Annotated in this window: 96 protein-coding genes, 10 tRNA genes and 3 pseudogenes (2 of these 109 cut by a window edge); 86 read left to right on the top strand and 23 right to left on the bottom strand. The window is 67.8% G+C overall.

What is annotated here, in order from left to right:
- Positions 1-696 carry the 3' portion of a DUF4147 domain-containing protein gene (locus HUS23_01345; protein ID QKT04923.1) on the top strand. Its footprint begins 489 nt before the window's first position, so 696 of the gene's 1,185 nt are visible here — the last part of the coding sequence; the start codon falls outside the window, past its left edge; the stop codon is at positions 694-696.
- A gap of 16 nt (positions 697-712) precedes the next feature.
- Here the strand turns inward: HUS23_01345 and HUS23_01340 are convergent, their stop codons facing one another.
- Positions 713-997: an oxidative damage protection protein gene (locus HUS23_01340; GenBank protein QKT02559.1), complete on the bottom strand. Its 285-nt coding sequence runs from the start codon at positions 995-997 to the stop codon at positions 713-715.
- Positions 998-1,148: 151 nt separating this feature from the next.
- On the opposite strand from HUS23_01340, the gene HUS23_01335 reads away from it, so the two are divergent.
- The 4 genes from HUS23_01335 to HUS23_01320 are packed head-to-tail and all read left to right on the top strand — an operon-like array spanning position 1,149 to position 4,300.
- Positions 1,149-1,520, top strand: coding sequence for an iron-sulfur cluster assembly accessory protein (locus tag HUS23_01335; protein QKT02558.1), 372 nt, complete (start codon positions 1,149-1,151; stop codon positions 1,518-1,520).
- Positions 1,521-1,572: 52 nt separating this feature from the next.
- Entirely contained in the window at positions 1,573-2,760 is a 1,188-nt protein-coding gene (locus tag HUS23_01330; GenBank protein QKT04922.1) for an ATP-grasp domain-containing protein, read from the top strand.
- Complete coding sequence (locus HUS23_01325; protein ID QKT02557.1) at positions 2,757-3,563, top strand: ferritin-like domain-containing protein; 807 nt, start codon at positions 2,757-2,759, stop codon at positions 3,561-3,563. Before HUS23_01330 ends, HUS23_01325 begins: the two co-directional genes overlap by 4 nt.
- The gene (locus HUS23_01320) at positions 3,560-4,300 is read left to right on the top strand and encodes a hypothetical protein (protein QKT02556.1); all 741 of its coding nucleotides are present in this window, start codon (positions 3,560-3,562) and stop codon (positions 4,298-4,300) included. Before HUS23_01325 ends, HUS23_01320 begins: the two co-directional genes overlap by 4 nt.
- 29 nt (positions 4,301-4,329) lie before the next feature.
- Here HUS23_01320 and HUS23_01315 read toward each other — a convergent pair whose 3' ends face one another.
- Genes HUS23_01315 through HUS23_01305 form a run of 3 tightly spaced genes read right to left on the bottom strand, consistent with a single transcriptional unit; the run spans position 4,330 to position 6,123 of the window.
- Entirely contained in the window at positions 4,330-5,046 is a 717-nt protein-coding gene (locus HUS23_01315) for a UDP-2,3-diacylglucosamine diphosphatase (GenBank protein ID QKT02555.1), read from the bottom strand.
- Positions 5,043-5,543 carry a peptidyl-prolyl cis-trans isomerase gene (locus HUS23_01310; GenBank protein ID QKT02554.1) on the bottom strand — a complete coding sequence of 167 codons (501 nt, stop codon included), beginning with the start codon at positions 5,541-5,543 and terminating at the stop codon, positions 5,043-5,045. The genes HUS23_01315 and HUS23_01310 overlap by 4 nt, the downstream gene beginning before the upstream one ends.
- Positions 5,544-5,556: 13 nt before the next feature.
- A complete protein-coding gene (locus HUS23_01305) occupies positions 5,557-6,123 on the bottom strand; it encodes a peptidyl-prolyl cis-trans isomerase (protein QKT02553.1) in 567 nt (188 codons plus the stop codon).
- A gap of 114 nt (positions 6,124-6,237) precedes the next feature.
- Between HUS23_01305 and HUS23_01300 the strand changes: the two genes are divergently transcribed.
- Positions 6,238-7,653 (top strand): glutamate--tRNA ligase, encoded by a 1,416-nt coding sequence (locus HUS23_01300; protein QKT02552.1) that lies wholly within the window; start codon positions 6,238-6,240, stop codon positions 7,651-7,653.
- Between the two features lies 1 nt (position 7,654).
- On the top strand, positions 7,655-9,049 hold the full coding sequence (locus HUS23_01295) for a cysteine--tRNA ligase (protein QKT02551.1): 1,395 nt from the start codon (positions 7,655-7,657) through the stop codon (positions 9,047-9,049).
- Between the two features lie 31 nt (positions 9,050-9,080).
- Here HUS23_01295 and folD read toward each other — a convergent pair whose 3' ends face one another.
- Positions 9,081-9,956 carry a bifunctional methylenetetrahydrofolate dehydrogenase/methenyltetrahydrofolate cyclohydrolase FolD gene (gene folD / locus HUS23_01290; protein ID QKT02550.1) on the bottom strand — a complete coding sequence of 292 codons (876 nt, stop codon included), beginning with the start codon at positions 9,954-9,956 and terminating at the stop codon, positions 9,081-9,083.
- 166 nt (positions 9,957-10,122) lie between these two features.
- Between folD and HUS23_01285 the strand changes: the two genes are divergently transcribed.
- The 14 genes from HUS23_01285 (at position 10,123) to HUS23_01220 (ending at position 20,986) form a co-directional block, all read left to right on the top strand.
- Positions 10,123-10,199 (top strand) — tRNA-Pro (locus HUS23_01285).
- Positions 10,200-10,261: 62 nt separating this feature from the next.
- Positions 10,262-10,338 (top strand) — tRNA-Arg (locus tag HUS23_01280).
- A 24-nt stretch (positions 10,339-10,362) separates the two neighbouring features.
- A tRNA-His gene (locus HUS23_01275) sits at positions 10,363-10,438 on the top strand.
- Between the two features lie 73 nt (positions 10,439-10,511).
- Positions 10,512-10,587, top strand: a tRNA-Lys gene (locus HUS23_01270).
- Positions 10,588-10,729: 142 nt separating this feature from the next.
- Positions 10,730-10,814 (top strand) — tRNA-Leu (locus HUS23_01265).
- Between the two features lie 64 nt (positions 10,815-10,878).
- The gene (locus HUS23_01260; GenBank protein ID QKT02549.1) at positions 10,879-12,195 is read left to right on the top strand and encodes a trigger factor; all 1,317 of its coding nucleotides are present in this window, start codon (positions 10,879-10,881) and stop codon (positions 12,193-12,195) included.
- A gap of 69 nt (positions 12,196-12,264) precedes the next feature.
- Positions 12,265-12,852, top strand: coding sequence for an ATP-dependent Clp endopeptidase proteolytic subunit ClpP (gene clpP, locus HUS23_01255; GenBank protein QKT04921.1), 588 nt, complete (start codon positions 12,265-12,267; stop codon positions 12,850-12,852).
- Positions 12,853-12,955: 103 nt separating this feature from the next.
- Complete coding sequence (gene clpX / locus HUS23_01250; protein QKT02548.1) at positions 12,956-14,239, top strand: ATP-dependent Clp protease ATP-binding subunit ClpX; 1,284 nt, start codon at positions 12,956-12,958, stop codon at positions 14,237-14,239.
- Positions 14,240-14,382: 143 nt separating this feature from the next.
- A complete protein-coding gene (gene lon / locus HUS23_01245) occupies positions 14,383-16,812 on the top strand; it encodes an endopeptidase La (GenBank protein ID QKT02547.1) in 2,430 nt (809 codons plus the stop codon).
- 303 nt (positions 16,813-17,115) lie between these two features.
- Positions 17,116-17,388 carry an HU family DNA-binding protein gene (locus tag HUS23_01240; protein ID QKT02546.1) on the top strand — a complete coding sequence of 91 codons (273 nt, stop codon included), beginning with the start codon at positions 17,116-17,118 and terminating at the stop codon, positions 17,386-17,388.
- 49 nt (positions 17,389-17,437) lie between these two features.
- Positions 17,438-17,513 (top strand) — tRNA-Val (locus tag HUS23_01235).
- Positions 17,514-17,523: 10 nt separating this feature from the next.
- Positions 17,524-17,600, top strand: a tRNA-Asp gene (locus HUS23_01230).
- Positions 17,601-17,690: 90 nt separating this feature from the next.
- Positions 17,691-19,589, top strand: a complete 1,899-nt coding sequence (locus HUS23_01225; protein QKT02545.1) for a SurA N-terminal domain-containing protein — start codon at positions 17,691-17,693, stop codon at positions 19,587-19,589.
- Positions 19,590-19,657: 68 nt separating this feature from the next.
- Complete coding sequence (locus HUS23_01220; protein QKT02544.1) at positions 19,658-20,986, top strand: dicarboxylate/amino acid:cation symporter; 1,329 nt, start codon at positions 19,658-19,660, stop codon at positions 20,984-20,986.
- A gap of 59 nt (positions 20,987-21,045) precedes the next feature.
- Here the strand turns inward: HUS23_01220 and HUS23_01215 are convergent, their stop codons facing one another.
- Together HUS23_01215 and HUS23_01210 are read right to left on the bottom strand one after the other, a co-directional pair.
- Positions 21,046-21,828, bottom strand: a complete 783-nt coding sequence (locus HUS23_01215) for an enoyl-ACP reductase (GenBank protein QKT02543.1) — start codon at positions 21,826-21,828, stop codon at positions 21,046-21,048.
- 125 nt (positions 21,829-21,953) lie between these two features.
- On the bottom strand, positions 21,954-23,690 hold the full coding sequence (locus HUS23_01210; GenBank protein QKT02542.1) for a LysM peptidoglycan-binding domain-containing protein: 1,737 nt from the start codon (positions 23,688-23,690) through the stop codon (positions 21,954-21,956).
- Positions 23,691-23,852: 162 nt separating this feature from the next.
- Here HUS23_01210 and HUS23_01205 point away from each other — a divergent pair, with 162 nt between their 5' ends.
- From HUS23_01205 to HUS23_01165, 9 genes are all read left to right on the top strand, one after another.
- A complete protein-coding gene (locus HUS23_01205; GenBank protein ID QKT02541.1) occupies positions 23,853-24,650 on the top strand; it encodes a methyltransferase domain-containing protein in 798 nt (265 codons plus the stop codon).
- Complete coding sequence (gene rnhA, locus HUS23_01200) at positions 24,647-25,105, top strand: ribonuclease HI (GenBank protein ID QKT02540.1); 459 nt, start codon at positions 24,647-24,649, stop codon at positions 25,103-25,105. The genes HUS23_01205 and rnhA overlap by 4 nt, the downstream gene beginning before the upstream one ends.
- Before the next feature lie 10 nt (positions 25,106-25,115).
- Positions 25,116-25,886, top strand: a complete 771-nt coding sequence (gene dnaQ / locus HUS23_01195; GenBank protein QKT02539.1) for a DNA polymerase III subunit epsilon — start codon at positions 25,116-25,118, stop codon at positions 25,884-25,886.
- Between the two features lie 234 nt (positions 25,887-26,120).
- A complete protein-coding gene (locus HUS23_01190) occupies positions 26,121-27,491 on the top strand; it encodes a sigma 54-interacting transcriptional regulator (GenBank protein ID QKT02538.1) in 1,371 nt (456 codons plus the stop codon).
- Positions 27,492-27,542: 51 nt separating this feature from the next.
- Positions 27,543-28,991 (top strand): HAMP domain-containing histidine kinase, encoded by a 1,449-nt coding sequence (locus HUS23_01185; protein ID QKT02537.1) that lies wholly within the window; start codon positions 27,543-27,545, stop codon positions 28,989-28,991.
- Positions 28,988-29,638 (top strand): hypothetical protein, encoded by a 651-nt coding sequence (locus HUS23_01180; GenBank protein ID QKT02536.1) that lies wholly within the window; start codon positions 28,988-28,990, stop codon positions 29,636-29,638. Before HUS23_01185 ends, HUS23_01180 begins: the two co-directional genes overlap by 4 nt.
- 179 nt (positions 29,639-29,817) lie before the next feature.
- Complete coding sequence (locus tag HUS23_01175; GenBank protein ID QKT02535.1) at positions 29,818-30,267, top strand: EF-hand domain-containing protein; 450 nt, start codon at positions 29,818-29,820, stop codon at positions 30,265-30,267.
- A 168-nt stretch (positions 30,268-30,435) separates the two neighbouring features.
- Positions 30,436-31,020, top strand: coding sequence for a PRC-barrel domain-containing protein (locus HUS23_01170; protein QKT02534.1), 585 nt, complete (start codon positions 30,436-30,438; stop codon positions 31,018-31,020).
- Between the two features lie 236 nt (positions 31,021-31,256).
- Complete coding sequence (locus HUS23_01165) at positions 31,257-31,604, top strand: PilZ domain-containing protein (protein QKT02533.1); 348 nt, start codon at positions 31,257-31,259, stop codon at positions 31,602-31,604.
- A gap of 106 nt (positions 31,605-31,710) precedes the next feature.
- On the opposite strand, the gene sulP is transcribed toward HUS23_01165, so the two are convergent.
- Together sulP and HUS23_01155 are read right to left on the bottom strand one after the other, a co-directional pair.
- Positions 31,711-33,456, bottom strand: coding sequence for a sulfate permease (sulP, locus tag HUS23_01160; protein ID QKT02532.1), 1,746 nt, complete (start codon positions 33,454-33,456; stop codon positions 31,711-31,713).
- Positions 33,453-33,914 (bottom strand): universal stress protein, encoded by a 462-nt coding sequence (locus HUS23_01155; GenBank protein QKT02531.1) that lies wholly within the window; start codon positions 33,912-33,914, stop codon positions 33,453-33,455. Before HUS23_01155 ends, sulP begins: the two co-directional genes overlap by 4 nt.
- A gap of 211 nt (positions 33,915-34,125) precedes the next feature.
- On the opposite strand from HUS23_01155, the gene HUS23_01150 reads away from it, so the two are divergent.
- The 5 genes from HUS23_01150 to HUS23_01130 all read left to right on the top strand — a co-directional run bounded on the left by HUS23_01150 (position 34,126) and on the right by HUS23_01130 (position 39,400).
- A complete protein-coding gene (locus tag HUS23_01150) occupies positions 34,126-35,607 on the top strand; it encodes a HAMP domain-containing histidine kinase (protein QKT02530.1) in 1,482 nt (493 codons plus the stop codon).
- Positions 35,604-36,959 (top strand): sigma-54-dependent Fis family transcriptional regulator, encoded by a 1,356-nt coding sequence (locus tag HUS23_01145; GenBank protein QKT02529.1) that lies wholly within the window; start codon positions 35,604-35,606, stop codon positions 36,957-36,959. The genes HUS23_01150 and HUS23_01145 overlap by 4 nt, the downstream gene beginning before the upstream one ends.
- A 107-nt stretch (positions 36,960-37,066) precedes the next feature.
- Positions 37,067-37,783: a DUF429 domain-containing protein gene (locus tag HUS23_01140; protein QKT02528.1), complete on the top strand. Its 717-nt coding sequence runs from the start codon at positions 37,067-37,069 to the stop codon at positions 37,781-37,783.
- 220 nt (positions 37,784-38,003) lie between these two features.
- Positions 38,004-38,471 carry a cytochrome c gene (locus tag HUS23_01135; protein ID QKT02527.1) on the top strand — a complete coding sequence of 156 codons (468 nt, stop codon included), beginning with the start codon at positions 38,004-38,006 and terminating at the stop codon, positions 38,469-38,471.
- Between the two features lie 17 nt (positions 38,472-38,488).
- A complete protein-coding gene (locus HUS23_01130; protein QKT02526.1) occupies positions 38,489-39,400 on the top strand; it encodes a cytochrome c in 912 nt (303 codons plus the stop codon).
- 58 nt (positions 39,401-39,458) lie between these two features.
- Here the strand turns inward: HUS23_01130 and HUS23_01125 are convergent.
- The 3 genes and pseudogenes from HUS23_01125 to HUS23_01115 all read right to left on the bottom strand — a co-directional run bounded on the left by HUS23_01125 (position 39,459) and on the right by HUS23_01115 (position 41,494).
- Positions 39,459-39,534: transfer RNA gene (locus HUS23_01125), tRNA-Asn, on the bottom strand.
- Positions 39,535-40,032: 498 nt separating this feature from the next.
- Positions 40,033-40,173: pseudogene (locus HUS23_01120) on the bottom strand (prepilin-type N-terminal cleavage/methylation domain-containing protein).
- A 136-nt stretch (positions 40,174-40,309) separates the two neighbouring features.
- Positions 40,310-41,494, bottom strand: a complete 1,185-nt coding sequence (locus HUS23_01115) for a pyridoxal phosphate-dependent aminotransferase (protein QKT02525.1) — start codon at positions 41,492-41,494, stop codon at positions 40,310-40,312.
- Positions 41,495-41,581: 87 nt separating this feature from the next.
- Between HUS23_01115 and uvrB the strand changes: the two genes are divergently transcribed.
- The 3 genes from uvrB (at position 41,582) to HUS23_01100 (ending at position 45,440) form a co-directional block, all read left to right on the top strand.
- Positions 41,582-43,603, top strand: a complete 2,022-nt coding sequence (uvrB, locus tag HUS23_01110; GenBank protein QKT02524.1) for an excinuclease ABC subunit UvrB — start codon at positions 41,582-41,584, stop codon at positions 43,601-43,603.
- An 83-nt stretch (positions 43,604-43,686) separates the two neighbouring features.
- Complete coding sequence (locus tag HUS23_01105; GenBank protein ID QKT02523.1) at positions 43,687-45,030, top strand: ferric reductase-like transmembrane domain-containing protein; 1,344 nt, start codon at positions 43,687-43,689, stop codon at positions 45,028-45,030.
- A 2-nt stretch (positions 45,031-45,032) separates the two neighbouring features.
- Positions 45,033-45,440: a cytochrome c gene (locus HUS23_01100; GenBank protein ID QKT02522.1), complete on the top strand. Its 408-nt coding sequence runs from the start codon at positions 45,033-45,035 to the stop codon at positions 45,438-45,440.
- A gap of 18 nt (positions 45,441-45,458) precedes the next feature.
- On the opposite strand, the gene HUS23_01095 is transcribed toward HUS23_01100, so the two are convergent.
- Together HUS23_01095 and merA are read right to left on the bottom strand one after the other, a co-directional pair.
- The gene (locus tag HUS23_01095) at positions 45,459-46,406 is read right to left on the bottom strand and encodes an arsenic resistance protein (GenBank protein QKT02521.1); all 948 of its coding nucleotides are present in this window, start codon (positions 46,404-46,406) and stop codon (positions 45,459-45,461) included.
- 173 nt (positions 46,407-46,579) lie between these two features.
- Positions 46,580-48,001: a mercury(II) reductase gene (gene merA / locus HUS23_01090; protein ID QKT02520.1), complete on the bottom strand. Its 1,422-nt coding sequence runs from the start codon at positions 47,999-48,001 to the stop codon at positions 46,580-46,582.
- Between the two features lie 64 nt (positions 48,002-48,065).
- Here merA and HUS23_01085 point away from each other — a divergent pair, with 64 nt between their 5' ends.
- From HUS23_01085 to HUS23_01035, 11 genes are all read left to right on the top strand, one after another.
- Entirely contained in the window at positions 48,066-48,476 is a 411-nt protein-coding gene (locus HUS23_01085; protein QKT02519.1) for a MerR family transcriptional regulator, read from the top strand.
- A gap of 57 nt (positions 48,477-48,533) precedes the next feature.
- Positions 48,534-48,608, top strand: a tRNA-Val gene (locus tag HUS23_01080).
- 129 nt (positions 48,609-48,737) lie between these two features.
- Entirely contained in the window at positions 48,738-50,663 is a 1,926-nt protein-coding gene (thrS, locus tag HUS23_01075; protein ID QKT02518.1) for a threonine--tRNA ligase, read from the top strand.
- A 2-nt stretch (positions 50,664-50,665) separates the two neighbouring features.
- Positions 50,666-51,190, top strand: a complete 525-nt coding sequence (gene infC / locus HUS23_01070; protein ID QKT04920.1) for a translation initiation factor IF-3 — start codon at positions 50,666-50,668, stop codon at positions 51,188-51,190.
- A 129-nt stretch (positions 51,191-51,319) separates the two neighbouring features.
- The gene (rpmI, locus tag HUS23_01065) at positions 51,320-51,517 is read left to right on the top strand and encodes a 50S ribosomal protein L35 (GenBank protein QKT02517.1); all 198 of its coding nucleotides are present in this window, start codon (positions 51,320-51,322) and stop codon (positions 51,515-51,517) included.
- Between the two features lie 15 nt (positions 51,518-51,532).
- Positions 51,533-51,892, top strand: a complete 360-nt coding sequence (rplT, locus tag HUS23_01060; protein QKT02516.1) for a 50S ribosomal protein L20 — start codon at positions 51,533-51,535, stop codon at positions 51,890-51,892.
- Between the two features lie 189 nt (positions 51,893-52,081).
- On the top strand, positions 52,082-53,098 hold the full coding sequence (gene pheS / locus HUS23_01055; protein QKT02515.1) for a phenylalanine--tRNA ligase subunit alpha: 1,017 nt from the start codon (positions 52,082-52,084) through the stop codon (positions 53,096-53,098).
- A gap of 21 nt (positions 53,099-53,119) precedes the next feature.
- Positions 53,120-55,501 carry a phenylalanine--tRNA ligase subunit beta gene (gene pheT / locus HUS23_01050; protein ID QKT02514.1) on the top strand — a complete coding sequence of 794 codons (2,382 nt, stop codon included), beginning with the start codon at positions 53,120-53,122 and terminating at the stop codon, positions 55,499-55,501.
- A 3-nt stretch (positions 55,502-55,504) separates the two neighbouring features.
- A complete protein-coding gene (gene ihfA, locus HUS23_01045; GenBank protein ID QKT02513.1) occupies positions 55,505-55,807 on the top strand; it encodes an integration host factor subunit alpha in 303 nt (100 codons plus the stop codon).
- The gene (locus HUS23_01040; GenBank protein QKT02512.1) at positions 55,785-56,141 is read left to right on the top strand and encodes a MerR family transcriptional regulator; all 357 of its coding nucleotides are present in this window, start codon (positions 55,785-55,787) and stop codon (positions 56,139-56,141) included. Before ihfA ends, HUS23_01040 begins: the two co-directional genes overlap by 23 nt.
- A gap of 75 nt (positions 56,142-56,216) precedes the next feature.
- Positions 56,217-56,293 (top strand) — tRNA-Pro (locus HUS23_01035).
- A gap of 332 nt (positions 56,294-56,625) precedes the next feature.
- Here HUS23_01035 and HUS23_01030 read toward each other — a convergent pair.
- Complete coding sequence (locus tag HUS23_01030; GenBank protein ID QKT02511.1) at positions 56,626-58,404, bottom strand: bifunctional diguanylate cyclase/phosphodiesterase; 1,779 nt, start codon at positions 58,402-58,404, stop codon at positions 56,626-56,628.
- Positions 58,405-58,580: 176 nt separating this feature from the next.
- On the opposite strand from HUS23_01030, the gene HUS23_01025 reads away from it, so the two are divergent.
- The 7 genes and pseudogenes from HUS23_01025 to HUS23_00995 all read left to right on the top strand — a co-directional run bounded on the left by HUS23_01025 (position 58,581) and on the right by HUS23_00995 (position 64,945).
- Positions 58,581-59,744 carry a cupin domain-containing protein gene (locus HUS23_01025; protein ID QKT02510.1) on the top strand — a complete coding sequence of 388 codons (1,164 nt, stop codon included), beginning with the start codon at positions 58,581-58,583 and terminating at the stop codon, positions 59,742-59,744.
- A pseudogene (locus HUS23_01020) lies at positions 59,731-60,159 on the top strand (GNAT family N-acetyltransferase). Before HUS23_01025 ends, HUS23_01020 begins: the two are co-directional and overlap by 14 nt.
- Positions 60,160-60,710: 551 nt before the next feature.
- A complete protein-coding gene (locus tag HUS23_01015; protein ID QKT02509.1) occupies positions 60,711-62,552 on the top strand; it encodes a M61 family metallopeptidase in 1,842 nt (613 codons plus the stop codon).
- The gene (locus tag HUS23_01010) at positions 62,545-62,730 is read left to right on the top strand and encodes a hypothetical protein (protein QKT02508.1); all 186 of its coding nucleotides are present in this window, start codon (positions 62,545-62,547) and stop codon (positions 62,728-62,730) included. Before HUS23_01015 ends, HUS23_01010 begins: the two co-directional genes overlap by 8 nt.
- Entirely contained in the window at positions 62,720-63,565 is an 846-nt protein-coding gene (locus HUS23_01005) for an amidohydrolase family protein (GenBank protein QKT02507.1), read from the top strand. Before HUS23_01010 ends, HUS23_01005 begins: the two co-directional genes overlap by 11 nt.
- Positions 63,566-63,846: 281 nt before the next feature.
- On the top strand, positions 63,847-64,575 hold the full coding sequence (locus tag HUS23_01000; protein QKT02506.1) for a hypothetical protein: 729 nt from the start codon (positions 63,847-63,849) through the stop codon (positions 64,573-64,575).
- 145 nt (positions 64,576-64,720) lie between these two features.
- On the top strand, positions 64,721-64,945 hold the full coding sequence (locus HUS23_00995) for a hypothetical protein (protein QKT02505.1): 225 nt from the start codon (positions 64,721-64,723) through the stop codon (positions 64,943-64,945).
- A 30-nt stretch (positions 64,946-64,975) separates the two neighbouring features.
- Here HUS23_00995 and HUS23_00990 read toward each other — a convergent pair whose 3' ends face one another.
- Complete coding sequence (locus HUS23_00990; protein QKT02504.1) at positions 64,976-69,400, bottom strand: translocation/assembly module TamB domain-containing protein; 4,425 nt, start codon at positions 69,398-69,400, stop codon at positions 64,976-64,978.
- A complete protein-coding gene (locus HUS23_00985) occupies positions 69,397-71,148 on the bottom strand; it encodes an outer membrane protein assembly factor (protein ID QKT02503.1) in 1,752 nt (583 codons plus the stop codon). The genes HUS23_00990 and HUS23_00985 overlap by 4 nt, the downstream gene beginning before the upstream one ends.
- 47 nt (positions 71,149-71,195) lie before the next feature.
- Here HUS23_00985 and hrpB point away from each other — a divergent pair, with 47 nt between their 5' ends.
- From hrpB to HUS23_00960, 5 genes and pseudogenes are all read left to right on the top strand, one after another.
- Positions 71,196-73,700, top strand: a complete 2,505-nt coding sequence (hrpB, locus tag HUS23_00980) for an ATP-dependent helicase HrpB (protein QKT02502.1) — start codon at positions 71,196-71,198, stop codon at positions 73,698-73,700.
- Between the two features lie 196 nt (positions 73,701-73,896).
- A pseudogene (locus HUS23_00975) lies at positions 73,897-74,165 on the top strand (DUF2934 domain-containing protein).
- A 216-nt stretch (positions 74,166-74,381) separates the two neighbouring features.
- Positions 74,382-75,053: a PspA/IM30 family protein gene (locus HUS23_00970; GenBank protein QKT04919.1), complete on the top strand. Its 672-nt coding sequence runs from the start codon at positions 74,382-74,384 to the stop codon at positions 75,051-75,053.
- Between the two features lies 1 nt (position 75,054).
- Positions 75,055-75,720 carry a YqiJ family protein gene (locus HUS23_00965; protein QKT02501.1) on the top strand — a complete coding sequence of 222 codons (666 nt, stop codon included), beginning with the start codon at positions 75,055-75,057 and terminating at the stop codon, positions 75,718-75,720.
- Positions 75,721-75,978: 258 nt separating this feature from the next.
- Positions 75,979-77,712: a flotillin family protein gene (locus HUS23_00960; protein ID QKT02500.1), complete on the top strand. Its 1,734-nt coding sequence runs from the start codon at positions 75,979-75,981 to the stop codon at positions 77,710-77,712.
- A gap of 184 nt (positions 77,713-77,896) precedes the next feature.
- Here the strand turns inward: HUS23_00960 and HUS23_00955 are convergent, their stop codons facing one another.
- From HUS23_00955 to HUS23_00940, 4 genes are all read right to left on the bottom strand, one after another.
- Positions 77,897-79,543, bottom strand: a complete 1,647-nt coding sequence (locus HUS23_00955; protein QKT02499.1) for a glycerol-3-phosphate dehydrogenase/oxidase — start codon at positions 79,541-79,543, stop codon at positions 77,897-77,899.
- A gap of 51 nt (positions 79,544-79,594) precedes the next feature.
- Positions 79,595-81,085 (bottom strand): glycerol kinase GlpK, encoded by a 1,491-nt coding sequence (gene glpK, locus HUS23_00950; protein QKT02498.1) that lies wholly within the window; start codon positions 81,083-81,085, stop codon positions 79,595-79,597.
- A gap of 36 nt (positions 81,086-81,121) precedes the next feature.
- Positions 81,122-82,693: a sodium/solute symporter gene (locus HUS23_00945; protein ID QKT02497.1), complete on the bottom strand. Its 1,572-nt coding sequence runs from the start codon at positions 82,691-82,693 to the stop codon at positions 81,122-81,124.
- A gap of 100 nt (positions 82,694-82,793) precedes the next feature.
- A complete protein-coding gene (locus HUS23_00940; GenBank protein QKT02496.1) occupies positions 82,794-84,338 on the bottom strand; it encodes an AAA family ATPase in 1,545 nt (514 codons plus the stop codon).
- A gap of 97 nt (positions 84,339-84,435) precedes the next feature.
- Here HUS23_00940 and mrcB point away from each other — a divergent pair, with 97 nt between their 5' ends.
- Complete coding sequence (mrcB, locus tag HUS23_00935) at positions 84,436-86,778, top strand: penicillin-binding protein 1B (GenBank protein QKT02495.1); 2,343 nt, start codon at positions 84,436-84,438, stop codon at positions 86,776-86,778.
- Positions 86,775-87,275, top strand: a complete 501-nt coding sequence (locus HUS23_00930) for a tetratricopeptide repeat protein (GenBank protein QKT02494.1) — start codon at positions 86,775-86,777, stop codon at positions 87,273-87,275. Before mrcB ends, HUS23_00930 begins: the two co-directional genes overlap by 4 nt.
- 142 nt (positions 87,276-87,417) lie before the next feature.
- On the opposite strand, the gene HUS23_00925 is transcribed toward HUS23_00930, so the two are convergent.
- Entirely contained in the window at positions 87,418-89,283 is a 1,866-nt protein-coding gene (locus HUS23_00925) for an ATP-binding cassette domain-containing protein (protein QKT02493.1), read from the bottom strand.
- Between the two features lie 92 nt (positions 89,284-89,375).
- Here HUS23_00925 and HUS23_00920 point away from each other — a divergent pair, with 92 nt between their 5' ends.
- From HUS23_00920 to HUS23_00890, 7 genes are all read left to right on the top strand, one after another.
- The gene (locus HUS23_00920; protein ID QKT02492.1) at positions 89,376-91,319 is read left to right on the top strand and encodes an ATP-dependent DNA helicase; all 1,944 of its coding nucleotides are present in this window, start codon (positions 89,376-89,378) and stop codon (positions 91,317-91,319) included.
- Positions 91,316-92,029, top strand: a complete 714-nt coding sequence (gene tsaB / locus HUS23_00915) for a tRNA (adenosine(37)-N6)-threonylcarbamoyltransferase complex dimerization subunit type 1 TsaB (protein QKT02491.1) — start codon at positions 91,316-91,318, stop codon at positions 92,027-92,029. Before HUS23_00920 ends, tsaB begins: the two co-directional genes overlap by 4 nt.
- On the top strand, positions 92,026-92,292 hold the full coding sequence (locus HUS23_00910) for a hypothetical protein (protein QKT02490.1): 267 nt from the start codon (positions 92,026-92,028) through the stop codon (positions 92,290-92,292). Before tsaB ends, HUS23_00910 begins: the two co-directional genes overlap by 4 nt.
- A 170-nt stretch (positions 92,293-92,462) precedes the next feature.
- Entirely contained in the window at positions 92,463-92,894 is a 432-nt protein-coding gene (locus tag HUS23_00905; protein QKT02489.1) for a host attachment protein, read from the top strand.
- A 95-nt stretch (positions 92,895-92,989) separates the two neighbouring features.
- Positions 92,990-94,486: a thioredoxin family protein gene (locus HUS23_00900; protein QKT02488.1), complete on the top strand. Its 1,497-nt coding sequence runs from the start codon at positions 92,990-92,992 to the stop codon at positions 94,484-94,486.
- 578 nt (positions 94,487-95,064) lie between these two features.
- Positions 95,065-95,433, top strand: a complete 369-nt coding sequence (locus tag HUS23_00895) for a PilZ domain-containing protein (GenBank protein ID QKT02487.1) — start codon at positions 95,065-95,067, stop codon at positions 95,431-95,433.
- 295 nt (positions 95,434-95,728) lie between these two features.
- Entirely contained in the window at positions 95,729-96,100 is a 372-nt protein-coding gene (locus tag HUS23_00890) for a PilZ domain-containing protein (GenBank protein QKT02486.1), read from the top strand.
- A 70-nt stretch (positions 96,101-96,170) separates the two neighbouring features.
- Here the strand turns inward: HUS23_00890 and HUS23_00885 are convergent, their stop codons facing one another.
- The gene (locus tag HUS23_00885; GenBank protein QKT04918.1) at positions 96,171-97,559 is read right to left on the bottom strand and encodes an undecaprenyl-phosphate glucose phosphotransferase; all 1,389 of its coding nucleotides are present in this window, start codon (positions 97,557-97,559) and stop codon (positions 96,171-96,173) included.
- A 387-nt stretch (positions 97,560-97,946) separates the two neighbouring features.
- On the opposite strand from HUS23_00885, the gene HUS23_00880 reads away from it, so the two are divergent.
- The 16 genes from HUS23_00880 to HUS23_00805 form a co-directional block, all read left to right on the top strand.
- Positions 97,947-98,576: a polysaccharide biosynthesis/export family protein gene (locus HUS23_00880; protein QKT02485.1), complete on the top strand. Its 630-nt coding sequence runs from the start codon at positions 97,947-97,949 to the stop codon at positions 98,574-98,576.
- 35 nt (positions 98,577-98,611) lie between these two features.
- Complete coding sequence (locus HUS23_00875; GenBank protein ID QKT02484.1) at positions 98,612-99,862, top strand: outer membrane beta-barrel protein; 1,251 nt, start codon at positions 98,612-98,614, stop codon at positions 99,860-99,862.
- A 51-nt stretch (positions 99,863-99,913) separates the two neighbouring features.
- Positions 99,914-101,623, top strand: a complete 1,710-nt coding sequence (locus tag HUS23_00870) for a lipopolysaccharide biosynthesis protein (GenBank protein ID QKT02483.1) — start codon at positions 99,914-99,916, stop codon at positions 101,621-101,623.
- A gap of 15 nt (positions 101,624-101,638) precedes the next feature.
- On the top strand, positions 101,639-102,430 hold the full coding sequence (locus tag HUS23_00865; protein ID QKT02482.1) for a CpsD/CapB family tyrosine-protein kinase: 792 nt from the start codon (positions 101,639-101,641) through the stop codon (positions 102,428-102,430).
- Between the two features lie 22 nt (positions 102,431-102,452).
- Positions 102,453-103,310 carry an AAA family ATPase gene (locus tag HUS23_00860; protein QKT02481.1) on the top strand — a complete coding sequence of 286 codons (858 nt, stop codon included), beginning with the start codon at positions 102,453-102,455 and terminating at the stop codon, positions 103,308-103,310.
- Positions 103,311-103,522: 212 nt separating this feature from the next.
- On the top strand, positions 103,523-104,296 hold the full coding sequence (gene rfbF, locus HUS23_00855; GenBank protein ID QKT02480.1) for a glucose-1-phosphate cytidylyltransferase: 774 nt from the start codon (positions 103,523-103,525) through the stop codon (positions 104,294-104,296).
- Between the two features lie 71 nt (positions 104,297-104,367).
- Positions 104,368-104,922, top strand: a complete 555-nt coding sequence (gene rfbC, locus HUS23_00850) for a dTDP-4-dehydrorhamnose 3,5-epimerase (GenBank protein QKT02479.1) — start codon at positions 104,368-104,370, stop codon at positions 104,920-104,922.
- 107 nt (positions 104,923-105,029) lie between these two features.
- Positions 105,030-106,352 carry an NAD(P)-dependent oxidoreductase gene (locus HUS23_00845; GenBank protein QKT04917.1) on the top strand — a complete coding sequence of 441 codons (1,323 nt, stop codon included), beginning with the start codon at positions 105,030-105,032 and terminating at the stop codon, positions 106,350-106,352.
- A 52-nt stretch (positions 106,353-106,404) separates the two neighbouring features.
- Complete coding sequence (locus HUS23_00840; protein ID QKT02478.1) at positions 106,405-107,247, top strand: ABC transporter permease; 843 nt, start codon at positions 106,405-106,407, stop codon at positions 107,245-107,247.
- Positions 107,248-108,006: 759 nt separating this feature from the next.
- Positions 108,007-109,359, top strand: coding sequence for an ABC transporter ATP-binding protein (locus HUS23_00835; protein QKT02477.1), 1,353 nt, complete (start codon positions 108,007-108,009; stop codon positions 109,357-109,359).
- 63 nt (positions 109,360-109,422) lie between these two features.
- Entirely contained in the window at positions 109,423-110,475 is a 1,053-nt protein-coding gene (locus HUS23_00830) for a Gfo/Idh/MocA family oxidoreductase (GenBank protein ID QKT02476.1), read from the top strand.
- Positions 110,476-110,479: 4 nt separating this feature from the next.
- A complete protein-coding gene (locus HUS23_00825) occupies positions 110,480-111,691 on the top strand; it encodes an NAD-dependent epimerase/dehydratase family protein (protein QKT02475.1) in 1,212 nt (403 codons plus the stop codon).
- A gap of 21 nt (positions 111,692-111,712) precedes the next feature.
- Positions 111,713-112,756, top strand: a complete 1,044-nt coding sequence (locus HUS23_00820; GenBank protein ID QKT02474.1) for a glycosyltransferase family 2 protein — start codon at positions 111,713-111,715, stop codon at positions 112,754-112,756.
- Between the two features lie 67 nt (positions 112,757-112,823).
- Positions 112,824-113,528, top strand: coding sequence for an acyltransferase (locus tag HUS23_00815; protein QKT02473.1), 705 nt, complete (start codon positions 112,824-112,826; stop codon positions 113,526-113,528).
- A 2-nt stretch (positions 113,529-113,530) separates the two neighbouring features.
- Entirely contained in the window at positions 113,531-114,511 is a 981-nt protein-coding gene (locus HUS23_00810) for a glycosyltransferase (GenBank protein ID QKT02472.1), read from the top strand.
- A 10-nt stretch (positions 114,512-114,521) separates the two neighbouring features.
- On the top strand, positions 114,522-115,045 hold the beginning of the coding sequence (locus tag HUS23_00805; GenBank protein QKT02471.1) for a phosphotransferase. 601 nt of this gene lie beyond the right edge of the window; 524 of the gene's 1,125 nt are visible here — the first part of the coding sequence; the start codon lies at positions 114,522-114,524; its stop codon lies off the right edge, out of view.

Here is a 115,045-nt window from a genome sequence, read left to right as displayed (position 1 = left end):
GCAGGGCGGCGGGTCCTGCAGTTGGTCATCTCCGATGTGCCGGACGATCGCCTCGACATCATCGGCTCGGCTCCCCTCTATCCCGTGGCGTGGCCGCCACTGCCGGCACACCTGCCCCACTGGGTCGCCGCGTTGCTCGATCGGGCGCCGCCGCCTCTGGCCGCGGACGAGCCGGCGGCGGCTTGGGTGAGCAGCCACATCCTCGCGAGTAACGGCCACGCGCGCCGTGCGGCGGTGGCCGCCGCCGTGGAGCGGGGGCTCGCCGTGCACGAACATGCGGCACCGCTGGCGGGCGAGGCGGCGGGTTTGGGTGAGCAGCTGGCGCGCAGCCTGCTGGAAGGGCCGGACGGACTGCACGTATGGGGCGGCGAGACCACCGTGACGCTGCCGCCGCATCCGGGCCGTGGCGGCCGCAATCAGCACCTCGCCCTCGCGGCGGCGCGCGAATTGGCGGGGCAGGGTGGGGTGTGGCTGCTCGCGGTCGGTACCGACGGCAGCGACGGGCCGACCGAGGAGGCCGGTGCGCTGATCGATGGGGGGAGCGTGGCGCGCGGCGAGGCCGCCGGCGAGGACGCGGCGCGCGCGCTACGCCACGCAGACGCCGGCACGTTTCTGGAAGCGGCGGGTGACCTCGTCGACACCGGCCCGACCGGCACCAACGTCATGGATCTGGTGCTGGGCCTGCGGATAAGGTGACGCGGGCGGTTCTCGTCTACTTCTTCTGCCCCGGCGGGCGAAATCCCTCCGGCAGGGTCCCAGCCTCACCCTCGCCGAACAGAAAGCCGACCATGTGCTTCTCGATGACGGCGATGCTGGCCGGGTCGGCGGTGTTCAGTCGGTTTTCGTTGATGATGGCCGACAGGCGTTCCAGCCACTGGCGCCAGCCCTCCTTGGAGACGTTCTCAAAGATACGCTGACCGAGTTCCCCGGGGTGCGGCGGGCGCTCCAGTCCCTCGGCTTCCTGCTTCAAGACCTGGCAAAACACGGTGCGCGTCATGATGGACCTCCAGAAGTTTCCCGGGCGCGCCGCCCCGGAGCGGGCGCGCAGCCCCGAATGACGATGAGTCGCGGTTGCGAACGCCCGCATTATATCAGTGGGACCGGGCGCACCCTGTATAATGTGCCGATAGAACCACGGAGGTGCAGGAATGCCTGAAGCGAACTACTCGAACACCATCTTGGACCACGAGATGCGGCTCAGCGAGGCGGCGCGCAGCAAACTGGCCGAACTGCAGGCCGATGCCGACGACAGCGTGGAGGCCATCCGCGTGTTCGTCTCCGGCGGCGGTTGCGGTGGCATGAGCTACGGCATGACCTTTGCCGAGGAGACCACGGCCTACGATCGCGTGCTGGAGGGGGAGGGCTTCCGTCTGGTGGTGGACAGCGTGGCGATGAACTATCTCGACGGCTGCGAGATCGATTTCGACGAGGACACGCCGAGCTTCGTGTTCAATAAGGTGTTCCAGGTCCTCGGCGGCAGCGGCGCCTGCGCCGGATGTGGTGGAGGCGCCGGTTTCTAACCCGCGCCTGCTGCTGGTTGCGCCGCACGGCAGCTACCGCACCGGCCCCTACATGAGTGCGGCGCTGCGCCGGGGCGCGGAGGTGCTGGTCGCCTCGGAAGGGCGCCACTCTCTGGTGGCCGCCTATGCACAGGGGCTGCACATCGACTTTTCGCAGCCCGACGCCGCGCTGCGGCGCATCCTCGAGGCGGCCGAGCGGGCCCCCTTCGCCGGGGTGCTGGGTCTGGACGACGCCAGCCTGGAGCTTGCGGCACGTGCCTGTCGGGCCTTGGGGCTGCCACATAACCCACCCGAGGCGGCTCGCCTCGCCCGGCGCAAAGATCTCGCGCGCGCACGGCTGGCGGCGGCGGGCGTGCGGATACCGCCGCACCGCGTTGTGGATCTCACTCGGCCGCTCGTGCCGCAGGCCGCCGACTTTCCCTTTCCTGCCGTGATCAAGCCGGTGGCGATGTCGGGCAGCCGCGGCGTGATGCGGGTCGACACGCCCGCAGCGCTCGAGCATGCCGGCGCGCGCCTGCGCGCCATCGTGCGCGAGGCCGCCTGTGCACACGAGCGCGCGACGGCGCTGCTCGAGCGTTTCGTCCCCGGAGTGGAGGTTGCGCTCGAAGGCCTGCTCGAGGACGGTGAGCTGCGTGTGCTTGCGGTATTCGACAAGCCCGATCCCTTGGACGGCCCGTTCTTCGAAGAGACCTATTACGTGACGCCCTCGCGCCATCCGATTGGCGTCCAGCAGGCCGTCGCCGCCGAGGTGGCGCGCGCCTGTGCGGCGTACGGCTTGCGGCATGGGCCGGTGCACGCCGAGTGTCGAGTGAACGACGAAGGGGTGTGGCTACTGGAAGTGGCGGCGCGCACCATCGGCGGGTTGTGTGGCCGATTGCTGCGCTGGGGCACGGGCATGGAGCTCGAGGACCTCGTGTTGGGTCAACTGCTGGGCAGCGCCCCGGAGTCGGCGCCGCCGCAGGGCGGGGCCGGTGTGCTGATGTTGCCGACGCCGCGCGCCGGCGTCCTGCGACGGGTGTCAGGCGTGCTGGCGGCGCTCAAGATACCGTACGTGGAGGATGTGGTGATCGAGGTCCGGGAAGGCTACACGCTAACACCGCTGCCGGAGGGTGCGAGCTACCTTGGTTTCGTGTTCGCGCGCGCCCCTTCGGCCGCCGAGGCCGAGGCCGCGTTGCGCGCGGCGCAGGCCGTATTGCACATCGAGGTGGCGCCGCTGTTTCCCGTGGCGAGCCGGGCATGAGCGCCGCCTCGCTCACGCAGGGTGCCCACGCCGCGCTGATGATGTGCGACCCCACTCGCAAGGTGGCCGCGACCCGGGCGTTGCAGACGGCGTGGGACGCGGGGCGCGCCGTCGCCGGCGAGGAAGCGGCGGCCGTGCCGGTGCCCGTGCCGGGGCGGCCGGCACGTCCGCGCCTGGTGCCGCCTCGCGTTCTGCCCAAGCGCGGGCTAGGCAGTCGCGAAGGGCGCGCCGCGCTGATCCACGCCCTGTGCCATATCGAGTTCAACGCCATCAATCTCGGTCTGGATGCCGTGTACCGCTTTCGCGGTCTGCCGCCGGCGTATTATGGTGACTGGCTGCGGGTCGCGGCCGAGGAGGCGCTGCACTTTGAGTTGCTGCAGGCCCACCTCGCGTCGCTCGGGTACGCCTACGGCGACTTCGATGCCCACGACGGGTTGTGGGAGATGGCCTGCGAGACGGCGCATGATGTGGTGGCGCGTATGGCGCTGGTGCCGCGCGTGCTGGAGGCGCGCGGGTTGGACGTCACGCCGGGCTTGATGGAGCGCTTGGCGGCGGCGGGCGACGCCCGCGCGGTGGAAATCCTGACGATCATCCTGCGCGACGAGAAGGGGCACGTCGCGGTCGGTTCGCGCTGGTATCGCTACGCCTGTGCCGCGCGGGGCCTTGAGCCGGGGGCGACGTTCAAGGCGCTGATCGCGCGCCACATGAAGGGGCGGCTCAAGGGGCCGTTCCATTGGGAGGCCCGGCGCGAGGCCGGATTCTCGGATGATGAAATGACGTTCCTGGAGGGGTTGGACGCATGAAACGGGGAGTGAGGCGTACGCTTTCGGTCGGGGTCGCGATCAGTCTCGGCGCGGTCGGTCTTGGATTGGCGGGCTGCGAGCGCGCCGGCGAGCAGCCCGCCAGCCTGATGCTGACGTTCATGGAGCAGGAGCATGGCTCCGAGCCCTACTTGACGCGCACCCTGGTGACACGCGAGTTCATGCGCATGGACGGTGGCGAGGACGCGGACGACTTCGTGTTGTTCGACCGCGGCACGCAGACCATCTACAGCGTGAACAACATGAACGGCAATATCCTCGTGATCGAGCCGCGCGCGGTGGAGGAGGCCCCGGGCATGGCCTTGGAGCTCGACGAGGAGCGCGTCGAGCTCGGGGACGCGTTGCCCGAAGCCGTCGCCGGGCATGACGCCCAGCGTCACCGCTTTATCGCCAACGGCGAGGTATGCAACGAGGTGGTGAGCGTGCCGGGATTGTACGACGAGGCAGTCGCCGCGGTGGGCGAGTTCCTGACCGTGCTCGCCGGCCAGCATGGTGCGTCGCTCGCCATGGTGCCGCCCGACATGCGTCGACCCTGCGACCTTGCGACGCATATCTACGCCCCGGCGCGCCACCTGGAACACGGACTGCCCGTGTGGGAGCGCTCCGAGGACGGCGCGGTGGGCCGCTATCTCACCGCGCACGAGCCCGCTTGGCCGGTCGACGAGGCCCTGTTCCGCCTGCCGGAGAGCTACGAGCGCTATTCGCTCGGCGGTTTTTGAGGCCGCGCGCTAGCGGTTCGCGCCGCCGGTCAGTCGAGGGTACGCGCCCGGCAGCCGGCGGCATCACATTCCAGCACGCCCCCTTCGGTATCCCAGTCCTTCAGCACCCAGCGCTCGGCCGGCGCACCGTCCACGCTCAGCGTGTGGTGGGCCGGGCGATGGGTATGGCCGTGGATCAGCCGCCGTACGCCGTGCTCGCGCAGCACCGCCACCACCGCGTCGGCATTGACGTCCATGATGTCCTCCGCCTTCATGGTGTTGGCCTCGCGGCTCATGGCGCGCAGTTCGCGTGCCTTGGCGATGCGCGCCTCGGGATTCAGCGCGAGCGCCTGCGCCTGCCAGGCGGGATCGCGCACCATGGCGCGGAACTGCTGATACTGCGCGTCGTCCGTGCACAGGCTGTCGCCGTGCATGAGCAGCGTCGGCGTGCCGTACAGATCGATGACGCTGGGATCGGGAAGCAGGTGCACGCCGGTCGCCTCCGCAAAGCCTTCCCCGAGCAGGAAGTCGCGGTTGCCGTGCATCAGGTAGACCGGCGTCGCTGCCGAGGTCGCGCGCAGCGCCTGCATGATCGGTTGCACCTCGGGCACGATCACGTCGTCGCCGAGCCAGGCCTCGAACAGATCGCCCAGGATGTAGAGGGCGTCGGCCCGTACGGCATCCTCCTGCAGAAACCGCACGAAGCGCTGGGCGATATGCGGACGGTTGCCTTCGAGGTGCAGGTCCGAGATGAAGAGGGTGATCACGCCTCGTCGACCACTTCGACGCGTTCGATCACGACGTCGTCCGCCGGCACGTCCTGGTGGAAGCCGCGGGTGGTGGTCGGCACACGCTTGATCTGGTCCACCGTGTCCATGCCGCCCGCCACTTCGCCGAACACGCAGTAACCCCAGCCTTCCACGGTCGGGGCGCGGTGATCGAGGAAGGCGTTGTCGGCGACGTTGATGAAGAACTGCGCGGTGGCCGAGTGCGGATCCTGCGTGCGCGCCATGGCAAGCGTGCCGCGCAGGTTCTTCAGCCCGTTGTCGGCCTCGTTGCGCACCGGGCCGTGGGTTTGCTTCTCGCGCATACCCGGCTCCATGCCGCCGCCCTGAATCATGAAGCCGTTGATCACGCGGTGGAAGATCGTGCCGTCGTAGAAGCCTTCCTGCACGTAGCGCAGGAAGTTCTTGCAGGTGTCGGGCGCCTTGTCCTCGTGCAGACGGATATCGATGACGCCCTGGTTGGTGTGCATCCTGATCATGCGTGATCCCTCTTTAGTCGACCGATACGGCTTGGATGACGATCGGTGAGCGCGGCACGTCCGAGGGCATGGGTCCGCCCGGACCGGTCGCCACGCGGCGAATCTGGTCTACCACGTCCATGCCCTCGACGACCTCGCCGAAAACGGCGTAGCCCCAGCCGGCCATGTTGGGAGCGCGGTGGTCGAGGAACGGATTGTCGACGACGTTGATGAAGAACTGCGCCGTGGCCGAGTGCGGATGCCCCGTACGCGCCATGGCCACCGTGCCGCGGGTGTTCTTGAGACCATTGTCGGCCTCGTTGGGAATCGGGTCGCGGGTGGGCTTCTGCTCGAAGTCGGCGGTGAAGCCGCCGCCCTGGATCATGAAGCCGTCGATGACGCGGTGGAAGATGGTCCCCTCGTAATGCCCATCGCGGGCGTACTGCAGAAAGTTGTCGACGGTCTGCGGCGCCTTCTCTCGGTCGAGCTGGAGCACGATGTCGCCGAGGTTGGTCTGCAGCCGCACGGTGGGGGCTGCCTGCTCGGCGAAGGCGGTACCGGCGAGGCTCAGGCCGGTGAGGAGCAATAAGGCGCGCAGCATCGGGGCATTCCTCCTGGTAAAGCGGGCAATGATAGAAGGTTTGCGCAGGGCGCGAAACCCGAGGGCCCCGGTGCGCCTTGGTCGCTCCGGCGCTTTGGGCTAACATGCGCCCGCATGACCGTCACACCCGCCATCACGCGCTTCGCGCCCAGCCCGACCGGCCGCCTGCACCTCGGCAACGCGCGTACCGCGCTGTTCAGCTACCTGCTGGCCCACGCCGCCGCCGGCCGCTTTCTGCTGCGCATCGAGGATACCGATGCCATCCGTTCGGAGGCCTCCCACGAGGCGGACCTAATGGAGGATCTGCGTTGGCTGGGCTTGGCGTGGGACGCGGGCCCTGACCGTGAGGCGCCGGAGGGGCCGTTTCGTCAATCCGAGCGCGGCGCCGTCTACGCGGCGCAGCTCGACCGGCTGGTGAACGGCGGCCACGCCTATCCCTGCTTTTGCACGGTGGGCGAGTTGGAGGCCGAGCGCGCCGCACAGCGGGCGGCGGGGCGCCCGCCACGTTACTCCGGGCGCTGCGCGGCATTGGCGGCCGCGGAGGTGGCGCGGCGGGTGGCGGCGGGCGAGGCGCACACGCTGCGCTTTCGCATGCCCGCGCGCGCTACGCTGGACTTCGATGACCTGGTGCGCGGACGCCAGCAGTTTCGCGCCGCGGACATCGGCGATTTCGTGATCCGGCGCGCCGATGGGAGCCCCGCCTTCTTCTTTAGCAACGCAGTGGACGACGCGCTGATGGGGGTCACGCACGTGCTGCGCGGCGAGGATCACATCAGCAACACCCCGCGTCAGATTGCGTTGCTGCGAGCGCTCGATCTGCCGGTCCCGCGCTATGGGCATCTTCCCTTGGTGGTGGGCGAGGACGCCCAGCCGCTGTCCAAGCGCAGCGACAGCCTTGCGCTGGGCGCGCTGCGGGCGGCGGGTTACCTGCCGCTCGCCGTGGTCAACCATCTTGCGCGTTTGGGCCATTATTACGAGGACAATGCGCTGGCGCCGCTGCCCGCGCTGGCGCGTGCGTTCGATCTCGCGCGCGTGGGGCGCGCGCCGGCGCAGCACGACGCGGCGCGCCTGACGGCGTGGCAGCGCGAGGCGCTGGGCGCCCTGGACATGGCCGCCCTGCTGGCATGGGCGGCACCGGCGCTCGGCCCGGTGCCGGCCGCCGAACAACCGGCGTTTCTGCAGGCGGTGCGCGACAACGTGTGGCTGACCGAAGATGTGGAGTATTGGGTGCGCGCGGTGTACGGCGAGCCACTGGCTTTGGAGGGGCCCGCACGCGGCGCGGTCGAGCAGGCCGGGGGGGCGTTCTTCGCCGCGGCCGCCGAGCTGCTCGACACGCACGGCACGGACTTCAAGGCGCTGGCGGCGGCGCTCAAGGCGCGCACCGGGCGCAAGGGCAAGGGTTTGTTCCAGCCGCTGCGCGCGGCGCTCACCGGCACGTTGGAGGGGCCGGAGCTGGCGGCGCTGTTGCCGCTGATCGGTACGGCCCGTGCAGGCGCGCGCTTCGCCGCCTGGTGCGACCAAGAGGACTAGCGTGACTACCCTGAGCATCCACAACAACCTCACCAAGCGCAAAGAGGCGTTCACGCCGATCGATGCGCGCAACGTGCGCATGTACGTGTGCGGCATGACCGTGTACGACTACTGCCACGTGGGGCATGCGCGCGTGCTGGTGGTGTTCGACATGGTGTACCGCTACCTGCGTGCGCTGTATGGCGCCGAGCATGTGCGCTACGTGCGTAACGTCACCGACATCGACGACAAGATCATCCAGCGCGCCAACGAACGCGGCGAGCCGGTGGAGGCGCTCACCGGGCGCTTTATCGACGCGATGCACGAGGACGCCGACCGTCTCGGCGTGTTGCGTCCCGAGGTGGAGCCGCGCGCCACGCTGCACATCGATCAGATCGTCGCGATGATCCACACGCTGATCGACAAGGGCTACGCCTACGCGGCAACTAACGGCGACGTCTATTACGACGTGAGCCGGTTCGAGGGCTACGGCAAGCTTTCGGGCAAGCACCCGGAAGACCTGCGTGCCGGCGCGCGTGTGCAGGTCGACGAGGCCAAGGACGATCCGCTCGATTTCGTGTTGTGGAAGGCGGCCAAGCCCGGCGAGCCGAGCTGGCCCTCGCCGTGGGGCGCGGGGCGCCCCGGCTGGCATATCGAATGCTCGGCCATGTCCACCCATTGCCTGGGCGATCACTTCGACATCCACGGCGGCGGCCTGGACCTGCAGTTTCCGCATCATGAGAACGAGATCGCTCAGTCCGAAGCCGCGACCGGGCATGCGTTCGTGAACGTCTGGATGCACAACGGGTTCGTGCGCGTGGACAACGAGAAGATGTCGAAATCGCTCGGCAACTTTTTCACTGTGCGGGAGGTGCTGGAGCGTTATCACCCGGAGGTGTTGCGTTATTTCGTCCTGGCCAGCCACTACCGCAGCCCGCTGAATTATTCCGACACGCATCTGGAGCACGCCAAGGCCGCGCTCACCAGCCTGTACACCACCCTGCGCGACCTGCCCGCCGGCGAGGCACCGGCCGAGGACCCTCACGCGGGGCGTTTTCACGCCGCCATGCGCGACGATTTCAACACCCCGGAGGCGCTGGCGGTGTTGTTCGAGCTTAGCCACGCGATCAACCGCGCTCGCAGTGAAGAGCCGGCGCGGGCGGCGTCCTTGGCGGCCTTGCTGCGCGAGTTGGGCGCCACGCTGGGGTTGCTGCAACTCGCGCCCGAGGCCTACTTTCAGGCCGGCGACGGGGCGCGCGCCGACCAGGCGCAGGCCATCGACCGCCTGGTGAGCGAGCGCGATGCCGCGCGCGCCGCCCGCGACTGGGCCACCGCCGACCGCATCCGCGATCAGTTGAAGGACATGGGGGTGGCCATCGAAGACGCCGCCGGCGGCAGCCGCTGGCGTTGGGAGTAAGAGGGGCGGGCCGAGTCGGCTCGCGTGCCTGTCAAAGCACGGCGTGGGTGGGGCGCGCGTGCAGCTTGTCGGCCGCTTCCAGGGTGTTCTGTAGCAGCATGGCGACCGTCATGGGGCCCACGCCGCCGGGCACCGGCGTAATCCAGGCGGCCCGTGCGCGGGCGGCTTCGAAGTCGATGTCGCCAACCAGGCGCCCGCTCGCTTCGCGATTGATACCGACGTCGACCACCACGGCGCCCGGCTTGATCCACGCACTGTCCAGCACCCCCGGCTTACCCACCGCGACCACGAGGATGTCGGCCGCCCCGACATGTATCGCGAGGTCCTTGGTGAAGCGGTGGCAGGTGGTGACCGTGCAGCCGGCGAGCAACAACTCCAGCCCCATCGGGCGTCCGACGATATTGGAGGCGCCGACGATGACCGCGTGACTGCCCTTGTAGGGCACCCCGGTGGTCTGCAACAGGCGCATGACGCCACGCGGGGTGCAGGGGCGCAGCACCGGTAGGCGCAGGGCGAGGCGGCCGATGTTGTACGGATGAAAGCCATCCACGTCCTTGTCCGGACGGATGCGCTCGATCACCGTCTCGGGATCGAAATGACGCGGGAGCGGGAGCTGGACCAGAATGCCGTCCACCGCCTCGTTCTCGTTGAGTTCGTCGATCAGCGCCAGCAGTTCGGCCTGCGAGGCATCGGCGGGCAGGTCGTGGGCAAACGAGCGGATGCCTGCGCGTTCGCAGGCCCGGCGCTTGTTGCGTACGTAGACCTCGGAGGCGGGGTCCTGACCCACCAGGATTACGGCCAGCCCGGGGGCGCGCTCGCCGTCGGCCGAACGCGCGTCCACGCGCGCCTTGACCTCTTGTATTACCCTCTCGGCCAAGGCCTTGCCGTCGATGATCTGCGCCGTCATGTGGGTCCCGTTACGCGGAAAAAAGGCGCGCCAATGATCTCATGCCCGTGTACGGGCGCCAACCCTCGGCGGGTGCGCATCGCGCCATTGACGAGCCGCGGGCGCGCGCGTAATATCGCCAACCTTGCGCACGCCTGGCGGTCCGAGCAAAATCTCGGAAGGTATGCGGGGTATAGCGCAGTCTGGTAGCGCGCCTGCTTTGGGAGCAGGATGTCGGGGGTTCGAATCCCTCTACCCCGACCATAGTCTGCGGCCCCGGCGCGGGCGCGCGGCGTACCGGTGGGGCGGCGGCGGGCAGCGTTCAGGCGCCCGTAGCTCATCCGGATAGAGCATCGGCCTTCTAAGCCGAGGGTAGTAGGTTCGAGTCCTACCGGGCGCGCCAAATAGTAGAATCGCGGTTTCAATGGTGGCTGTAGCTCAGTTGGTAGAGCCCTGGATTGTGATTCCAGTGGTCGTGGGTTCGAGCCCCATCAGCCACCCCATCTTTCGTCGGCACTCGCAGCGTCTGGCGGCTGCTTGAAACGCCAAGACCGCTATGGTCTAATTTCGCCTTCCGGGCCGCTAGCTCAACTGGCAGAGCAGGGGACTCTTAATCCCAAGGTTATAGGTTCGATTCCTATGCGGCCCACCAACTTTCCCATCCGGGTGCCGCCCCGGTAGGCCTTGCCAGAGGCCCGCTTCTGCCTCCCCCGCCGTTGCTCGACTCCCTCAAGCCCGCTGCACGTGTGGGTTACAAGCCCCCGCCGTTGCCGATATAATCATCGCTTCGTCCTGCGAAAGTGGCGGAACTGGTAGACGCGCTGGATTTAGGTTCCAGTGGGGCAACCCGTGAGAGTTCGAGTCTCTCCTTTCGCACCAGTTACCGGTCCGCGCTTTGCGAACCGCAACCATAATGCCTAGCACCGATCCACGAGGGAACGCAATGCAAGTTTCTGTCGAGTCCACCGGCGGTCTCACGCGCCGCATGAAGGTCTCCGTGCCTGCCGAACGTATCGACCAGGAGGTCGAGAGCCGCCTCAAGCGCATGACGCGCTCGGTGCGTATCAAGGGCTTTCGCCCCGGCAAGGTTCCCTTTGGCGTGGTGCAGCGCCAGTACGGCCCGCAGGTGCGCCAGGAGGTGGTGGGCGAGGTGGTCCAGTCGACCTTCTACGAGGCGGTGGTGCAGGAGAAGCTGCGCCCGGCCGGCAGCCCCAGCATCGAGCCGGAGGAGAGCGGCGACGCGGATGGCGGGTTCGGCTACGTGGCAACCTTCGAGGTCTATCCCGAGGTCGAGCCGGCCCCGCTCGAGGGGGTGAAGATCGAGAAGTCGGTGGCTCAGGTGGCCGACGAAGACGTCGAGCGCATGATCGACAACCTGCGCAAGCAGCGCCGCAGCTTCGAGGCGGTGGAGCGGCCGGCGGCCGAGGGCGACCGCGTAGTCATGGACTACAACGGCACCATCGAGGGTGAGGACTTCCCCGGCAATCGGGGCCAGGATGTCCCGGTCGAACTCGGCTCGGGCCGTATGATCGAAGGTCTGGAGGCCGGCTTGATCGGTGCCAAGGCCGGCGAGACGCGCACGCTGGATCTGAAGTTCCCCGAGGACTATCACTTCAAGGAAGTGGCCGGCAAGCCGGTGCAGTTCGAGGTTACGGTCAAGGCCGTGGAAGAGTCGCGCTTGCCGGAGGTAGACGAGGCATTCGCCAAGGGCTTTGGGGTCGAGGGCGGTGCCGACGCGCTGCGCGCCGAGGTGCGCGGCAACATGGAGCGCGAGCTCAATCAAGGGCTGCATGCCAAGGCCAAGCGGGCGGTGATGGACAAGCTGCTCGAACTCAATGCTATCGACCTACCGGCGGCCCTGATCGACGGCGAAGCCGGGCGTCTCGCGCAGCAGATGCACCAGCAGCTGGTGGCCCAGGGCGCGCGGCCGGAGGACGTCAAGATGGATCCCTCGATGTTCCGCGACGAGGCCTCCCGCCGCGTCGCGCTGGGCTTGATCCTCGCCGAGATCATCAAGCGTCAGGGCTTCAAGGCCGACCCGGCCAAGGTGCGGGAGATGGTGGACAACACCGCCGCCAGCTACGAGCATCCAGAAGAAGTGGTCAAGTGGTACTATGCTGAGAAGGGGCGCTTGGCGGACCTGGAATCGGCCAACCTGGAAGACCAAGTGGTGGACTGGGCGCTCGAGCAGGCGGACGTCGTCGAGCAGCCGACCTCCTTCCAGGAGGTCATGAACCCTCAGGCGACGGCCCAAGCATAAAGGAATACTTGCGTGACTGATTTCAGCCATAACGGCAGCGCCAAGATCGAGGCTCTGGGCCTCGTCCCGATGGTGATCGAACAGAGTGCGCGCGGCGAGCGCGCGTACGACATCTATTCGCGACTGCTCAAGGAGCGGGTGATCTTCCTGGTGGGCCCGGTGGAGGACCACATGGCCAACCTGGTCGTGGCCCAGCTCCTGTTCCTGGAGTCCGAGAACCCCGACAAGGATATCCATCTGTACATCAATTCGCCGGGCGGCGCCGTCACGGCGGGGCTGTCGATCTACGACACCATGCAGTTCGTGCGCCCGGACGTTACCACCATGTGCATCGGCCAGGCGGCCAGCATGGGTGCGCTGCTGCTCGCCGGCGGGGCCCCCGGCAAGCGCTACTGCCTGCCGCACTCGCGGATGATGATCCATCAGCCGCTGGGCGGGTTCCAGGGTCAGGCCGCCGATATCGAGATCCACACCCGCGAGATCCTGCAGATCCGCGACCGCCTGAACAAGATCCTGGTCAACCACACCGGCCAGCCCATGGAAAAGATCCAGCAGGACACCGATCGGGACTTTTTCATGAATGGGGAGGAGGCCGTGAAGTATGGCCTCATCGACAAGGTATTGACTCAGCGGGGGGGCTCCACGGAGGCCCGCTAGGAGGCCGTCTCCACCCGGAAATCCCGCACCATTTCCGGGCTTGCCAAACAGGCCGGTTCTCTGCAAAGGTTGAAAGCAACAGACCAGGCGACGAGGCAGGGCTATGACCGACGATAGGCACGGCACGGGCGACAGCGGCAAGCTCCTCTACTGCTCTTTCTGCGGGAAGAGCCAGCACGAAGTGCGCAAGCTGATCGCTGGGCCGTCAGTCTTCATCTGCGACGAGTGCGTCGACCTCTGCAACGACATCATCCGTGAGGAGGTGCAGGAGCAGTCGGCCGCGACCGCCCGCAGCAAACTTCCCTCGCCGCGCGAGATCAACCAGATCCTCGACGAGTACGTGGTGGGTCAGAAGCGCGCTAAGCGCGTCCTGTCGGTGGCAGTCTACAACCACTACAAACGGTTGGAGGCCGGCCTCAAGAAGGACGACGTCGAGCTCGCCAAGAGCAACATCCTCCTGATCGGACCGACCGGCAGCGGCAAGACCTTGCTGGCTGAGACGCTGGCGCGGCTGTTGAACGTGCCGTTCACCATCGCTGACGCGACCACGCTCACCGAGGCCGGGTACGTGGGCGAGGACGTCGAGAACATCATCCAGAAGCTGCTCCAGAAGTGCGACTATGACGTCGAGAAGGCGCAGACGGGGATCGTCTACATCGACGAGATCGACAAGATCTCCCGCAAGTCGGACAACCCGTCCATCACCCGTGACGTCTCCGGGGAGGGCGTGCAGCAGGCGCTGCTCAAGCTGATCGAGGGCACCATCGCCTCGGTCCCGCCGCAGGGCGGGCGCAAGCACCCGCAGCAGGAATTCCTGCAGGTCGATACCTCCAACATCCTGTTCATTTGCGGGGGCGCCTTCTCGGGCCTCGAGCGCATCATCCGCGAGCGCTCGGAGAAGGGCGGTATCGGTTTCGCGGCCGAGGTGAAGACCAAGGAAGACAAGAAGAGCTCCAGCGAGGTCCTGCACGGCGTGGAGCCCAACGACCTGGTGCGCTTCGGCCTTATTCCCGAGTTCGTGGGGCGTCTGCCGGTGATCGCGACCCTCGAGGAACTGGACGAGGCGGCGCTCATCCAGATCCTCACCGAGCCCAAGAACGCGCTCAGCAAGCAGTATCGCAAGCTCTTCGAGATGGAGGGGGCCGAACTCGAGTTCCGCGAGGATGCCCTGAGTGCGGTGGCTCAGAAGGCGATGGCGCGTCGTACCGGCGCCCGCGGTCTGCGCTCCATCCTCGAAGGCGTGCTGCTCGATACCATGTACGAGCTACCCTCCATGAAGAACGTCGCCAAGGTCGTGATCGACGAGGCGGTGATCAAGCAGGAATCCGATCCCCTGTTGATCTACGAGGGGTCGGAGCAGCAGCGCGCCGCCTCCGACGATCGGTAGCGTCGGGGCTCGGGCGGAGGGGGCGCCGGCCGCTCGGGACGTCTTGAATTCGCCCGGCGCCGGCCCAACCTCATACTCAGCCGTCCAACTACCCCGGTGCCCTTGCGTTCTGCAGGGGCGCAGTTTCCCAGCGAGGTTTCCCGATGGAGCAGCAAGACAAGGCGTCCGAAGTGATCGAGGATCAGCTCGCGGTTATGCCGGTGTTGCCGCTGCGCGACGTGGTTGTGTACCCGCACATGGTGATCCCGCTGTTCGTCGGTCGAGAGAAGTCCATCAAGGCGCTCGAGGCCGCCATGGAGAAGGACAAGCAGATCATGCTGGTCGCGCAGAAGAACGCGACCCAGGATGATCCGGGCACGGACGATATCTACCGGGTCGGTACGATCTCCAGCATCCTGCAGCTACTCAAGCTCCCGGACGGCACCGTGAAGGTGCTGGTGGAGGGGAGTCAGCGCGCGCGGGTGGTCCATTTCATGGGCGCCGACGACTTCCTGAACGCCCAGGTAGCTCTGGTGGCTTCGCCGCCCATCGACGAGCGCGAGGCGGAGGTGCTGACGCGGTCGGTGCTCGCGCAGTTCGATCAGTACGTCAAGCTGAACAAGAAGGTTCCCCCGGAAATCCTCACGTCGCTGTCGGGTATCGACGAGCCGGGGCGTCTGGTGGACACCATCGCCGCGCATATGTCGCTGAAAATCGAGGAGAAGCAGAAGATCCTCGATATCGTCGAACTGCGCGAGCGCTTCGAGCACCTGATGGGACTCATGGAGTCCGAGATCGACTTGCTGCAGGTGGAGAAGCGCATCCGCGGGCGCGTCAAGCGCCAGATGGAGAAGAGCCAGCGCGAGTACTACCTCAACGAGCAGATGAAGGCTATCCAGAAGGAACTGGGCGAGATGGAGGATACGCCCAACGAACTGGAGGAGCTGGAGCGCAAGATCGAGAAGGCCGGCATGTCGAAGGAGGCCAAGACCAAGGCCACCACCGAACTCAACAAGCTGAAGATGATGTCGCCCATGTCCGCCGAGGCGACGGTGGTGCGCAACTACGTGGACTGGCTGGTCAACGTGCCGTGGAAGAAGAAGACCAAGGTGCGTAATGACCTGGCGGTCGCCGAGGACGTGCTCGAGGCCGATCACTACGGCCTGGAGAAGGTCAAGGAGCGCATCCTGGAGTACCTTGCCGTGCAGCAGCGCGTGCAAAAGCTCAAGGGGCCCATCCTCTGCCTGGTCGGGCCCCCTGGCGTGGGCAAGACCTCGCTGGGCCAGTCCATCGCCCGCTCCACCAACCGCAAGTTCGTGCGTATGTCGCTCGGCGGCGTGCGCGACGAGGCCGAGATCCGTGGCCACCGGCGTACCTACATCGGTTCCATGCCCGGCAAGGTGATTCAAAACCTCGCGAAGGTGAGCACGCGCAACCCCTTGTTCTTGCTTGACGAAATCGACAAGATGGCCATGGATTTCCGGGGCGATCCGGCGTCGGCGTTGCTCGAGGTTCTGGATCCGGAGCAGAACAGCACCTTCAGCGACCACTATCTCGAGGTCGATTACGATCTGTCGGATGTGATGTTCGTGGCAACCGCGAACACGATGAATATCCCCGGCCCGCTGCTGGATCGCATGGAGGTGATCCGCATCCCCGGCTACACCGAGGACGAGAAGGTCAACATCGCGCAGCGCTACCTGATCCCCAAGCAGATCAAGGGCAGTGGTCTCAGCGAGGAGGAACTCTCCATCGCGGAGTCGGCGGTGCGCGATATCGTGCGGTACTACACGCGCGAAGCGGGCGTGCGTAATCTCGAGCGCGAGATCTCCAAGATCTGCCGTAAGGTGGTCAAGGAAATCCTGCTCAAGCCCAAGACCAAGAAGGTCAGCGTCACTGCGCGTAACCTCGACAAGTACCTCGGCGTGCGCCGCTTCCGCTACGGCGAAGCGGAAGAACACGATGAGATCGGTCAGGTGACGGGTTTGGCGTGGACCGAAGTCGGCGGCGAGTTGCTGAGGATCGAGGCGGTCCTCATGCCCGGTAAGGGCAAGCACGTGGTCACCGGTCAGCTCGGCGAGGTGATGAAGGAGTCGATCCAGGCCGCGATGAGCGTGGTGCGCTCGCGCAGCCGCATGCTCGGCATCGACCCCGACTTCTACGAGAAGGCCGATACCCACATTCACGTGCCGGAGGGGGCCATCCCCAAGGACGGTCCGAGCGCCGGGGTGGGGATGTGTACCGCGCTGGTGTCGGTGCTGACCCAGATCCCGGTCAAGTCCGACGTCGCCATGACCGGCGAGATCACGCTGCGCGGCGAGGTGCTGCCGATTGGAGGGCTGAAGGAGAAGCTGCTGGCCGCGCACCGTGGCGGCATCAAGACCGTGCTCATCCCGCAGGAGAACGAGCGCGACTTGGCGGATATCCCGAAGAACATCAAGGAGCAGCTCGACATCCGTCCGGTGAAGTGGATCGACGAGGTGTTGCAGGTGGCGCTACAGCACATGCCTGAGCCGCAAGACAGCGGGGAGGTCGATGTGCCGCCGTCGAGCGAAGGAAAAACTAAGAAAGGGCGTCCTATCAGCACGCACTAGCCGATAAAGGCGCGCAGCGGAAGTCCAGTTCCACCGCTGCGCGCCTTTTTGATGGAGTTTCCTCGCACTTTTCTCGTCTTTGCGGTCCCGAGAGTTCGCCGCGTCCGTCGTCTTTGTTGACACAGGGACACGCTGCTCCGCGGTTTCGTCCGAAGTCCGTCAAACTTCGTTGCGGGGCGCGGGATGCCGCTTGACACTTGTTTCCGGCGGTTGGTATAAAACCGACTGTCCACCACGCGGCCGCCGAGTCCAGGCGGTGTTTTTTTGGCCTTGCGAATAATAAGCAGCAGAGGGGATAAAACCGTGAACAAAGCTGAACTGATTGACGCCGTTGCCGAAGCTTCCGATCTGTCCAAGGCCGCTGCGGCGCGGGCCGTCGATGCGATGGTCGATGCGGTGACCGCCGCGATGAAGAAGGGCGAGCAGGTTACTCTGGTCGGTTTCGGTACCTTCCTGGTGCGTGAGCGCTCCGCCCGCACCGGCCGTAACCCGCGCACCGGCGAGACCATCAACATTGCCGCGGCGAAGAACCCCAGCTTCAAGCCTGGCAAAGCCCTCAAGGATGCCGTAAACTAGCGCACCCTCCGGACCCCTTCAGGCGCAGAGCGCCTGGGCGGGGCCGTTTGGGTGCTTAGCTCAGCTGGGAGAGCGTCGCCCTTACAAGGCGAATGTCGGGGGTTCGATCCCCTCAGCACCCACCAGTGTCCACGCGGAGTGGTAGTTCAGCTGGTTAGAATACCGGCCTGTCACGCCGGGGGTCGCGGGTTCGAGTCCCGTCCACTCCGCCATTCAACAGCGAGTACCAGGGGCGCGTAGCAGGCGCCCCTTTTACTTTGTGCTCGGCGCACCGCGTGCGTCGGGCGGGAGAGTGCGTCGCCATGATGCAGGCCATCAGGGACTCCGCCAAGGGTTGGATTGGCTGGGTCATCGTCGTCATCATCATTGTTCCCTTCGCGCTTTGGGGTGTGCACGAGTACGCTCAGCGCCAAGCGACCGTGGCGGTGGCCACCGTCAACGGCGCAGAAATCACCGAGCGCGAGTTGCAGAACGCCTACCTGCAGCAGCGCCAGCGCCTGCAGGCCATGCTCGGCGAACATTTCCGTCCGGAACTGATCGATGAACAGCAGCTGCGGCGGGAAACCCTCGAGCAGATGATCGAGCGTCGAGTGCTGATGGAGGCGCTGCGCGACGCGCGCTTCCGGACGGCCGACGCCCAGATCGCAGCCCAGATCCGCGGATTCGACGTGTTCTGGGAGAACGGGGCGTTTTCGCCGGAGCGCTATCGGCAGTTTCTCGCCTCGCAGCGACTGACACCCGAACAGTTCGAAGAACAGTTGCGCGGCGACGTACTGCTTGAGCAGTTCTATGCGGGCGTGGCAGCGACGGCCTTTAGCACGCCGCACGAGTTTCAAACGTTCATGCGTCTACAGGAACAGCAGCGCGACATCGGCTACGCGGTGGTGCCGGTCGAGCGTTTTCGCGACCAGGTGCAAGTGACCGACGACGAGGTCGAGGCGCACTATCAGGCGAATCAGCGCCGGTATGTCACGCAGGAACGTGTCCGCCTCGCTTACCTGGAACTGTCAATCGACGACGTCGCGCGCGGCGTCGAGGTCAGTGAGGAAGCCGTGCGGGCCTTTTATGAAGAGCGCGCCGAGCAATTTGGCGGCGAGGAGCGGCGCGCCGCGCGCCATATCCTGCTGCTGTCAGGCGATGAGCCGGGCCAAGCGTTGGAGCAGGCGGAGGGTCTGCGCGAACGCATCCTTGCGGGTGAGGATTTTGCCGAGCTGGCGCGCGAGTACTCGCAGGATCCGGGTTCGGCGCAGGCCGGTGGTGATCTCGGTAGCTTTGCCCGCGGCGACATGGTGCCGGGCTTCGAGAGGGCGGCCTTTGCGCTCGACGAAGGAGAGGTGAGCGAGCCGGTCGAGACCGAGTTCGGCGTCCACCTCATCCAGGTGACCGCCATTGAGCGCCCGCGGGCGCCGAGCTATGAGGAGTTGCGCGACGAGTTGCGCGCGGAACTGCAGCGCCGCCGGGCGGAGATGCGCTTCCGTGACGTCGGCGAGCGCCTCGCCAATCTCACCTACGAGCAGCCCGACACCTTGGACGAGGCCGCCGAGCAGCTGGGCTTGACGGTCCAGGAAACCGACTGGATTACCCGCGACGGTGGCGACGCCGGTATCGCGCAGGACCGTCGGGTGGTGCAGGCGGCATTCAGCGACGATGTGCTGGCGCAGGGCTACAACAGCGAACCGATCGAGGTCGAGCCGCAGCGGGTGGTCGTGGTGCGCGTCGCCGAGCACGAACCCGCGGCGGCCCTGCCGCTGGACGATGTCCGGGAACGCATTGTCGAGGCGCTGCGTTCGCAGAAAGCACGCGAAGAGGCGCGGGCCTTGGCGCAGGGGATGCTCGAACGGGCGCAGGCGGGGGAGGACCCCGCCGAAGTCGCCGCGGCCGAAGGGCTTGGTTGGGAGCGCGCCGAGGGCGTCACGCGTCACGAGGCCGGGGTGCCCGCCGGCGTTGTGCGCAGGGCGTTCACCTTGCCGCGTCCGACCGAAGGGGAGCCGAGCGTCGCGATGACCCACGCCGACAACGGCGACCCGGTCGTGCTGGGCGTGTACCGCGTGCAAGACGGGGACGTGGCGGACGCGGAGCAACGCGCGGACGTGCAGGACGCCCTGGCATCTGAGCATGGCAACCGCTTGTTCCGGGCGGTCGTCGAAAGCCTGAAGGCGCAGGCGGAGATTCGCCGCCACGCACAAGAAGACGATCGGTAACGCGCCTCGGACGGTCCCTGCCGGCCGTGCGCTGGAAACAGCGCGCGGCCGGCGGGTCGGCGGATCCGATGCTCGGAAACCGCAGGGCCCAGAGGGGACGCGTGAAACTACATTGGCAAATCCTCATCGGGCTGGCGCTCGCCGTGCCGGCGGGACTGCTGGCCGGCACCGACGCCGGCCTGTTCGGCGTCACCTTTCACCAAGCCTTCGACTTCGTCGGCACGCTGTTTCTCAACGCGCTGCTGATGCTGGTCGTGCCCCTGGTGCTTGCTTCCATCATCAACGCGATGGCGGGCATCGGCTCCTCCGGCGCGCTCGGCCGCCTCGGCGGCAAGACCCTGCTGTATTACCTGGCGACCAGTCTGTTCGCCATCCTGGTCGGGCTGATGCTGGTCAACCTCATTGAGCCGGGAACCCTGGACGGCCGTCCGGCAGGCGAGGTAATGGGCTTACAGGCGGAGGTCGACAGTCCGGTGGTCGCGCAGTTGGAAGGGCGCGGCGCGGGCGAGGTGGCCGAGATCTTCCTGCGCATGATTCCTACGAATGTCGTGGACGCCGCGGCGCAGGGGCAGCTGCTGGGGTTGATCTTTTTCAGCCTGCTGTTCGGATTCTTCATGACCCGGATCGACAGCCCGTACCGGGAAACGCTGACCAACTTCTGGCAGGCCGTATTCGACGTCATGATGCGCATGACCGACCTGGTGCTGCGGTTCGCGCCGCTCGGGGTGTTCGCTCTGGTGGCGCGGGTAATGGCGGAAACCGGCCTCGCGGCTTTCGGGCCGCTGGCCTTGTTCTTCGTGACGGTCGTGCTCGCGCTCGCGATTCATTTCCTGATCACGCTGCCGCTGGTGATGTACTTCGTGGGGCGGGTCAATCCGTGGCGGCAGTATCGGGCGATGGCGCCGGCGCTGCTGACTGCGTTCTCCACCAGCTCTTCGGCGGCGACCCTGCCCCTGACCCTGGAGTGCGTACAGAAGAACGCCGGCGTGTCGCAGCGAACCAGCGGATTCGTGCTGCCGCTCGGGGCCACGGTCAACATGGACGGCACCGCCTTGTACGAGTGCGTGGCCGTGCTGTTCATTGCGCAGGCCTACGGGCTGGACCTCAGTCTCGGCACCCAGCTGCTGGTGGTGGTGATCGCGCTGGTCACGTCGATCGGTGTGGCCGGCATCCCGGCCGCCGGGCTGGTCGCCATCGCCATCATCCTTGCGGCGGTCGGGCTGCCGTTGGAGGGCATCGCGCTCATCCTCGCGGTGGACCGTCTGCTCGACATGTTCCGCACGGCGGTGAACGTGTTCGGCGATTCCTGTGGGGCGGTGGTGATCGCGCGGCGCGAAGGCGAGGAAGGGATACTGCAGAACGGTTCGGACGCCGCTTCGGGGTCCCGCCAAGTCTGAGTCGAGGCAAGGACACAACGGGCGCGCTGCCGCCCCGGGAGGCGGCAGCGCGGAGTTGCTTACTCCAGCGGTCCCATGCCGATGGTGTTGTAGCCGGAGTCGACGTACATCACCTCGCCGGTGATGCCCGAGGCGAGGTCGGAGCACAGGAAGGCGCCGGCATTGCCGACCTCTTCGATGGTCACGTTGCGGCGCAGCGGCGCGTTTTGCTCCACGTGGTCCAGCATGCGGCGGAAGTCGCTGATGCCGGCGGCGGCCAGCGTCTTGATGGGGCCGGCGGAGATCGCATTGACGCGCACGCCCTGCGGCCCAAGGCTCTGGGCCATGTAGCGCACGTTGGCCTCCAGGCTTGCCTTGGCGAGCCCCATCACGTTGTAGTTCGGCATAGCGCGTTCGGCGCCCAGATAGCTCAGGGTGAGCAGGGCGCCGCCGTCGCGCAGCATCCCGCGGCCCGCCTTGGCCAGCGCGGCGAAGCTGTAGGAACTGATGTCGTGCGCGATCTTGAAGAAATCGCGGTTGACCGCTTCGAGGTAGTCGCCTTCCAGGGCCGCCCGAGGCACGAAGGCCACCGAGTGCACGATGACGTCCACATGGTCCCAGTGTTCGCGCAGACGCGTGAACAGGGAGTCGATCTCCTCGTCGCTGCCGACGTCGCAGGGCAGGGCGATGCTGGAGCCGCAGTCGGCCGCCATCTTCTCCACGCGCTCGCGCAGCTTGTCGTTCTGGTAGGTGAACGCCAGTTCGGCGCCTTCACGGTGCATGGCCTGGGCGATGCCCCAGGCGATGGAGCGAGTGCTGGCGGCGCCGACGATCAAGGCGCGCTTGTCGTTCAAGAATCCCATGTCGTTGACTGTCCTGTATGGCGTGATCCGATGGCCCGCCGAGCGCGACGGGCGGCCTACCTTACCGAAAAAGGCCGATCCGGACCAGCGGCCGGATCGGCCATGCGGGGCGCCGGCAGGGCGGCTCAGCCGCCCGACTGGCGGGTGACGTCGACGTAGAGCGTCAGGCGCTGGCCGGGATGGATGTGGCGCCCTTCCTGCAGCCCGTTCCACTCGCGCAGTTCGCGGATGGTGACGTTGAAGCGCTGCGAGATGCGCGCCAGCGAATCGCCGCGGCGCACGGTGTAGCCAATGCGTTGGGTCACCGCCTGCTGCGCCGGTCCCGCCGGGACGCGCGCGACGGCCGGCGAGGCCCCGGCGCGCTGCGACCAGATCACGAGGCGCCTGCCCGGCATCAGCGGATCGGTCGGCGCCATGCTGTTCCAGCGGGCGAGATCGCGCACGTTCACTCCGTGCGTGCGCGCGAGGTTCCACAGCGTGTCGCCGCGGCGCACGGTGTGGTCCACGCGCTGCCCGCCGCGCGGGCGTTCGGCGGCGGCGCGCTGGCGCTCGCTGGCGCTGAGCGCATAGCTGCCTTCAGGGCGCGAAGCCACCGGAATCAGCAGGTCATCGCCGGCGCGGATCACGTGCCCGCGCAGGCCGTTGGTCTCCTGCAGCGCCCCCACCGTGGTGTTGTAGCGTCGCGCGATGGCGCCGAGGTTCTCGCCGGGGCGAATGCGGTGACGTTGCCACTGGATGCGCTGCTCGGGGGCCAGTTCTGCGAGGCGGGCCTGGAAGTCCTCGGCGACCTCCAGCGGCAGCAGGAGGTAGTGCGGTCCGTCGGGGCGGGTGGCCCAGCGATTGAAGCCGGGATTCAGCTGGTAGATCCGCTCGAGGGGCAGTTCGGCCAGCTCCGCGGCGAGCGCCAAGTCGATCTGGGAACCGACGTCGACCCGCGCGAAGTAGGGCTCGTTGGCGATGGGCTGCAGGGTGAGCCCGTATTCCTGCGGGGCGGCGACCACGTGGCTCAGGCCGAGCAGCTTGGGCACGTAGTTGCGGGTCTCGCGCGGCAGGTCGAGCGACCAGAAATCGGTGGGGCGCCCGGCGTTGCGATTGCGGTGTACGGCACGGCGCACCGTCCCTTCGCCGGCATTGTAGGCGGCCAGAGCCAGCAGCCAGTCGCCGTCAAAGAAGCCATTGAGGTACTCGAGGTAGTCGAGCGCCGCGCGGGTCGAGGCGTACACATCCCGCCGCCCGTCGTACCACCAGTCCTGCTCCAGGTTGAAGCGCCGCCCCGTCATGGGAATGAACTGCCAGATTCCCGAGGCGCGGCCGTGGGAGTAGGCGAACGGGTAATAGGCGCTCTCCACCACCGGCAGCAGGGCCAGTTCGGTGGGCATACCGCGCGCTTCGATGCTCTCTACGATGTGGTGGATATACGGCCGCGCGCGTTCGGCGACGCGGTCGAGATAGTTCTGGTGGCGGGCGTACCAGTCCACGAACGGGGCGATACGCTCGTGGCTGTGGTCCTGCATCGCCATGCCGCGGCGTATGCGCTCCCAGACGTCGTCGAGGGGGAGCTCATCGGCGATCGCAGTTTCGATTTCTTCGGGCGCCGGCACGCTCTCCTCAATGAGTGCGGGGGGCGCGGTGACGGCGGCCTTGGTCTCCTCGGCCAGGGCGTGGTGGGCACTGACCTGCAGGAAGGTCGGCTCGGCGCCGGCGAGACGCTCCGTGTCCGCTTCGCCTTCATCGCGGGTACCGCTACCGAGGCTGGCGCAGCCACTGAGGGCGGCGAACAGGCCGGCGGCGGCAAGGGAGCGGGCGGATCGCTGACGCAGCGAGGATTGTGATGGCGGCGCGGCAAGAGGTCGCTTGGGCATGACGTGGCTTCCAGGTGTTCGTTATTCCAGTCCCTGGAAGGTCGAGCGTCCCTAGTGCCGGCCATCCTCAGCCGGCGCAGGGCCATGCTGCCAGCGTTTTGCGGGGCGGTCAACGAACCCGGTCCTGGTCCGTGCACAGGGCCCAAGGTATGCTTGCGAACCATGGCATTTCGTCAGGCTACGCGCCCCCGCTACTGTGATTCCGACCACGAAGTGTGGGAGGGGCTGCGCGCGTGGTACGCGAGCCCCGTCGGGCAGCACCTGTACCGCTGTGAGCAGGAGGTGCTGCAGAGCGTGTTGCCGGACCTGTTCGGTTATCACCTGCTGCAGCTGGGGCGCTTGGGCGAGGACGACCTGACCGCCAGCAGCCGGGTGCGCCATCGGGTGGTCCTGGAGGCCGATCCGCAGGCGCGCACCGATGCCTGCGCTCCGGCCGGGGTGGTGGCCTTACCGCATGCCCTGCCGCTGGCGCCCGACAGCGTGGACGTGCTGGTGCTGCCGCACAGCCTGGAGTTCAGCAGCGACCCGCACCGCCTGCTGCGCGAGGCCGAGCGCGCGTTGGTGCCCGAGGGGCACCTGGTGATCCTCGGGTTCAGCCCGTGGGGCAGTTGGGCGCCATGGCGCCTGGCGGCCGCCCGCAGCGGCCAGTTTCCGTGGTGCGGGCGTGCACTGACGCTGGCGCGGGTACGTGACTGGGTGAAGCTTCTGGGATTACAGATCGTCGGGGTTCAAGGTTATTTCTTTCGCCCGCCGCTGCGCGGCGGGCGCATGATGCGCATGCTGCGCTGGATGGAGCGCGCCGGGCAGCGCTGGCCCGCGCTCGGCGGCGGCTTCCTGCTGGTGGCGCGCAAGCGGGTGGTGACGCTTACCCCCGTGCGGCCGCGCTGGCGGCCGCGCCGCGCGTTGGTGCCGGGGCTCACACAACCGGGTATGCGTCGGGACGAAGGGGGGCGTGGGTGACGCGGGTAGAGATTTATACGGACGGGGCTTGCCGCGGCAATCCCGGGCCGGGCGGCTGGGGTGTGCTGTTGCGCGTCGGCGACGTGGAGAAGACCTTGTACGGGGCCGAGCGCCACACGACCAACAACCGCATGGAGCTGATGGCGGCGATCATGGGGCTGGAGGCCTTGAGCCGTCCCTGCGAGGTGCACCTCACCACGGATTCACAATACGTACAGAAGGGCATCAGCAGCTGGATCGCCGGCTGGAAGCGGCGTGGGTGGCTGACCGCCGACCGTAAGCCGGTCAAGAACGCCGATCTGTGGCAGCGCCTGGAGGCCGCGGCACACCGCCATCGAGTGCATTGGCACTGGGTCCGCGGCCATACCGGGCATCCGGAGAACGAGCGGGCCGACCGCCTTGCCAACCAGGCGATCGACCAGATGCTTGCCGGCGCGAGCCGCAGCGCCGGCTAAGGGGGGAGATATGCGTCAAGTGGTGCTCGACACCGAGACGACGGGCCTGGAGCCGTCGCAGGGACATCGCATCATCGAGATCGGGTGCGTGGAGGTGGTGAATCGTCGCCTCACGGAGGTGCGTTTCCACCAGTACCTGCGCCCCGATCGAGCGATCGACAGCGGGGCGGTGGAGGTACATGGCATCACGGACGAGTTTCTGGCGGACAAGCCGCCGTTCGAGGCCGTGGTGGAGGAGTTCCTCAGCTTCATCCGTGATGCGGAGGTGATCATCCATAACGCGCCGTTCGACGTCGGCTTTGTGGATCATGAGCTGGCGCGCCTCGGCCCGCAGTGGGGGCGTATGCGCGACCACTGCAGCGTGATCGACAGTCTCACGCTGGCCCGCCGCCTGCACCCCGGCCAGAAGAACAGCCTGGATGCGTTGTGCAAACGCTACAGCGTGGACAACACCCGCCGCACCTTGCACGGCGCTTTGCTCGACGCCGAGATCTTGGCCGAGGTCTACCTTGCCATGACCGGCGGGCAGACGGCGCTGTCGCTGGACGCGCACGGTCCGAGTGAGGCGGGCGCGGAGTGTGTCGTCGCTGGGCGCCTGCCCGCGGACCGTCCTCGCCTGCCGGTGGTGCGTCCGAGCGCCGAGGAGGCGGCATTGCACCAAGCCCGCTTGAACGCCATCGAGGCGGCCAGCGGCGGCCAGTGCCTGTGGCGGCAGATCGAGCAGGCGGTGGCACCGGCGCCCGAGGACGAGGTGTCGCCGTCTGGCGCCGCCCGCGCTTGAAATGCCCGCGCGCCCGGCTAGATTTTAGGGCAGTACGGCGATAACAACAGCGGCCTGGGTGCGGGCGCTCGGAAGGCGTGTCCGCGCAGTGGGGTTCCAGGCGAGCGCTGACAATCGGTCCTTCCCGCCGTTTCTTAAAGAACGGGTGTCCACTTAGCCCGCGTGCCACAGGGATGTGGCGGAGCCCGTGCGTGACTGGCGTCACGCGCGTCTCGAACTTCAGGGAGGAATTCTATGCGTCCGAACGGCACAGAGCCGCACAAGGACACGGTGCTGCTTGTCGACGACGATCCCGACCTTCGGCGCTTGTTGAGCATTCGGCTCAACTCGGCCGGTTACCATGTCATCGCGGTGGACAGCGGCGAGGCGGCACTGTCGCGGATTTCCATGGCGCGCCCGCAGGTCGTGATCACCGACTTGCGCATGGACGGGATGGACGGCATTACGCTGTTTCGCACCATTCATCAGGACCACCCCACCCTGCCGGTGATTATCCTTACGGCGCACGGCACGATCGCGGATGCCGTCCAGGCGACACGCGACGGTGCGTTCGGTTTTCTCACCAAACCTTTCGACGGCGAGGAGCTGCTTGATCAGGTGCGCCGGGCGGCGCAGCTCGGCTGCGAACAGGCCGTCGACGAGGGACGCGCGGGGTGGCGCGCGCACATCATCACCCGAAGTCCGCTGATGGAAGACCTGCTGGGGCAGGCGCATCTGGTAGCGCAGAGCGACGCGAGCGTGATGATCCGCGGCGAGAGCGGTACCGGCAAGGAGATGCTAGCCCGTGCCATCCACCAGGCGAGCCCGCGCGCCGAAGCCCCGTTCGTGCCGATCAATTGCAGTGCGATTCCGGAGCCGTTACTCGAGTCGGAGTTGTTCGGCCATAGCAAGGGCTCGTTCACCGGCGCCACGCGCGACTACGGGGGCCTGTTCCAGGCGGCCAACGGAGGCACCCTGTTTCTCGACGAGATCGGCGACCTGCCGGTGTCTCTGCAACCGAAGTTGCTGCGCGTATTGGACGAAAAGCTGGTGCGGCGGGTAGGTTCCACCGATTTGGTGCCGGTGGACGTGCGTATCGTCTCGGCCACGCACCGCGATCTCGAACGCGCCATGCACGAGGGCGAGTTTCGCGAGGACCTCTATTACCGCCTGAACGTCGTCACCCTGGAGTTGCCTTCGCTGGCCGAGCGGCGCGAGGACATTCCGCTGTTGGTCGAGCACATGCTGCGCAAGCTGTGCAGCAGGTACAGAAAGCCCTTGCGCCGGTTCTCGGTGGAGGCGATGGAGATGCTGGTGACGGCGCCCTGGCCGGGCAACGTGCGGCAGCTTGAGAACGTCGTGGAGCAGGCCGTGACGCTCGCCACGACGCCGATCATTTCCGCCGCACTGCTGGAGAGCGCACTGCGTCAGCGCGATCGCGATCGGGAGATGTTGCCCTTGGCCGAGGCGCGCGGACGTTTCGATCAGCGCTATCTGGTGCAGCTGCTGCGCATTACCAACGGCAACGTCAGCCAAGCGGCGCGCCTCGCCAAGCGAAATCGAACGGAATTCTACAAGCTGCTGCATAGGCACAGCCTCGATCCGTCGCTGTTCAAGCCGACTTAGCGCACGAGGGGGCGGTCGGTCCAAGAGGGAGGCGCTGCGCGTCGAGCCGGCATGATGCGACTGTACTTCACCAAATCGCTGCTCACGCTCATTCTGAGCGCATTCGCGTTGGTCGCTATCCCCATGTTGGTGGCGCTATGGACCGCCACGCTGGCGATCGATCGGCTTGCCGCGCAAAGCCAGCAGACGGTGTTGCTGGCGGTGGACTTCATCCAGGACCGCCGCATGCTGGTAGAGCAGGTGACCGCGCTGGAGCGCGGCGCCCGGCAGTTTCAGGTGGTAGGCGACGAGGCGGTGTTTCGCAGCTATCAGGCGAGCCGCGAGCAGTTTCAGCACACCGCGCAGCGCTTGGCGCACGGCGTGGAGGATGTCGCGCAGCAGGGCTCGATGCGCGCGTTGCGCGATCAGGAGCGCGCGATCTTTGAGACCTTGCGTACCTATCCCCACGATGGGCCCGAGATTCGGGCGGCCCTGCAGGGCTTCTCCGAGTTGTCGGAGTTGACCCACGACATGCTCGCCGGCAGCCGGCACTTTATCGACGGTGAACTCGATGCGCTGCGCAGCGAAGCGACGCAGATCAAGAGCGGAGTCCTCTGGCAGGCGGTGTTGCTCAGCGGTGTCGCCATTGGACTCGCGGTCATCTTCACCTATTTGATCGCGCGCCCGATTCACCAAATCGAAGGCGCGATCCGGCGGCTGGGCAACGAGCAATTCAATGCGCCGGTGGCCGTACGCGGGCCGCGCGATCTGGAGGTGGTGGGGCAGCGCCTGGAATGGCTGCGGGTGCGGCTGCTCACGCTCGAGGAGGAAAAGAACAAGTTCCTGCGGCACATCTCCCACGAGCTTAAGACGCCGCTTGCCGCATTGCGCGAGGGCAGCAATCTGCTCATGCAGGAGGCGGTCGGCACGCTCAACAGCGCGCAGCATGACGTCGCCGCCATCCTGCACTCGAACACCATCCAGTTGCAGAAGCGCATCGAGGATCTGCTGAACTTCAGCGCGGCCTGCTACCGCGGTCCGGTTGTCGTGCGCGCGCCGGTCAAGCTACACCGTCTGGTGAAGCGGGTGGCGGCGGATCACAAGCACGTCATCTTGGCCAAGCGCTTGCGCTTGTCTCTCGATATCGAACCGCTGGTGGTGCAAGCGGACGAAGAGCGCCTGCGCAGCGTGATCGACAACCTGCTCTCCAATGCCGTGAAGTATTCGCCGCTCGGCGGAGAGGTGACCGTACGGCTGGGGGCGGAGGGGGAGCGGGCCGTGCTGGAGGTGCGCGATCAGGGGCCCGGGGTTCCGTTTGAGGAACGCGAGCGGATCTTCGATCCGTTTTTCCAGGGGCGACCCGCTTCCGTAGGGCATGTCCGCGGCACCGGGCTCGGGCTGTCGATTGCGCGGGAGTACGTGGCGGCTCACGGAGGCGGCATCGAACTCCTGGGCGAGCCGGATCGCGGCGCCCATTTCCGGGTAAGCCTGCCGCGCGAAGACATACGGAGCATCGCATGAAGCGGGGGTACGCATTGGCCCTGGTGCTGATAGGCGGATTGGGCGCCAGCGGTTTGGCGGCCAATCCGGCTTCGGTAGGCGGGGGACCATTCTCCACCACGAACCCGCCCGACCCGCGCTCGATGCCCGCCGGCCCAACACCGCCCGCTTCGGAGGGGCTGGGGCAGCGCCATCGTGTGGGCGGCGATTGGGCAGGGGAAGCGGCGCGCGCCGCCGCGCTGCTCAATTACTTCCGTTATCTGCACGGCACCAGCAACGACGTGCGGCAGCGTGAGTATGAAGGTGCGCTGGCGCGCGCGGAGGACACCGGGCTGGTCGGTCGCCTGCACCTGGCCATGGTCGAACTGGCGCGCGAGGAGCCGGAAGGCGCCGCGCGTGCGGCGTCATTGCTCGAGCGCGAGATCGAGCAGGCGGATGCGGCCGAACAACCGTTGATCGACTTGGCGTATTTGATGGTGCATGTGCTGCGCTCGATCGAGGCCCAGAACCGACACGCCGCCAGGCAGGCCGAACGTGCGGTGCGCCTGGAAGAAAAGGTGAAGGCGCTGATCTCGATCGAGGAGGGGCTGCGTGAGCGCCTCGATCAACAGGAGCGAGGCCAGGCCACACCGGCACTTTCCACATCAGACTCCGCTGACGGTTCGTGAGCCGACGATGCGTCGTCGCCAGGCAACGGAGAACCCGATATTCCGCCTGCGGTAACCGCGGTCGCTTGCCTCTAGCCTGTCGCACGTTGCGTGCCGTCGCGCGCTTCGGACGGCCGGCCTCGCCTGGCACGGGTTTTGATTAGCTAATGGCTGTGGTTCGAGCGACAAGGAGATGAGTTATGCAAAGGAAGCAACTGGCGGTGGCGATCGCGGCCGCATTGTTCTCGCTGGGTGTGGTCGCGGCCGAACATGGCGACGATCCGGGTGCCCAGGATGCGCCGGCACCCGGGGTCGGTAGCACCATGGACGATATGGGCACCGGGGAGGCTGACACCGCGTACGGTGAGGAGTTCTCGCAGCTCGACCAAGCGGGTGACGGGCATATTACGCGCGAGGAGGCGAGCGCGATGCGCGAGCTGGCGGAGAATTTCGACCGCGCCGATCAGGACGGAGACGGCGTGATCGACGAGGCGGAGTTCGCGCAATTCATGGAGGCGATCCAGGCCGGCGAGGCCGGCGAACTCCCGGGCGAGTCGCCGCAGCCCGAAGTGGCGCCCGAGCCGGGCGAGCAGGTCTCGCCGGGCGCGGATCCCGAGCTGAGTGAGCCGCCTGCCGGGATAGCGGAGTAAGCGTCGCGAGGCGACGACGCTTTTGGCCGGCCCGTCACGGGCCGTGGGCCGAAGACGGCGCGTAAACAATTGCTTGGGAGCAGGTACGGTTCCTGCATCATAACCGTAACCCCTGCCGGGCGGCCGCCCGCAGGGCAACTGACAATGCTAAGACACGGAGGTTTTGCAATGAAGAACTATCTGGGAGCAACGGTGACAGCTTCGGCTCTGGCCCTGATTCTGTCGGGTGCCGCGATGGCGCAGGAGACGGAGCAGTACGGCACCGGCGCTGAGGCGCAGGATCAGCAGGATCAGATGGCCGCACCGGAGCCGCAGGTCGACCAGGAGACGCTGCGTACGCAGCGCGCGAGTGAGATCATCGGCCAAAATGTCGTCAACGAGCAGGGGGAGAACCTCGGCACCATCGACGAATTGGTTCTGGATGAGGACGGCCAGGTGACGCATGCCGTGATCGCCTCCGGCGGTCTGCTGGGGATGGGCGAGAAGCTGGTCGCCGTGCCTTGGGAGGACGTGCAGGCCGCGCGTGACGAGGACGAGGTGCTGGTGAACCTGACCGAGCAGCAGATCGAGCAGGCGCCGGGCATCGATCGTGACGACTGGCCGGCCGACTTCAGTGCCTTTGAGGTGCGCGCCGACGGTGCTGGCGACGACCCGGCGGCTCAGCCGGGCATGGACGGCACCGATGACGCCGGTGCCGGCCCCGCGACCGGCGAGGACACCGGTGCCCCCGGCAACGAAGGCGGCTTCAACTAAGGGAAGGAAGGTCTGAATGAATCAGAGCTTCCCTAAGTAGTATCGGCCTCCCGGTTCGCCGGGAGGCCTTTTTGTTACGCCACCTCTCCCGCCGTCGTTGCCGTGTGGCGACAGCGGCGTACGCTGGCCTTGTGCCGAGTTAGCGTCTATCCTTGTCTCGCTTCGAGTGGTCGATGTCTTGTCGCCCTCGAAATCCCTTTCCATACCTTGGGACGGATGCTGAGGAGGTGGTCGGCGTGGCTAAACACGCAGAGCGGCCGCGGTGGCAGGGCGAGCGCCGCGTTACGGCGCGTGCGCCGGTGGAGTTGGAAGTCGATCTTTATCACGCGCACGGGGTCGAGCGCGCCTGCCGTAGCGAGAACCTCACCCACGAGGGGCTGTTCGTCGATGGCCCCGCGCTGGACGTCGGTGAAGTGGTCGAAGTGGATATGGCGCTGCCGTATCTGGCCGGGCGCTGGCGGGTGCCGGGGCGCGTGGTTTACGCCAACAGCAGCGGGGTCGGCGTTCGCTTCGGACGTCTCGACGTGCCGGTGGTCTGGGCCTTGGGCCGGATACTTGGCGAACCCGCGGCCAACGCGATGTAAGTCATGCGCTGCGCGGTTGCGTCTGCGGCCGCGCCAATCCCAATCCCTGATCGAGAACTGCCGCGCCCCGACTGTCGAGGCGCGGCAGTCTCATGTGCGTCGGCGCTCAGGCCGCGCGCGGCCGCAGCGGACACTGTGCCGGGTCGTAGTCCGGCCCCAGGCGGTGCGCGAAGGCCGCTAGGGCCGCTTCCTCGTCCACGAACACCCGGTCCTCGCCGATCTCCGTCACTAGTCCGCTGGTGCGCAGGGTCTGGTAGACCGGGCGCTTCAGGCTGCTCAGGGTAAGCGTGACCCCCTTGCGCTGGAGCTCACGAGCCAGTTCACGCAGGGCCTCCTCGCCGGAGGCGTCCACTTCGTTCATGCCGTCACCCACCAACAGCACGTAGCGCAGCGCAGGCCGCGCCTGCACCGCCGCCTGCACCGTCTGCGTGAAATAGCTCGCGTTGGCGAAATACAGCGAACGGTCCATGCGCAGCACCATGATGCGGTCGCTGGTCGGTAGCCGGTGCACCTCGGCATCGCGCAACTGCCCGTCGTCCGCGCGGCTTAGGACCGCGATGCGCGGGCGCATGGTGCGCGCCACGAAGAACGCCAACGCCAGGCCGCCGCCCACCAGGATGCCGTCCTGCAGCCGTGGTGCGAAGGCGAGCGTGGCCACGAAAGTGACCAAGCCGGCCACCGCATCCTGGCGTTGGATGCGCCACGCGCGGCGCAGGCTGCTTACGTCGATCAACCCCGACACCGCCTGCATGACGATCACCGCCAGCACGGCCTGCGGCAGGTGGTACAACACCGGCGTGAGGTACAGCAGCGCGAGCACCACCGCGAGTGCGCTGAAGATGGCCGCCAGGCCCGTACGTGCGCCCGCCGCCGCGTTGAGCGCCGAGCGCGAGAAGGAGCCGCTCACCGCGAAGGACTGGAAGAAGCTGCCCGCGATGTTGGCCAGGCCCTGGCCGACCAGTTCCTGGTTGAGGTTGACCTTCTGTCGGGTGCGGGCGGCGATGGCGCGCGAAATGGACATGGCCTCCAGAAAGCCGATCAGCGCCATGACGAAGGCCGAGGGCAGGAGCTGTGCGGCCGCCGCCGGGTCCAGCGCCGGCAGGCTGAGTCCGGGCAGCCCCTGCGGGATCTGACCCACCACTTGGCCGCCGAGGCGTTCGAAGCCGATCAGCGCACTGACCGCGGTGGCCAGCACCACCGTCACCAGCACGCCCGGCACGCGCGGCGCCCAACGCTTCAGCCCGACCAGCAACAGGAACGCCGCGCCCGCCACGACCAGTGTGGGCCAGTGCGCGTCGGCGATCTGCAGTAAGAGCTGCAGAATGTCGCGCAGGAAAACGCCGCTTTGCTCCAGCGGGAGATTGAATACCTTGTTGAGCTGCGAGAGCGCGATGATCAGCGCCGCCGCATTGGTAAAGCCCGCGATCACCGGGCTCGACAGCAGGCTGACGAGGAAGCCCGCGCGGAGCAGGCCCATCGCCAGCCGGAAGACCCCGACCAGTAAGGCAAGCAGCAGCGCGAGGGCAATGTACGCATCCGTGCCGGCGGCGGCCAGCGGTGCCAGCGCCGCGGCGGTCATCAGCGAAAGCATGGCGACCGGTCCCGTGTGCAGCTGCGGGCACGATCCCCACAGCGCCGCCACGATCACCGGCACGAAGGAGGCGTACAGACCGTACACGACCGGCAAACCCGCGAGCTGGGCGTAGGCCATGGACTGGGGGATGAGCACCAGAGCGACCGTCAAGCCCGCTAAGCCATCCGTGCGCAGCGCCCCTGGGCCCAGCGGGAACCAGCGCAGGAAGGGAAACAGCTTGCTCCAGGGCGCGGAGAGCTTGGTGGTGCGGTCGCTCATGCCGCGGCGTCCAGGATGACCACCGGCACCGACATCCGCCGGGAGGGTTCCGCCGGCCAGAGCAGGCTTGCATCGGGGCCGGGCGAGGTGATGATGCACAACAGCTCGCGGCAACGCCGGGCGTGTTCGCTGATGCGCTCGGCTAGCGGACCCGGACGGTGGAGGGCGCGGATGGTCATGCCGACGGGGGCGCTCGGCGCCGCCTCGACGGGACGGGGGCCGACGAAGAGCAGATCCAGGTCGGCGTGTGCGCGGTGGCAGGCCTCCAGGGCGTAGCGCAGTGCGCTTGGGGTGGGGCGGGTCCCTTCGATGGCGAGCAGCACCCGGCCCTTTTCGGGTGCCGCATTCAACGCGGGGGCGCCGCTCAGCTGCTCGGCCATGTCGCGGGCCGAGAGAAACTCGCCGGCCAGGCCCCGTGCCGCGTGTTGGACGTTGCTTAGGAGTCGCAACAGGCTCATGAAGGTGTCTCCTTATGGAATAGCTTGCTGGCCGTTAAGGAGCAGGTTCCGTGCCATATGAAATGATCCCGTGGAGTCAATGACGTACAGTCATGACGAAGGTTTGTGTGTTACATGTTGCATCGGTAAGCGTTACACTGTGCAACAGTGTTTCAGGAATGCAGCGCCACGGCTCTAATCGAGCGGGCGCTGCTGAGGAGGCGCGGTGCGCGTGTGGAGCAGTCTGCGGGCCAAGATCCGCTGGGCCTACGCCAGTTTGCTGGTGGTGCTGATCGTGTTGGTGGCTTGGCTGCTGGCTGACTTGCGCGCCGTGGAGGACCGCGTGGCACAGGGGCAGGCGGTGTCACAGTTTCTGGATACCGTGCTGGAGATGCGCCGCTTCGAGAAGAATTACTTTCTGTACGGCGAGCCGGAGGACTATCGCGAGTTTCGTCGCCTCGCGGTCGAAGTCGGCGTGTTCATGACCGCGCGCGGCGAGGAGTTGGGCCTGGTGGCGACGCCGGAGCGTCTGCAGGAGATCAGCCGGGATCTCGCGCGCTATCGGCAGGCCATGGCGCAGTACGCGGAGACGGTTGTGGGCGGCGGCGCGGTGCCGGAGGCGCTGGTGACGGCCATTCGCAACGAGGGGCGGGCGCTGACGGATGTGGCCGAGCGCAAGGCGAGCCGCGAGCGCGAATTGCTGCAGAAGGCGCTGCAGCGTGCGCGCACGCAGCTGCTGATCGCGTTGGTGCTCCTCGCGGGCCTCGCGGTCGCAGTCGGGCAGGGGCTGTCGCGGGCCGTGATACGCCCTCTGCGCACGATGGAGCGGCACATGGGCGAACTTGGCGAAGGCCGCCTGCGTCGCCTCGACGAGCACGCCTCGGACAGCGAGATCGCCTCCCTGGCCCGCGCCTTCAACCACGTGCTGGACGAACTCGAGCGCCGCCGACGCAGCCTGGTGCAGTCGGAGAAGCTGGCCTCGCTCGGCACCCTGCTCTCGGGTGTCGCCCACGAGCTGAACAACCCCCTCGCGAACATCTCCTCCTCGTGCCAGATCCTGCGCGAAGAATTGCCCGAACTCGATCCGGCGTTCGCACAGGAGCTGCTGCGCCAGATCGACGAACAGGGCGAGCGCGCCCGTCTGATCGTGCTGGCATTGCTGGATTTCGCGCGCGAGCGCGAGCCGGTGCGCGTGCCGGTGGCGCTGCTGCCGCTGCTCGAGCGCACCCTGACCTTCCTGCGCGGCAGCATTCCGGCGGGCGTCGCGCTCGACGTCGAGGTGCCGGGGCAGCTGTGCGTCATCGGTGATCCGCAGCGCCTGCAGCAGGTGTTTCTCAACCTGGTCAAGAATGCCCTGGACGCGACCGCCGAGCGTGGCGGGGGACGCGTGCTCGTACAGGCGCAGCCCGCCCGAGACACCGCCCCCGACGATCCGGCGCTGGCCGGCATGGACTCCTGCACCGCCGGGGGTGGCGCGGCAGTGGATGTATTCGTGCGGGACGCCGGCCCCGGCATTCCGCCCGAACTGCTGCCGCGCATCTTCGATCCCTTCTTTACCACGAAGCCGCCGGGCGGGGGCTCCGGTCTCGGCCTGTTCGTCAGCTACGAGATCGTGGAGCGCCATGGCGGCTGCCTCGGCGTCAGCAGCCGGGCGGGGGAGGGCGCTACCTTCGTGGTGCGTCTTCCGGCCTGTCTCGAGGAGGAACCTGCATGAGTAAACCGCGCATCCTGATCGTCGACGACGAACAGATTGCCCTGCGCAACCTGACCCATGTCATGCAAAAGGAGGGCTACGAGGTCGTCGCGCTGGACGACGGCGAGCGCGCCCTGGCGGCGTTGGACGAGCAGCGCTTCGAGGTGGTGCTGACCGACCTGCGCATGAAGCCTGTGGACGGCATTGCGGTCCTGCGTCACTGCCGCGAGCTGCACCCGCACACGGAGGTCATCCTCATTACCGGCTACGCCACCCTCAAGTCGGCGGTCGACGCGATGCGCGAAGGCGCCTTCTACTATGTGGCCAAGCCGTTTCGACTCGACGAGGTGCGCCAGATCGTGCACGAGGCGGTGGAGAAGGTGCGCCTGCGGGCGGAGAACGACCGCCTGCGCCAATTGCTGGATGCCGAGGAAGGGACGGTGCGCATCGTGGGCAATCATGCGCGCATGCGCGAGTTGCTCACCACCGCCCGCCAAGTCGCCGGGGTGGATTGCAGCGTGCTCATCACCGGCGAGAGCGGGACCGGCAAGGAACTGGTCGCCCGCTACCTGCATGCGCATGGTCGGCGTGCGCAGGGGCCGTTCGTGGCGGCCAACTGCGGTGCCTTCTCCGAGGACCTGCTGGCCAATGAGCTGTTCGGCCATGCGAAGGGCGCCTTCACCGGCGCCGGGAACGACAAAGAAGGTCTGATCGAGGCGGCCAATGGCGGCACGGTGTTCTTGGATGAGGTGACCGAGATGTCGCCCGCGATGCAGGTGAAACTGCTGCGGGTGATCCAGGAGCGTGAGGTGCTGCCCCTGGGGGCCACCCGCGCGGTACCGGTGGACGTGCGGTTTCTCGCCGCCACCAACCGCGACCCCGAGGAGGCCGTGGCCGCGGGCGTGCTGCGCAAGGACCTTTACTACCGCTTGAACGTGGTCGGGCTGCACATACCCCCGTTGCGCGAGCGGCGCGAGGACATCCCGCTACTGATCGCCCATCTGATGCAGAAGCATGCCGCCCTCCTGCGGCGGCCCGCCGAGCGCGTCACCGAGGAGGCCATGGCGCGGCTGCTGCAGCACGACTTTCCCGGCAATGTGCGCGAACTCGAGAACATCGTGGTGCGGGGCATCGCGCTGGCCCCGGATGGGGTTATCGAGGCCCGCCATCTGCCGCCTGAGCTGCACGCTGGCGCGGGCGAAGCGCTTCAGGGCGCCGACGCGGCGGGCGATGTCTCCTTGGAAGCGCAGGAGGCCGCCCATATCCGGCGTGTGCTGGCGCAGACCGGCGGCAACAAGACGCAGGCCGCGCAGCTGCTCGGCATCGACCGCGTCTCGCTGTGGCGCAAGCTCAAGCGCCTCGGTATGCGTTAACGCGGACACGGCGGTGGAGTCGGCTTCGCGCACAGGTACGGTCGGCGCGCGACCCTCACTACCAGCGGGTGCCTGGATCGGGACGTAAGAGAAGGAGAAAGCGGGCGATGGCGTGGCTTGCGGGCGTGGACGGTTGTCCTCGTGGGTGGGTGGCGGTGCTGCGCGACACCGACTCGGGCGCCCTGCACGTGCGCGTGGTGGCTGCCCTGCAGGAACTGCTGGAGGTGCCCGAAGCGCCGCGGGTGATCGCGGTGGATGCGCCCATCGGCTTGCTGGAGGCGGCCGAGCCCGGCGGGCGCGCCTGCGACCGCGGGGCCCGGGCGCTGCTGGGCCGGCCGCGCGCCTCTAGCGTGTTCAGCCCCCCGGTGCGCGGGGCGCTGGTCGCGGTCGACGACTACCGGCGCGCGTGCGACATCAATCGCGCCAGCGCGTCCTGTCGCCTCGGCATTAGCCGGCAATGCCACGCCATCTTTCCCAAGTTGGCGGAGCTCGATGCGCTCATCACCCCTGCGCTGCAGGCGCGCGTGCGCGAGGTGCATCCGGAACTCTCGTTCTTCGCCCTCAACGGCGGCCAACCCGTGGTCGAGCGCAAGAAGGGGCGCGTCGGGCGCGCCCGGCGCCTCGCCCTGCTGGAGACGGCGTGGGGGCGCGAGCTGGGCGCGCTGATGCGCGATGTGCGTGGCTCCGGCGCCGCGCGCGATGACATCGTGGATGCGATGGCCGCTTGTTGGAGCGCGGAGCGGATCTGGAGGGGCGCGGCGCAGTGCGTACCGACGGCGCCCCCGCTCGACACGCGCGGGCTTCGTATGGCGATTTGGTTTTGAGTTGTTGGCGCCTCGCGCTGCGGCGTACCCAAGAGCGCGGCAGCGCCCATGAGTGGACGGTCCGAGGTGGCGGCGGCAATCACAACGCCTTGATGGATGGTCTAGATTTTTAGAAGCGTGAGCCTTCCGGCCGGGCGGTGATCCGGAGTCATCCTTTGATCGGCGCGCGGTCGTCGGTCCGTGCGGGCCGTTTGTTAATGTCTACAGGGGGGGAATCAACATGAAGAAATCCGCTCGTCTGGTTACCGCGGCCTCGGTGGCGGCCGTACTCGCGCTGGGGGCGGGCACAACCGCCTCGGTGCAAGCGTTCGAGGAGCAGGAGGCCACGATCGACTATCGTCAGGGCGTCATGCGGGCGATCGGCGGTAACGTGGGTTCGCTTGCTGCGATCATCATGGACGGCGCCGACTATGGCGACAATCTGCAGCTGCATGCCCAGCACCTCGTGGATCTGACGCGCGACATCCCCGCACTGTTCCCCGAGGGCAGCGATTTCCCCGAGACCGACGCGCGCGAAGAGATCTGGGATGACTGGGACCGCTTCGTCGAGTTGGCCGATGACACTCGCGAGGCCGTCGACGCACTGCATGCGGCGGTGGAGGCCGGCGAGGAGGATGAGTACCCCATCCGGTTCCGCAATCTGGGACAGTCCTGCCAGGCGTGTCACGACGACTTCCGCCGCGAGTGATCCGTGCGGGGCGCGCCGTGAAGCGCGGGGCAGCAGCGTGGCTTCCCGCGCTGTGCCTTGCCGGCCTTGCCTGGGTCGCGCCCACTCAGGCGCAGGTAGCGATTGGCGAGCATGACCCCGAGGCGGGAGAAGAGGACCTCATCGCCCACGGCAGGTACGTGCTGCGCGCCGGCGGCTGCGTGACCTGTCATACGGCGAAGGAGGGCGAGTTTCTCGCCGGGGGACGGCCGATCGCGAGCCCGTTCGGAACGTTCTATGGCCCCAACATCACACCGGACGCGGAACACGGCATCGGTGACTGGTCCGAGGAGGATCTACGACGGGCTCTGCTGGACGGCCGCGGCCCGGACGGACGCCACTATTACCCGGTATTTCCGTTCACCTCCTATACGAAGATGCAGGCGCGTGACGTCGAGGCCCTGTGGGCCTTTCTGCAGTCCGAGGTGGCGCCGGTGGCACGGGAGAACACGCCCCACGAGTTGCTGTGGTTTGCGCGATTCCGGCCAGCCCTGAGGGGCTGGCGGTGGCTCCACTTCGAGCCGGGCACCTTCGAGCCGGACCCGGATGAATCCGACGAGTGGAATCGCGGGGCGTACCTCACGCTGGCGCTGGGCCACTGCATGGAATGCCACACACCGCGCACCCGCACCGGCGGCTTGCAACGGGAGCAGCTCGGCGCGGGGGCGCGGCTGCCCGGTGGCGACGTCGCGCCCAATATCACGCCGGAGCGGGAGACCGGCATCGGCCGCTGGGGGGCGCGCCACATCGCCCGCTATCTGGAGATGGGGCTGACGCGAGATGGCGATTTTGCCGGGGATAGCATGGCCGACGTGATCGATGATGGCACCTCACATCTGACCGACGCGGACCGACGCGCCATCGCGGTCTATCTGCGCGCGCTGGAGCCCATGCATCACGAACCGGAGTAGGCACAGGACACGAAACGAAAAAGGGCCAGGTCATTGAGACCTAGCCCTTTTCTGTACCTGGCTCCCCGGGACGGGCTCGAACCGCCGACCCAGTGATTAACAGTCACTTGCTCTACCGACTGAGCTACCGGGGAATGGAAAGACGCGTATGGTACGGTCGGCCGGGGTGTGCGTCAAGGCGGAGGGCACTGCAGCGGGTCGCCGTTTGCCTGGGTGAACGCGACGCGTGGGCGGCCGGTATTGGAGAGGATGATCGCGCGTGCCCGCTCGCCGCCGCGGCCGTCGCAGAAGGTGAAGGTCGCATTGCTGCCGGGGGTGAATCCGGAGGTCTGGTAGACGATCCGGGCGCGGCTGCCGGAGGTGATGTGCGCCGCGGGCGTTTGCGCGCCCTGGGCGACCAGCAGAGGCTCGGTCTCGCCGCGCTGCCGGTCGCCGTCGAGGTCGACGAACACCAGCCAGCCGGTATGCCACAGGGCTTGATCGGCGCAGCGGCTGCCGTCGGTGCTCGGGCAGAGCACGGTCGGCACACCACGTTTCACGGCTTCGCTGCGCGCAAGCTGCAAGTGCCCGAGCATGAGATTCACGCGGGCGATCTGGCGCTGGTCGGCGACGTAGTTCTGCAGGGTGGGGCGGGCGAGGGCGACCAGGATCGCGAGCAGCGCGAGACCCATCATCAGCTCGATGAGTGTCACGCCGGCCTGCGTTGGGCGGGCCCGTGCTGGGCGGGCCGGCGCTGCCGCGGCCTTTATCGGGACTCCGTGTGTGGCTGCCATCTCCCCTCCGAAGGAGGGGCAGCTTACGCCGGGCCCGTTGCGGGCGCTGTCAGGAACGCGGGACGCGCGTGTCAGCCCCCGCCGTCAGTGATGTCGCCTTTCGCTTACGAGGACGCGCCGGCGCCGGACCGACGTCTTACCGCAATGCACCTTCAATGCGATCCAGGGCCTCGGCGAGCGTCTCCAGGCCGGTGGCGAAGGAAAGGCGCATGTAGCCCGGCAGCCCAAAGGCCGAGCCGGGCACGAGCGCGACGCCCGCCTGGGTAATCAGGTATTCGGCGAGTTGCACGTCGTCGTTCACCCCGTCCAGCCGTTCGATCACCGCGCGCATGTCGGGAAAGCTGTAGAAGGCGCCTTGGGAGGGCAGGCACTTCACGTCCGGCATGGCGTTCAACCGGGCAACTACGAACTCATGGCGTTCCTTGAAGGCGCGCAGCATGGTCTGGATGCAGCTCTGGTCGCCCTCCAGGGCGGCCTTGGCGGCGGCCTGGGAGATCGAGGCGGGGTTGGAGGTGCTCTGCGACTGCACTTTCTTCATCGCGGCGATGAGCTTGCCGGGACCGGCGGCGTAGCCGATGCGCCAGCCCGTCATGGCATAAGCCTTGGACACGCCGTTCAACACAATGCTGCGGTCGGCCAAATCCGGACAGGCATTGACGATGTTGCTGAACGGCTCGTCGGCCCACAGGATGTGCTCGTACATGTCGTCGCTCGCCACGAACACGTGCGGATGGCGGCGCAGCACGTCGCCCAGCGCCGCGAGCTCCGCCAGCGTGTAAGCCACCCCGGTCGGGTTGGAGGGGCTGTTCAGCACCAGCAGGCGGGTGCGCCGGGTGATGGCCGCTTCCAGCTGCTCGGGGGTGATCTTGAAGCCCTGTTCCAGGCCCGCCTCCAGGTACACCGGCGCGCCTTCGGCCAGCAGCACCATGTCGGGGTAGGAGACCCAGTAGGGCGCGGGTATGATGACCTCGTCACCCGGATCGAGCAGGGCCTGCACCAGGTTGTAGAAGCTGTGCTTGCCGCCGCAGGACACCAGGATCTGGTTGGGGGCGTACACCAGGCTGTTGTCGCGCCCCAGCTTGTCGACGACGGCCTGCTTGAGCCCCGGGGTACCGTCCACCGCCGTGTATTTGGTGTCGCCCTGGCGGATGGCGGCGATGGCCGCCTCCTTGATGTGGTCAGGGGTGTCGAAGTCGGGTTCCCCGGCGCCCAGGCCGATGATGTCCTTACCCAGCGCTTTGAGCTCGGCGGCGCGGGCGGTCACGGCCAGGGTGGGCGAGGGCTTGATGCTATTGACCCTTTTCGACAATCGGATGTCCAAGCAAGGCTCCTTGGTGGGACGCAGGGCGAAAACCGCTAGGGCAAAACCCCGCTAATATACTGCATCGGCGCGCGCCTCAGGAACCCTATGGATAGACCTTTCAAGCTGCAATCGGACTTTCAGCCGGCGGGCGACCAGCCCACCGCCATCGCCGGCCTGGTGGACGGCATCGAGAGCGGCCTGGCCGGCCAGACCTTGCTCGGGGTGACCGGGTCGGGCAAGACCTTTACCATCGCCCACGTCATCCAGCAGATCCAGCGGCCGACGCTGATCATGGCCCCCAATAAGACCCTGGCGGCGCAGCTCTACGGCGAGATGAAGGAGTTCTTCCCCGGCAACGCGGTGGAGTACTTCGTCTCCTATTACGATTACTACCAGCCCGAGGCTTACGTCCCCTCCAGCGACACCTACATCGAGAAGGACGCCTCCATCAACGAGCACATCGAGCAGATGCGCCTCTCGGCCACCAAGGCCCTGATGGAGCGGCGCGACACGGTGATCGTGGCGACGGTGTCGGCCATCTACGGCCTGGGTGATCCCAAGGCCTACTTCAGCATGGTGCTGCACCTGGTGCGCGGCGACACCATCGACCAGCGCTTCCTGCTGCGTCGCCTGACTGAACTGCAGTACAAGCGAAACGACGTCGAGCTCGCGCGCGGTACCTATAGGGTGCGCGGCGAGGTGATCGACATCTTCCCGGCCGAGTCGGACCGCGAGGCGGTGCGCGTGGAGCTGTTCGACGACGAGATCGAGTCGCTGAGCTACTTCGATCCGCTCACGGGCGAGGTGCTGCGCCGCGTGCCGCGTTTGACCATTTACCCCAAGACCCACTATGTGACGCCGCGCGCTACCTTGCTCGGCATGATCGACCAGGTGAAGGACGAGTTGCGCGAGCGTCTGGTACAGCTGCGCGAGGCCGACAAGCTGGTGGAGGCCCAGCGCCTGGAGCAGCGCACCCTGTTCGACATCGAGATGATGCTGGAGCTCGGCTACTGCTCGGGGATCGAGAACTACTCGCGCTACCTCTCCGGCCGCAAGGCCGGTGAGTCGCCGCCCACGCTGTTCGATTACCTGCCGGCCGACGCCTTGCTGGTGCTGGACGAGAGCCACGTGACCGTGCCGCAGATCGGCGCCATGTACAAAGGCGACCGCTCGCGCAAGGAGAACCTGGTCGAGTACGGCTTCCGGTTGCCCTCGGCGCTGGACAACCGCCCGCTGCGCTTCGAGGAGTTCGAGCGCCTGGCGCCGCAGACGATTTACGTCTCGGCGACCCCCGCCGCCTACGAGCTGGAGCGCTCCGGCCAGGTGGTGGAGCAGGTGGTGCGCCCCACCGGGCTGGTCGACCCCGAGATCGAGGTGCGCGCCCAGCGCACCCAGGTGGACGACCTGCTCTCGGAGGCCAGCGCGCGCGCCAAGGTCGGCGAGCGCGTGCTGGTCACCACGCTCACCAAACGCATGGCCGAGGACCTCACCGAGTACCTGGTCGAGCACGGCCTCAAGGTGCGCTACATGCACTCGGACATCGACACCGTGGAGCGCATGGAGATCATCCGCGGCCTGCGCCTGGGCGAGTTCGACGTGCTGGTCGGCATCAACCTGTTGCGCGAGGGCCTGGATATTCCCGAGGTGTCGCTGGTGGCCATCCTCGACGCGGACAAGGAAGGCTTCCTGCGTTCCGAGCGCTCGCTGATCCAGACCATCGGGCGCGCCGCGCGCAATCTGAACGGCAAGGCGATTCTGTACGCCGACCGCATCACCGGCTCGATGGAGCGCGCCATGGGCGAGACCGAGCGCCGCCGCGAGAAGCAGCTCGCCTTCAACGCCGAACACGGCATCACCCCGCGCGGGGTCAAGAAGGCCATCACCGACGTGCTGGAGGCGCAGTACGGCGGCAGGGGCGTCCGAGGCGCGGCGGGGCAGGTGAGCGAGGATGTGATCGAGTACATGGGCCTGCCCCCCGCCAAGCTCATGCAGCGCATCAAGCAGCTCGAGAAGCAGATGTACAAGCACGCCCAGAACCTCGAGTTCGAGCAGGCCGGGCGTCTGCGCGACGAGATCAAACGCATCCGCGAGTTGGGTCTCGGCGTGCGCACGCGCGAGGCGGGGTAGGGCGACGCGCAACGGCGGCTCCGCCACGAGGGGGGGCTCGGCCGAGTGCTATGGTTGGTGAGTCCCCTCTGCGCGTTGTTGCCATGTCGAACGACAACAAGAATGCCCCGTCCGTCCTGAGCAACGCCTTTGGCTGGGGCGCGGCGTATCTGCTGCTCATCAGCGCGCCGCTACTGCTCCTGCTGCTCGGGGAGGTGCCGCCGGGCGGCGGCTTCTGGTGGGACTTTGCCATGGCCCTCGGCTTCGGCGGCATGGCCATCATGGGCGTGCAGTTTGCGCTCACCGCGCGCTTTCGACGTGCGGCCGCGCCGTTTGGCATGGATATCCTGTATTACTTCCATCGGTTGGTCGCGCTCCTCGGCGTCGCGCTGATCCTGGCCCATTTCGGCGTGTTGCGCGTGCTCTATCCCGAGGCCTTGGGCGCGCTTGATCCGCGCGAGGCATCCGCGCACATGAGCGCCGGGCGCCTCGCGCTCCTGTTGTTCCTGGTGCTGATCGTCAGCTCGCTGTGGCGCAAGCCGCTGCGCCTCGAATACAGCACCTGGCGCATCATGCATGCGGCCCTCGCCACCACCGCCTTCCTGCTGGCCGTGGTGCACATCACCGGCGTGGGCTACTACACCGAGGCGCTGCAGAAGTGGTGGCTGTGGACCGGCTACACGCTGTTCTGGGCGTTGCTCATCGTTTACGTGCGTGTGCTCAAGCCCTGGCGCGCGCTGCGCCGGCCGTGGAAGGTGGCCGAGGTGCGCCCCGAGCGCGGCGCGGCCTGGACGCTGGCGCTAGAGCCCGAGGGCCATGCCGGTATTCGCCACAAGCCCGGCCAGTTCGGTTGGCTCACGCTGCGTAGCACGCCGTTTCGCTTTCAGGAGCATCCCTTCTCATTCTCCGGCAGCGCGGAGCGCTCGGGGCGCGTGGAGTTCACCATCAAGGCCTTGGGCGACTTCACGCGCAGCATCGGCGATGTGCAGCCCGGTGAGCGCGCCTACCTCGACGCGCCCTTCGGGGTGTTCAGCCCGGACCGCCATCCGGACGCGCCGGGCTATGTATTCATCGCGGGCGGCGTGGGCATCGCGCCGATCATGGGCATGCTGCGTACCCTCGCGGACCGCGGCGAACGGCGTCCGCTGTTCCTTATCTATGCCAACAAGGATTGGGAGGGCGTGATCTTCCGCGAGGAACTTGACGAACTCACGGCGCGCCTTGAGCTGTGCCTGGTGCATGTGCTCACCGACCCGCCGCGTGGTTGGGACGGCGAGCACGGCTACGTCGACGGCGCGCTGCTGGAGCGGGTACTCCCGCCCGAGAGCCGCGACTATGAGTACTTCCTGTGCGGCCCCATGCCCATGACCGCCGGCGTACGCCGCGCGCTGGCGGCGCGCGGCGTGCTGCCTACCCGCATCCACGCCGAATTGTTCAATATGGTGTAGCGATGCGCGAGGAATGGGCACGCTGGGTGACGTTTCTGTCGGGTCTGGTGATCCTGGTGCTCGCGCTCGCCTTCGCCTGGGCGCACAACCGGGCGCCCATGGAGACGCCCGCGCGTCCACGCGCCGCTGCAGTCCCCGCCGACGGCGGCGCGCTGATCGCACGCGGGCGCGACCTCTATCAAGCGCAGGGCTGCGCCGCCTGCCACGCCGTGCAAGGAGTTGGGAATCCGCGCAACCCACTGGACGGCGTCGGGCGGCGCCTGTCTTCCGACGAGCTCCACGATTGGATCGTGGCCGCCGACCACCTCGAAGAGCGCCTTCCGCCCAGCGTCGTCCGCCGCAAGCAGCGCTACCAGGAGCTGGGTGAAGACGAGCTGGCGGCGCTGGTGGCCTATCTACAGAGTCTTTGAGCCGGCCTTGCGCAGCGCCTAACGAATCAGCCACGGGATTGCGCGTAGGTAGAGCAGCATTCCGAACAGCTCCACCAGCGCTTGCAGCACGATCACCACGCCCGCCACTTCCCACCCCGCCGGCAGCGCCAGCGCCAGGGGCAACACCACGAAGGAGTTGCGCGTCCCGAAGCTGAAGGCGAGCGTACGCCCGTGCGCGGCGGGCAGGTGCAGGGCGCGCTGCAGCAGCCGGGCGAGCAGGGCGGCGGCAAGCAGAAAGGCGAGGAACACGGGCAGCACCGCGGGCAACACGCCCAGCGTGCCGGCCACCGCATCGACCTGCGCCCCGGCGATCAGGAACACCACCAGCGCGAGCAGCGGGACCGGCCACGCCCTGGCACGCGCGCGCCACGCGCGCCGCGCGGGCATGGCATCGATCCAGCGCTCGGTCAGCGCCGCCAGCACCAGCGGCGTGAGTACCACCAGCGCCGCCGCCGCGACCGGCCCGGCTGCGAGGGCGGCCTGCAGGGTCTCGCCCGCTATCCACCACAGATACAGCGGTAGTAGGGCGATCTGCAGGACCAAGTTGAGCGGGGTGACGGCCAGTGCGCGCGGCGCGTCGCCCTTGCCGAGTTGGGCGAAGGCCATGAACCAGTCGGTGCAGGGCACCAGGAGCACCAGCAGCACGCCCAGGCGCAGGGCGGGGTCGGGCGGCAGCCACTGCACCAGGGCCCACACCAGCGCGGGCAGCAGCACGAAGTTGCCGAGCAGCGCGGCACCTAAGAAACGCCGGTCGCGCAGCGCGTCGCGCACATGCCACAGCGGCACCTGCAGGAAGGTGAGGTACAGCAGCAGTGCCAGCGTCGGCCATAACACGACCTCGAGTACCGGCCCGAGGCCGGGCCATCGCGCGCCGAGCAGCAGGCCGGCGCCGATGGCGACCAAGTAGATCCAGACCTGTCGGCGCTCCAGGGTGAGACGGTTCACGTATGTTCCTTGTTGTCAGGTCTGAATGAATCCTCCTGGATTTCTCAGACCGCGCGAGCGCATAGCGTGGTTCTCGACGCTTCGTGATCAACGGCTGGGCGCCGTCGATCTCGGCGGCACATCTGTGCCGCGGGCGCGCGTAATCTACCACCGCCAAGCTAGAGGGATGCCGTCTAGCCCGCGCAGCAGGATAATTGCGTGACGTCCTGGGCGAACGTCTGCGCGGCCAACTTCAGGCCCTCGGCCATGGTGAGGTAAGGGAACAGCTGGTCGGCCAGCTCCTGCACGGTCAGGCGCGCGCGCAACGCGAGCGCGGCGGTTTGGATGAACTCGCCGGCCTCGGGAGCGACCGCCTGCGCGCCGAGCAGGCGACCGGTGCCGCGCTCGGCGACGAGTTTGATGAAGCCGCGGGTGTCGAAATTGGCGAGGGCGCGCGGCACGTTGTCCAGGGTCAGCGTGCGGCTGTGCGCCGCCACCCCCTGCTCTGCGGCTTGCGCTTCGCTCAGACCCACCGTCGCCACCTGCGGGTCCGTGAACACGACCGCGGGCACCGCGGTGAGATCGAGCGTGGCCTGACCGCCGGTCATATTGATGGCCGCGCGCGTGCCGGCCGCCGCCGCCACATAGACGAAGGCGGGCAGGTCGGTACAGTCCCCGGCGGCGTAAATGTTCGCCGTGCTGGTTTGCAGGCGGGGGTTTACCCTGACCGCGCCGCGGCTGCCGAGCGCCACGCCGGCTTGGTCGGCAGCCAGGCGTTCAGTGTTCGGCGCGCGGCCGGCGGCGACCAGCAGCCGCTCGGCCCGCACCTCGCCCGCGGAGCTCGCGAGCCGGAACGCGGCATTCTGGTGTCGCACCGAGTGTATCTCGACCCCGGTCAGTATCTCGATGCCCTCGGCGCGGAGCGCATCGGCAAGCGCGGCGCCCACGGCAGGGTCTTCACGCCCGAGCAGGGTTGTGCGCGCCAGGACGGTGACCCGGCTGCCGAGCCGGGCGTAGGCCTGGGCGAGTTCCACGGCCACGGCGGAGGCGCCGCTGACCGCGAGGCGGGGCGGGATGCTGTCCGTCGCCAGCGCGTCGGTGGAGGTCCAGTAGGGCGTGTCGCGCAGGCCGGGGATGGGAGGAATGTAGGGCGAGGCGCCAGTGGCAATGAGGCAGCGGTCGAAGGGGAGGTGATGCTCGCCGCCCTCGGCGCGGCGCACGGACAACGCAGCGGTGCCGATGAAGCGCGCTTCCCCGCGCAGCACCGTCACGCCCTCGGCGGCAGCGAGGATGCGTTCGTACTTCGCCTCGCGTAGCGCGTCCACGCGCGTCTGTTGCTGCGCCAGCAGAGCGCGCCGGTCGATGGCGGGTTCAGCCGGTTCGATGCCCGCATCGAACGGACTCGTGCGGCGGGTGTGGGCAAGCTGTGCGGCGCGGACCATGATCTTGGACGGCACGCAGCCGACGTTCACGCAGGTGCCGCCGAGCGTGCCGCGTTCGATCAACGTGACCCGTGCACCGCGTTCGGCCGCGCGCGTCGCCGCCGCCACCGCTGCCGCGCCGCTGCCGATGATCGCAATGTGCGGAAGCGATGGTCCGCGGCTTCCCCGTTGCATCGCGTGTTCCCCGATAGCTGGTCGATCGCTAAGCTAGAACCGTACCTAAGTACGGAGTCAAATCATGAGCGAGGCCTCGGGCATGACCATCGGTGGCTTGGCGCGCGCAGCGGGAGTGAGCGTCGAGACCATCCGCTTCTATCAGCGCAAAGGGCTCGTGCCGCAGCCGGCGCGGCGCTACGGGACGGTGCGCCGGTACGGGGACCCGGTTCTGGCGCGGATCCGCTTCATCAAGGCGGCGCAGCGGCTGGGCTTCTCGCTGGAGGGCGTCGCGGCGCTGCTGGCGCTGGAGGATGGGGCCGAGTGCAAAGCAGCGCGTCGGCTTGCCGAGGCGAAGCTGCGCGAGGTGCGCCTCAAACTCGCCGACCTGCACCGCATAGAAGCCGTCCTGGCGGGGCTGGTGCACGACTGCGCCACGAGCGACGGGGCAGTGCGGTGCCCGTTGATCGAGGCGGTACAGCAAGGCGGCGTCTGAGTCCTGTAGGCTTGTCACGCGCGGGGCTACTTGCTATTCTGCGCGGCTTGAAGCGAGAGGCGCGTAGCTCAGTGGTAGAGCACTACCTTGACATGGTAGTGGTCGGTGGTTCGATCCCACTCGCGCCTACCAATTCTCTTGTTGGGTATGCCTAAAGCCTGGCCGCAACCATGCACGGGCGGCCGAGGCGCCGCTAGCGTCGGGTTTTGGCGCCCTTCACGTGATCTCTCGTAGCGATCACCACTGGCCATAGGACGCAGCATGCCTACCATCACCCTGCCCGACGGCAGCCAACGCCGTTTCGATCACCCCGTTTCCGTCCGCGAAGTTGCCGAGTCCATCGGGCCGGGCCTCGCCAAGGCCGCGCTCGCCGGCAAGGTCGACGGACGTCTGGTCGACACCTCGCGCATCATCGACGAAGACGCCGAGCTCGCCATCGTGACCGATCGGGACCCCGACGGGTTGGAAGTCATTCGCCACTCCACCGCCCACCTGCTGGCGCAGGCGGTCAAGGCGCTGTTCCCCGACGCACAGGTCACCATCGGCCCCACGGTCGAGGACGGCTTCTACTACGACTTCGCGTACAAGCGCCCCTTCACGCCCGAGGACCTCGAAGCCATCGAGGCCAAGATGCAGGAGCTGGCGGCGGCCGACCTTGACGTCGAGCGCAGCGTGATGGCGCGCGACGAGGCGGTGCGCTTTTTTCGCGACATGGGCGAGGAGTACAAGGCGCGCATTATCGAGGACATCCCGGCGAACGAGGAGCTTTCGCTCTACCGTCAGGGCGATTTCATCGATCTGTGCCGCGGGCCGCATGTGCCCAGCACCGGCAAGCTCAAGGCCTTCAAGCTCACCAAGCTGGCCGGCGCCTACTGGCGCGGCGACTCCAACAACGAGATGCTGCAGCGCATCTACGGCACCGCGTGGACGGACAAGAAGGCCCTCAAGGCCTATCTGCACCGTATGGAGGAGGCCGAGAAGCGCGATCACCGACGCATCGGCCGCCAGCTCGACCTGTTCCACGCCCAGGAAGAGGCCCCGGGCATGGTGTTCTGGCATGACCACGGCTGGATCGTGTACCAGGAGATCGAGCAGTACATCCGGCGGCTGCTGCGCGAGCACGGCTACACCGAGGTGCGCACGCCCACCATTCTGGACCGCAGCCTGTGGGAGAAGTCGGGCCACTGGGAGAAGTTCCAGGAGAACATGTTCACCACCCAGTCGGAACACCGCGACTATGCGGTGAAGCCGATGAACTGCCCCTGTCATGTGCAGATCTTCAACCAGGGGCTGAAGAGCTACCGCGACCTGCCGCTGCGCATGGCCGAGTTCGGCTCCTGCCACCGCAACGAGCCGTCCGGTACGCTGCACGGCCTGATGCGGGTGCGCAACTTCACCCAGGACGACGCGCACATCTTCTGCACCGAGGACCAGATCCAGGCGGAGGTGTCGGCGTTCATCGACCTTTTGTATAAGGTTTATGCCGACTTCGGGTTCGACGAGGTGATCGTCAAGCTCTCCACCCGTCCCGAGCAGCGCGTCGGCTCCGACGCCGTGTGGGACAAGGCCGAGCAGGCCCTGGCGCAGGCCCTGGCGCACAAGCAGCTCGCCCACGACCTGCAGCCCGGGGAGGGCGCCTTCTACGGACCCAAGATCGAGTTCTCGCTCAAGGACTGCATCGGACGCGTGTGGCAGTGCGGCACTATCCAGGTGGATTTCTCCATGCCGGGGCGCCTGGGCGCGCAGTACGTGGCCGAGGACAGCAGCCGCCAAGTGCCGGTCATGCTGCACCGCGCCATCCTCGGTTCCATGGAGCGCTTCATCGGCATCCTCATCGAGAACTACGCCGGCGCCTTCCCCACGTGGCTCGCGCCGGTGCAGGCGGCGGTGCTCACCATCACCGATCGGCAGGCCGAATACGCCGCCGAGGCGGCCAAGCTGCTGCAGCAGGAAGGCTTTCGCGTGCAGCCGGACTTGAGAAACGAGAAGATCGGCTTTAAAATCCGGGAGCACACGCTCCGTCGCGTGCCTTACCTATTGGTGGTGGGCGATCGTGAGGTGGAGACGAAAACCCTGGCCGTGCGCACGCGCGGCGGTGAAGATCTCGGGTCGATGTCGCTGGACGACTTCCGCGCCCGCCTCGCCGCCGATATCGCGAGCCGCGGTCGAACGCGTTTGGAGGACTGAAGATCGCTGCGAAGGATAGTGGGCCTCGCCTAAACGAGCAGATCGCCGTACCCAATGTACGGTTGATCGGGAAGGATGGCGAACAGATCGGAATTGTCTCTATTGAAGAGGCCCAGCGCTATGCCGATGAGGCGGAGCTGGATCTGGTAGAGGTCGCGCCGCAGGCGGCGCCTCCGGTTTGCCGGGTAATGGACTTCGGCAAGTTCGTCTTCGAAGAAAACAAGAAGCGTTCGGCGGCCAAGAAGAAGCAGAAGCAGATCCAGGTCAAGGAAGTGAAGTTCCGGCCCGGCACTGACGAAGGCGACTACAAGGTCAAGCTCCGCAATCTGGAGCGTTTTCTGTCCGAGGGCGACAAGGCCAAGGTCACGTTGCGCTTTCGCGGCCGCGAGATGTTGCATCAGGATCTCGGACGCAAGCTGCTCAAGCGCGTCGAGGAAGATTTGGCGGAGCTGGGTTCGGTCGAACAGTTCCCCAAGATGGAAGGGCGCCAGATGGTTATGGTCATCGCGCCCAAGAAGACGCAGTAGGGTTTCGACCCACTGCCGGCGGCCCTGATGGGCCGCCCCAGCACCGGCCGGGCCGCGAGGTCCGGCCGGTTTTCGCTACCGGCACGATCGGGCGGGCAGTCCGACGGGCCGATGAATGGAGTACCTAACATGCCCAAGATGAAGACCAACCGAGGCGCGGCCAAGCGCTTCTCCCGCACCGCCGGGGGCGGGTTCAAGCGCGCGCAGTCGCACCTGAACCACATCCTCACCAAGAAGCCCACCAAGCGTAAGCGCCACTTGCGCAATATGATGCAGGTGGATGCGTCCGACGTGCGCGGCGTGCGCCGCTTGTTGCCGAACGGTTAAGGGAGGAACGCACTCATGCCACGTGTGAAGAGGGGCGTTCAGGCCCACGCGCGACACAAGAAGGTACTGGATCAGGCCAAGGGTTTTCGCGGTCGCCGTAAGAGCGTTTACCGCGTCGCCGCGCAGGCCGTGGTCAAGGCCGGTCAGTACGCGTACCGCGACCGCCGGGTGAAGAAGCGCGAGTTCCGCGCCCTGTGGATTCAGCGCATCAACGCCGCGGCTCGCCTGAACGGCATGTCCTACAGCCGCTTCATGGACGGCCTGAAGAAGGCCTCGGTGGAGATCGACCGCAAGGTGTTGGCGGATATGGCCGTCTTCGACAAGGCCGCGTTTGCGACTTTGGCAGAGAAGGCCAAGGCCAGCCTGGCACAGTAAGACGGCGCGGCCGGCGGACGCCGGCCGAGGCTGTGCACCGAAAGGGGAAAGGGCTGGTTCCTTTCCCCTTTTGCTTTTCCGGCGGGTAGCGTCGCCCCGGGGACGCCGCGCGGTAGCGAGTCTCTACCGCGCGAGCGCTCCGCCGAGCGCGGCATCCGCCCCGTGGGTCACTATCGGGGGATACAGAGCGTGCAGGACTTGGCGGAGATCGTGGAGGAGGCCCAACAGGCCATCGCCGGTGCCGACGACCTCGGTGCCTTGGACCAGTTGCGCGTGCATTATCTGGGTAAGAAGGGCAGCCTCACCGAGCGCATGAAACAGCTCGGCGGACTCTCCGCGGCCGAACGCCCGCAGGCCGGACAGGCCATCAACGCCGCCAAGCAGGCGGTGCAGAGCGCCCTGGAGGCCCGGCGCAGCGAATTGCAGCAGGTGGCCGAGGCCGACGCGCTGGCGCGCGAGCGGGTGGACGTGACGCTGCCGGGCCGCGGCACCGGGCTCGGCGGACTGCACCCCATCACCCGGACCTTGGAGCGCATCGAGACGCTGTTCGCGCAACTCGGGTTCGAGGTAGCCGAGGGGCCGGAAATCGAGGACGACTACCACAACTTCGAGGCCCTCAACATCGGCGCCGACCATCCCGCGCGCGCCATGCACGACACCTTTTACATCGACGAGCGCCGGGTTCTGCGCACGCACACCTCGCCGGTGCAGATCCGCGTGATGCAGGAGCGGCAACCGCCGTTGCGCGTGATCGCGCCGGGCCGCGTGTACCGCTGCGACTCCGATCTCACCCATACGCCCATGTTCCACCAGATCGAGGGCTTGATGGTGGACGAGCAGGTGAGTTTCGCCGACCTCAAGGGCATTCTGGACGACTTCCTGCGCGCCTTCTTCGAGCGGGATCTGGCGGTGCGTTTCCGCCCGTCCTATTTCCCGTTCACCGAGCCCTCCGCCGAGGCGGACATCCAGTGCGTGATGTGCGCCGGAGAGGGGTGCCGGGTGTGCAGTCATACCGGCTGGCTGGAGGTGTTGGGCTGCGGCATGGTGCACCCCAACGTATTCGCCCATGTCGGCATCGACGCGCAGCGTTACACCGGCTTCGCATTCGGTATGGGAGTCGAGCGCCTGGCGATGTTGCGGTACGGCGTCAATGACTTGCGGCTGTTTTTTGAGAATGACTTGCGGTTCTTGCGGCAGTTCGCCTAAGGCCGTCGACGGGGAATAGCGATGCGATTCAGTGAGCGTTGGCTGCGCGAGTGGGTGGATGCGCCCGTCTCGACGCAGGAACTGTGTGCCCAGCTGACCATGGCCGGCCTCGAGGTCGAGGGCGTCGAGCGGGCGGCGCCCGGCTTCGAAGGGGTTGTCGTGGGGCGCGTGCTGGAGGTGGCCGCGCACCCCGACGCCGACAAGCTGCGCGTTTGCCAAGTGGACGTGGGCGGCGCCGAGTTGCTCACCATCGTCTGCGGGGCGCCGAACGTCGCGCCCGAGATGCGCGTACCCACCGCCGTGGTCGGTGCTCGGCTTCCCGACGGCCTCAAGATCCGCAAGACCAAACTGCGCGGCGTACCGTCCGCCGGCATGCTGTGTTCGGCCAAGGAGCTCGGGCTGGCCGAGCAGTCCGAGGGGCTGATGAGCCTGCCCGCGGACGCTACCCCGGGTACCGACGTGCGTGAGGTGCTCGACCTCGACGACGTCTGCATCGAGTTGTCCCTCACGCCGAATCGGGGCGACTGTCTGAGCGTCGCCGGCATCGCGCGCGAGGTCGCCGTGCTGAATGACATGAGCTTTCCGGGCGTCCGCGCGCAGCCGGTGGCGCCGGCGGTGGATGACACCTTCCCGGTGACGGTCGCGGCGCCGCAGGCGTGTCCCCGCTACGTCGGGCGGGTGGTGCGGGACGTGGACCCGCGCGCGGTCAGCCCGCTGTGGCTGCGCGAGCGCCTGCGTCGCAGCGGGCTGCGCAGCATCAACCCGGTAGTCGACGTCACCAACTACGTGTTGTTGGAGTGCGGGCAACCGATGCACGGCTTCGACCTCGCGCGCCTGCGCGGCGGGATCTGCGTGCGCCGGGCCCACGCCGGGGAGCGCCTGACCCTGCTCGACGGCCGCGAGATCGAACTGGCGGAGGACTGCCTGGTGATCGCGGACGAGGGCGGTCCCTTGGCGCTGGCCGGGGTCATGGGTGGGGAAGAATCCGGCGTGACGCCAGATACTTGCGATGTGTTTCTCGAAAGCGCCTTCTTTTCGCCGCAGGCCATCGCGGGCCGCGCGCGTCGCTACGGCCTGCACACCGACTCCTCGCACCGCTTCGAGCGCGGCGTCGATCCGACCTTACAGCGCGTGGCCGTCGAACGGGCCACCGCGCTGTTGATCGAGATCGCGGGCGGCCGAGCGGGCCCGGTGGTCGAGGTGGAGGACGCGCGAGAACTTCCGGCGCGTGCGCCTATCCCCCTGCGGCCGGCGCGGGTGCAGCGGGTTCTAGGTACGGAGATTGCGACCGACAGGTCCGCCGCGCTGCTCGGGCGGCTGGGGCTCGACGTGGCCCGCGAGGACGAGGTATGGCAGGTGACGCCGCCGAGTTTCCGCTTCGACCTGGAGATCGAGGAGGACCTCATCGAGGAGATCGCGCGCATTCACGGCTACGATCGTATCCCGAGCAAGCGCCCGCGCGCCGAGCTCGCGATCCGGCCGCGGCCGGAGGCGCGCCTCGAGGCCTCGCGGTTGCGGGGGGTGCTGACCGCGCGCGACTACCAGGAAGTCATCACCTACAGCTTCGTGGAGCCGGGCCTGCAGGCGCTGCTGACATCCGGCGAGCGGGCGGTGCCGCTCGCCAATCCCATCTCGGCCGACCTAGCCGAGATGCGTACCAGCCTGTGGCCGGGGCTGGTTCAGGTGCTGTCACACAACCTCAAACGCCAGCAAACGCGCTTGCGCGTCTTTGAAGTCGGGCTAAAGTTTGCCGAGCAATCGGGGGGGGAGATCGTCCAGGCGCCGCGCCTAGGATTGGCCGCATGCGGGCCTGCCTTGCCGGAGCAGTGGGGCGCTGATCCGCGCGAGCTGGATTTCTTCGACCTCAAAGGCGATCTCGAGGCGCTGTTGGCGCTGGGCGGGGCGGGGCAGGCGTATCGCTTCGTGGCCGCCACGCATCCGGCCCTTCATCCCGGACAGAGCGCGCGCATCGAGCGTGCAGGTGAACCGGTGGGCTGGATCGGGGCGCTGCATCCGGCCGTCGTACGCCGGTTGGATCTGCGGGGCCGGGTGCTGTTGGCGGAGATTTCGCTCGATGCCCTGATTAGCGGGAAAGTCCCACAGTATGCCCCTGTTTCGCGCTTCCCCGCGATGCGCCGCGATCTCGCTCTGGTGGTCGACGAGGGCGTGAGTGCGCAGGCGTTGACCGAGAGCGTCGAGCGCTCGGCGCCGGCGGAGCTGAAGAACTTCCAGTTGTTTGACGTTTATGGCGGAAAAGGCGTTGATTCGGGGAGAAAAAGCGTTGCGGTGGGCTTGACCTTTCAGGACCCTTCGCGCACTCTTACCGACCAGGATGTAGACGCCTTCATCGCACAAGTGCTTAAGGCGCTGCAACAGGATTTGGGTGCGACGCTGAGAGAGTGAGACATGGCGCTGACGAAAGCGGATATGGCGGAACGCCTGTTCGATGAACTGGGGCTGAACAAGCGGGAGGCCAAGGAGCTCGTCGAGATGTTCTTCGAGGAGATCCGCGCGGCCCTGGAGCGGGGCAACCAGGTCAAGCTCTCCGGCTTCGGTAACTTCGATCTACGAGACAAGAATCAGCGTCCGGGCCGCAACCCCAAGACCGGTGAAGAGATTCCGATCACCGCGCGGCGGGTTGTGACGTTTCGGCCAGGACAGAAGCTGAAGCAGAGGGTCGAAGCATATGCTGGAACCAACGCACAATAGCGAACTCCCCGCGATCCCCGGCAAGCGCTACTTCACCATCGGTGAGGTGAGCGACTTGTGTGCCGTCAAACCTCACGTGTTGCGCTACTGGGAGCAGGAGTTCCCGCAGCTAAATCCGGTCAAGCGGCGTGGCAACCGGCGCTATTACCAGCGCCAGGACGTGCTGATGATCCGGCAGATCCGCAGCCTGCTGTACGAGCAGGGCTTCACCATCGGCGGCGCGCGCCAGCGCCTGTCCGGCGAGGCACTGAAGCAGGACGTCACCAAAAGCCGGCAGATCGTCCACCAACTGCGCAGCGAGTTGGAAGAGTTGCTGCAGATCCTCAAGCGCTGAGTGCGCAGCCGACAAAGTAGCGCATTACACGCAGTTCCCCGCGCGGTCGAGATACGGTAGACTACGCGGCTTCATCGGGGCGTAGCGCAGCCTGGTAGCGCACCTGCATGGGGTGCAGGTGGTCGGAGGTTCAAATCCTCTCGCCCCGACCAAAACATCCCTGTCGGGCGAGAGGATTCCCGGCCCCGCCGCATCCCAGCGGCGCGGCGCCCAGAAGCGTCGCTTCTGAGCCCTCTCGCCTCGGCCAAATAGATCAAGCAGTTAGGCCACCGGAAGCGGTGGCCTTTGTCGTTTCGAGCGCCCCGCCGAAACGTCCCACTGCTCCCCCCCCCACAGGTCGTGCTGCTGCGCGGTAGCGCCGCGCGCGCGAATCGGGTTTTCGTTCCCAGAGGGAGCAGAGAAGGCAGAGGGAACAGAGTCCGTCTGTAGGCGGAGCGCGTTCGAGAGCGGTGTCCTTAAAGACATACCGCTGCTCCGACCGCTGCTACCGGGGACGTTGACGAATTGCGCTAGAGCCGTCCACTTCCAGGGCCGGCCTCCCGAAGTAGAAGCCCTGAGCCAGGTCAATCTCGAGGTCCTGCATCAGCTCTGCGGTGGCTTCGTCCTCGATACCCTCGGCCAGGGTGCTGATACCGAGCTCCCGGGCGATGTCCCGGATACCCTTCACGATGGCACGGTCCTTGGCGTTTCCGCTCGCGGCGCGCACGAGCCCTCCCTCGATTTTGAGGTAGTCGATCGGCAGGTCGGAGAGGTACTGGAACGAAGAGTAACCGCTGCCGAAGTCGTCGAGTGCGAGGCGCACTCCGAGGTCGACGAACGGTGCCAGCATGTCGCGCGCCTCACTGGGATCGATGAAATCCCGTTCGGTGACTTCGATGACCAGGCAGCCCTTGCAGGTAGGAAATTCCGTGCGGGCGCCTTCCACGGCGGCGACGAGTTCGCGGATGAGGCGCGGCTTGCGCAGCAGGCCTGCGGAGAGGTTCACGAAGTGCACCGGAGCGGGCGCCTCCGTCTGCCACTGGAGGAGGTGCTCGATGGCCACCAGGAACATGCGCCGGTCGATGAGGTGAACCAAGTGGCGCTTGCTGGCGGCCCCGATGAATTCGGCGGCGGTGAGTCCTTCTTCATCGTCCGCTGGGAGCAGGCGCGCGAGCAACTCTTGGCCGACCACGGCGCCCGAGTTCAAGTCCACGATGGGTTGGTAAGCCGGTTGGAGCAGGTCGCGGCGCAGGGCGCGCTCGATGCGCCCGGCGAGGGTGTATGTGCGGCGGCTGCCCTGGGTGGCACGCAGCGCGCGGTCGCGGCCGCGGGCCTTGGCCTCGTACAAGGCCGCGTCGGCGACGCCCAGTAGCTCGTCGACCACCGTGCCATCGAGCGGATGGCAGGCAACGCCGGCACTGGCCGAGGTCCGCAGGCGTTGCCCCGAAATTATCGGGGAGATGGCGCGAATGCGCCGCAGGATGCGGTCGGCCACGTCCATCGCTTCATCGACTTCCGCGCCCGGCAGAACGGCGATGAACTCTTCCCCGCCCCAGCGCCCGACCCAGTCCCCCTGGCGCACGCCCGCGGCCAGCGCCTGGGACGCGTCTTTGAGCACCCGGTCGCCCGCGCCGTGGCCGTGGCGGTCGTTGATGAGTTTGAAGTTGTCGAGGTCCAGCAGCACGAGCGCATAGGGCTCGCCCGCGCGCAACGCCTGTGCTTCCACATGCTCCAGCACCTGGCGGACGCCGCGCCGGTTGAGCAGCCCGGTGAGGTCATCGTGCTCCACCAAATGCCGCAGCCGGGCGCGCAGATACGCCTGATCGAGCAGGGCACCAGCGACCTGGGCGAACTGATACAGCGGTTCGAGCGCGATGAGTTCCAGGTAGCGCTGGCGGTCTACGCGGATCCCCAGGCAGCCTCGGAAGCTCGCGCCGAGCATGAAGCAGGCGTCGGTGGTGCGGGCGGCACTGACGTCGGCTTCGAGCGCCCCCAAAACCTCCGCGAAGTCGCGCGCCCGAATCTCGCCCTCCGGATAGTCGCCGGCCCCGTAGATGATGCGGTCGACGATCTCGCCCGTCTCCCGTTCGAGACGGTAGAACCAGGCACCCACGATGTGCCGCGACGTCTGCACCAACGTATCGCACATCCGCTGGCAGACGGCGGGCGTGTCGGCTTCGCGCGCGAGCGCCGCCGTGGCGTCGAGCAGCGCCTCTTGTAGGCGCTCGCGCTCCCGCGTGCAGGAGAAGCGGCGCCGGGCGGGGCGCTGCTTGGCGCCACCCATTCGCTTACGTGCAATATCCATACACACAGAGGATAGTCCGGTGGGTTCGGAATCTCTTGAGTCACAAATTTGGATGGGGCATTTGCCGCGAGGGCAACCAACGCCCGAGGGGGCGCGGTACAAGGTTCCTTCGCGAGGGGGCGCTCGGCTATCCTAGCCCGATGAACGCCACCTCCATGCAGACCCTTTTGGGCGGACTCGACCCCGCCGACTTCCTCGATCGCCACTGGCAGAAACGCCCCCTGTTGGTGCGTGCCGCCTTCCCCCACTGGGCCGACCCCTTGGTGCCGGAGGAGTTGGCGGGACTCGCGTGCGAGGCGAACGTCAATTCGCGCCTGGTGCTCGAGCGTGGCGGTGAGCAGCCCTGGCAGGTGGAGTACGGGCCGCACGCCGAGCAGCGGTTCCTGGATCTTCCCGAAACCCACTGGACGCTGCTGGTGCAGGACGTGGACCGGCATGTGCCGGCGGCCGCGACGCTGCTCGAGCCGTTCGGCTTTCTGCCGGACTGGCGGGTGGACGATGTGATGGTGAGTTACGCCGCGCCGCAGGGCTCGGTGGGCCCGCATGTGGATGCCTACGACGTGTTTCTGGTCCAGGGGCGCGGGCGCCGTCGGTGGGAGATCAGCACGCAGCCGGTCGCGCCCGACAATGTCATGCCCGGCCTGGATTTGCGCATCCTGCGCGATTTCCACGCGGAGCAGGTATTCGAGCTCGGGCCGGGTGACATGCTCTACCTGCCGCCCGGGGTGGCGCATCACGGCATTGCGCTGGAGCCATGTATGACCTACTCGGTCGGATTTCGCGCGCCGACCCACACCGAACTGCTGGAGGGCGTGCTGGAGCACGCGCTCGACGAACTGGGTGATGCCGAGGCGCGCTACGCCGATCCCGATCTGTGCCTGCCGGCGCATCGCAGCGAGATCACCGCCGAGGCGCTGGCGCGCATCCGCGACCGGATCCAGCACCTGTGCCTGGACCCCGCGCGCTCGGCGCGGTGGTTCGGTCGCTACGTCACCGCGCCGCAGGGGACCTCGCTGGTCGAGGCGCCCGAGGAGCCGCTGGCCGATGTCGCGGCGTTGGCGGTCCGGGCGGAGCAGGCCGGTGGGCTGTGGCGGGACCCCGCCTGCCGCTTCGCCTTTGTGCGCGAGGGCGAGGCGCTGTGGGTATTCGCCCATGGCGAGGCGCAGCGCGTCCCGGCGGCGGCCGCGGAGGGCGCGGCGTGGCTGTGTGACCAGCGGCACTACCCGGCGGCCACGCTCGCCGCGCATTGGGCCGGTCCCCTGGGCGCACTGCTGCTGAACTGGTACAACCATGGCTATGTGCGCGATGACACCTTCTGATATCCGCGTGGACCTGGTGCCGTGGCCGGCGGCCGAGCCGCTGGTGAAGCCGGTGCGCGAAACCGTTTTCGTGCAGGAGCAGCTGGTACCGCTGGACTTGGAGTGGGACGGTCTGGACGCCGACTGCTGGCACGTGGTGGCGCTGGACCCGGCGGGTGCAGCGGTGGGCACCGCGCGCATGACGCGCGCGGGCCACATCGGGCGCATGGCGGTGCTGGCCCCCTGGCGCGGACGCGGCATCGGCCGCGCGCTGCTCGGGCGGCTGCTGGCGCTGGCGCGCGAGCACGCGCTGTCCGCGGTGACCTTGCACGCGCAAACGCACGCCATTGGGTTCTACGAGCGTTTGGGCTTTCGCGCCGAGGGGGCGGAGTTCATGGACGCGGGCATCCCGCATCGCGCCATGGTGCTGGAGGTGTCGAGCACCGCGCCCGCCGCGGCGCTGGATCCGCGCACGCTGCACGGTGCCGAGCAATGCGCGGCGGCCGCCGCCGAACTGATTGCCGGGGCCGAGCGCGAGGTGCTGCTGGCGACGCCCGACCTGCCCGCGGCGCTGTACGAGACGCCGGCGCTGCTGCAGGCCTTGCGCACTTGGGTGGTGGGCAATCACCGCGCGCGACTGCGGGTGCTGATCTGGGAGCCCGAGGCGGCGCGTGCCAGCGCCCGCTTTATCGAGCTCGCGCGGCAGCTGAGCAGTTTCATCGAGCTGCGCGTGCCGAGCCCGGAGTTGGAGGAGCGGGCGCACTTTCTGCTGGCCGACCGGGTGCGCCTGCTGGAGTTGGGCCTGGGGCGGCGCCGGCAGGGTCACCTGTTTCTGCGCGAGCCGCTGCGCGCGCAGGCCGCGCGAGAGCGCTTCGAGGCCCTGTGGGTGGCGGCGGAGCCGGCCCGGACCCTGCGGCGCCTGCATATCTGAACTGACTGATGCACGCCGGCCGGGAACGCCGCCCGGCGGTACGAGCCGAGGAAGGGATGACCGACATTCTGTATCGCATATGCCCCACGCGGCCCGAGGCCCACGTGTTCGAGGTGACGCTGACCGTGGCCGCCCCCGAGCAGGATGGCCAGCGGCTGTGGCTGCCGGCGTGGATTCCGGGCAGCTATATGATCCGCGAGTTCGCGCGCAACGTGGTGTGGTTGCGCGCGGAGGCGCAGGGCCGGCCGGTGCCGACCGAGAAACTGGACAAGGATACCTGGCGCTGTGCGCCCTGCGCGGGGCCGCTCACCGTCACCTATGAGGTCTACGCCTGGGACCTGTCGGTCCGCGCGGCGCACCTCGACACCACGCACGGCTACTTCAACGGCACCAGCGTGTTCCTCGCCGTGGCGGGCCGCGAGCAGCAGCCCTGCGAGGTGCTCATCGAAGCGCCGGCGGGCGAGGGCTACCGGGACTGGCGGGTGGCCACCACGCTCGCGCGCGTCGACGCGCCGCTGTGGGGCTTCGGTCGCTACCGTGCCGAGGATTACGACGATCTGGTGGACCATCCGGTGGAGATGGGCAGCTTTGCCCTCGAAACCTTCGAGGTCGCGGGCGTGCCGCATGCCTTGGCGGTGACGGGCCGCCAGCAGGGCGATCTCGCGCGGCTCGCGCGCGATCTGCAGCGCATCTGCACCGAACACGTCAGTCTGTTCGGCGAACTGCCGCCCATGGAGCGTTACCTGTTCCAGCTGACCGTGGTCGGCAATGGCTACGGCGGGCTCGAGCACCGCAGCTCGACCAGCCTGCTGGCCAACCGCGACGACCTGCCGCTGCCGGGGGAGGGGATGAAACCCGGCTACCGCAGCCTGCTCGGGCTGTGCAGCCACGAGTACTTCCACACCTGGAACGTCAAGCGCATCAAGCCCGCCGAGTTCGTGCCCTATGACCTGCAGCGCGAGAATTACACCCGCCAGCTGTGGGCCTTCGAGGGCATCACCTCCTATTACGACGACCTGGCGCTGGTGCGCAGTGGTTTGATCGAGCTGAAGGACTACCTGGAGCTGCTCGGGCAGACGGCCACCCGCGTGTGGCGCGGCAGCGGACGCCACAAGCAGACGCTCGAGGAGTCGAGCTTCGATGCGTGGACCAAGTTCTACCGGCAGGACGAGAACGCCCCCAACGCCATCGTCAGCTATTACACCAAGGGCGCGCTGACCGCCCTGGCGCTGGATCTCACTTTGCGCCGCGAGACGGCCGGGCGCGTCACGCTCGATGAGGTGATGCGCGCCCTATGGATTCGTTACGGCAAGCGCGGCGAGGGTGTGCCCGCGGGCGGCGTGGAGGCGGTGGCGCAGGAACTCGTGCAGGCGGCCGGTGGCGGCGATCTCGCCACGTTCTTCGACCAGGCGCTGCGCAGCACCGAGGATCTGCCACTTGGCGCCCTGTTGGGCGAGGTCGGCGTGCAGTTTCGCCTGCGGGCGGCGGAGCCGGGCGACGACCGCGGCGGCAAGCCGGCCGCTAAGCAGGGGGCCGAGGCGCCGCGCGCGAGCCTTGGCGTACGCACCGCCAAGGGGCAGGGCGGCGCGCGTCTGGTTCACGTCTTCGATGGCGGCGCCGCGCAGGCTGCCGGGCTGTCCGCGGGCGACGCGGTCATCGCGCTCGACGGCCTGCGGGTCGACCACAGCACGCTGGAGCAGCGGGTGGCGCGTCTTGCCCCCGACACCGAGGTGACGCTGCACGCGTTTCGCCGCGACGAGTTGCACGTGGTGCGCGCGCGGCTGCAGCCGCCGGTGGCGGACGTGGTGTATCTCGAGGCGCAGGAGGCGCCCCCCGCCGAGGCGGCGGCGCGGCGCGCGCAGTGGTTGGCCAGTGTGCAGGGCGGCGCTCATGGGTGAGGTCGTCAAGTTCAAGAAGCCGCGCCCGTCGGAGCGCTACAAGGGGCGCACACTGTGCCGCAGCGGGTTTCACAAATGGAAACCGGTCGCCGAACGGCCGTTCGACGTGCGCCAGGGGCGCCTAGTGACCCAGTACCGCTGCGAACGCTGCGGGGCGACCAAGACCGATGCGCGCTGACTCGGCGTGGGCGGGCAGGCTCGTGGCGGCCGCTCTGCTCCTGGCGGGCGGGACGGCGACGCATGCGAACGAACGCCTGCCGCTCGCGGACGCCCACATCCACTACAGCGAGGTGGTGTGGGACGTGTTGTCGCCGCGCGCGGCGCACCACACCCTGGTGCGGGCCGGGGTACGGCACGCGGTGATTTTCGGCGTCCCGCACGAGGGGGCGCTGCGGCTGGCCGCCGAGGAGCCGGCGCGCTACACCCTGTTTGTCCAGCCGTACCGCGTGCCGGAGGACCGTCACCGAGCCTGGTATGAGGACCCGCGGGTGCTCGAGCATCTGCGCGAACGCGTGGCGACCGGCATCTATCGCGGCATCGGCGAGTTTCACCTGCACAGCGGCCAGACCGATACCCCGATCGTGGACGGCATGCTCGCCTTGGCCCGCGAGCACGATCTCTATCTGCTGGCCCATTCGGATACCGCGGTCATCGAAGGCTTTCTCGATCGCTTCCCCGATCTCAAGGTGATCTGGGCGCACGCGGGTGCCTGGACCCTGCCCATGACGATGGATGTCGTGATGGGCCGCTATCCGCAGCTATACGTCGAGTTGTCCATGCGCGACGGCGATATCGCCCCCGACGGGACCCTGGACCCGCGCTGGGCCGAGGTACTGGTGCGCTATGCAGACCGGTTCATGGTGGGCATCGACACCTTCAGCGAGCGCCGCTGGACCCACTACGACGAACTGGCCGAGCGCACGCGCGGCTGGCTCGCGCAGCTCCCGGACGAGGTCGCCGAGCGCATTGCCTGGAAGAATGCCCACGAACTCTTCGGTGGCGAGAAACCCTGATCCGGTAGCGCAAAGACCGCATCCGTACGCTATACCTACTGTGCGGCGGGGCGATCGCCCTCCGGAGGGAGGGAGCTGCCGGTCCGAGTCCGGCGGAACGCGCAAGGACGCGCCGAAAGCCTCCGCCGCCTTCACCTCACTTCTCAGCAGCAGGCCCGCCTGGGGGGCCGCACATGGACGCACAGCGTATGGATGCACAGCGGCTGGTCACCGGTGCCGCGGCGAGGCCCTTTTTCCCGATTATCCGATGGCCGTCCGTCTTTGCCGGCGTGGTCGTCGGTATGGCTACGTATTTGTTGCTCACGCTGTTCGGCATTGCGGTCGGGATGACCGTGGTGGATCCACGTTCGATGGACCCCGCAGGGATCGTGCCCACCGCCACGGGGCTGTGGACCGGCGTCGGGCTGCTGGTGGGCGCCTTTATCGGCGGTTACGTGTCGGCGCGCATGTCGGGTTTGGCGCGCCTTGCGGACGGTATGCTGCATGGCTTTGTCACCTGGGGCACCACCACGGTGGTGTTCGCGTTCCTGGTCGCAACTGCCTGGGGAACCCTGCTCGGAGGGGCGTTCGGCGCGCTCGGCCATGGCCTGCAGGGCATGAGTGAGGTACGGGTGGTGCCACAGAACGAGACTCGCCAGGTGATGATGGCGGTCGAGCTGGAGACCTTGCTGACCGGCAACGCGGCGGAAGGGGCCATCACGCCGGCGTCCTTGGCCGCGCTGCAGGAATCACTATGGCTGGGCGACCGCGAGGCCGCCCTCGGCATCATGGTGGAACAGATGGGCTTTGCCCCCGATCGCGCGGAACAACTGGTCGATCCCGCCATGGCCCTGGTGGTGACGCCCACGCGCTTGGGGACGGTGGAGGGCGCCGGCGCGGCGTTACTGTCGGCCTCCTGGTGGCTGTTCTTCGCCATCCTGCTCTCGATGTTGGTGGCGCTGTGGGGCGGCGCGATCGGCGTGCGCTCGACGGGCCGCCGGACCAGTGGCGAAGACGTCGAAGTCGGTTGAAGATGGGTTCCGCCAGACGCTAGCACGCCGGGTTCGAACGGCGAAAATCCGAACCGTGTCGCATTTCTCCCGTGCTCCCGATGCATCCGCACCCACGCTGGGGCATAGTCGCTCGCAAAGAACGGCTCGCCCATAAGGACGGTGCATGTACAAGAGCGAGGAAGAGAAGGCCGAGGCGGCCGCCGCGTTGGCGGAGGCCGCCGACCTGCTGCGCGTGGCGCAAGAGGGGTTGCACAAGGTGCGCGACGTGCTGCCGCCCCCCGTTGCGGAGCGTGTGCGCGACGTAGGCGCCGACACCCATGCCCTGCGTATGCAGGTCGAGCAGCTGCTCGCGATCCTCGGTGGCGCGCCGGTACAGGGCGGTCGATGACGCGCTGACGCACCCTCGGGGGGCGCCCGACTAATCCAAGGGCGCCGAGAGCGGCTCCATGGGGCCGGTATCCACCGGTTGTCGGTCGAGGGGGCTGCCGGCGGCCGCTCCGGCCGGCCCGCCGCGTTCGATACTGTAGATGAGGTCCGCGCCATCGTAGCGCCCGCCGGTCTCCGTCTGCAGGATCCAATGCCGACTGATCTCGTAACGCAGACGCAAGACATTCACCGATTCGAACAGGCCCACGCTGTAGTTCACATACAGGCGTGGCGAGAGATAAGTGCCGAGCACCAGGGCCGGCCCCGTATCGGCCGCGTCCGGTGCCTCCTCGATACGCACCTCCTCCACGCCCAAGGCCTCGCCGATGGTTTGCGCAATGCGCTCGCCGCCGGCGAGGCTGAGCGCGGTGGCGGCGCCGTAAAGCACTTCGCCCTCGCTTTGTGAGGCCTGCCCCAAGGGCCTGCCCAGCAGCAGGTAGGAGAGGGCGTTGGCCTGATCCATGGTGGGCTCCGAGAACAACGCGAGCTCGGGATTCTGCAGCGTGCCGCGCACCGTCACCCCGGCCAGCACGTCGCGGGTGACGCGTACCGCGCGAATGTCCAAACCCGGGTTGTCCAGGGGCTGGCCCACCGCGAACAACAGCCGTCCGCGGTCGATACGCAGGTTCTGCCCGTACGCGCGGTACTGACCATCCAGTACGCTGAGTTGCCCGGCGGCGGTGGTTACCTGGCCGGGTTCATCCACCAGGCGCAGCGAGCCGGTGATGCGGCCGGTGAGCCCGAAGCCTTCGAAGCGCACGCGATCGCCCAGCACCAAGCGGATGCGCGAGGTGACACGCCAGCCGCGCGGTTCCGCCACGCGGCTCTCCTCACCTCGCACGATGATGACGTCCTGCGACACCGTCTGCGCACCGCCGAAGTCATGCGGCTCCAGTTGCGCTTCGGGGACGGTAACGCTGCCTTCCACGGTGATCGCGCCGGGCACCACGACCACGCTCAACTCGGGCGACACCAGCACCCGAGCCTCTGGAATGTCGGCGGCTTCGAAGCGCTCACCCTCGATGCGCACGACCGCACGCCACGGGTCGGCCAGTTCGAACTCGCCGCTCAGTGCGACCTGCCCGGGCCCGGAGCGCCCGCTGCCGGTGAGGTGCCATTCGCGGCCGTCGCCGGACAGCTCCAACTGCAGTTCCTGCACCGTGATGCCGGTGGGGAGCACATGGGCGCGGCCCTCCTCGAGGGTCACCACGCCGTGCGCGGCGGGGGACGTGGCGGTACCGGTGAGGCCGATGTCGGCGCGCAGGATCCCGTGTGTGTCGCTGACGTCAGGCACCAGCAGCGGGAGCAGCTCCAGCACGCGCAACTCCGCCTGCAGGCGCCCCTCCACGGCGGCTTGGTCGAGCGCCTCGGGATCGGCGGCCAGATTCGTCACCCGCACCCGTCCGCGCAGGTAGTCCGCTTCCGCGAGATCCACCGTGAAGCGGGCCTCGAGGTCGGTGCCGTCGCGCTCGGCGGTCAGCAGCAGGTCGCGGTAGGGGACGCGCAGGCGGTCATCGGGGCCCAGCGCGTAATAGAGCTCGCCGGCCGCACTGCCCAGGCGCGCGTCGACGTCCAACCCCGCCTCGTCGAGGCGCAGCGCAACCTGCCCGTCCAGCGCGCCGGCCAATTCGACTTCAGAGGTCAGCAACGGGTGGAGCAGCGCCAGCGGCACCTCGGTCAGTGTGATCTGCGCGCCCAGCGTCCCCGTCGCCCATGCGCCCGACAGGCAGAAGCGGCCATCGCCTTCGCTCGCAATCAGGCAAAGATTGTCCACCTCGGCCGCGTCGGCACCGGCGCTGAGGGCGGCCGGGGCGGGCTGCACCCACGCCGGCAGCATCTCCGCCTCAAGACGGGTATCGCGGATCGCGCCGGTCCACCTCGCCTCCGCGTAAGCGCCGGCGAGATCCGTGCGCAAGTGGTAGCGCGCCTCGTCGAGCGTCAGCTGCAGGCTGTGTGACGCGGGGGTGCCGCTCCCCTCCAGTGTCAGCCGGTCCCACTGCTGTCCGCCCGCCTGCAAACCCTCCAGTGCCGCCGACACCCGCGAATCGCTGCGCCCACCCAGATCGACGTCCGCCTCGACGCCTAGCCGGTCGAGGCGCGTCTCATTCAGCGCCAAGCGCTCGCCGTCGGCGGCCACCGCCAGGCGCGGGGCGTCTCGCGGGCCGTGCAGCCGGCCCTCGGCGTGCAGGCGCCCGGTGGCGCCGGGCAGCAGGGCGGCCATGTCGGGCGCATGGACCGCCCACTCCAGGGCCCATGCCTCATCCAGCCGGCCCTGGGCGCTGACGCGGGCATCCTCGGCGCGCAGTTCAAGGCGCTCGATGTGGTATCGATCACCCGCCAGGGCAAGTTCTGCCTCGGCCGCCAGCTCGTAACCGCGCAGGCGGCTGGGTCGGCTCTGAAGCTCCGCCCGTGCGTGGGTTTGTCCATCCTGGACGCGGCCGGCGCTGGACAAGCCGAGGTTCAAATCCCCGGACCAGTCCGACCAGTGCGCACCGGGATTGACGCCGGCGACGTCGAGCTCCAGTGCCCAGGCCAGCTGCGGCGTCCAGGCGACGGTCCCATGGGCGCTCAGTTCGCCGTCCAAGGTCTCGCCGCGCAGGCGTTCCAAGCGGATCTGCTCGGTGCTGCCCGTGCCCCGGCCCGACCAGCGGCTGTCCGGCAGCGCCTCGCCGGCAAGTTCTGTGTCGAGTGTAAAGCGGTAGTCATCGAGGTTGCCGCCGAGCGTCAGCTGACCGGCCGGGGCGGTGAGGCCGTCCACCAGCGCGAGGGCCCGCCAGCGGGCCTCCACCTGCAGGCGGTCGGGGCCCTCGGCATCCTCCCAGCGGGCGCTGGCCTCCAGCTCTCCCGGGTGACCGGGGCGGGAGAGCAGCACGCGCGGCAGCGTCCAGCGCGCGTCGCCGCGTTGCAGTTGCAGGTCGGCCGCCAGCGGTCCGTGCTCCGCGTGCTCCGTGCGCACGGTGCCGCTGACCTCGAATCGATCGATACCGCCCGCGCCCTGGAGGCGGGCGTCCAGCTGCAGTCCCTCGGCAGCCTCCCAATGCGCGCCCGGTTCCAGGCCGTCGGCGTCCACCGTAGCGGTCCACAGCAAGGCCTCGCCCCATGCGAGCCGGCCCGCCGCTTGTACCTGTCCGTGCAGCAGGGTGCCGTGCACGCGATCGAGCGTGAGTTGCTCCAGGTCCCCGCGTCCGGCGAGGCGCCATTCCCCGGCGGGGATGTCCTCGCCCTGCAACGCGAATTCGCCCGCCAGGCGATAGTCCTCAAGATGCCCCTCCGCCTGCAGGCTGCCGCGGCGCGAGCGCGCCAGCGGCACCTCGTCCGTCGGCGGCCAGCTGAGTTCGTTCCAGTTCACATCGGCCGCGAAGCGCCGCGTCCCGTCCGCCTCCGGATCGACGAGGTGCCCATCGACCGTCAGGCTTGCGGCGCCCTCCTGCTGGGCGAGGGTAAGCGCCGCGGCATACCAGCGCGCGGACTCGCGCCCCACGGCGCCGCGCAGGGTGAAGGCGCCCAACTGGGGCTCATGCCCATGGAGGGCGACGTCCAGCGCGAACTGATCGAAACTGCCGCCGCCGGCGATCACGCCCTCCACCGCAAGCGCCGGCCAGTCGGGATCGAGGCGTGCGGCCTCCAGCGGCTCGACGAGTTCCAGGCGGGCCTCCCACGCCGGGATTTCCCCCGTCAGCGCCAGCCGCGCGTCGAGTTCGCCGCGGGCAGGCGCCTCCAGGCGCTGCGCGATGTGCAGATCGGCCAGGCTGCCGGTGAGCCGCAGCGCACCGCCGACCTCCCGCTCGTCGATGCGGACCCGCCACGGACCTTCCCAGTGCAGCGGCCAATCGCCGCGCGGGGTCAGCGCGCCTGCGCCCTCCAGGGTCACATCGTCGCCGCGCACGGAAAGCGCCTCGATGTGCAGTGTGTCGTCGTCGCTACGCGCGCGCAGGGCGATCTCGCCAAGGTGCAGGTCGGTCTCGCCCAGCGCCAGCGTGACGTCGGTCAGGCGCAGGTCATCCAGGGTGATGCGAACCGGCAGCTCGATGTTCGGCAAAGTGAGCGGGCCCTCGCGCGCTGCCGCTTGCTCGGCGGGCGGCTCGCCGGGGGTCTGCCGAACGTAGAGTCGATCGGCATCGGCACGGCGTACGTGCAGGTGCCGCTCGCGCAGCAGGTGGCTCAACGACCAGGTAAGGTGCACGCGCTCGGCGCGCACTTCCGTGCCGTCGTCAACATAGTGCAGGGTGTGGAGGGTGAGGGTGTCCCACAGCCTCCCTTCCGCGCGGGCCACCGTAAGGGTGCCGGGCGCGAAGCGATCGGCAAGCGCCACGGCCGTGTGCAGGCCGCTCGTGGTACCCACCAACCAAGCGAGCGCGCCGCCGGCCAGCAGCAGGACCAGCGCCAACGCCGCAAGGCTACGCCACAGCCACCTCACAGGTCGGGCCCGATCCGCAGGTGCAGGCGCCACGGGTTGCCGGGCTGCGAAATGGCACTGGCCACGTCGAGCCGGATCAGACCGACGGGCGAGCGCCAGCGCACGCCGAAGCCCGCACCGGACTCCAGCGGGTCGCTGATCGAGTTGATGGCGTTACCACGGTCGTAGAACAGGGCCGCACTCCACAAGCCGTACAGGGTGTGCTCGTATTCGACACTGCCGAACAACAAGTGTTTCCCACCCACCACGCGCCCCTCGGCATCGGTGGGGCCGAGGCTGCGGTAGGCGTAGCCGCGCACGCTGTGGTCGCCGCCGGCGGTGAAGCGCAGCGAGGCCGGCAGCTCATTGATGTCCCCGATCAGCGTGGTGCCCGCCTCGCCGCGCAGAATGATGCGGCTGCGCGGCAGGAGCGGGCGGATAAGGGTGCCTTGCACGCGCGACTGCGTGAAATCGACGTCGGAGCCAAGCTCCTCCGCCGCGCCGCGCACGTCGAAACCGAACTGGCCGCCGCGGCGGGTATAGATCCGGTCATCGGCCCAGATGCGGGTCCAACTGCCGCTCGGCATCCACAGCGTGGAGCGGTCGCGTTGGTCGGCGATGGTGTAACGCTCGTCGAGGTAGGTGAGGGCGATCGTCTCGCGCCAGCTGCCCCGTGCCCGGGTATGGCCGGCGCTGATCTGTAGGGTCTCGCTACGGAAGGTCCGCGCCTGCTCGTCCTGCCACGCCGCGGAGTATTCGATGGAATCGGTACGGGGGTCGCGCACCGGCACGATATAGCGCGCGGCGATGCGGTTGCGCCGCTCGGCGATCAACATGTCGCCGCGCAGACGATGGCCGCGGGCATTGACGTAGCGATTTTCGAAGCCCAAGCCGGTACGCGCGCCGGTATCCGTGCCGTAGCCGAGGCTGACGGTGTACTGCTGGCGCTCGCGCGGGGTCAGCCGTACCTCCACCGGGAGCTCCAGATCTTCTTCCTGATCGTGTCGGGGCTGCACCACCACGTCCGCGAAGTAGTTGCTGTCGCCGAGGGCGGTCTGCAACTCGAGGAGGCGCGCGCTGCGATAGGGCTCGCCCGGCTCGAACGGCACAAAGCGCTGCAGCAACTCGGGTCGCACGACCGTGGGGTGGAACTCGACCTCGCCCAAGCGGAAACGGGGTCCGCTGTCGAGGTGCAGAACGGCCGAGGCTTCATAGGCCTCGAGGTCGATACGCAATTCGTGGCGCACCAGGCGCGCGTTCAGGTAACCGTAGCTTGCCGCGGTGCGCTGCAGCGCGCGCTTGGCCTGTTCGTAGCGGGCGTGCTCCAGCGGCGCGTCCCGCTGCAGGGGCAGCGTGCGCAGCGTCTCGCGAAAGGCCGGCGTATCGGCGCCTTCGCCGATGATCTGCACGTCCACCTCGGTGAGGGGGATACGCGGCCCGGGGTTGATTTCGTAACGGGCGAGCCAGTCCGTTTCGCGTTGTTCCAGGCTGGTGCGCACCGTGGGCCGATAGTAGCCGAACGGTTCGAGCGCACGCCGGATCTCCTCCTCGGCGCGGCGGTGCAGGGTGCGGATGCGCCCCTCGCTCAAGGCGGGGTGCGCGCGCTGGGCGTAGAGGCTGAGGAAGGCCAGCACGTTCTCGCGCACCTCCCCGCCCACACCGTCCACCTGCACGCTCACGCGCGGCGTCTGCGCGTAGGCCGGCGCCGCGGCAAGGGTGAAGACCGCCAGCCACAGCAGCCAGCAAATTCGGATAGTTGGATAGCGCATAAAGTAGGTCGCGGCCGCAAGGGCGGCCGGATGTTAAAGTGTAACCCATGCCGGAATCCCCCGACGCGCCCCGCGATGCGCTCCCCATAGAACCCCTGCTGCCGCGGCTTTGCGCCGCCCTCGAGCAGCATCGCGCTGCGGTGTTGGTGGCCGCGCCCGGTGCGGGTAAGACGACCCGGGTTCCGCTGGCCTTGCTGGACGCCGCGTGGCGGCGGGGCAGGATCATCGTAGCGGAGCCGCGCCGCCTCGCGGCGCGGGCCGCGGCGGCGCGCATGGCCGCGCTGCTGGGTGAGCCGGTAGGACAGCGGGTCGGTTACCAAGTGCGCTTCGAGCGTGCGATGAGCGCCGCCACGCGTATCGAGGTGGTCACGGAGGGGATTCTGGTTCGTCGCCTGCAGGACGATCCCGCGCTGGAGGGGGTCGATCTGGTGGTGTTCGACGAATTTCACGAGCGTCACCTGAGTACCGATCTCGCCTTTGCCCTATGCCGCGACGCCGTGCGCGGCTTGCGCCCCGACTTGCGGCTGCTGGTCATGTCGGCAACCTTGCAGGGCGAGCGGGTGTCCCAGGCGCTGGAGGGCGCACCCCTGATTGAGAGTGCAGGGCGCCAACATCCGGTGACCGTGCACTATCTGGACCGCGAACCCAGCGGTCCGCGCCCGCCGCAGGTGGTGGCCACGGTGCTGCGGGCACTGGCCGCCCACAGCGGCGACGTGCTGGTGTTCCTGCCGGGCACCGGCGAGATCCGCGCGGTGGAGGGGGCGCTGCGCGAACGCCTGGCTGACGCCGAGGGCATCGCGGTCCACCCGCTGTACGGCGATCTGCCCTGGGCGCGCCAGCAGGCGGTGCTCGCACCGGGACCTGCCGGTGGCCGGCGCGTGATCCTGGCGACGCCGGTGGCCGAGAGCAGCCTGACCGTGCCGGGCGTGCGGGTGGTGGTGGACAGCGGCTGGCAGCGCAGTCCCCGCTTCGATGCCCGCAGCGGACTCGGGCGCTTGGTGGAGGTGCGCATCTCGCGGGCCTCCGCCGATCAGCGTGCGGGGCGCGCCGGGCGGGAAGGTCCGGGGGTCTGCTATCGGCTTTGGAGCGAGGCGCGCCACCACAGTCTGCCCGAACATCCCTCGCCGGAGATTGCCAGTGCGGACCTCGCGCCGCTGGCCTTTGAACTCGCCCAGTGGGGTGTGCGCGACCCGCTGGCACTGGAGTGGCTGGATCCGCCACCGCGCGGCGCGTTTGCGCAAGGGCGTGAACTGTTGCAGACCCTGGGCTTGCTGGACGACGCCGGGGCGCTGACGTCGTCAGGGCGCGCGGCGGCGTGCCTGCCGGCGCATCCGCGCTTGGCGGCCATGCTGGCACAGGCGGCGCAGCGTGGGCTCGGCCCTCTGGCGTGCGATGTGGCGGCCTTGCTCGAGGAACGCGATCCGCTGCGCGAGGAGGAGGACGATCTGGTCGCGCGCGTGGACCACCTGGCGCGGGCACGGCAACGCCGGGGGGGCGGCGCGCTGAGCGGGGTGCTGCGCGTGGCGCAGGCCTACCGGCGCGCGCTGCGCCTGCCGGCCGATGCGAGCGCTGACAGCCGGGCTACCGGCGCCGTACTGGCGCTGGCCTATCCCGATCGCATCGCCCGCCAACGCGCCGAGGGCAGCGAGGCCTACTTGATGAGTGGCGGTCGCGGCGCACGCCTGAAACGCAGTTCACGCTGGACCGGGCAGCTCTGGCTGGTGGCCCCGGTGGTCGATGCCGGTAGCGGCGAGGGCCTGGTTCACCTGGCCGCCCCGGTCGACGAGGAGTGGCTGCGCGAGACGCTGGCGGATCGGGTGCAGGTGATCGACTCTGTAGCCTGGCACGCGCGTGACGAGGCGGTGGTCGCCCAGCGCGAGTGGCGCCTGGGCGCCTGCGTGCTGGAACGGCGCCCGCTGTCAGAGCCCGATCCCGAGCAGGCGCGCGCGGCGCTGCTGGACGGTCTGCGCGGCTTGGGGATCGAGGCGCTGCCGTGGAACGAGGCGGCGCGCCAATGGCAGGCACGCGTGCTCAGCCTGCGCGAATGGCTACCCGACGAGCGCTGGCCCGATGTTTCCGATGGCGCGCTGATGGCGGATTTGGAGGACTGGTTGGCCCCTTATCTCCAGGGTGTGACGCGGCGCGCGCATCTGGCGCGTCTGGACCTCTTGTCCCTACTCAGCGCTCGATTAGACTGGACAGGGCAGCGCCGATTGGATGAGGGTGCACCGACGCATCTGAGGGTGCCCAGCGGCCAGCGCCGTCGCTTGGTCTATCAGCCGGATGCGGCATCGCCGGCGCTGGCGGTGAAGTTGCAGGAAATGTTCGGACTGGCGAAGACCCCGGCGGTTGCCTGGGGCCAGATGCCGGTCACCTTGCACCTGCTCTCGCCGGCGGGCCGGCCGATCCAGGTGACGCGGGACCTGGCGGGGTTCTGGGAACGTACCTACGCCGAGGTGCGCAAGGAATTGAAGGGTCGCTACCCCAAACACCCCTGGCCCGAGGATCCCTGGCAGGCACCGCCGACGGCGCGTACCCGACACGTGCGATAAGTTCAGAGCTTTCAGCGGCACAGGGATGTGTCGCCGTGCACAACGGCCTTGCCGTTGGCCGCGAAGCAAAGCGGAATGCGCGCTTTGCGCTTTGCTTGGTTTGAGAAATCCAGGATGGATTTATTCAGACCTTCTTACATGAACCCGAGAATACCGCGCAGGCCGCAAGGCCACCGACTCGACTAAGGAGGGATCGATGAGTAAAGACAAGCCGAAGGAAGCCAAGAAGCCCGCCCGCCGCCGCATGAAAGCACCGGCCAATCCGCTCGCCGAAGGCGCCGCCGGGGCGGGCATGTCGGGGAACCCGCGCGCCGGCGAGGTCGACCTGAGGGTGCCCGAGGAGGAGCGGCGCCGGATGATCCAGGAAGAGGCCTATCGACGCGCCGAGCAGCAGGGTTTCCAAGGCGATGCCGAGCAAGACTGGCTCGAGGCCGAGCGCGAGGTCGATCAACGGCTAGGACGGCACTGACCGTATCCGGCCGCGTCTCCGGCCGGAGGGGCTCCCGCGCGTCGGCACCCGCGGCGCGCGGGGCCGCCGCCCCGACACGCCAAACTTTTTGGTTGCGGCCGTCCGCCGCGCCGGGCTACGCTCCCCGCACGGCATTCTTTCGAGCGCCGTCGCGAGCACGCGAGCGCCCCTCGCAGCTCCCCGAACAAGAACGACAAGATGGGAGTGTATCCATGAGCGAGTCCCTGGTTTCCCGTATCGGCCGTCTCGTCAGCGGCTCCATTCAGCAGATCGTCAGTGCGGCCGAGAACGCGGCACCGGAAACCGTCATGGCCGAGGCCATCCGCCAGGTAGACGATGCCATCGACGAGGTGCGCGCCGAACTGGGTCGCACCAAGGCGCACAAGCACAACGCCAGCCAACGCCTTGCTTCGGAGAGCGCGCGTCAGAGCGAGCTCGAAGACAAGATCAGGTTCGCCCTGCAGGAAGACCGCGAAGATCTCGCGGAGGCCGCCGTGGCGATGCAGCTCGACATCGAGGCGCAGCTTCCGGTGATCGAGAAGAACATCGCGGAGGCCGGCGCGCGCGAGACCGAGTTGGAGAATTACCTACGCGCCCTGCAGGGCCGCAAGCGCGAGATGCAGGCGGAACGGGAGCGCGTGGCGAGCGCCCGCCGCGAGTCCCGCGCCGGCGATGCGCAGGCGGGCGGGGCCGCCGCGCGCGACGGCGTGGAGCGGCGCGTGGATCAGGCCAACATGGCCTTCGACCGCGTGGCGCAGGCCGTCACCGGGGCGCCCGGCCCCACGCAGGCCGCCGACCCCGCCAAACTGGCTGAACTCGAGGAGATGACGCGCAAGCATCGCATTCGCGAACGCTTGGCGCAGTTCAAGAAGCAGCACGCCTGAGATGCTGGAGTTTCTCCTCGCGCCGCAGAACGTTCCGTTCGCGGTGGCGCTGGGGCTGATGTTGCTCATCGCTCTGTTCGAGGGCGTGGGCCTGCTCGCCGGTATGAGCCTGACCGATGCCCTGGACAGCGCGCTGCCGGATCTGGAAGGCCAACTCGACCTCGATAGCGGCGAGATCGTTCCCACCAGCGCCCTGTCACGCATCCTGAGCTGGCTGCGCGTCGGCCGCGTGCCGGTGCTGATGCTCATTGTCGTGTTCCTCACTGCGTTCGGGTCGATCGGCTACGTGCTGCAGTACTTCGCCGTGGCGACGCTGGGCGCCTACCTGCCGGCACTGCTGGTCGTCCTGCCGGCGTTCGCGGGGGCGCTGCCCGCGGTGCGCGTGAGCGCGCTGGGCCTGGAGGCGGTGCTGCCGCGGGACGAGACCAGCGCGGTGTCGGCTACCTCGTTCGTGGGGCGCATGGTCACCATCACCCTCGGCAACGCCAGCCATGACTTGCCCGCGGAGGCGCGCCTCACCGATCAGTACGGCACCGCCCACTACGTGCGCGTGGTTCCCGAGCGCGATCACGCGCCGCTGCCGCAAGGCGCGCGCGCCCTGCTGGTGCGCCGGGAGGGTAGCGTGTTCGTGGCGATCGCGAGCAGCGATCCGCTGATGAACGATTAGGTAGGCTCGCGAAAATCTTAGGGCTTACCCGACGCCCAAGGAATGTGTCGCCGCGATCGGCGCTACCATCCCGTTGAGCATGGGGCAACCCGATTCGCTGTGCGTGATCCGAGGCATCGAGGATCCCTCATCGCGCAACGCGTCGCACAGGGAGGTGGCGTCGCGGCCTGACAAACCCAAAATGGGTTTTTTGCAAACGTTGGCTAGTCCCGGCGCGCCCGCGCGCGTCCGCAATAACAAAAAGAGGAGAGGACCGAGATGGGCGATATCCTGATGAACGTGGCGCTGTTCGTCGGCGTGCTGTTCGCGGCGCTGTTCGCACTGGGCATGATCTTCGCGCGGCTCTACACGCGCGCCACCAAGGAGCAGACCTTCGTGCGCACCGGCTTCGGTGGGCAGAAGGTCATCCGCGACGGCGGCGCGTTGGTGTTCCCGGTGCTGCACGACATCAAGTGGGTGAACATGAACACCCTGCGCCTGGAGGTGCGCCGCGCCAACGAGCAGGCGCTGATTACCAAGGACCGGATGCGCGTCGACGTGACCGCCGAGTTCTATGTGCGCGTGAAGCCGGACGCCGAGGCCATCGCCACCGCCGCCCAGACCCTGGGCGACCGCACCATGCGTCCCGAGGACCTCAAGACGCTGGTGGAGGGCAAGTTCGTGGACGCGCTGCGCGCCGTGGCGGCGGGGATGGCGATGGAGCAACTGCACGAGAACCGTGTGGAGTTCGTGCAACACGTGCAGCGCACCGTGGCCGAGGACCTGAACAAGAACGGCCTGGAGTTGGAAGCGGTGTCGCTCACCGGTCTCGATCAGACCGCGCGCCAGTACTTCAATCCGGACAACGCCTTCGACGCGGAGGGTCTCACCAAGCTCACCCAGGAGATCGAGGAGCGGCGCAAGAAGCGTAACGACATCGAGCAGGACACCCGCATCCAGATCGAGCGCAAGAACCTGGAGAGCGAGCGCTACTCGCTGTCGATCCGACAAGACCAGGAATTCGCCACCCTGGAGCAGGAGCGCGAGGTGGAGAACCGCCGTGCCGAACAGCAGGCGGAGATCCGTCGCGTGGCGGCCGAGAAACGGCGTGAGGCGGAGGAGGCGGACGTGGTCTCCGAGCGCCAGGTGCTGCTGGCCAAGATCGAGAAGGACCGCCAGACGCGCGAGAAGGACATCGAGAAGGAGCGCCTGCTGCGCGAGCGCGAGATTGAGAAGGAACAGGCCATCGAGCTGGCCAAGCAGGGGCGGGACATCGCCGTCTCGGAGCGATCCAAGGACGAGTCGCGCGCCAGGGGCGAGGCCGACCGGGCGCGCGCCGAGGCGGTGCTGGAGGAGGAGCGCGTGCTCACCGTGCGCCAGACCGCTGAGGCCGAGCGCCGCAAGGAGGTGATGCTCATCCAGGCCAAGGAGGATGCCGAGAAGGAGGCCATCGGCATGCGCATCGTGGCCGAGGCGGAGAAGGTGGCGGCGCGCGACCGCGCCGACGCGGTGCTCACCGCGGCGGAGGCCGAGGCCGCCGCCACGCGGGCCAAGTACGACGCGGAGGCGCAGGGCACGCTGGCGCTGAACGAGGCGCGCAATGTGCTGACCGCGGCGCAGATCAACATGGCCATTAACCTCGCGCTCATCGAACGGCTGCCGGAGATCATCCGCGAGTCGGTGAAGCCGGCCGAGAAGATCGACTCCATCAAGATCTTCGATCTGAAGGGCTTGAATGGCTTGGCGACCGGCGGCAGCGTCAGCGGCGTGAACGGCGCCGGAACGGGTTTCGCCGACGACCTGGTCGGAGGACTCCTCAAGTATCAGATGATGTCGCCACTCGCGCAGCAGATCCTGAAGGAGGCGGGTCTGGAGGGCGTGACGCCCGAGAACCTGCTCAAGGGCGGCGCGCCCGTCCTTCGGCCAGGGGCCGAGCCCCTGAATGGCGCCGCCGACCGGGCGGCGCCGGCGATAACGGCGCCCGACGGGGACGCGCTGGAGGCGGCAGGTTGAGGGTCCGCCTACAGGGACGCTCTGATCAACTCAGAGCTTCCCGCCGGCATACGGTGCCGTGATCGACGGCGGCTAGCCGTTGAGCACGAAGCGGAGCGAACACCGCGCTTTTCGCTTGGCGTGGTCAGAGAACTCCGGGAGAAATACAGGACGGAGTGACTCTGAACATCCTCAACCCCGGCGCTCAGCTGTCCCCGGAGCGGTGGCGCACATGGGCCCGTGCGTCGCCGCTCTGAGGAAAATCCAGGGCCAGCGCCTCAGGGGTGAGATGGTCCAGCGCAAGCTCGGTGTAGGCCGCCACCTGGCGCGCCTGCCACGCCGCGTCCCTGCGCAGTTCCCGGGCCAGCAGACGCGCCACCCGCGGCGCCGCTTCGATGCTCGCGCGGGCGTCCAGCAGCAGGGCCCGCGTGCGGCGGGCCAGCACGTCCTCGACGCTGCGGGCCATCTCGTGGCGCGCGGCCCACACCACTTCCCCCGCGAGGTAAGGCAGCCGCGGATGTAGCGGCTCCGCCCACTCCGCGTGCTGCGCAGCCAGCGCCTGCAGTGCTGGGGCTTGCGTACCGTAGACACGCAGCGGATAAGCGAGCAGCGCCGCCGTGACCGCATCCTGCGGGGCGCCGAACAGCCGTAAGTCGGCGGTGCGACACGGGCTGGCGGGCAGCCCCGCCGAGCGAGCGGCCGCATCCACCGTCTGCTCGGCCATCTCGCGGTAGGTCGTCCACTTGCCGCCCGTGATGGTGACCAAGCCCTCTTCGACACGCAGCAGGTGATCCCGCGCCAGCCCGGACGTGCGGCCGCCCTTGCCGGCGCGCACCAGCGGGCGCAGCCCCGCGAACACGCTGAGGACGTCCTGCGGGCGCGGTGTCTCACGCAGGTAACGCCCGACGTGCTGCAGCAGGAAGTCGATCTCGCGCGGGCGCGGGCGTGGCTCTGCGTCGGGTTCCGGAACGGCCACGTCGGTGGTGCCGACCAGCACGCGTTCGTGCCAGGGTATGGCGAACAGCACACGGCCGTCGTCGGTCCGCGGGACCATCAACGCATTTCGGCCGGGCAGGAACCGCCGGTCCAGCACCAAGTGCGACCCTTGGCTGGGGGCGACCAGTGCGGGCGCCTCGGGTTCGGCCATCCGACGCACGCTATCGCAGAACACGCCGGTCGCATTGATCACCGCGCGCGCCGGGATCTCGTACTGCCGATCGCTCTCGAGGTCGCGTGCGACCACGCCATTGACACGGCCTTCGCTGCCGCCGTGCACCAGGGCCTCCACCCGGCAGTAGTTCAGCACCGTGGCGCCGTGACTCCACGCGGTGCGCGCCAGGGTGACGGCGAGGCGCGCATCGTCGAACTGGCCGTCGTGATACAGCACGCCGCCGCGTAGACGCTCGGGACGCAGCGTCGGCAGCTCGGCACGCGCCTGGGCGGCGCTCAGGCGGCGCGAACGCCCGAGGCTGGCGCGCCCGGCCAAGCGGTCGTAGAGTCCGAGCCCCAGGGCGTAGTAGAGGCTTTCGCCGCGCCGGAAGGTGGGAATGACAAAGGGCTGGTCGTTGCTGAGGTGCGGCGCGTTGGCGATCACGCGCGAGCGCTCCCGCAACGCACCCATCACCAGCTTCAGGTTGCCCTGGCGCAGGTAGCGCACCCCGCCGTGCAACAGCTTGGTGCTGCGGCTGGAGGTGGCGTGGGCGAAGTCGCCGCGCTCCAGCAGGAGGGTGGCGTAGCCGCGCGTGGCGGCGTCGACGGCGATGCCGAGGCCGGTGGCGCCGCCGCCGATGATGACGAGGTCCCACGGCTCGCGCCGGGCGTTCAATTGCTCGAGGGCAGCGGATCGTTCCATGAAGGCCAGTTTAGTTCGGGCGCCGCACGGCGCCCAGGACAAGTACATCGCCTAAGGCTGCGCCCAGCCTTTGGCCCGCTCGACCGCGCGCTGCCAACCGCCACGCAGGGCGTCGGCCTGTTCGCGTGCCATGGCGGGCTCGAACACCCGGTCCACCTGCCACTGCGCGGCAATCTCGTCGAGGCCGCTCCAGTAATCGACCGCCAGCCCGGCGAGATAGGCCGCGCCGAGCGCGGTCGTCTCGGTGACCTTGGGGCGCACCACCGGCACGCCGAGCAGGTTGGCCTGAAACTGCATCAGGGTGTCGTTGGCGGTGGCGCCGCCGTCCACGCGCAACTCGCCGATGGTCAGGCCGGCGTCGTCCTGCATCGCGGCGATCAGGTCGGTGACCTGGTAGGCGATGGACTCCAGCGCCGCGCGCGCGAAGTGCCCGGCGGTGGTCCCGCGCGTGATGCCCTGGATGGACCCGCGCGCGTACTGGTCCCAGTGCGGGGCGCCGAGGCCCACGAAGGCGGGCACCAGGTACACGCCGCCGTTGTCGGGCACGCTGGCCGCCAGGGTCTCCACCTCGGCGGCGCTGCGGATCAGCCCCAGGCCGTCGCGCAGCCACTGCACCACGGCGCCGGCGATGAAGATGCTGCCCTCCAGCGCGTACTGCGCCTCACCGTTGATGCGCCAGGCGGTGGTGGTGAGCAGGCGGTTGCGCGAGGGCACGGGCTGGTCGCCGGTGTTGATCAACATGAAGCAGCCGGTGCCGTAGGTGTTCTTGACCATGCCGCGCCGGGTGCAGGCTTGGCCGAACAATGCCGCGTGCTGGTCGCCCGCGACCCCGGCGATGGGGATGCGCCGCCCGGCGAGGTCGCCCGAGGTGGTGCCGTATACGGTGCTGGAGTCGCGCACCTCCGGCAGCATGGCGCGCGGTACCTGCAGGCGCTCGCACAGCTCGTCGTCCCAGGCTTGGCGGGCGATGTCGAACAGCAGGGTGCGCGAGGCGTTGGTGGCGTCGGTGACGTGCAGCTGCCCACCGGAGAGCTTCCACAGCAGCCAGCTGTCGATGGTGCCGAAGGCGAGCTCGCCCGCCTCGGCGCGCGCGCGGGCGTCCTCGACGTTGTCCAGGATCCAGCGCAGCTTGGTGCCGGCGAGGTAGGCGTCCAGCACCAGCCCGGTTCGCTCCCGGAACACCTCTTCATGGCCCGCCTCGCGCAACGCATCGCACAGCCCCGCGGTGCGCCGGTCCTGCCACACGATGGCGTTGTACACGGGCTGGCCGGTGCGCTTGTCCCACACCACGGTGGTCTCGCGCTGGTTGGTGATGCCGATGGCGGCGATGTCGCGTCCCGACAGCCCCGCGTGGGTGATCGCCTCGGCCGCCACGCCGATCTGCGATGACCAGATCTCGTTGGGGTCGTGCTCCACCCAGCCCGGCTGCGGGTAGATTTGGCGGAACTCCTTCTGCGCGATGGCCTTGCTCTGCCCCGCGTGGTCGAACACGATGGCGCGCGAACTCGTGGTGCCCTGGTCCAGGGCCAGTATGTACTTCATCCTCCCACCTCCTTTGGGTTCTTCGTGTCCGCGCCGCTACCAGAACAGGTATAGCGTAAGCCCCGTCAGCAGCAGGATGGCCGCGCCGTGGACGCGGTAGTCCTGATACCAGTGCAGGCCGCGCGTAGCGACCAGCGCGCTGCGGCGCCATACGGTCTGCTCCACACGCTCGCGCGGCGGCGGTGCGCTCACGAGGCTCGCGATCACGAAGATCGCCGCGCTCACCAGGGTCAGGAGGCCCGCCACGATGGTGAAGTGCAGCGTGAGCACGCCGGCCTGCGCGAGCAGAAAGCCGACCAGCGACACGGCGTGACCCAGCGCCAGCCCCGCGATGGCGCCGGCGGCGTTGCCGCGCCGCCAGAACAGCCCCAGCAGGAACACCGCCACGATGGGCGGCACGATGTAGGAGAAGGCCTGTTGCAGGTAGGCGAACAGGCCGGGGAAGTGCTGGATCTGCGGCGCCCAGGCGGCCGCGATCAGCATGAAGGCCAGCGTCGCCAGACGCCCCGCGCGCCCGACCTGTTCCGGCGTCCAGTGCGGGCGCCGGGGCTTGACGAAGTCCACCACCACCAGCGTGGAGGAGGAGTTCAGCGTGGAGTCGATAGTGGACATGATGGCCGCGAGCAGGCCCGCCAGTACCAAGCCCACGATGCCCACCGGCAAGAGGTCGGTGACCAGCAGCGGGAACACCAGGTCGGGGTTCTCGAGCTCCGGATACAACCCGATGGCCATCGCCCCCGGCAGCACCATCAGGAACAGCGGCAGGAGCTTCAGCAGCGCGCCGAACATCGCCCCCCACTGGGCGTGCTGCACGTTGCGCGCGCCCAGCACGCGCTGCGCGATGTACTGGTTGGCCGACCAGTAATAGAACCCGAGCACCGGCAGGCCGATGAGCAGGCCGAGCCAGGGCAGGGCGGGGTCGTCCAGCGGGCGCACCAGCGACAGGTGGTCGGCCGGTACGCTCGCGGTGGCCGCCTCCCAGGAGAAGCCGTGCGCGCCGAACACCATGTAGGCGAGGATGCCCGCGCCGGTCAGCAGCACCACGGCCTGCAGCGTGTCGGTGTACACCACCGCGCGCAGCCCGCCCGCGGCCGTATACAGCCCCGCCACCAGCGCCAGCACCACGATGGTCTGCCACAGCACCAGCTGCGGGAAGAACACCTGCAGCACCAGCGCGCCGGCGAACAGACTGGCGGCGGTGTCCACCACGATGCTGAGGAAGATGGTGACCACGGAGAAGTAGTTGCGCGCGGCGCTGTTGAAGCGCAGGCCGAAGAACTCGGGGATGGTGGTCAGGCGCGCGCGCAGATAGAACGGGATGACGAAGATCGCCATGAACACCAGCACCAGGGCGGCCATCCACTCGTAGTTGGCGACCGAGATGCCGCTCGCGTAGGCCTGGCCGGAGAGGCCGATGAGCGTCGTGCTGGAGATGTTGGAGGCGAACAGCGACAGGCCGATCACGCCCCAGGTGAGCGAGCGCCCGGCCAGAAACAGATCGTCGCCGCTGTGCGTCTTACGGGCGACCCAGAAGCCGATGCCGATGACCAAGAGGAAGTAGATCCCCATGACCACCAGATCGATATTGCTGATCGGAAAACGGTCCATGGTTATTGTGGCGCTGCATCATTGTTGTGTTGGGCGCGCGCCGAAGAAGCGGCGCGGCGTGAGTGCGCCCGATTCATTCTCCCGGGGTGTCGCGGGAGCGTCAACCGCCCGCGGGCGTGGCCAGGTAGCGCTGGGGGGCGACGTGGTAGTCGGCCAGCGCGCCCAGGAGGACGTCCACGTCGAGCGGACCGGCGCTGGACACGCGGATCACCGGCTCGTCGTCCTCCGGCGGCTGCGCGCCCGCCAACTGGGCCTCGAGCACGCGCAGATCTGCCTCGGAGGCGTCACCGCCGCGCGCCGCGCGCGCCTGCACCCGCGCGCGCAGGGTCTCGGCGGGGGCGTCGAAGTGCAGCACCGCGCAGGGCACCCCCAGTGCGCGCGCCAAACCGTAGAAGGTCTCGCGCCGTGCGCGTTCGAGAAAGGTGGCGTCCACCAGCGCCACCATGCCCGCGCGCGCCAGCGCGGCGGCCTGCTCGGCGAGGTGGGTGTAGGTGTGCTCGGTGGCGGCGGCGCTGTAGCGTCCCGCGTGCAGCTGCCCGGGGGCGGCCTCCGGGTACAGGCGCTTGCGCTCCACGTCCGAGCGCAGCCGCACCGCGCCGAGCGGGGCGAGTAGCTGGTCGGAGACATAGCTCTTGCCGGAACCGGATACGCCGCAGGTGAGCACGAAGGCGCCCGTACCCGGCGCCGCCACGCGCTCGGCGAAGGCGAGGTAGGGGTGCGCCCCGGGCACGTCGTGGGACAGTACCGCGACTTTGGCACGCACCAGGGCGCGGTAGACCAGGTAGTCGTCCAGCAGGGCGAGTCCCGCGTAATCGCCCGTCGCGGCCAGATATGTGTCGAGCACCGTCACCGCGCGTGCACGCTGCCCCTGCACCAGCAGATCCATGAGCAGGAACGCCAGCTCGCTGAGCACGTCGATCCAGCGCAGCTCGGGGTCGAACTCGATGCAGTCGAACACCCGCGGCATGCCGTGCACCAGGGCCACGTTGCCCAGATGCAGGTCGCCGTGGCATTCGCGCACGTAGCCGGCCACGCGGCGCTGCTCGAAGGCGGCCCGTTTGGCGCGGAAGCCGGCGCGGCTCCAGGCCTCGAGGTGCGCGACGTGCGCGGCGTCGGCGGCAGGGAGCTCTGGGGCGAGGGCGCGGAAGTTGTCCAGCGCGTGGCGCGCGACGATCTCGGGCGTGCCGTAGGGACTGGAGGCGTCGCTGCGGGGAACACCGGCGTGGAAGTGCGCCAAGCGCCGCGCGAGGCGGCGCAGGCGCGCCTCGGCGCCGGGACGGGTGGCCCAGTCGGCGCGCCAGGCCGGCAGTTGCACCATACGCACCGCATACTCCAGCACCGGCCCCTCGCCGGTCAGCCGCGGCGCGTCGACCATCCCATAAATCGGCACGACGTCTACGTACATGCCCGGCGCGAGGCGTCGGTTCAGGCGCAGCTCCTCCTCGCAGTAGTGGCGGCGGTCGTCCAGGCGGGTGAAGTTCAAAAAACCGAAGTCCACCGGGCGCTTGAGCTTGTACACATACGGTCCGGTGAGCAGCAGCGAGGAGATGTGGGTGCGTACGTGGTGCACATGGCGCGCGCCATGCGGGTACAGGGCCGGGTCGCAAAGCGCTTTTACCAGTCGGTCATGTTCGGCCTCGTTCAAGCCTGTCGCTCCTCGTGTGCGGTATGATGCGCGCGCCCGGCGGTTTCGTGACGGACGCCCGCCGGGCATCACTCGCATTCTTTAGACTATCAGCCCCATGCCACGCACGACCAAGCGCCGGCCCAGCAGCCGCAAGCGCCCCAAGAAGAGTGCCACTCCCCCCGCGGGCCCCAGCGTCCTGCGCTGGCTGCTGTGGCTCACGCTGCCGTTGTTGGCCGTGGCCTTGGCGGCAGGCTTCGCCTACACGCTGTATCTCGACCACCTAGTGAGCAGCCGCTTCGAGGGGCAGCGTTGGGCGGTACCCGCGCGGGTCTATGCCCGCTCCTTGGAGGTTTACCCCGGCGCCCCGGTCAGCGCCGAGCAGTTCGCCAACGAACTGCAGCGCCTCGGCTACCGTGACGACGGCGCCGCCGCCCAGCAGGGGAGCTACGCGCGCACCGGGAACGTGTTCCAGCTCGTCACGCGCCCGTACCGGCACTGGGACGGGCGCGAGCCCTCGCGGCGGGTGCGCGTGGAGTTCGACGCCGCCGGTGTCCGCTCGCTGGGCAGCCTACCGGATGCGCGCGCGGTGGATCTGGTGCGCCTGGAGCCGCCGCACATCGCCAGTATTTACCCCTCCCACCACGAGGACCGCGTACTGGTGCGCCTGAACGAGGTACCGCCGTTGCTGGTGCAGGCGTTGCTGGCGGTGGAGGACCGCCAGTTCTACGATCACCACGGCATCCTGCCGCGCGCCATCGCGCGCGCCGCGCTGGCCAACCTGCGCGCGGGACGGACCGTACAGGGCGGCAGCACGCTGACCCAGCAGTTGGTAAAGAATTTCTACCTGGACAACCGGCGCGCCTACACCCGCAAATTCAACGAGGCGGCCATGGCGCTGCTGCTCGAGTGGCGCTACGACAAGGACGAGATTCTCGAGGCCTACCTGAACGAGATCTACCTCGGTCAGGACGGGCGGCGCGCCATCCACGGCTTCGGCCTGGCGAGCCGGTTCTATTTCGGGCAGCCGCTGGACGAGCTGGACGCCGGCCAGATCGCCCTGCTGGTCGCGCTGGCGCGCGGCGCCTCGTTCTACGACCCGCGCCGCCACCCGCAGCGCGCGCGCGAACGCCGCGATCTGGTGTTGGAACTCATGGCGCGCGAGGGGTATCTCGACGCGGCGACCGCCCGGCGCGCGGCGGCCGCGCCCCTGGGGGTGCTGGAGCGCCCGCCGGGCATCAACCGCTATCCGGCCTTTCTGGACCTGGTGCGGCGCCAACTGCGCGCGCATTACCGCGAGCAGGACCTGAGCTCCGAGGGCCTGCAGATCTACACCACCCTGGATCCGTTCGCGCAGCAGGCGGCCGAGCGGGCCGTGCGCGAGCGCATGCAGGGGCGGGCGCAGGCGGCCGAGTTGCAGGCCGCCGCGGTGATCACCAGCGTGCCGCACGCCGAGGTGCTCGCCCTGGTCGGCGGCCGCGATCCGCGCTTCGCGGGCTTCAACCGGGCGCTGGACGCGGTGCGGCCCATCGGCTCGCTGATCAAGCCGGCCATCTACCTGACCGCGCTGGAGCAGGGGAACTACTCCTTGGTGTCGTCGCTGCGCGATGAGCCGATTACGCTCGAGGGCCCGCGCGGCGAGCACTGGACGCCGCAGAACTTCGACGGGCGCTTCGAGGGGCCGATGCCGCTGTACCGGGCCCTGGCCGAGTCGCGCAACCTGCCCGCGGTCTGGCTGGGGTTGGACCTGGGGGTGCCCAACGTGCTGAGAACGCTGCAGCGCCTCGGCGTGGAGCGGCGCATCAATCCGTATCCGGCGGCGCTGCTCGGTTCGGTCAACCTCAGCCCCTTGGAGGTGGCGCAGGCCTACCAAACCCTGGCCAACGGGGGCTTTCACGCGCCGCTGCGGGCGATCCGCGAGGTCACCACCGCCGACGGCCAGCCGCTGGAACGCTACCCGCTGGCGATCTCACAGGTGGTGGAGCCGGGGCCGGCCTACCTCATTAACACCGCCTTGCAACTGGCCGTGTCGGAGGGTACCGGGCGCGCGCTCTACCGCCATTTGCCGCGCGAGGCCGCGGTCGCCGGCAAGACCGGCACCACCAACGATCAGCGCGACGCCTGGTTTGCCGGCTATACCGGGGATCGCCTGGGCGTGGTGTGGGTGGGCACCGACGACAACCGCTCCACCGGCCTGACCGGCTCCAGCGGGGCCTTGCCGATCTGGGGTGATATGATCGGCGCGGTCGCCATGCGCCCCCTGCATCTGCCACCCCCGGAGGACATCGAGATGGTGTGGATCGCCCGCCAATCCCTGCTGCGCGCCAGCGCCGATTGCGCACAGGCCATGTCGTTGCCGTTCCGGGCCGCGACGGCACCGGCCGATTGGGACGCCTGCGCCGGCTACCAGCCCGAACGCGGCAACGGCGGTTGGAACTGGTTGCGCGGGTTGTTCCAATGAGGCATCTGACGCTACCGCTGCTGCTCGTCGCCCTGCTGCTGGGCGGCTGCGCCGCGCCGCTGACGCGCGACGAGCCCCCGACCCGGCCGGCAGAGCCGCGGGCCGATCCGGTGCCGCCCGCCGACGCGCCGGCCCCCGGGCACCCCTCCGTCGTGGAGCCAGCGCCGGGCACTACCGGCGCCGTGCTCGGTCTGCTGCAGCGGGCGAACAACGCGGTGATCGCCGGCGATCTGCGTACCGCCGACGCCCTGCTCGAGCGCGCGCTGCGGATCGAACCCAGTAACGCCGTGGTGTGGCATTACCTCGCCCGCGTGCGCTTCGTGCAAGGCCATCCCGAGCAGGCCGTGGCAGCGGCCTCCAAGTCCAACGCCCTGGCCGGCGACAACCGCGCGGTAATTGCGTCCAACTGGCGCATCATCGCCGAGGCGCGGCGTCGGCAGGGCGACGCCGACGGTGCCCGCACCGCCGCCGAGCGTGCCGCCGCCGTCGCGCCCTAAGGGGCGTCAGGGCTGTCGGGGCCGGGGTGTGCGCGTAGCACCATTCTGGTACGCGACATGCCCGCCCGTTGTGTGGCTGCAGGGCATGACCCGGTGAGCGAGGCGCGATCCCTCCTCAGTTGCGCAAGGCGCAAACCTTCCCTTAGCTCATTGCCTCCAGCGTCTCGCTAAGCTCCAGCCACTGCGCCTCCGCCTCGCCGAGCTGCTTGGCGATATGGGCTTGCGTGCGCAGCGCCTCCGCGAGGGCTTCCTTTTGCTGCGGGTCGTACAGGCCGGCGTCGGCGAGCCGCGCCTCGATCTCCGCTTTTTCCGCCTCCAGCTTCTCGATGCTGCGCTCCAGCTGCGCGAGCCGCCGCTCCAGCGGGCGGCGGTCGCGGCTGCTCGCGCGGCGCGGCGCGGGTGCCGGTTTGGCGGGTGCGTCGGTGGCGGGCTGTTCGGCGTTGCGCCGGCCGAGCCAGGCGGCGTAATCGTCGAGGTCGCCGTCGAACGGGGCGACCGCGCCGTCGGCGACCAAGAGCAGGCGGTCGGTGCTGGTGCGCAGCAGGTGGCGGTCGTGGGAGACCACTACCAGCGCGCCTTCATAGCCGAGCAGGGCATCGACCAGGGCCTCGCGCATGTCGAGGTCGAGGTGGTTGGTGGGCTCGTCGAGCAGCAGCAGGTTGGGGCGCGACCAGACCAGCAGCGCCAGCGCGAGGCGCGCCTTCTCGCCGCCGGAGAATGGGGCGACGGCGCGCAGCGCATCGTCTCCCGCGAAGCCGAAGCCGCCGAGGAAGTTGCGCAGCGCCTGTTCGCGCGCCTCGGGCGCGAGGCGCGCGAGGTGCAGCAGGGGGCTCGCCTCGGGGTCGAGGCGCTCCATCTGGTGCTGCGCGAAGTAGCCGACGCGCAGGCCGTTGGAGGGCAGGCGTGCGCCGCCGCGCGGGGCGAGCTCGTCCGCGAGCAGCTTGATGAGCGTGGACTTACCGGCGCCGTTGGCGCCCACCAGACCGATGCGATCCCCGGGGCTGATCAGCAGGTCAACGCTGCGCAGCACGGGCGAGTCGCCATAGCCCGCCTGCGCCTTCTCCAGCTTGAGCAGCGGGTTGGGGTAGTTCGGCGCGGGCGGAAACTCGAAACGGAAGGGGCTGGTCGCGCGCACCGCGGCGACCTGCTCCATGCGCTCCAGTGCCTTCAAGCGGCTCTGCGCCTGGCGGGCCTTGGTAGCCTTGGCGCGGAAGCGGTTCACGAAGGACTGCATGTGCGCGATGGCGGCCTGTTGCTTGTCGTAGGCCGCCTGCTGCTGGGCGAGGCGCTCGGCGCGCTGGCGCTCGAAATCGGAGTAGCCGCCGCGGTAGGTGACGAGCGCAGTGTCCTCGAAGTGCACGACGTGGTCCACCACGTTGTCGAGAAAATCCCGGTCGTGGGAGATGAGCATCAGCGTACCGGGGTAGGCGCGCAGCCAGCCCTCCAGCCACACCACGGCGTCGAGATCTAAGTGATTGGTGGGCTCGTCCAGCAGTAAGAGATCCGAGCGGCACATGAGCGCGCGCGCGAGGTTCAGGCGCACGCGCCAGCCGCCGGAGAACTCGCGCACCGGCCGGTCCATGTCTGCCTGGGCGAAGCCGAGGCCCACCAGCAGGCGCGCCGCGCGGCTGGGGGCGGTGTAGCCGTCCACCGCCCCCAGCGCGGCGTGTTCCACGGCGATGGCGTGGCCATCGTTGGCCGCCTCGGCGGCGGCCAGGCGGCGCTGGATGGCGGCCAGTTCGCCATCGCCTTCCAGCGCGTAGGTGAGGGCGGATTCGGGCGCGGAGGGCGTCTCTTGCGCGACGTGGGCGATGGTCCACTCGCGCGGCAGGCGCACGCTGCCGCCGTCGGCGGTGAGCTGGCCGCGCAGCAGAGCGAACAGCGTGGACTTGCCGCAGCCGTTGGGGCCGATCAGGCCCACCTTCTGGCCCGCGTGAATGCGCGCTGCGGCGTGTTGCAGCAGCGGGCGGCCGCCGCGCAGCAGGGTGAGGTCGTCGAGTTCGATCATCGCGCCAGTTTATCAGCCGGCGGCGCTCGTCGGGATTGGGCGGTGCGCCGTCATGGGCTACCATGCCCGCTTCGGCCGCCCCGCGTACCTCCATGAACGCCGCTGACATTCACGACATCTTCGCCGACGACGGTCCGCTTGCCGCGCGTCTGCCGGGCTTCGCTCCGCGCCCACAGCAGCAAGGCTTGGCCGAGGCCGTGGCGCGCACGCTGGCCGACGGCGGCGTGCTCGTGGCCGAGGCGGGCACCGGCACCGGCAAAACCTTCGCCTACCTCGTGCCCGCGCTGCTCTCGGGGCGCAAGGTGATCGTCTCCACCGGCACCAAGAACCTGCAGGACCAGCTCTTTCACCGCGACCTGCCGTTGGTGCGCGAGGCGCTGGCCGCCGGGGGGCAGGTGGCGCTGCTCAAGGGGCGCGCCAATTACCTGTGTCTGCACCGCCTGCAGCAGGCGGCCGACGGCGGCGTGCGCTCCATCGAGCTCGCGCAGACCCTGCGCACGGTGGAGCAGTGGGCCGGGCGCACGCGCTCGGGCGACGTGAGCGAGCTCGCCGAGGTGAGCGAGGATTCGCCCGTGTGGCCGCTGGTGACCTCCACCACCGACAACTGCCTGGGGCACGAATGCCCGGTGTTCAACGACTGCCACCTGGTGAAGGCGCGCCGCGCGGCGCAGGAGGCCGACCTGGTGGTGGTCAACCACCACCTGCTGCTGGCCGACATGGCGCTGCGCGAAGAGGGCTTCGGTGAGGTACTGCCCGCGGCGGACGCCTACATCGTGGACGAGGCGCACCAGCTGCACGAGGTGGCGGCGAGCTTCTTCGGCGTGAATCTGAGCAGCCGCCAGTGCCTGGATCTGGCGCGCGACGCGTTGGTGGAGCAGGCGGCGGGCGCGGCCGAGGCCGCCGAGCTGCGCGTGCAGACGCAGGCGCTGGAGGACGCGGTCCCCAAGCTGCGCCTGGCGTTGGGGCGCGAGGCGCGGCGCGCGGCCTGGCGCGAGGCGGGGGACGGACCGGATCGCGAGGCGGCGCTGGCCGAGGCGGTGACGGGGCTGGAGGCCGCGCTCGCCACGCTCAGCACTTCGCTGGACGCGATCGCCGCGCGCAGCAAGGGCCTGGATCATTGCGCGCGCCGCGCGCGCGCGCTGCTGGAGCGCCTGCGCACGGTGACCGCTGGGCACAGCGAGTTCGTGCAGTGGTTCGAGACCCACAAGCGCGGCTTCAGTCTGAACGCGACGCCGCTCGATGTCGGAGAAGCCTTCGCCGAGCGCATGGCGCGCTGGGGCGCGAGTTGGGTGTTCACCTCCGCCACCCTGGCGGTGGGCGAGAATTTCGAGCACTTCTGCTCGCGCCTGGGCATCGCGGATCCGGAGACGGGCCTGTGGGCCAGCCCCTTCGACTATGCCCACCAAGCCGTGTTCTACGTGCCCGAGGATATGCCCGACCCGGCCGCGCCCAACTACACGCGCGCCGTGGTGGAGGCCGCGCTGCCGGTGCTGGAGGCCACGCAGGGGCGCGCGTTTCTGCTGTTCACCAGCCACCGCGCGCTGCAGGAGGCCGCGCGCCTGCTGGAGGGGCGGCTCGATTACCCGCTGCTGGTGCAGGGCGAGAGCCCGCGCGGAGAGATGCTGGCGCGCTTCCGACGCCTGGGCAACGCGGTGCTGCTCGGCACAGGCAGCTTCTGGGAGGGCGTGGACGTGCGCGGCGAGGCGCTGTCCTGCGTGGTGATCGACAAGCTGCCGTTCGCCTCGCCGGGCGACCCGTTGTGGCAGGCGCGCATCGAGGCGGAGCGCGCGCGCGGCGGCAACCCGTTCATGGACGTGCAGCTGCCGCACGCGGTGATCCTGCTGAAACAGGGCGCGGGGCGGCTGATTCGCGATCCGCAGGACCGGGGCGTGCTCATGGTGTGCGACCCGCGCCTGCTCTCGCGCCCCTACGGGCGCGTGTTTCTGGAAAGCCTGCCGCCCATGATGCGCACCCGGCGCTTGGCGTCGGTGGTGCGTTTCATGTCGGCGCAGAAGGATAAGGAGGCGGAGGCGTGAAACTGCTGGCGCTCGATACCAGCACCGAGGCGTGCAGCGCGGCGCTGCTGATCGACGACACGCTCACCGAGCGCTACCGCGTCGCGCCGCGCGAGCATGGGCAGCTCATCCTGAGCATGGCGGAGGAGCTGCTGGCCGAGGCAGGCGTCCGGCCCGCCGAACTCGATGCGTTGGCCGTGACGCGCGGCCCCGGCGGCTTTACGGGGCTGCGCATCGGCATCGGCGTGGCGCAGGGCATCGCATTCGCGGCGGATTTGCCCGTCGTAACGGTGTCCACCCTGGCGGCGCTCGCTCAGGGCGCGTGGCGCGAGCATCAGGCGCGGCGCGTGATCGCCGCCATCGATGCGCGCATGCAGGAAGTCTACGTGGGGCTGTACGCACTGGACGCCGACGAGATCATGCGCCCCGTGGTGGCGGAGTGTGTGTGTGCGGCCGCCGCGGCGCCCCTGCCGCTCGAGGAGGCGCGCTGGCTCGGGGTGGGCACGGGCTTTGTCGCCGACGCCGAGGTGCTGGCCGCACGCTATGGCGCGGCATTGGCCGCGGCGCATCCGGCGCTGCCGCGGGCGCGTGACGTGGCCGTCCTCGGTCGGGAGGGCCTGCACGCCGGCGAGGCTGTGGCGGCCGACGCCGTGCAGCCGGTATACCTGCGCGACGAGGTGGCACGCCCCAAGGTGCCGCCGCAGAGTCAACCAAACAAGGAGCCGTCATGACGGATTTTTCCGCCCTGGAGAAGGTGACGCGTCTGATCGAAGAGGCCCCCCACGGGGGCGCGGGGCTGATGTTCTATGCCTTGGTGAAGACGCTCTCGACCGAGAAGGGGGGCGCGGCGTATCTGCTGGTCAAGCTGCGCGAGTTCACGCCCGAGGAGCGCCAACTGGCTTACGGGCTGATGGAGCTGATGGCCAGCGGCGCGAGCCAGGAGCCGGAGTGGGGCGCGGCGGTGGCGCGTATGGACACCGCGATGCGGGGCTGAGCCGCGCCCTGGCGGAAGCGTGCGACAGCGAATCAGTAGGGGGTGAAGCTGTGCTGCTAGCAGAAACGGGCTGGCGATCGGGCAGGGTGATGGTCGGTCGGTTCGGCGCGGTGCCGGTCGTGGCTACATGTTTGCCATACTCTAGGTCAAGCTGACAAGGAGGTGCATCGATGGGCGACACCTGGGTGTTGGTGGCCGACGAGGCCAAGGCACGGTTTTTCCGCTATCAGCCGCGCAAGGAGATCCTGGACGAGTTCGAGACCCTCGCGCATCCGCAGCGGCGTCTGCAGACGAGTGAGCTGATCGAGGACAAGCCCGGCCGGGTATTCGACAGCGCGGGGGACGGACGTCACTCCATGGGGCAGCCTACCGATCCGCACGAGCAGGAAGCCCTGCGCTTCGCGCGTGAGATCGCGGGCAAGCTCGATCTGGCACGGGCACGCAATGAGTACGACAGCCTGATGGTGGTCGCCGCACCGGCCTTCCTGGGCATCTTGCGCGATACCCTGAGCGGCGAGGTGCGCAAACGCGTGGCACACGAGGCGGCCAAGAACGTGGTGCACATGGGGCGCGAGGACATCCTGCGCCAATTGCGCCACTGAGCCGTCCGCCGCGCCGGACGGAGCGATGGTAAGCTGATCTGCCCGAGGGCGTCTTCGCCGCGGCGGCGCCCGCGTCGCAGGACAAGGAGTTGGCTATGCGTCGATCAGTGCTGAGCGGGTTTGTGCTCTTGGTCTGGTTGTTGGCGGGCACGACGCCCACTGCGCACGCCTTTCAGTGGGTGGACGGCTTCGAGCCGGGCATGGAGGTCGCGCGCGAACGCGGCGTGCCGGCCTTCGTCTATTTCGATGCCTACTGGTGCAGCTGGTGCCACCAGTACGAGCGCGAGACGCTGAGCCGCCCCGAGGTGCAGCGCTTCCTCGACCGCGAGTTCGTGCCCGTTAAGGTCGATTACGACAGCCGACCGGATCTGGTGCAGCGATTCGGTGGCCGGGGGCTGCCCTTCACTGTGGTGCTCAGTCCCCAGGGCGAGTTGTTGACCCGCTTCGTGGGCGTGCTACAGCCGGAGGATCTGGTCGAGGTGCTGCAGCGCCTGCCGCGACCGGGGGAGGCGCAGCCGCCGCTGGCGCGGGTCGAACGCGTCGACGCCGAGGGGCTGGAGGCGGTGCGCGAGGCGTGGCTGGATCATCTGGAAAGCCTGTACGACCCCTTCCTGCAGACACTGGCCGGCCGGTTCGAAACGGGCGTGACGCTCAAACGACCCTCCCCGCGCGCTTGGATCTGGCTGCGGGACGTGGAGGGATGGGACGAACGCGAGCGCGAGGCGGCGCATACCGAGGCCGAGCGCCTGCTCGATCCGGTCGACGGCGGTTTTTTCAACTACTTCGATCCCCATCGCGCCGAAGGCGCCTACCGCGAGACCTCCAAGCTGCTCGAGGCCAACGCCTGGATCAGCCTGTGGCTCACGCTGCACGCAAGGGAGAGCGAGGCGGTGGCCGACGCCGCGCGCGCCGGTTACCTGTTCCTGCGCGCCCGGCTCTGGGACGAGGACGCGGGCGGGTTCTGGCAGGCGCAGACAGCCGACCACGAATACTACGCCCTGTCGCCCGCCGAGCGCCTGCGGGCAGACCCGCCGCCGGTGGAACGGGCCAAACGCACCGATGCCAACGCGCAGGCGGCCTACGCGCTGGCTTGTGCTGCGCAAGTCGTGCCGTGGCAGAGCGGTCCCGCCGCCGGTGCGCAGTTGCTGGAGATGGCGGAACAGACGCTCGAGTTCCTGCTGTCCGAGATGGTGGACGACGAGGGGCGCGTGTATCACTACTGGCGCGACGGCGAGCGGGTCACGCCCGAGCTGCCGGAGGCCAAATTCTGGCTGCTGGCGGCGGGTGCCGCGTTGGAGGCGGTCGCGCCGAACGAAGCGCGTCAGGCACGCCTGGCGCCGGTTGCCGAGCGCGCCGCAGCTTGGCTGGGCGCGCGCGCCCAGGCCGATGAGCCGCTGGCGCCGGAAGTGGCCGCGATCGTCGCCTGGGGGGCGGGGCTGCACGAGGTGTATCCCGTGCTGGACGGCGCCGATCAGGAATGGGCGCTGCGCCAGGTGCGCATCGAGGTCGAGTCCGAGCCCGACGAGGTGGTGGCCGGCATCGCCGCTTTGGAGCGGGCGGTCGACGGCGCCGGCAGAGGCCTTTGCTGGTGAGCGAAGGGACTGGCGCAAGTGACTCACGCAACGGGGTCCGTCGTCGCTGATGCGGGTTATCCCTTAAGCGGCTCAGGAATCGATCCGATTAGCGGGCGAGTCGCCGCGGATTATGGTTGAGTTCCCCTTGACGGGGCACCGGCCAGAGCACGGTCGAGTTGGCTCCGGACGCATAGGAGGTGCGTTCGGGGAGCTTTCGACGCAGGGATGCTGTGGGCGCAGGATGCGCCGAGATGATGCGAACTGGGGTTCGCCGCGCGCCGGCCCCCGCGAACCACGAAGGTTCGTCTCGAGGGCAGCCGTGGCGGTGCAGGGAGGCGCCAGCCGCGGGTGTCCGAGGTCCGCATCAGCGTGGCGAGCATATTGCGCGGCTCGCATGCAGCCTAGGCCGCCGGGACGTAGCGGCCGGGCGCGAAAGCAATAGGCGTAGGGGCGCATCCAGGGAGGTCTGGTGACAAGGATCGTCTCACGTTCCCGCAGCAGGTTGTCGGACAGCCTGTTTCGACACGTCGCCAGCGGTGCCGCCAATGCGGCCGGTGAATAAGGATGGGCACCCACCCGCCACCAAGGAGAACGATATGGAATATCGATGGCATATGCGCAAGCCCATGCGGCTGGACGTCGTACTTTACTACCGCGGCACCCGGCTGCTGCAATGCGCGGCGAAGGACATCAGCCTGCAAGGCATGTTTCTCAACACCGGCCCTGCGTTCTTTGCCAAGAACGTTCCCGTGGAAGTGGCCTTCAGCCTGCCCGATGCCGACGGCAACATGCGCCACTATCATATGCGCGCGGTCGTCGTGCACGGCGAGGCGGGCGGCATCGGCATCATGTTCCGCGACTACGACACGTCGCTGGGGGATGCCTTGCGTCAGGCCGAGCATGCGGGCCGCGCCCGGCCGACGCCGTGGCGTCATGAACCCGTCGGTGAGCGCGTAACCGGATAGCCCCTTGGGAGCGGTATCGCAGGGCCCCGCGGTGCCGCTCCCTTTCTACTGCAAGCTCCTCTGTCCTGCTCCCCTTCTTCCTTTGGTCGTCCCGCACTTGAGAACTGCATCGTCCGCGTGGCTCGGGCTGCCGAGCCGCTGAAAAGCGCGAGTTTTTATCCCCTGCGCCGTTACATCAACGGACTATACTTCGAGTGGTTCCGGTCGCAGCAGGGACGACCGACAAGCATTATCGAAACCAGAATTCGAGTAGCGGCGCGCGGGATGCGTGGCGCGCAAGTCATGGAGAGACGCAATGCAGCGCTTGGACGCGGAAAGTGTCAAAGAACGACGTGGGCGGTTGCGCAGGGACGTCGAGTTGAACGTCAACCTGCAGTACCGCAACCATCGCGGTGCCGTGGGGCGGTGGTGCCGCACCCGCGATCTCGGTCTGGGCGGGGCGTTTATCGGCGTGGAGCGATGCCCCTTGCCCTGCAAGACGCCGGTCGAGCTCGTGTTCCTGCTGCGAGCCGGCAGCGTGATCCGCCTGTATCGGCTGGGCGCGCGCGTGGTGCGCCGCTCGGAGGAGGGGCTGGGCTTGGTGTTCGACCACTTTGACACACGCACCTTCCAGGCGTTGCTGGAGGTGCTGTCGTGGGGCGATCAGCCGCCGCGTGGTCGTGCGTAGCTGACCAATATCGGCGTACGAAAAAAGGCCGCAGCGATGCGGCCTTTTTCGTTGGCGCTCGACGGCCGCGTCAGTAGGCGTTCTTTCCCACGAAGCCCTTGAATACCGTCATGAAGATGATCTTGATGTCGGCGAACAACGACCAGTTGTGGATGTAGGCGAGATCGTACTCGACGCGCTTCTGCATCTTGTCGAGGGTGTTGACCTCGCCGCGCCAGCCGTTGATCTGCGCAAGGCCGGTAATGCCGGGCTTGACCTTGTGGCGCAGCATATAGCCGTTGATGAGCTTACGGTACTGTTCATTGTGCACCACCGCGTGGGGGCGCGGGCCGACGATGGACATTCGCCCTTGCAGCACGTTGATGAACTGAGGTAGCTCGTCCAACGACGTCTGGCGCAGGAAGGCCCCGAAGCGCGTCACGCGCGGGTCGTCGCGCGTGGCAGAGCGCACCTCGGCGCCGTTCTCGCAGACGTGCATGGTGCGGAACTTCCACACCTCGATGCGGTTGCCGCGCAGCCCGTAGCGGTCCTGCTTGAACAGTACCGGTCCCGGCGAGCTGAGCTTGATGCCCAGCGCGATCAGCAGCATGGGGATAGCGATGATGAGCAGGATCACGCTGGAGAGCACGATGTCCTCTAGTCGTTTGATCCAGCCGTCGACTCCATAAAAAGGAGTCTCGAAGATGCTCACCACCGGCAGGTCACCCACCTGCGTCCAGGTGGAGTTCAGCAGGTTGAACATGAAAAAGTCGGGCACGACGTACACCGAGGCGGTGGTGTCGGAGAGCTGGGCGAGCAGGCGCTGTATGCGCTTCTCCGCGCGCATCGGCAGGGCGATGTAGATGATGTCGACGCGGCCCTCCTGCGCGTGCTTGACCAGCCGGTCCAGATCGCCGACCACCTTCAATGGCTCGGTGACCAACGGGCGCAGGCCGGCCGGCTTGCGGTCGTCGTAGAAGCCGACCGGACGCAGGCCGCTCCACGGCGCATCCAGCATGTTGCGCACCAGCGCGGCGCCGACCTCGCGCGCGCCGACCACCGCGACGCGCCGCGAATTGAATCCCCGCTGACGCAGGTGCCCGAGCACCATGCGTCCGCCGCTGCGCCACAACAGCAGCACCATCGGGGTCACCAGGAACCAAGTCAGTGCGGCGCGCCGAGAGAATTCCTCCGACGTTTGGGTTGCGTAGGCTAGGAACAGCAGCGCCATAACCACGCTCAGCCAGGTGAGCCAGACGGCGCTGAAGTCGTGCCGGGCCCCAGCCGCGCGCCACGAGCGGTAAAGGTCGTGGAAGGGGGCGAAGAAGATGAACAATCCTATTCCACTGGCGACCGCCAGGGTGTACAGGTCCAGCCATGGCAAGCCATAAAAGCTCGTGATAACCCATAAGGTGAGCCCGATGCAAAGCGCGTCCGCCGCCTGCGACAAGCCGACGAACTTGGAGTGATACGGGCGCATCAAGCGCTGGATGGTTCTACTCTTTATTGGCATATCTCCACTCGCGTCCGTGTGGGATGAAGATATGAAGAGAGCGGCGGACGTGCTTTATGTATTACGGCCGCACCGTGTGCGTCTCCCCGGCCGTGGCAACCGCATCGCGCGGCCGCCTTTCTTCTTCCTGGCGGTGAGTATAGTCGCCGCACCCAGCCCTGCCAGCGTGTGCGGGGGACGTGAAGAGAGAGCTGGGTCGGTTGTTCTAGCAAGCGATTAGGGCTTTCCCGGGCTCGGCTAAGGCGCGTGGTGGCCGCCTTGACAGGGGTGGGGGGCGCTGCTTCACTCTGACCAAAAACATAAGCCCCACGACACGGACCGCATTTCTTCTCACACGATAAGGATATGGGCGCAATGAAATCGCTTCTCCGTTGGAGTATTCCCCTGTTGTCTTTTGCGGCTGTCGGCTGCGCGCACGTCGGCCAGCCCGACGGGAACAATGCCGGCGGGGACGAAAACATCACCACCGCGGCGATCGAGTCCGAGGCCGGCGTGCCTCACGGGCGCTACCAAATCGGCCCGGAGGACAAGCTGGAGATCTCGGTCTGGCGCGAGGAGGGGCTGCAGCGCGTCGTGTTGGTCAAACCGGACGGTTGGATCACGTTTCCGCTGGCCGGAAACCTCCAGGCACAGGGCAAGACGGCCAGTGAGTTGGAGGAGGAGATCACTCAGCGCCTGCGCCGGTACATCCCTGAGCCGGTGGTCACGGTCACCGTTCAGGAAGTGGCCAGTAACAAGATCTTCGTGATCGGAAAGGTCAATGAGCCCGGGCAGTACGTCGTCGGTCGCTATGTGGACGTTATGCAGGCCCTGAGCCTGGCGGGTGGTCTGACGCCGTTCGCGGCCGAGAACCGTATCAAGATCCTGCGGCGCGAGGGCGCCGAGAATCGGGTGCTACCGTTCCAGTACGGTCGGGTCCGTGACGGGCAGGCGCTCGAACAGAACATCATCCTGCGTAGCGGCGACGTGGTAGTCGTACCCTAACTAACCGCAGGACGCGACATCACAAAGGGGGGGATGTGAGCTACCGGTGGCCGGACCGAGGGGCATGGCCCGCTGTCGCCCCGCTGGTGCTGGCCCTGCTGGCGCCGGCAGCGGCGACGGCCAGTGAGTGGGTATTGGGGCCTCGCGTGAGTGTGAGTGGGACGTACGACGACAACGTGACCTTGAACGCGACGGACCAGACCAGCGCGTCCGGGGTCGTCGTTGCGCCCGAGTTGCTGTTGCGCCGCAACACCGAGATCACACGCCTGGATGGGCGCATCGCGCTGCGCTTGGCGCGTTACCCGGGGCAGGACTTGGCCGACCGCGACGAAGGTCGGTTCGACGTGCGGGCACGGCGGCGCGGGGAACGCAGTACTTGGGGAATTAATGCCCTTTACCGCCAGGATACGACGCTGCGGGCCGCTTTTGACGACATCTCGGCCGACGAGCCTGGGCTGGATGAGCCCATCGCCGACGATCCCGCGCTGGATGATCCGGATCTCGGTGTGTTCAACGTACGCGTCCGGCGCTCCCGATTGGACCTCTCGCCTCGCTGGGAGTACGCGTTGGATCCCCGCACGTCCGTCAATGCGGGCTACCGCTTTCAGAGCTTGAGCTATGGCGATCATGAGGCGTTGGATGAGGGCGCTTTGCGTGACTCGGAGCGCCACCGCCTGCACACGGGCATGGCCTATGCCCTCACCGAGCGCACGCGCCTGACCGGCACCCTGATGGTCGAACGGCTGCGGGTGGACGATCTGGACGCGCAGACGGACAACTACGAACTGCGCGCGGGGTTTCGCCATGACCTGCGGGAGACGCTTGAAGCCTCACTGGAGGCGGGGGTGCGCCGCACCGAGTTCGACGTGCCGGAGGGGGACGAGGGCACCTCCACCGGCTGGGTGATGGACAGCGGCCTGGCTTATCGCACGGACCTCATGCGCATACGGGGCTTCCTGCGGCGCACGGTACAGCAGAGCTTCGATGGCCGCGCCCTGGAGACCGATCGGGCCGAGGTGCGCGTGAGCCGGGACTTGACCAGCAAGCTGGAGATGGTGCTCGGCGCGCATGTGCTGCGCGCGGAGGCGCTGTCGGTGGACGGCACGCAGCCGGCGCGCAACTACTACGAAGTGGAGCCGCAGTTGCGCTGGAGTATGACCGAGGAGTGGTCGCTGGCCAGTTCGGTACGTTACCGGAGGAACAAACCGGAGAATGGCGAGGCGGCTGAGAGCCGGGCGCTGTTTCTGGGCGTGACGTATGAGCCCCGGGTGATCACCCTCAGGTAGCGAGGCCCGTCTTTAGGACGAGGGACAAGGGATTTTGAGGAAGGGACGCAAATGGAAGAACGGACCAACACATTGGAGCTGAGGGACTACGCGGCTTTCTTCAAGCGCCGTAAGTGGCACATCATCGTCCCGCTGGTGATCATCATGCTGGTGGTCGCGACCGTAGCCTACGGGCTGCCGGCAATGTATCGCTCTTCCGCCACCATTCTGGTCGAGCAGCAGGACATTCCGCAGGACCTGGTGCGCTCCACGGTCACCAGCTACGCGGCCGAGCGCATCGAGAGCATTCGCCACCGGGTAATGACGCGCGAGGTGCTGATGGACATCGTCGAGCGCCATGACCTGTTCCCCGAGGAGCGCGCGGCGGGGCGCGTCGACGACGTGGTGCAACGTATGCGCCAGAGCATGCTCGTGGAGCCGGTGGCGTTCGATGTGGTGGACCCGCGCAGCGGGCGGCAGGTGCGCGCCACCATCGCGTTCAACGTCCACTTCGATGCACGCGATCCGGTGAAGGCGCAGCTGGTGGCCAACGACCTCGCCCAGCTGTTTCTCAGCGAGAACACGCGTCTGCGCACCCAGAAAGCCGATGAGACGGCCAACTTCCTGGCCGCCGAGGCCACGCGCCTCCGCGAGGAGATCGCCGAGCTGGAGGAGAAGCTCACCGCTTACAAGGAAGAGAATCGGGGGCTGCTGCCGGAGCTCATGAACGTGAACGTGGGGATGCTGGAGCGTGTCGAGCGGGACATTCAGAACCTCGACCAGCGTATCCTGACCCTGACCGAGCGCAAGATGTACCTCGAGTCGCAGCTCGGTACTCTAAACCCGCATTCGCAGGACACGCCGCAGGCGCGTCTGTATGCCCTGCAGAGTCAGTACCTGACCTACTCGGCGGTCTATGGGCAGGACCACCCCGACATGGCGCGCATGAAGCGCGAAATCGACGTGCTGCAGAAGGAGGTCGGCAGCATCGACGAAGGCCTGGCGGCGCAGCAGCGGATCATGCAGGCGCAGGCTCAATTGCAGGAGCTGCGCAACCGCTACTCGGACGAGCATCCGGACGTGGCGCGCCTGCGGCGCGAGATCGCGAGTCTTGAGGAGCGGGCCGCGGCGGAGCCGCAGCAGGGCCGCCGGACACCACCGCCGAACAACCCGGCGTACATCAACGTCAATAACGAGCTTGAGTCTGTCAATCTGAACCTGCGGGCGGCCGAGCAGCAGCGTGCTCAACTCGAGGAACGTCTGGAGCAGTATGAGACGCGGGTGGCCTCCATGCCGCGCATCGAGCAGGAGGGGCAGCAGCTCAAGCGCGACTACGAGAACGCCACGGCCAAGTATCGCGAGATTCGCCAGAAGCAGGCGCAGGCGGAGGTCGCCGGTCAACTGGAGCGCGAATCACGGGCGGAGCGGTTCGTGTTGATCGAGGAGCCTCGCGTGCCGGGGACCCCAGAGCGGCCGAATCGCCTCGGTATCCTTTTCCTCGGCACCGCCTTGTCGTTTGCCGGTGGCCTAGGCTGGGCCAGCGCGGCCGAGTACTTCAACCGGGTGGTGCGCGGTGCGCGCAGCGTGATCGGGATATTCGGCGCGCCTCCACTGGCGGCCATTCCGTACATTCCGACGGTGGCGGATCGTCAGCGCAGCCGCCGCCGGCGCCTGATGATGGTGGCCGGTGGCGTACTCCTGGCGGTGGTGATCTTAATGCTACTGCACGGGATGGGTGTGCTCGAGCCGGTGTGGACGCAGTCGGGCGAAGCACAGGGATAGCAAGGAGAGCTACGGATGGAGAATCTGGTACAAGCGGTCGAGCGCGCCCGCGCGCAGCGCCAGCAGAGCAGCGGTGAGGCGCGGCGGCGTGCACTCACGACGACGCCCATCGAGTACACCCATACGCGCGTGGTGCGGGTCCCGCGCGAGGTGCTCGAGGCCAACCGCATCCTCTGCGGCAACAGCTCCGAGGCGCTGCAGCCATACAAGGTGCTGCGCACGCGCATCTCGCAGCGTATGCGCCAGAACGGCTGGAAGACGCTGGGTATTACCAGTGCCCGTCCGCACGAGGGTAAGACCCTGACCGCGATCAATCTGGCGATCAGCCTTGCGATGGAGCAGCAGCAGACGGTGCTGCTGGTGGATGCGGACCTGCGCCGCCCGGCGCTGCACGCACGCTTCCGGCTGCCGCGCGATAAGGGGCTGGCCGATCACTTGATGCACGGGACGCCCGTCGAGGACACCCTGGTGCATCCGGGCATCTCCCGGCTGGTGTTGATGCCGGGCAGTGCGCCACAGCACAGTTCGTCGGAGCTGCTAGCCTCGCCGCGGATGCTGCAGTTGGTGGACGAGCTGCGCTCGCGCTACCCGAACCGTCTGGTTCTGTTCGATCTGCCGCCCATCCTGGCGGGCGACGACGTGGTGGCGTTTGCACCCTATATCGATGCGATGCTGTTGGTGGTCGAGGAAGGGAGCACGCCGCTCAAGGATCTGGAACAGATCCAGACCCTGCTCCAGGGCGTGGAGTTGATCGGCACGGTCTTGAACAAGTCGGTGGATGAAGATACCGGCTACGGGTACTACTGAGCCGGCGCGGGGGCGCACAACGATGTACGAGGAGTTCTACAACTTTGAAGAAAAGCCCTTTTCGCTGCTTCCCGACCCTGGGTTTCTGTACCTGACGAAGAAGCATCGGATGGCGCTCACCATGCTGCAGTACGGCCTGATCAATCAAGCCGGCTTCACCGTGGTGGTGGGCGAGATCGGGGCGGGTAAGACGACTCTGGTGCGCCAACTGCTCAAGGACGTCGATCAGGACGTGACCATCGGCCTGGTATCGAACACGCACGGGCCGTTCAGCGAGGTCATGCAGTGGATCCTGCTGGCATTCAATCTGGATTACCGCGGCAAGGACAAGGTGGAGCTATTCCATGCCTTTGCGGAGTTCATGATCGAGGAGTACACGCAGAACCGGCGCACGGTGCTGATCATCGACGAAGCGCAGAACCTGAGCCCCGAGGCGCTCGAGGAGTTGCGCATGCTGTCCAACATCAACGCCGACAAGGATCAGCTGCTGCAGCTGATTCTGATCGGTCAGCCGGGGCTTAAGGACACCCTTGGGCTCCCGCAGCTGCAGCAATTCGCGCAGCGGGTGGCGGTGGACTACTACCTGGGCGCCATGGACGTCGAAGAGACATGGGGCTACATCCAGCACCGCGTATCCATTGCCGGCGGCTCGCCGGACCTGTTCGACACGCGCGCCTGCGCGGCGGTGCACTACTATGCCCGCGGCGTGCCCCGTCTGGTCAATGTGCTGTGCGACGCAGCGCTGGTGTTCGGCTATGCCGAGGAGCGCGAGCGCATTGATGCGGAACTGGTTTGCCGCGTGGTGCGGGATCGTTCGACCGGCGGGATCTTCGGCCGCCCGGGGGCGAGCCCGCCCGCCGCGCCGGCGCCGCTCAATTGAGGAAGCAATTCCTGCAGAGAGCTTCGAAAGCTTCAGAGCATCCGCCGCCGGCTCAAGGCTTCCCCCGGGCGGCTGGCGCGGCGCGCGCGGGAGCGGGCCGTGAACTAAGGTAGAAGCACAATAGGTGCCGAGGGTGACGTGGTCCGCGCGCTACGCGCGCGTTGTCCATGGCGGTGCCCAGGGAACGCTGTAATCCAAGGAGGGGAGGGAGTATGCAAGCTGTCATTCTGGCAGGCGGCTACGGGACGCGCATTAGCGAAGAAAGCACGATCCGGCCGAAGCCGATGGTCGAGATCGGCGGCCGTCCGATCCTGTGGCACATCATGAAGATTTACAGCGCCCACGGAATCAACGACTTCCTGATCTGCGCCGGCTACAAGGCGTACGCGATCAAGGAGTACTTCGCCAACTATTTTCTGCATGTGTCGGATGTCACCTTCGACATCAAGAAGAACCGAATGGACGTGCTGCAGAACGGGGCGGAGCCGTGGCGGGTGACCATCGTCGATACCGGCGAAGGCACCATGACGGCCGGCCGCCTCAAGCGGGTACGCCACTATCTAGAAGGGGAGACCTTCTGCCTCACCTACGGCGACGGGGTCAGCAACGTCGACATCGGTCGCCTGGTGGATCATCACCGCCGTAACGGCGCCACGGCCACACTCACCGCGGTACAGCCGCCCGGCCGATTCGGCGCCTTCAGTATCGGCAAGGGTGAGGATCGCATCGCCTCCTTCAAGGAGAAGCCGCAGGGCGACGGGGCTTGGGTCAACGGCGGCTTCTTCGTGGTGGAGCCGAAGGTGCTCGACTACATCGAGGGCGATCAAACGGTCTGGGAGCGCGAGCCGTTGGAGCGGCTAGCCGAGGAGGGCGGCCTGAGCGCCTATCGGCACGAAGGCTTCTGGCAGCCCATGGACACCCTGCGCGACAAGCACGTGCTGGAGGAGTTGTGGCGTAGTGGGCAGGCGCCCTGGAAGGTCTGGTGAGGCGCGCCCATGCTCCTTCATGAGCGCCCCGTGATCGGGGCCTGCGCGGATCAACTTGTTCTGAGGACGGCATGATCTTCGAACCGACCACGCTCAAAGATGCTTGGCTGATCAAGCCCGAGAAGCTCAGCGATAAACGAGGCTTTTTCGCCCGTACCTGGTGTCAGCGCGAGATGGAGGAGAAGGGGCTGGTGGCGCGCCTGGTGCAGGCGAACATTTCGTACAACGCCACGCGCGGCACTCTGCGCGGCATGCACTACCAGATAGCACCTTACGAGGAGACCAAGCTGGTCCGCTGCACGCGCGGCGCGATCTATGACGTCATCATCGATTTGCGTGAGGATTCGCCCACTTTCCGGCAGTGGTTCGGCGTGGATCTGACGGCCGAGAACAGCCACATGCTGTACGTGCCCGAGGGCTTTGCCCACGGCTATCAGACTCTGCAGGACGACACCGAGGTGGCCTACCAGGTTTCCGAGTTCTTTACGCCCAACTCGGAGCGGGGTATCCACTATCAGGATCCGGCGTTCGCCGTTGAGTGGCCGCTGGAGGTCAGCGTCATCTCCGAAAAGGATGCCGGTTGGGTGCCCTACACGCTCGCCAATCGCTCGGCCGCCGGCGGTTAGCTCGGGACAGGCCCCGCAGCGCGCAGGGACGCGCTTGCGGGGGGGAGCGCCTCGTCTACGCTTGGTTGGGGACGAGGGAGCTTCTATTAGGAAGGGGGGACTTGAGAATGATTATCGTCGACAAGGCGTTGCAGGAGCGCGAGGCGCAGGGACGCCCGATCCGGGTCGCGATGGTGGGTGCCGGCTTTATGGCACGGGGCGTCGCTCTGCAGTTGCTCGGCGTGGTGCCGGGCATGAAACTGGTGGCGGTCGCGAACCGGCATTTGGACGGCGCGACGCGCGCCTACCGCGAGGCGGGCGTCGATGCCCCCCGGGTGGTGGACAATCTGAGTGCCCTGGAGGACGCGATCCGGCGGGGTCACCCGGCCGTTACCGTAGACCCGCTGCTGCTCGCGCAGGCGGAGGGCGTGGACGTCCTGCTGGAGGTGACCGGCACCGTCGAGTATGCCGCGCGCGTGGTGCTCACCGCCCTGGAACACGGCAAGCACGTGGCGCTGATGAACGCCGAGCTGGACGGCACGCTGGGGCCGATCCTCAAGTACTACGCGGACCGCGCGGGGGTGACCATCACCAACGTGGACGGCGACCAGCCCGGCGTGGAGATGAACCTGTACCGTTTCGTGAAGGGCATCGGCGTCAAGCCCGTGCTTTGCGGCAATATCAAGGGCTTGCAGGATCCCTATCGGACCCCGACCACGCAGCAGGAGTTCGCGCGCCGTTGGGGCCAGAACGCGAAGATGGTGACCTCGTTCGCCGACGGCACCAAGATCTCGTTCGAGCAGGCCCTCGTCGCCAATGCGACCGGCATGCGCGTGGCGCGCCGCGGCATGCTCGGCCCGACGGTGGAGCCGGGCACGCCGCTCAAGGAGGTGGTGGACCGTTATCCGCTGGACGGCCTGCTCGAGGGGCCGGGCATCGTCGATTACGTGGTCGGCGCGGAACCCGGTCCGGGCGTGTTCGTGCTGGGAACGCATGCCCACCCGCAGCAGCGCCACTACCTGAACCTGTACAAGCTGGGCGAGGGCCCGCTGTACCTGTTCTATCGACCTTACCACTTGTGCCACTTCGAAGTGCCGAACACGCTGGCGCGCGCTGTACTGTTCAACGACGCGACCATCGCTCCTCTCGGGGCGCCGATGGTAGACGTGGTGGCGACCGCCAAACGTGACCTGCGCGCGGGCGAGACGCTAGACGGTATCGGGCAGTATACGGTGTACGGGCAGTGCGAGAACGCCGAGGTGGCGCAGCGCGAGAACCTGTTGCCGATCGGGCTTGCCGAGGGATGTCGGCTGCGGCGCGATATCGGCCGCGATGACGTGCTGACGTACGCCGATATCGAGTTGCCGGCCGACCGGCTGTGCGACCGGCTGCGCGCCGAGCAGGACGCGCGTTTCCAACCCGGGGCGCCGCTCGCCGCCATCGCCGGATGACCGGGTCGGGATTGTCCGGTCACCCACTCCTACACATTGATCAGGGACGACAATGAGCAATCAAACGACGCCTGCAGAAGCGCCGGTTACGGTAATTAAGCCACCAGCCGGATGGCAGCTTATCGACTTCAAGGAACTGCGCGAGTACCGGGATCTGTTCTATTTCCTGGTTTGGCGCGACATCAAGGTGCTGTACGCCCAGACCGTGCTCGGCTTCTCCTGGGCGATTCTTCAACCGCTGATCCAGATCGTGATATTTACCGTGGTGTTCGGCAATGTCGCGAAGGTGCCCTCGGAGGGCATTCCGTACTTCCTGTTTGCCACGGTGGCGATTATCCCGTGGACGTACATGTCAAATGCCATGACCGCGTCCAGCCAGAGCCTGGTGACGGAGAAGAACATCCTGGGCAAGGTCTATTTCCCGCGCGTGATCTTCCCGATTACGCCGCTGCTGTCGAAGCTGGTCGATTTCGCCATTTCCTTGCTGGTGCTGGGCGCGGTCATGCTGTACTACCAGGTGCCGCTCACCACCAACCTGCTTTGGCTGCCGCTGTTCATTCTGATGATGATCATGGTCCCGGCCGGCGTGGGCATGTGGCTGTCGGCCTTGGCAATTCGCTTCCGTGACGTGAAGTTCGCGATGCAGTTCGGCATCCGCATGCTGATGTACAGCGCCCCGATCGTGTATTCGGCCGCCGCCCTCAGCGACACCGCACGTTTCTTCTACTCGCTGAATCCGCTGGTCGGCGTGATCGAGGGCTTCCGCGCCGCGTTGCTCGGCACGGCCATTCCGTGGGAGTACATCCTGCCGGGTCTGGTGACCGCGACGATCATCTTCCTGAGCGGCGTGCTGTACTTCAAACGCATGGAGCGCGTGTTCGTCGACGTGATCTAGACGCCGGCTTGACTTAGAGGTGCCCGACCCGCGGGGTCCAGCCTGATTCGGCCGGGACGGCCGGCGCTCCTTCATCAGGCGTCGGAGGGACGGGGCATAAACCGTGAAGGCCAAACGGGGTCCCCGCGGCGGTCTCGGGCCATCGGTCTCCTTCCAATTGCACGGGTCTTGGAGGGATGCACGTGGTCGGAGGACGCCTTGGCGCTAGACGCGCAGGAACGACGCGCAGCTCGCCCGCGGGGCCTCGTGTATCCAGACTCGCCGCAGGTGTGTGCCTTTGCACGCCGCCGCCCTGCATATCCCCATCATCATCCCTTGCCGCAACGCCGCCACCCCGCGCCTCGCCGATGATGAGATGAGGGAGGATGCGGGGTGGCGGCGCGATGGCAGAATCCCTGCAACTCATGAGAGGCCCGGCTGGCGCGGGCTCGCTCCAGCGAGGTTGGGGTGCCGGGTCCATACGGGATGCGCCGCCGCTCGTGTACGCGGGCCGGCGCGCTGTCGGTCTCGCAGGGGCGGTTCACCGAGCTGGTTAGCTGGGCACTGAGGGGGGCGTACGCTCACTCAGGCACTGCGCGTTGCCGTCGGAGGGGCGCCCGGTGCAAACCGGCCTCGCCAAGCGAGCGGAATCGGCGGAATTTGAGGATATCGGCTGGCAGGGTGGGCACGCGCGGCCTAAGGTTACCGTGACATGTAGCACGAACTGAAGATATCGCGCCAAACCAAACCAGAGCAAGAGAAAAAGCACGCATGGACGCTATGCAACGAGCTATACAAGTTAGGGGGGTCAGCAAGCTGTACCGCATCGGCACTCGGGACCAAATGAACGAGAGCCTGGGGGCGGCGGCCATCGACTTCTTGCGCAGCCCGCTGAAGAACTACCGGAAGTATCGTTCGCTCTATCGCTTCGATGACGTGGATATGGCGGCGGACGAGGGTGGGCGGAACGACATCCTGTGGTCGCTACGAGACGTGTCCTTTGACGTGGATCAAGGCGAGGTGGTGGGTATCATCGGGCGCAACGGCGCCGGCAAGTCAACGCTGCTAAAGATCCTGTCGCGCATCACGCCGCCGACACTCGGTGAGTTGGAGATCCGCGGACGCATCTCTAGTCTGCTCGAGGTCGGCACCGGGTTCCATCCCGAGCTGACCGGCCGCGAGAACGTCTATCTCAACGGCACCATTCTGGGCATGACCAAGCGCGAGGTGGACCGGAAGTTCGACGAGATTGCCGCCTTCGCTGCCATCGACCGCTTCCTCGATACGCCGGTCAAGCGCTACTCCTCGGGTATGAAGGTGCGCCTGGCCTTCGCGGTCGCTGCTCATCTCGAGCCCGAAATCCTGATTATCGACGAGGTGCTCGCCGTGGGCGACGCCGCGTTCCAACGCAAATGCCTGAACAAGATGCAGGAGGTGGGGCAGGAGGGGCGCACCGTCCTGTTCGTGTCTCACAACGTGCCCGCCGTCAGCCGCCTGTGCAGCCGCGTGATCATGCTCGATCAGGGGCGCCTGCTGCACGACGGGCCGACCGGTGAGGTCATCAGCCGCTACGTGAACGCCGGTATGGGCACGATGGCGGTGCGTGAGTGGGCCGAGAACGAGGCGCCAGGCAGCGACCTCGGTCATCTTCGCGCGGTGCGTATCCGCGACGAGAGCGGTCAGATCGCGGGGAGCGTGGATATCCGGCGTCCGATCACGGTGGAGATGGAGTACGAGCTGCACGAGTCGGGGCATCACGTACTGCCGAACTTTCACTTCTTCAATGCCGACGGCATTCAGCTCTTCTCTGCCCATGACGTCGATCCCGCCTGGCGGGGCCGTCCGCGTCCCGCGGGGCGTTACGTCAGCTCCGCACTCATTCCCGGCAACCTCCTGGCCGAGGGGACCGTGTTCATCAACGTCGCGGTGGTGACTTTGGACCCCGTGGTGAAGGTGTTCCATGAGCGGGAAGTCACCGCCTTCCAGGTGATTGACAGCATTGATGGCGATTCGGCTCGTGGGGAGTGGACCGGCGACATGAAGGGTGTCATGCGACCCATGCTGAAGTGGACAACGCGCTACACGCCGAGCGAGGAGCTGCCGCTGCGGCGGGTGGCGGGCAGCGAGGACTGAGTCGCGCGGCGCCGATAAGAAGACGCCTATTCGAGAACGAGTAAGAACACGAGGGGTACGGCCATGGAACGGCTACGACTGGCAGTAGTGGGGTGCGGCGCGGTGGCGGAGCTCTTCCACCTGCCGGCGGCGGTGCGTCATGCGGGTGTGGAAGTCACCGCGCTCGTCGATCGTGATCCGGTGCGCGCCAAGGCGCTCGCGGAGCGGTTTGGCGTGCCGACGGTGCTCACCGATTGGAGGGACGTTGAGCAGCACGCGGATGCCGCGGTGGTTGCGCTGCCGCATTTCCTGCACGCTCCCGCCAGCATCGATCTCCTCCAGGCCGGTGTGCATGTGCTCGTGGAGAAGCCCATGGCGCTCAGCAGCGCCGAGGCCGAGCGCATGTCAGAGGCCGCGCAGGCGGCCGAGCGCGTGCTCGCCGTCGGCTTTCAGTGCCGCTTCTATCGCAACTCGCGCATGGTCAAGCACGTGCTCGAGAGCGGATTGCTTGGCAGGATCACGCGCTTCGATGTGCGGCAGGGGGCGCAGTTCGGGTGGCCGGTGCTCGACGGTAGCGCATTTCGTCCGGAGACCGGGGGCGGCGCGCTGACCGGCATGGGCATACACGCGCTGGATCTGGCGCTCTGGTGGATGGGCGACTTCTCCGAGGTCGCTTACTACGACGACGCAGTAGGCGGGGTCGAGGCCGACTGCGAACTGCACCTGACCCTGGGGGAGGGCATTCGCGGCACGGCGGAGTTCAGTCACACCCGCAACCTGCGTAATACCTGGCGCATCCAGGGCGAGCGCGGCGAGCTGGAGGTCGGGGTGAGTTTCAACAGCCCGCTGCGCCTGCGCGTGCTCGGAAGCGAGTTGAGCCTCGAGGGTCCGGTGATGGAAGGAGCGCGGGGCGATCATGATATGCGAGAGGTGATGCTTCGCCAGTTCGACGATTTCATTGGCGCTGTGCGCTCGGGGAGCGATCCCCTGACGCCGGGGCGTGAGGGCGTGCGTACCGCGCGGCTATATGAGGCCTGCCAGCGGCGGCGTCAGCCGCTGGATCTCCCCTGGTTGTTCCCGCAGGAGGCGCATCCGCCAGGGGCCCACGAGTGCCGCTTGGCGCAGGTGGGAGGCTGAACACATGGTGGAAGCGAAGCAACAAGCTCTACACGGCGCGCGCGTGTTCGTGACCGGCGGGACCGGCGCGATCGGGGGTCGCCTGGTGGAGAGGCTGGTGCTGGAGCGCAACGCCCATGTGAGCGTCCTGGCACGCAATCTGAGTCGCGCGGCGCGGGTAGCGCGCTTCCCCGTGGCGCTCTACAAGGGCGAGGTGACCGACCCGCAGGCGGTGCGCGCCGCCATGCGCGACTGTGATTTTGTGTTCCACTGTGCCTACGGTAACGCCCCCGACCCGGCGGTGCAGCGGCGCGTGAACGTGGACGGGACCCATGTGGTTCTGGATGCGGCCCTGCAGCTCGGCGTGCGGCAGGTCGTGCACGTCAGCACCTGCAGCGTGTATGGGTTTGTGCCGCCCAACGGCAAGATCGACGAGACTGCCGTGCGCCGCCGTTCGGGCAATGTCTATGCCGACACCAAGATCGACGCCGAGGCGCTCGCGTTGTCCTATGCGCGCGACAAGGGGCTGCCGGTAGCGGTGGTGCAGCCCACCGCGGTGTATGGGCCCGGCCTCCCGGTATGGACCAACAGCGTGCTGGGACGCTTGAAGCGCGAGCGCATGTTCCTGGTGGAAGGAGGGGAGGGGCTCAGCAACGCGGTCTATGTGGACGATGTGGTGGACGGCATGTTGCTCGCAGCGGAGTGCCCCGAGGCGGCGGGCGAAGCCTTTCTACTTTCCGGCCCCGACCTGCCCTCGTGGCGGGAGTTCTTTGGCGCCTATGAAGCCATGCTGGGTGTGCGGGCGACCGTGCCCGCCAGCGTCGACGAGATTGCCGCCCATTGGCGCGCCTGGGAGCGCGAGCAGCGCGCGCCGAGCGTGTTCCTCGAGCCCTGGCGTATGCTCAACGAGGAGAAAACGGTGCGCAAACGCATCAGGCGCACGCGTGAGGTGCAGTACCTGCTCGCCGCGGCCCGTGCAATGAAGGGGCGCTTACGCGGCGCGCCCAATCCGAAGCCGCCCACCCGCCGCCGGGGCGCCCCGATGCGCCGCGACCCGGCGCAGGAGCAGGCTCCACTGCAACCAATCAGTCCGGAGATGCTCAACTTCTTCCGTGCACGGACGCACTTCGAAACCGGCAAGGCGCAGCGGGTGCTCGGGTACCGCCCGCGGTACGACCTAACGCGCGGTATGCGCATGACTCAGCGCTGGGCGGAGTGGGCGAATCTATTGAAATAATCATCGGCCAGGGAGGGCGCGGTGGAACTAAGCATCATCATTCCTTGCTACAACGCTGCGGCCACCATCGGTGCGCAGCTTGGGGCCCTGGTGACGGAACGCTGGGAGGGTGAATGGGAAGTTGTCGTGGTCGATAACGGATCCAGCGACGACACGCTCAGTGTGGTGCGCGGCTACTTCGGGCGCCTTCCTCACCTGCGCGTCCTGTCGGCGCGGGCTAGCCAGGGTGCGGCCTATGCCCGCAACATCGGGGTGCGCAAGGCGCGCGGACGCAACGTCGCTTTCCTCGATGCAGACGACGTGATCCAGCCGGGGTGGATCGCCGCGATCGGCGAGGCGCTTCGATCCGCGCCGTTCGTCGCCAGCCGCTTCGAGTTCCGTTCGCTCAACGCGCCGCGTTTGGTGGGCTTGCCGATGGCGCCGCAGGAGGATGGTCTACAGCGTTACGCCAATCCCAAGTTTCTGGCCCACGCGGGGACTTGCGGGCTGGGTGTACGCAAAGCGCTGCATGAGGAGATCGGCGGCTTCGATCAGTCCATGGCGGTACTTGAAGACACGGATTACTGTTGGCGCCTGCAGCTTAGCGGCGTACCGCTCACTTTCGTGCCGGATGCGGTGGTGGCGGTACGGTACCGGCCCACGTTGCGCGCGTCCTTGCGGCAGGCGCGGGTGTGGGGGAGGGAGAACATACGCCTCTACCTGCGTTACCGCGGGCTCGGCATGGCGCGCCACCACGTGGGCCGCGAGCTTCGGGATTGGCGGCGCCTTGCCCGGCAACTGGGTGGCATCGGCGCCAAGGAGTCTCGCCTCCGCTGGAGGTGGACCTTCCACTTGTACCTCGGGCGCCTCGTGGGCTGGATACGTTACGGCCTGCGGCCGGCCACCGTCGGCGTGCCGCGAGTGGCCGCCAAGCCAGTGTACGCGGAGATGCCCCAGGCCCCCTATTGCCCGGCGGGCGCAGGGCCCTTTCCGGCGCCGCAGGCCAAGGTGGACCCCCGGAGCCAGTCCGGTGTGGACGCTAGTGAGGGGGTGCTTGCGCGCGGCGGGCGAACCGGTTGGAGATGAGTATGATGCGCCTTCGCCTTAGAAGAGCGCGTGACTGCCGAGTGTCTAAGGTGCGAAGGGAGCAGTTATGAGCGTGCGCCGTTTGTGGACCGGGTGGTGGATGGGCCTTGCCGGCCAAGGCGCGTTGGGACGTCTAGCCATGGGGCTCGCAGCGTGGCCGGTGCGGCCATACTACGCACGCCATGCGCTAGCGCGCCGCCATGCTTGTGGCTGGTACGCCCCAAGCGCCGAACTCGCGCACTCCGACCTGCGCCTGGGGCGACACGTATTCGTCGACGAACGGGTCCTGATCTTTCGGGATGCGGGTGGAGCGGAGGTGATGGTGGGGGACGGCGCGCACATCCACCGCGACACTATCGTGCAGACGGGACAAGGCGGGCGCGTCCGGATCGGTGAAGGAACCTCGATACAGGCACGCTGCGTGCTATGCGCCTACCTCGGGCCACTGACCATCGGCGCGCGGGTGCAGATCGCGCCCCATTGCGGCATTTACAACTATAACCACGCCATGGACCCGGAGATTCCGATGCGCGACCAGCCGCTGACGTCCCGCGGCGGCATCCTGATCGAGGACGACGCCTGGATCGGCTATGGCGCGACCATTCTCGACGGGGCCCATATCGGCGAGGGCGCGGTCATCGGCGCCGGCGCCGTGGTCAGCGGCTACGTTCCGCCCCACAGCGTGGCGGCGGGTGTGCCGGCACGGATCGTCAAGCAGCGCGGGGCCAAGTCGCAAAAGACGGAGCTTCGTACGCTCGGAGGGGGGAGGTGATTATGGCAAAGGTCAGTGTCATCACGCCGGTCTACAATGGCGAACGGTTCCTGGCCGCCTGTATCGAGTCGGTTCTTGGTCAGACCTACGGGGACTGGGAGTACATTATCGTCAACAACGCCAGTACCGACGGCACGGGGCGTATCGCCCGGGATTACGCGCGGCGCGATGCGCGCATTCGCGTGGTCGACACGCCGAGCTTTCTGCCTCTGATTGATAACTGGAATTTCGCGCTCGGTCAGATGGACCTTCAGAGCCGCTACTGTAAAGTGCTCCACGCCGATGATTTCCTGTTTCCGGAATGCCTGTCCCAGATGGTCGAATTGGGTGAGCGCCACCCCGGCGCGGGCGTGATTGGGTCCTTCGTACTGAAGGGCCAGCACGTGGCCTGTGACGGGCTGGGCACGGAAACTCGCGTCGTCGACGGGCGTGAGATATCGCGCGAGACGTTCCGCAAGCGCTTGTACGTGTTTGGGTCGCCGACCTCCCTGATGTTGCGCGCGGACCTGGTGCGGTCGGAGCAGCCTTTCTACGACGCCAATTATCTGCATGCCGACGTGGAGGTTTGCCATCGCCTGCTGCAGAAGACCGACTTTGGTTTCGTGCCGCAGGTACTGACTTGTACGCGACTGCACGACGAGTCGCAGACCTCGACCGTGGCGGCAAAGCTCAACACCAACGCCGTGGAGAACCTCGTCATGCTGTTGCGATACGGCCCGGGGCTGTTCGATGCGGATGAATATGCGCGGCTGCTGCGCCGGGCTTACGAGCGCTACTATGTCGTGCTGGCCCGTCATGTCCTGCGCCACGGCGAGCTACACGCCTTGCGTCATCACCGTCAGCGGCTGCAGGCCGCCGGCGTTCCGTTCAGTCCTTGGCGCTTCACCTGGACCTCGCTGTCGGAGGCGGCGGCGCGCGCGCGTCGACCTCGGGACGTCATGCGCTGGTTAGGGCGCCGGGCCAAAAGCCGTACGCCGGCGTAGGCATTAGCATGTGCGCGGGCTGACGGCACAGGGGGCGGATTATCAAAGCGTGACGGGCGGGTATCGCTTCTTGCGTATGCGCCACCAATACGTGTGCCTGGATGGCAATCCCATCGTGCCCCTGCTCTCGGGGAAGGGGTCGCTGCTTCGTCACCTTGGACTTCGAAACCTAGTTGACCTTGCCTTGCATCATATCCGCGTGCCTCACCCCTTTGCGGGGAGCAATGTGATTCGCCTCCCGGTGTATGGCCAGTTCGCTTATCCAGTGCAGCGCGGCTACCTGGTGTTCGATCTGGAGCGCGGGATCGTCACTCAGATATTCCGACCCGAGCTCCCGGCGGCGAGGTTCGAGGCTTGGGCGCAGACAATGAACGAGCTGCGCGCGGTCTCCTTCGCGCCCGCCATCGGTGAGATTAATGCCTCCGCCCAATGGTGCGAGATGTCCTACATCGAAGGGGCGGTGGGGCTGTCGCTCTTGGCTTCCCGCGCGGACGAGGTGCTGGCGTCCTTTGACCGGATGGTGCTGCCTTGCCT

The organism is Ectothiorhodospiraceae bacterium 2226 (assembly GCA_013348725.1).
Lineage (GTDB): Bacteria > Pseudomonadota > Gammaproteobacteria.
The sequence above is the reverse complement of the archived record's forward strand: the minus strand, read 5'-3'. Positions and strand labels throughout refer to the sequence as shown.

Excerpts from the sequence above, each read along its gene's own strand:
- rfbF (QKT02480.1), top strand. The coding sequence starts at position 103,523 with ATGCAAGCTGTCATTCTGGCAGGCGGCTACGGGACGCGCATTAGCGAA.
- HUS23_00880 (QKT02485.1), top strand. The coding sequence starts at position 97,947 with ATGAAATCGCTTCTCCGTTGGAGTATTCCCCTGTTGTCTTTTGCGGCT.
- HUS23_01105 (QKT02523.1), top strand. The coding sequence starts at position 43,687 with ATGTCGAACGACAACAAGAATGCCCCGTCCGTCCTGAGCAACGCCTTT.
- HUS23_01015 (QKT02509.1), top strand. The coding sequence starts at position 60,711 with ATGACCGACATTCTGTATCGCATATGCCCCACGCGGCCCGAGGCCCAC.
- HUS23_00905 (QKT02489.1), top strand. The coding sequence starts at position 92,463 with ATGGGCGACACCTGGGTGTTGGTGGCCGACGAGGCCAAGGCACGGTTT.
- HUS23_01085 (QKT02519.1), top strand. The coding sequence starts at position 48,066 with ATGAGCGAGGCCTCGGGCATGACCATCGGTGGCTTGGCGCGCGCAGCG.
- pheT (QKT02514.1), top strand. The coding sequence starts at position 53,120 with ATGCGATTCAGTGAGCGTTGGCTGCGCGAGTGGGTGGATGCGCCCGTC.
- HUS23_00845 (QKT04917.1), top strand. The coding sequence starts at position 105,030 with ATGATTATCGTCGACAAGGCGTTGCAGGAGCGCGAGGCGCAGGGACGC.
- HUS23_01175 (QKT02535.1), top strand. The coding sequence starts at position 29,818 with ATGCAAAGGAAGCAACTGGCGGTGGCGATCGCGGCCGCATTGTTCTCG.
- HUS23_00870 (QKT02483.1), top strand. The coding sequence starts at position 99,914 with ATGGAAGAACGGACCAACACATTGGAGCTGAGGGACTACGCGGCTTTC.
- rplT (QKT02516.1), top strand. The coding sequence starts at position 51,533 with ATGCCACGTGTGAAGAGGGGCGTTCAGGCCCACGCGCGACACAAGAAG.
- HUS23_00895 (QKT02487.1), top strand. The coding sequence starts at position 95,065 with ATGGAATATCGATGGCATATGCGCAAGCCCATGCGGCTGGACGTCGTA.
- HUS23_01220 (QKT02544.1), top strand. The coding sequence starts at position 19,658 with ATGCTCGGAAACCGCAGGGCCCAGAGGGGACGCGTGAAACTACATTGG.
- HUS23_00860 (QKT02481.1), top strand. The coding sequence starts at position 102,453 with ATGTACGAGGAGTTCTACAACTTTGAAGAAAAGCCCTTTTCGCTGCTT.
- sulP (QKT02532.1), bottom strand. The coding sequence starts at position 33,456 with ATGAGCGACCGCACCACCAAGCTCTCCGCGCCCTGGAGCAAGCTGTTT.
- HUS23_00910 (QKT02490.1), top strand. The coding sequence starts at position 92,026 with ATGACGGATTTTTCCGCCCTGGAGAAGGTGACGCGTCTGATCGAAGAG.
- HUS23_00920 (QKT02492.1), top strand. The coding sequence starts at position 89,376 with ATGAACGCCGCTGACATTCACGACATCTTCGCCGACGACGGTCCGCTT.
- HUS23_00890 (QKT02486.1), top strand. The coding sequence starts at position 95,729 with ATGCAGCGCTTGGACGCGGAAAGTGTCAAAGAACGACGTGGGCGGTTG.
- HUS23_00865 (QKT02482.1), top strand. The coding sequence starts at position 101,639 with ATGGAGAATCTGGTACAAGCGGTCGAGCGCGCCCGCGCGCAGCGCCAG.
- clpX (QKT02548.1), top strand. The coding sequence starts at position 12,956 with ATGACCGACGATAGGCACGGCACGGGCGACAGCGGCAAGCTCCTCTAC.
- HUS23_00995 (QKT02505.1), top strand. The coding sequence starts at position 64,721 with ATGTACAAGAGCGAGGAAGAGAAGGCCGAGGCGGCCGCCGCGTTGGCG.
- HUS23_01215 (QKT02543.1), bottom strand. The coding sequence starts at position 21,828 with ATGGGATTCTTGAACGACAAGCGCGCCTTGATCGTCGGCGCCGCCAGC.
- HUS23_00900 (QKT02488.1), top strand. The coding sequence starts at position 92,990 with ATGCGTCGATCAGTGCTGAGCGGGTTTGTGCTCTTGGTCTGGTTGTTG.
- HUS23_01000 (QKT02506.1), top strand. The coding sequence starts at position 63,847 with ATGGCTACGTATTTGTTGCTCACGCTGTTCGGCATTGCGGTCGGGATG.
- HUS23_01300 (QKT02552.1), top strand. The coding sequence starts at position 6,238 with ATGACCGTCACACCCGCCATCACGCGCTTCGCGCCCAGCCCGACCGGC.
- HUS23_01145 (QKT02529.1), top strand. The coding sequence starts at position 35,604 with ATGAGTAAACCGCGCATCCTGATCGTCGACGACGAACAGATTGCCCTG.
- HUS23_00835 (QKT02477.1), top strand. The coding sequence starts at position 108,007 with ATGCAACGAGCTATACAAGTTAGGGGGGTCAGCAAGCTGTACCGCATC.
- HUS23_01025 (QKT02510.1), top strand. The coding sequence starts at position 58,581 with ATGCAGACCCTTTTGGGCGGACTCGACCCCGCCGACTTCCTCGATCGC.
- HUS23_00840 (QKT02478.1), top strand. The coding sequence starts at position 106,405 with ATGAGCAATCAAACGACGCCTGCAGAAGCGCCGGTTACGGTAATTAAG.
- ihfA (QKT02513.1), top strand. The coding sequence starts at position 55,505 with ATGGCGCTGACGAAAGCGGATATGGCGGAACGCCTGTTCGATGAACTG.
- HUS23_01135 (QKT02527.1), top strand. The coding sequence starts at position 38,004 with ATGAAGAAATCCGCTCGTCTGGTTACCGCGGCCTCGGTGGCGGCCGTA.
- lon (QKT02547.1), top strand. The coding sequence starts at position 14,383 with ATGGAGCAGCAAGACAAGGCGTCCGAAGTGATCGAGGATCAGCTCGCG.
- HUS23_01170 (QKT02534.1), top strand. The coding sequence starts at position 30,436 with ATGAAGAACTATCTGGGAGCAACGGTGACAGCTTCGGCTCTGGCCCTG.
- HUS23_01140 (QKT02528.1), top strand. The coding sequence starts at position 37,067 with ATGGCGTGGCTTGCGGGCGTGGACGGTTGTCCTCGTGGGTGGGTGGCG.
- HUS23_01210 (QKT02542.1), bottom strand. The coding sequence starts at position 23,690 with ATGCCCAAGCGACCTCTTGCCGCGCCGCCATCACAATCCTCGCTGCGT.
- HUS23_00815 (QKT02473.1), top strand. The coding sequence starts at position 112,824 with ATGAGCGTGCGCCGTTTGTGGACCGGGTGGTGGATGGGCCTTGCCGGC.
- dnaQ (QKT02539.1), top strand. The coding sequence starts at position 25,116 with ATGCGTCAAGTGGTGCTCGACACCGAGACGACGGGCCTGGAGCCGTCG.
- HUS23_01030 (QKT02511.1), bottom strand. The coding sequence starts at position 58,404 with ATGGGTGGCGCCAAGCAGCGCCCCGCCCGGCGCCGCTTCTCCTGCACG.
- HUS23_01330 (QKT04922.1), top strand. The coding sequence starts at position 1,573 with ATGAGTGCGGCGCTGCGCCGGGGCGCGGAGGTGCTGGTCGCCTCGGAA.
- HUS23_00830 (QKT02476.1), top strand. The coding sequence starts at position 109,423 with ATGGAACGGCTACGACTGGCAGTAGTGGGGTGCGGCGCGGTGGCGGAG.
- folD (QKT02550.1), bottom strand. The coding sequence starts at position 9,956 with ATGACGGCGCAGATCATCGACGGCAAGGCCTTGGCCGAGAGGGTAATA.
- HUS23_00825 (QKT02475.1), top strand. The coding sequence starts at position 110,480 with ATGGTGGAAGCGAAGCAACAAGCTCTACACGGCGCGCGCGTGTTCGTG.
- HUS23_00985 (QKT02503.1), bottom strand. The coding sequence starts at position 71,148 with ATGCGCTATCCAACTATCCGAATTTGCTGGCTGCTGTGGCTGGCGGTC.
- HUS23_01185 (QKT02537.1), top strand. The coding sequence starts at position 27,543 with ATGATGCGACTGTACTTCACCAAATCGCTGCTCACGCTCATTCTGAGC.
- clpP (QKT04921.1), top strand. The coding sequence starts at position 12,265 with ATGGTGATCGAACAGAGTGCGCGCGGCGAGCGCGCGTACGACATCTAT.
- merA (QKT02520.1), bottom strand. The coding sequence starts at position 48,001 with ATGCAACGGGGAAGCCGCGGACCATCGCTTCCGCACATTGCGATCATC.
- HUS23_01190 (QKT02538.1), top strand. The coding sequence starts at position 26,121 with ATGCGTCCGAACGGCACAGAGCCGCACAAGGACACGGTGCTGCTTGTC.
- HUS23_00970 (QKT04919.1), top strand. The coding sequence starts at position 74,382 with ATGAGCGAGTCCCTGGTTTCCCGTATCGGCCGTCTCGTCAGCGGCTCC.
- HUS23_01155 (QKT02531.1), bottom strand. The coding sequence starts at position 33,914 with ATGAGCCTGTTGCGACTCCTAAGCAACGTCCAACACGCGGCACGGGGC.
- HUS23_01205 (QKT02541.1), top strand. The coding sequence starts at position 23,853 with ATGGCATTTCGTCAGGCTACGCGCCCCCGCTACTGTGATTCCGACCAC.
- HUS23_01335 (QKT02558.1), top strand. The coding sequence starts at position 1,149 with ATGCCTGAAGCGAACTACTCGAACACCATCTTGGACCACGAGATGCGG.
- HUS23_00965 (QKT02501.1), top strand. The coding sequence starts at position 75,055 with ATGCTGGAGTTTCTCCTCGCGCCGCAGAACGTTCCGTTCGCGGTGGCG.
- HUS23_01225 (QKT02545.1), top strand. The coding sequence starts at position 17,691 with ATGATGCAGGCCATCAGGGACTCCGCCAAGGGTTGGATTGGCTGGGTC.
- rfbC (QKT02479.1), top strand. The coding sequence starts at position 104,368 with ATGATCTTCGAACCGACCACGCTCAAAGATGCTTGGCTGATCAAGCCC.
- HUS23_01040 (QKT02512.1), top strand. The coding sequence starts at position 55,785 with ATGCTGGAACCAACGCACAATAGCGAACTCCCCGCGATCCCCGGCAAG.
- HUS23_00885 (QKT04918.1), bottom strand. The coding sequence starts at position 97,559 with ATGCGCCCGTATCACTCCAAGTTCGTCGGCTTGTCGCAGGCGGCGGAC.
- rpmI (QKT02517.1), top strand. The coding sequence starts at position 51,320 with ATGCCCAAGATGAAGACCAACCGAGGCGCGGCCAAGCGCTTCTCCCGC.
- HUS23_01340 (QKT02559.1), bottom strand. The coding sequence starts at position 997 with ATGACGCGCACCGTGTTTTGCCAGGTCTTGAAGCAGGAAGCCGAGGGA.
- HUS23_00960 (QKT02500.1), top strand. The coding sequence starts at position 75,979 with ATGGGCGATATCCTGATGAACGTGGCGCTGTTCGTCGGCGTGCTGTTC.
- mrcB (QKT02495.1), top strand. The coding sequence starts at position 84,436 with ATGCCACGCACGACCAAGCGCCGGCCCAGCAGCCGCAAGCGCCCCAAG.
- HUS23_01320 (QKT02556.1), top strand. The coding sequence starts at position 3,560 with ATGAAACGGGGAGTGAGGCGTACGCTTTCGGTCGGGGTCGCGATCAGT.
- HUS23_00925 (QKT02493.1), bottom strand. The coding sequence starts at position 89,283 with ATGATCGAACTCGACGACCTCACCCTGCTGCGCGGCGGCCGCCCGCTG.
- HUS23_01260 (QKT02549.1), top strand. The coding sequence starts at position 10,879 with ATGCAAGTTTCTGTCGAGTCCACCGGCGGTCTCACGCGCCGCATGAAG.
- HUS23_00955 (QKT02499.1), bottom strand. The coding sequence starts at position 79,543 with ATGGAACGATCCGCTGCCCTCGAGCAATTGAACGCCCGGCGCGAGCCG.
- HUS23_01305 (QKT02553.1), bottom strand. The coding sequence starts at position 6,123 with ATGCTGCGCGCCTTATTGCTCCTCACCGGCCTGAGCCTCGCCGGTACC.
- HUS23_01310 (QKT02554.1), bottom strand. The coding sequence starts at position 5,543 with ATGATCAGGATGCACACCAACCAGGGCGTCATCGATATCCGTCTGCAC.
- HUS23_01005 (QKT02507.1), top strand. The coding sequence starts at position 62,720 with ATGCGCGCTGACTCGGCGTGGGCGGGCAGGCTCGTGGCGGCCGCTCTG.
- HUS23_01100 (QKT02522.1), top strand. The coding sequence starts at position 45,033 with ATGCGCGAGGAATGGGCACGCTGGGTGACGTTTCTGTCGGGTCTGGTG.
- HUS23_00810 (QKT02472.1), top strand. The coding sequence starts at position 113,531 with ATGGCAAAGGTCAGTGTCATCACGCCGGTCTACAATGGCGAACGGTTC.
- HUS23_01325 (QKT02557.1), top strand. The coding sequence starts at position 2,757 with ATGAGCGCCGCCTCGCTCACGCAGGGTGCCCACGCCGCGCTGATGATG.
- HUS23_00930 (QKT02494.1), top strand. The coding sequence starts at position 86,775 with ATGAGGCATCTGACGCTACCGCTGCTGCTCGTCGCCCTGCTGCTGGGC.
- HUS23_01180 (QKT02536.1), top strand. The coding sequence starts at position 28,988 with ATGAAGCGGGGGTACGCATTGGCCCTGGTGCTGATAGGCGGATTGGGC.
- hrpB (QKT02502.1), top strand. The coding sequence starts at position 71,196 with ATGCCGGAATCCCCCGACGCGCCCCGCGATGCGCTCCCCATAGAACCC.
- thrS (QKT02518.1), top strand. The coding sequence starts at position 48,738 with ATGCCTACCATCACCCTGCCCGACGGCAGCCAACGCCGTTTCGATCAC.
- HUS23_01010 (QKT02508.1), top strand. The coding sequence starts at position 62,545 with ATGGGTGAGGTCGTCAAGTTCAAGAAGCCGCGCCCGTCGGAGCGCTAC.
- glpK (QKT02498.1), bottom strand. The coding sequence starts at position 81,085 with ATGAAGTACATACTGGCCCTGGACCAGGGCACCACGAGTTCGCGCGCC.
- uvrB (QKT02524.1), top strand. The coding sequence starts at position 41,582 with ATGGATAGACCTTTCAAGCTGCAATCGGACTTTCAGCCGGCGGGCGAC.
- HUS23_00945 (QKT02497.1), bottom strand. The coding sequence starts at position 82,693 with ATGGACCGTTTTCCGATCAGCAATATCGATCTGGTGGTCATGGGGATC.